Origin of the sequence: Pseudomonas sp. BW16M2, from assembly GCF_014268865.1 — a bacterium.
GTDB classification, from domain to species: Bacteria; Pseudomonadota; Gammaproteobacteria; order Pseudomonadales; family Pseudomonadaceae; genus Aquipseudomonas; species Aquipseudomonas peradeniyensis.
The window spans coordinates 1-115,343 of record NZ_JABWRI010000006.1; the positions used below are offsets into that span (position 1 = coordinate 1).

Annotated in this window: 100 protein-coding genes and 2 tRNA genes (1 of these 102 running past the window's edge); 57 read left to right on the top strand and 45 right to left on the bottom strand. The window is 65.0% G+C overall.

Going from position 1 to position 115,343, the window contains the following annotated elements; all coding sequences use genetic code 11:
- Window positions 1–164 precede the first annotated feature (164 nt).
- The 4 genes from HU735_RS07625 to HU735_RS07640 form a co-directional block, all read right to left on the bottom strand.
- On the bottom strand, window positions 165–923 hold the full coding sequence (locus HU735_RS07625) for a collagen-like protein (protein ID WP_186713019.1): 759 nt from the start codon (window positions 921–923) through the stop codon (window positions 165–167).
- Window positions 916–1,191 (bottom strand): DUF1145 domain-containing protein, encoded by a 276-nt coding sequence (locus HU735_RS07630; protein WP_186713020.1) that lies wholly within the window; start codon window positions 1,189–1,191, stop codon window positions 916–918. Before HU735_RS07630 ends, HU735_RS07625 begins: the two co-directional genes overlap by 8 nt.
- A gap of 98 nt (window positions 1,192–1,289) precedes the next feature.
- Entirely contained in the window at window positions 1,290–2,009 is a 720-nt protein-coding gene (locus tag HU735_RS07635) for an OmpA family protein (RefSeq protein ID WP_186713021.1), read from the bottom strand.
- 89 nt (window positions 2,010–2,098) lie between these two features.
- Window positions 2,099–2,791, bottom strand: coding sequence for an OmpA family protein (locus tag HU735_RS07640; RefSeq protein ID WP_110738786.1), 693 nt, complete (start codon window positions 2,789–2,791; stop codon window positions 2,099–2,101).
- Window positions 2,792–2,951: 160 nt separating this feature from the next.
- On the opposite strand from HU735_RS07640, the gene HU735_RS07645 reads away from it, so the two are divergent.
- The 6 genes from HU735_RS07645 to HU735_RS07670 all read left to right on the top strand — a co-directional run bounded on the left by HU735_RS07645 (window position 2,952) and on the right by HU735_RS07670 (window position 8,532).
- Window positions 2,952–3,446: a DUF6231 family protein gene (locus tag HU735_RS07645; RefSeq protein ID WP_186713022.1), complete on the top strand. Its 495-nt coding sequence runs from the start codon at window positions 2,952–2,954 to the stop codon at window positions 3,444–3,446.
- Between the two features lie 4 nt (window positions 3,447–3,450).
- On the top strand, window positions 3,451–3,927 hold the full coding sequence (locus HU735_RS07650) for a YchJ family protein (RefSeq protein WP_186713023.1): 477 nt from the start codon (window positions 3,451–3,453) through the stop codon (window positions 3,925–3,927).
- Between the two features lie 2 nt (window positions 3,928–3,929).
- Window positions 3,930–4,406 (top strand): LEA type 2 family protein, encoded by a 477-nt coding sequence (locus tag HU735_RS07655; protein ID WP_186713024.1) that lies wholly within the window; start codon window positions 3,930–3,932, stop codon window positions 4,404–4,406.
- Window positions 4,407–4,413: 7 nt separating this feature from the next.
- Window positions 4,414–4,611 carry an SEC-C metal-binding domain-containing protein gene (locus HU735_RS07660; RefSeq protein ID WP_186713025.1) on the top strand — a complete coding sequence of 66 codons (198 nt, stop codon included), beginning with the start codon at window positions 4,414–4,416 and terminating at the stop codon, window positions 4,609–4,611.
- A gap of 193 nt (window positions 4,612–4,804) precedes the next feature.
- The gene (locus tag HU735_RS07665) at window positions 4,805–7,240 is read left to right on the top strand and encodes a penicillin acylase family protein (RefSeq protein ID WP_186713026.1); all 2,436 of its coding nucleotides are present in this window, start codon (window positions 4,805–4,807) and stop codon (window positions 7,238–7,240) included.
- 176 nt (window positions 7,241–7,416) lie between these two features.
- Entirely contained in the window at window positions 7,417–8,532 is a 1,116-nt protein-coding gene (locus HU735_RS07670; RefSeq protein ID WP_186713027.1) for a succinylglutamate desuccinylase/aspartoacylase family protein, read from the top strand.
- Between the two features lie 6 nt (window positions 8,533–8,538).
- Here the strand turns inward: HU735_RS07670 and HU735_RS07675 are convergent, their stop codons facing one another.
- Together HU735_RS07675 and dcd are read right to left on the bottom strand one after the other, a co-directional pair.
- Window positions 8,539–8,781, bottom strand: coding sequence for a hypothetical protein (locus tag HU735_RS07675; RefSeq protein ID WP_050704037.1), 243 nt, complete (start codon window positions 8,779–8,781; stop codon window positions 8,539–8,541).
- A gap of 93 nt (window positions 8,782–8,874) precedes the next feature.
- Complete coding sequence (dcd, locus tag HU735_RS07680; RefSeq protein WP_003258001.1) at window positions 8,875–9,441, bottom strand: dCTP deaminase; 567 nt, start codon at window positions 9,439–9,441, stop codon at window positions 8,875–8,877.
- 328 nt (window positions 9,442–9,769) lie between these two features.
- Here dcd and HU735_RS07685 point away from each other — a divergent pair, with 328 nt between their 5' ends.
- Entirely contained in the window at window positions 9,770–9,979 is a 210-nt protein-coding gene (locus HU735_RS07685; RefSeq protein WP_003254922.1) for a cold-shock protein, read from the top strand.
- A 191-nt stretch (window positions 9,980–10,170) separates the two neighbouring features.
- Here the strand turns inward: HU735_RS07685 and apbC are convergent, their stop codons facing one another.
- Complete coding sequence (apbC, locus tag HU735_RS07690) at window positions 10,171–11,265, bottom strand: iron-sulfur cluster carrier protein ApbC (protein WP_186713028.1); 1,095 nt, start codon at window positions 11,263–11,265, stop codon at window positions 10,171–10,173.
- 158 nt (window positions 11,266–11,423) lie between these two features.
- Here apbC and metG point away from each other — a divergent pair, with 158 nt between their 5' ends.
- The 7 genes from metG (at window position 11,424) to HU735_RS07725 (ending at window position 17,204) form a co-directional block, all read left to right on the top strand.
- The gene (metG, locus tag HU735_RS07695; RefSeq protein WP_186713029.1) at window positions 11,424–13,466 is read left to right on the top strand and encodes a methionine--tRNA ligase; all 2,043 of its coding nucleotides are present in this window, start codon (window positions 11,424–11,426) and stop codon (window positions 13,464–13,466) included.
- Between the two features lie 89 nt (window positions 13,467–13,555).
- Window positions 13,556–14,104 (top strand): Rnf-Nqr domain containing protein, encoded by a 549-nt coding sequence (locus tag HU735_RS07700; RefSeq protein ID WP_186713030.1) that lies wholly within the window; start codon window positions 13,556–13,558, stop codon window positions 14,102–14,104.
- A gap of 75 nt (window positions 14,105–14,179) precedes the next feature.
- On the top strand, window positions 14,180–15,151 hold the full coding sequence (locus tag HU735_RS07705; RefSeq protein ID WP_186713031.1) for an RnfABCDGE type electron transport complex subunit D: 972 nt from the start codon (window positions 14,180–14,182) through the stop codon (window positions 15,149–15,151).
- Window positions 15,148–15,759, top strand: coding sequence for an RnfABCDGE type electron transport complex subunit G (locus HU735_RS07710; protein ID WP_186713032.1), 612 nt, complete (start codon window positions 15,148–15,150; stop codon window positions 15,757–15,759). Before HU735_RS07705 ends, HU735_RS07710 begins: the two co-directional genes overlap by 4 nt.
- Complete coding sequence (locus HU735_RS07715; protein WP_186713033.1) at window positions 15,756–16,280, top strand: Rnf-Nqr domain containing protein; 525 nt, start codon at window positions 15,756–15,758, stop codon at window positions 16,278–16,280. Before HU735_RS07710 ends, HU735_RS07715 begins: the two co-directional genes overlap by 4 nt.
- A 4-nt stretch (window positions 16,281–16,284) precedes the next feature.
- A complete protein-coding gene (gene nth, locus HU735_RS07720) occupies window positions 16,285–16,923 on the top strand; it encodes an endonuclease III (RefSeq protein WP_186713034.1) in 639 nt (212 codons plus the stop codon).
- A 104-nt stretch (window positions 16,924–17,027) separates the two neighbouring features.
- Window positions 17,028–17,204, top strand: a complete 177-nt coding sequence (locus HU735_RS07725) for a hypothetical protein (protein WP_050704028.1) — start codon at window positions 17,028–17,030, stop codon at window positions 17,202–17,204.
- A 48-nt stretch (window positions 17,205–17,252) separates the two neighbouring features.
- Here HU735_RS07725 and HU735_RS07730 read toward each other — a convergent pair whose 3' ends face one another.
- Window positions 17,253–17,879, bottom strand: a complete 627-nt coding sequence (locus tag HU735_RS07730) for a response regulator transcription factor (RefSeq protein WP_028690074.1) — start codon at window positions 17,877–17,879, stop codon at window positions 17,253–17,255.
- Between the two features lie 367 nt (window positions 17,880–18,246).
- Here HU735_RS07730 and HU735_RS07735 point away from each other — a divergent pair, with 367 nt between their 5' ends.
- Window positions 18,247–18,702 (top strand): hypothetical protein, encoded by a 456-nt coding sequence (locus HU735_RS07735; RefSeq protein WP_186713035.1) that lies wholly within the window; start codon window positions 18,247–18,249, stop codon window positions 18,700–18,702.
- Window positions 18,703–18,744: 42 nt separating this feature from the next.
- Here the strand turns inward: HU735_RS07735 and HU735_RS07740 are convergent, their stop codons facing one another.
- Together HU735_RS07740 and HU735_RS07745 are read right to left on the bottom strand one after the other, a co-directional pair.
- Entirely contained in the window at window positions 18,745–19,962 is a 1,218-nt protein-coding gene (locus HU735_RS07740; RefSeq protein ID WP_050704027.1) for an argininosuccinate synthase, read from the bottom strand.
- A 128-nt stretch (window positions 19,963–20,090) separates the two neighbouring features.
- Window positions 20,091–21,068, bottom strand: a complete 978-nt coding sequence (locus HU735_RS07745; RefSeq protein WP_186713036.1) for an OmpA family protein — start codon at window positions 21,066–21,068, stop codon at window positions 20,091–20,093.
- Window positions 21,069–21,198: 130 nt separating this feature from the next.
- Here HU735_RS07745 and pyrC point away from each other — a divergent pair, with 130 nt between their 5' ends.
- Together pyrC and rnt are read left to right on the top strand one after the other, a co-directional pair.
- Entirely contained in the window at window positions 21,199–22,245 is a 1,047-nt protein-coding gene (gene pyrC / locus HU735_RS07750; protein WP_186713037.1) for a dihydroorotase, read from the top strand.
- Window positions 22,242–22,916, top strand: a complete 675-nt coding sequence (rnt, locus tag HU735_RS07755; RefSeq protein ID WP_028690079.1) for a ribonuclease T — start codon at window positions 22,242–22,244, stop codon at window positions 22,914–22,916. The genes pyrC and rnt overlap by 4 nt, the downstream gene beginning before the upstream one ends.
- A gap of 136 nt (window positions 22,917–23,052) precedes the next feature.
- Here rnt and HU735_RS07760 read toward each other — a convergent pair whose 3' ends face one another.
- On the bottom strand, window positions 23,053–23,655 hold the full coding sequence (locus HU735_RS07760; protein WP_023629028.1) for a peroxiredoxin C: 603 nt from the start codon (window positions 23,653–23,655) through the stop codon (window positions 23,053–23,055).
- 214 nt (window positions 23,656–23,869) lie between these two features.
- Between HU735_RS07760 and HU735_RS07765 the strand changes: the two genes are divergently transcribed.
- Together HU735_RS07765 and bfr are read left to right on the top strand one after the other, a co-directional pair.
- Entirely contained in the window at window positions 23,870–24,091 is a 222-nt protein-coding gene (locus HU735_RS07765; RefSeq protein WP_046854452.1) for a bacterioferritin-associated ferredoxin, read from the top strand.
- Between the two features lie 202 nt (window positions 24,092–24,293).
- Window positions 24,294–24,767, top strand: coding sequence for a bacterioferritin (bfr, locus tag HU735_RS07770; RefSeq protein ID WP_028690081.1), 474 nt, complete (start codon window positions 24,294–24,296; stop codon window positions 24,765–24,767).
- 65 nt (window positions 24,768–24,832) lie between these two features.
- Here the strand turns inward: bfr and grxD are convergent, their stop codons facing one another.
- Window positions 24,833–25,168 carry a Grx4 family monothiol glutaredoxin gene (grxD, locus tag HU735_RS07775; RefSeq protein ID WP_016713741.1) on the bottom strand — a complete coding sequence of 112 codons (336 nt, stop codon included), beginning with the start codon at window positions 25,166–25,168 and terminating at the stop codon, window positions 24,833–24,835.
- A gap of 91 nt (window positions 25,169–25,259) precedes the next feature.
- Window positions 25,260–27,368, bottom strand: coding sequence for a molybdopterin oxidoreductase family protein (locus HU735_RS07780; RefSeq protein WP_186713038.1), 2,109 nt, complete (start codon window positions 27,366–27,368; stop codon window positions 25,260–25,262).
- 364 nt (window positions 27,369–27,732) lie between these two features.
- Between HU735_RS07780 and argF the strand changes: the two genes are divergently transcribed.
- Together argF and HU735_RS07790 are read left to right on the top strand one after the other, a co-directional pair.
- Window positions 27,733–28,653 (top strand): ornithine carbamoyltransferase, encoded by a 921-nt coding sequence (gene argF / locus HU735_RS07785; RefSeq protein ID WP_050704023.1) that lies wholly within the window; start codon window positions 27,733–27,735, stop codon window positions 28,651–28,653.
- The gene (locus tag HU735_RS07790; protein ID WP_186713039.1) at window positions 28,650–29,759 is read left to right on the top strand and encodes an ABC transporter ATP-binding protein; all 1,110 of its coding nucleotides are present in this window, start codon (window positions 28,650–28,652) and stop codon (window positions 29,757–29,759) included. Before argF ends, HU735_RS07790 begins: the two co-directional genes overlap by 4 nt.
- 57 nt (window positions 29,760–29,816) lie before the next feature.
- On the opposite strand, the gene HU735_RS07795 is transcribed toward HU735_RS07790, so the two are convergent.
- Together HU735_RS07795 and ybaK are read right to left on the bottom strand one after the other, a co-directional pair.
- Complete coding sequence (locus HU735_RS07795; RefSeq protein WP_186713040.1) at window positions 29,817–30,596, bottom strand: PhzF family phenazine biosynthesis protein; 780 nt, start codon at window positions 30,594–30,596, stop codon at window positions 29,817–29,819.
- A gap of 99 nt (window positions 30,597–30,695) precedes the next feature.
- Window positions 30,696–31,166, bottom strand: coding sequence for a Cys-tRNA(Pro) deacylase (ybaK, locus tag HU735_RS07800; protein WP_050704020.1), 471 nt, complete (start codon window positions 31,164–31,166; stop codon window positions 30,696–30,698).
- Window positions 31,167–31,472: 306 nt separating this feature from the next.
- Between ybaK and HU735_RS07805 the strand changes: the two genes are divergently transcribed.
- The 4 genes from HU735_RS07805 (at window position 31,473) to glpD (ending at window position 36,558) form a co-directional block, all read left to right on the top strand.
- Window positions 31,473–32,324 (top strand): MIP/aquaporin family protein, encoded by an 852-nt coding sequence (locus HU735_RS07805; protein ID WP_186713041.1) that lies wholly within the window; start codon window positions 31,473–31,475, stop codon window positions 32,322–32,324.
- A 79-nt stretch (window positions 32,325–32,403) separates the two neighbouring features.
- Window positions 32,404–33,903: a glycerol kinase GlpK gene (gene glpK, locus HU735_RS07810; RefSeq protein WP_186713042.1), complete on the top strand. Its 1,500-nt coding sequence runs from the start codon at window positions 32,404–32,406 to the stop codon at window positions 33,901–33,903.
- Window positions 33,904–34,016: 113 nt separating this feature from the next.
- A complete protein-coding gene (gene glpR, locus HU735_RS07815) occupies window positions 34,017–34,772 on the top strand; it encodes a DNA-binding transcriptional repressor GlpR (RefSeq protein ID WP_186713043.1) in 756 nt (251 codons plus the stop codon).
- A 247-nt stretch (window positions 34,773–35,019) separates the two neighbouring features.
- Window positions 35,020–36,558 (top strand): glycerol-3-phosphate dehydrogenase, encoded by a 1,539-nt coding sequence (gene glpD, locus HU735_RS07820; RefSeq protein WP_186713044.1) that lies wholly within the window; start codon window positions 35,020–35,022, stop codon window positions 36,556–36,558.
- On the opposite strand, the gene HU735_RS07825 is transcribed toward glpD, so the two are convergent.
- Complete coding sequence (locus HU735_RS07825) at window positions 36,559–40,692, bottom strand: NEL-type E3 ubiquitin ligase domain-containing protein (RefSeq protein WP_186713045.1); 4,134 nt, start codon at window positions 40,690–40,692, stop codon at window positions 36,559–36,561. It abuts the gene before it with no gap.
- 331 nt (window positions 40,693–41,023) lie between these two features.
- On the opposite strand from HU735_RS07825, the gene HU735_RS07830 reads away from it, so the two are divergent.
- The 7 genes from HU735_RS07830 (at window position 41,024) to HU735_RS07860 (ending at window position 47,891) form a co-directional block, all read left to right on the top strand.
- Entirely contained in the window at window positions 41,024–41,941 is a 918-nt protein-coding gene (locus tag HU735_RS07830) for a glutamate/aspartate ABC transporter substrate-binding protein (protein ID WP_186713046.1), read from the top strand.
- Window positions 41,942–42,088: 147 nt separating this feature from the next.
- Window positions 42,089–42,835 carry an amino acid ABC transporter permease gene (locus HU735_RS07835; protein WP_023629014.1) on the top strand — a complete coding sequence of 249 codons (747 nt, stop codon included), beginning with the start codon at window positions 42,089–42,091 and terminating at the stop codon, window positions 42,833–42,835.
- Window positions 42,836–43,507, top strand: a complete 672-nt coding sequence (locus tag HU735_RS07840; protein WP_011532506.1) for an ABC transporter permease subunit — start codon at window positions 42,836–42,838, stop codon at window positions 43,505–43,507. It begins immediately after the preceding gene.
- Window positions 43,504–44,238 carry an amino acid ABC transporter ATP-binding protein gene (locus tag HU735_RS07845; RefSeq protein WP_038706667.1) on the top strand — a complete coding sequence of 245 codons (735 nt, stop codon included), beginning with the start codon at window positions 43,504–43,506 and terminating at the stop codon, window positions 44,236–44,238. The genes HU735_RS07840 and HU735_RS07845 overlap by 4 nt, the downstream gene beginning before the upstream one ends.
- A 60-nt stretch (window positions 44,239–44,298) precedes the next feature.
- A complete protein-coding gene (locus HU735_RS07850) occupies window positions 44,299–46,203 on the top strand; it encodes an ATP-binding protein (RefSeq protein ID WP_186713047.1) in 1,905 nt (634 codons plus the stop codon).
- Window positions 46,200–47,528 (top strand): sigma-54 dependent transcriptional regulator, encoded by a 1,329-nt coding sequence (locus HU735_RS07855; RefSeq protein ID WP_050704012.1) that lies wholly within the window; start codon window positions 46,200–46,202, stop codon window positions 47,526–47,528. The genes HU735_RS07850 and HU735_RS07855 overlap by 4 nt, the downstream gene beginning before the upstream one ends.
- A gap of 27 nt (window positions 47,529–47,555) precedes the next feature.
- Window positions 47,556–47,891 (top strand): GlpM family protein, encoded by a 336-nt coding sequence (locus tag HU735_RS07860; RefSeq protein ID WP_186713048.1) that lies wholly within the window; start codon window positions 47,556–47,558, stop codon window positions 47,889–47,891.
- A gap of 47 nt (window positions 47,892–47,938) precedes the next feature.
- Here HU735_RS07860 and HU735_RS07865 read toward each other — a convergent pair whose 3' ends face one another.
- A complete protein-coding gene (locus HU735_RS07865) occupies window positions 47,939–48,934 on the bottom strand; it encodes an alpha/beta hydrolase (RefSeq protein WP_186713049.1) in 996 nt (331 codons plus the stop codon).
- 197 nt (window positions 48,935–49,131) lie between these two features.
- On the opposite strand from HU735_RS07865, the gene metR reads away from it, so the two are divergent.
- Window positions 49,132–50,049, top strand: coding sequence for a transcriptional regulator MetR (gene metR, locus HU735_RS07870; protein ID WP_050704009.1), 918 nt, complete (start codon window positions 49,132–49,134; stop codon window positions 50,047–50,049).
- On the opposite strand, the gene HU735_RS07875 is transcribed toward metR, so the two are convergent.
- Window positions 50,033–50,446: an NUDIX domain-containing protein gene (locus HU735_RS07875; protein WP_186713050.1), complete on the bottom strand. Its 414-nt coding sequence runs from the start codon at window positions 50,444–50,446 to the stop codon at window positions 50,033–50,035. The genes metR and HU735_RS07875 overlap by 17 nt on opposite strands.
- A gap of 175 nt (window positions 50,447–50,621) precedes the next feature.
- Between HU735_RS07875 and HU735_RS07880 the strand changes: the two genes are divergently transcribed.
- Window positions 50,622–54,908, top strand: coding sequence for a DEAD/DEAH box helicase (locus tag HU735_RS07880; protein WP_186713051.1), 4,287 nt, complete (start codon window positions 50,622–50,624; stop codon window positions 54,906–54,908).
- 184 nt (window positions 54,909–55,092) lie between these two features.
- On the opposite strand, the gene HU735_RS07885 is transcribed toward HU735_RS07880, so the two are convergent.
- A complete protein-coding gene (locus HU735_RS07885) occupies window positions 55,093–55,350 on the bottom strand; it encodes a type B 50S ribosomal protein L31 (protein ID WP_028690102.1) in 258 nt (85 codons plus the stop codon).
- A gap of 180 nt (window positions 55,351–55,530) precedes the next feature.
- Between HU735_RS07885 and HU735_RS07890 the strand changes: the two genes are divergently transcribed.
- The gene (locus HU735_RS07890; RefSeq protein WP_186713052.1) at window positions 55,531–57,150 is read left to right on the top strand and encodes an FMN-binding glutamate synthase family protein; all 1,620 of its coding nucleotides are present in this window, start codon (window positions 55,531–55,533) and stop codon (window positions 57,148–57,150) included.
- Between the two features lie 95 nt (window positions 57,151–57,245).
- Here HU735_RS07890 and HU735_RS07895 read toward each other — a convergent pair whose 3' ends face one another.
- Window positions 57,246–58,664, bottom strand: a complete 1,419-nt coding sequence (locus tag HU735_RS07895; RefSeq protein ID WP_186713053.1) for an amino acid permease — start codon at window positions 58,662–58,664, stop codon at window positions 57,246–57,248.
- A gap of 425 nt (window positions 58,665–59,089) precedes the next feature.
- Between HU735_RS07895 and HU735_RS07900 the strand changes: the two genes are divergently transcribed.
- From HU735_RS07900 to HU735_RS07910, 3 genes are all read left to right on the top strand, one after another.
- Entirely contained in the window at window positions 59,090–62,209 is a 3,120-nt protein-coding gene (locus tag HU735_RS07900) for a transglycosylase domain-containing protein (RefSeq protein WP_186713054.1), read from the top strand.
- Between the two features lie 104 nt (window positions 62,210–62,313).
- Complete coding sequence (locus HU735_RS07905; protein ID WP_050704003.1) at window positions 62,314–62,847, top strand: PadR family transcriptional regulator; 534 nt, start codon at window positions 62,314–62,316, stop codon at window positions 62,845–62,847.
- The gene (locus HU735_RS07910; RefSeq protein WP_186713055.1) at window positions 62,844–63,605 is read left to right on the top strand and encodes a siderophore-interacting protein; all 762 of its coding nucleotides are present in this window, start codon (window positions 62,844–62,846) and stop codon (window positions 63,603–63,605) included. The genes HU735_RS07905 and HU735_RS07910 overlap by 4 nt, the downstream gene beginning before the upstream one ends.
- A 108-nt stretch (window positions 63,606–63,713) precedes the next feature.
- Here the strand turns inward: HU735_RS07910 and HU735_RS07915 are convergent, their stop codons facing one another.
- Both HU735_RS07915 and HU735_RS07920 read right to left on the bottom strand, forming a co-directional pair.
- Window positions 63,714–64,340: a Pr6Pr family membrane protein gene (locus tag HU735_RS07915; RefSeq protein ID WP_186713056.1), complete on the bottom strand. Its 627-nt coding sequence runs from the start codon at window positions 64,338–64,340 to the stop codon at window positions 63,714–63,716.
- Window positions 64,340–64,561, bottom strand: coding sequence for a VF530 family protein (locus HU735_RS07920; RefSeq protein WP_028690109.1), 222 nt, complete (start codon window positions 64,559–64,561; stop codon window positions 64,340–64,342). Before HU735_RS07920 ends, HU735_RS07915 begins: the two co-directional genes overlap by 1 nt.
- A 293-nt stretch (window positions 64,562–64,854) precedes the next feature.
- Here HU735_RS07920 and HU735_RS07925 point away from each other — a divergent pair, with 293 nt between their 5' ends.
- The 7 genes from HU735_RS07925 (at window position 64,855) to cmoB (ending at window position 75,863) form a co-directional block, all read left to right on the top strand.
- Complete coding sequence (locus tag HU735_RS07925) at window positions 64,855–66,906, top strand: TonB-dependent receptor (RefSeq protein ID WP_186713057.1); 2,052 nt, start codon at window positions 64,855–64,857, stop codon at window positions 66,904–66,906.
- Window positions 66,907–67,188: 282 nt separating this feature from the next.
- Window positions 67,189–68,541, top strand: a complete 1,353-nt coding sequence (locus tag HU735_RS07930) for a carbohydrate porin (protein ID WP_186713058.1) — start codon at window positions 67,189–67,191, stop codon at window positions 68,539–68,541.
- Between the two features lie 31 nt (window positions 68,542–68,572).
- A complete protein-coding gene (locus HU735_RS07935) occupies window positions 68,573–70,984 on the top strand; it encodes a glucose/quinate/shikimate family membrane-bound PQQ-dependent dehydrogenase (RefSeq protein ID WP_186713059.1) in 2,412 nt (803 codons plus the stop codon).
- A 152-nt stretch (window positions 70,985–71,136) separates the two neighbouring features.
- A complete protein-coding gene (gene lon, locus HU735_RS07940; protein ID WP_186713060.1) occupies window positions 71,137–73,557 on the top strand; it encodes an endopeptidase La in 2,421 nt (806 codons plus the stop codon).
- Between the two features lie 126 nt (window positions 73,558–73,683).
- The gene (locus tag HU735_RS07945; RefSeq protein WP_050703994.1) at window positions 73,684–74,076 is read left to right on the top strand and encodes a protease inhibitor I42 family protein; all 393 of its coding nucleotides are present in this window, start codon (window positions 73,684–73,686) and stop codon (window positions 74,074–74,076) included.
- A gap of 90 nt (window positions 74,077–74,166) precedes the next feature.
- Window positions 74,167–74,910 carry a carboxy-S-adenosyl-L-methionine synthase CmoA gene (gene cmoA / locus HU735_RS07950; RefSeq protein WP_186713061.1) on the top strand — a complete coding sequence of 248 codons (744 nt, stop codon included), beginning with the start codon at window positions 74,167–74,169 and terminating at the stop codon, window positions 74,908–74,910.
- The gene (gene cmoB / locus HU735_RS07955; RefSeq protein ID WP_186713062.1) at window positions 74,907–75,863 is read left to right on the top strand and encodes a tRNA 5-methoxyuridine(34)/uridine 5-oxyacetic acid(34) synthase CmoB; all 957 of its coding nucleotides are present in this window, start codon (window positions 74,907–74,909) and stop codon (window positions 75,861–75,863) included. Before cmoA ends, cmoB begins: the two co-directional genes overlap by 4 nt.
- A gap of 70 nt (window positions 75,864–75,933) precedes the next feature.
- On the opposite strand, the gene HU735_RS07960 is transcribed toward cmoB, so the two are convergent.
- The gene (locus HU735_RS07960; protein WP_062364203.1) at window positions 75,934–76,137 is read right to left on the bottom strand and encodes a hypothetical protein; all 204 of its coding nucleotides are present in this window, start codon (window positions 76,135–76,137) and stop codon (window positions 75,934–75,936) included.
- A gap of 311 nt (window positions 76,138–76,448) precedes the next feature.
- Between HU735_RS07960 and HU735_RS07965 the strand changes: the two genes are divergently transcribed.
- Both HU735_RS07965 and HU735_RS07970 read left to right on the top strand, forming a co-directional pair.
- Window positions 76,449–77,123: a heavy metal response regulator transcription factor gene (locus tag HU735_RS07965; RefSeq protein WP_050703990.1), complete on the top strand. Its 675-nt coding sequence runs from the start codon at window positions 76,449–76,451 to the stop codon at window positions 77,121–77,123.
- Window positions 77,120–78,505: a heavy metal sensor histidine kinase gene (locus HU735_RS07970; RefSeq protein WP_186713063.1), complete on the top strand. Its 1,386-nt coding sequence runs from the start codon at window positions 77,120–77,122 to the stop codon at window positions 78,503–78,505. The genes HU735_RS07965 and HU735_RS07970 overlap by 4 nt, the downstream gene beginning before the upstream one ends.
- Before the next feature lie 74 nt (window positions 78,506–78,579).
- On the opposite strand, the gene pdxJ is transcribed toward HU735_RS07970, so the two are convergent.
- The 10 genes from pdxJ to rpoE form a co-directional block, all read right to left on the bottom strand.
- Window positions 78,580–79,320, bottom strand: coding sequence for a pyridoxine 5'-phosphate synthase (pdxJ, locus tag HU735_RS07975; protein WP_028690120.1), 741 nt, complete (start codon window positions 79,318–79,320; stop codon window positions 78,580–78,582).
- A 44-nt stretch (window positions 79,321–79,364) separates the two neighbouring features.
- Entirely contained in the window at window positions 79,365–80,048 is a 684-nt protein-coding gene (recO, locus tag HU735_RS07980; RefSeq protein WP_186713064.1) for a DNA repair protein RecO, read from the bottom strand.
- Between the two features lie 103 nt (window positions 80,049–80,151).
- A complete protein-coding gene (gene era / locus HU735_RS07985; RefSeq protein WP_028690122.1) occupies window positions 80,152–81,054 on the bottom strand; it encodes a GTPase Era in 903 nt (300 codons plus the stop codon).
- The gene (rnc, locus tag HU735_RS07990; protein ID WP_028690123.1) at window positions 81,047–81,736 is read right to left on the bottom strand and encodes a ribonuclease III; all 690 of its coding nucleotides are present in this window, start codon (window positions 81,734–81,736) and stop codon (window positions 81,047–81,049) included. Before rnc ends, era begins: the two co-directional genes overlap by 8 nt.
- 161 nt (window positions 81,737–81,897) lie before the next feature.
- A complete protein-coding gene (lepB, locus tag HU735_RS07995) occupies window positions 81,898–82,752 on the bottom strand; it encodes a signal peptidase I (RefSeq protein ID WP_110739523.1) in 855 nt (284 codons plus the stop codon).
- Window positions 82,753–82,757: 5 nt separating this feature from the next.
- Window positions 82,758–84,557, bottom strand: a complete 1,800-nt coding sequence (gene lepA / locus HU735_RS08000) for a translation elongation factor 4 (RefSeq protein WP_110739522.1) — start codon at window positions 84,555–84,557, stop codon at window positions 82,758–82,760.
- 270 nt (window positions 84,558–84,827) lie between these two features.
- A complete protein-coding gene (locus HU735_RS08005) occupies window positions 84,828–86,267 on the bottom strand; it encodes a DegQ family serine endoprotease (RefSeq protein WP_028690126.1) in 1,440 nt (479 codons plus the stop codon).
- A 167-nt stretch (window positions 86,268–86,434) separates the two neighbouring features.
- The gene (locus HU735_RS08010; protein ID WP_186713065.1) at window positions 86,435–87,400 is read right to left on the bottom strand and encodes a MucB/RseB C-terminal domain-containing protein; all 966 of its coding nucleotides are present in this window, start codon (window positions 87,398–87,400) and stop codon (window positions 86,435–86,437) included.
- A gap of 13 nt (window positions 87,401–87,413) precedes the next feature.
- Window positions 87,414–88,004: an RseA family anti-sigma factor gene (locus HU735_RS08015; RefSeq protein ID WP_050703985.1), complete on the bottom strand. Its 591-nt coding sequence runs from the start codon at window positions 88,002–88,004 to the stop codon at window positions 87,414–87,416.
- A gap of 31 nt (window positions 88,005–88,035) precedes the next feature.
- Window positions 88,036–88,617, bottom strand: a complete 582-nt coding sequence (gene rpoE, locus HU735_RS08020; RefSeq protein WP_010220971.1) for an RNA polymerase sigma factor RpoE — start codon at window positions 88,615–88,617, stop codon at window positions 88,036–88,038.
- 436 nt (window positions 88,618–89,053) lie between these two features.
- Between rpoE and nadB the strand changes: the two genes are divergently transcribed.
- The gene (nadB, locus tag HU735_RS08025) at window positions 89,054–90,667 is read left to right on the top strand and encodes an L-aspartate oxidase (RefSeq protein ID WP_186713066.1); all 1,614 of its coding nucleotides are present in this window, start codon (window positions 89,054–89,056) and stop codon (window positions 90,665–90,667) included.
- Window positions 90,668–90,817: 150 nt separating this feature from the next.
- Here the strand turns inward: nadB and HU735_RS08030 are convergent, their stop codons facing one another.
- Window positions 90,818–91,780 (bottom strand): zinc-binding dehydrogenase, encoded by a 963-nt coding sequence (locus HU735_RS08030; RefSeq protein ID WP_186713067.1) that lies wholly within the window; start codon window positions 91,778–91,780, stop codon window positions 90,818–90,820.
- 144 nt (window positions 91,781–91,924) lie between these two features.
- On the opposite strand from HU735_RS08030, the gene HU735_RS08035 reads away from it, so the two are divergent.
- Together HU735_RS08035 and HU735_RS08040 are read left to right on the top strand one after the other, a co-directional pair.
- Entirely contained in the window at window positions 91,925–94,006 is a 2,082-nt protein-coding gene (locus HU735_RS08035; protein ID WP_186713068.1) for a carboxy terminal-processing peptidase, read from the top strand.
- A gap of 108 nt (window positions 94,007–94,114) precedes the next feature.
- Window positions 94,115–95,872 (top strand): GGDEF domain-containing protein, encoded by a 1,758-nt coding sequence (locus tag HU735_RS08040; RefSeq protein WP_186713069.1) that lies wholly within the window; start codon window positions 94,115–94,117, stop codon window positions 95,870–95,872.
- A 70-nt stretch (window positions 95,873–95,942) separates the two neighbouring features.
- Here the strand turns inward: HU735_RS08040 and HU735_RS08045 are convergent, their stop codons facing one another.
- The 6 genes from HU735_RS08045 to HU735_RS08070 all read right to left on the bottom strand — a co-directional run bounded on the left by HU735_RS08045 (window position 95,943) and on the right by HU735_RS08070 (window position 99,357).
- Window positions 95,943–96,311 (bottom strand): hypothetical protein, encoded by a 369-nt coding sequence (locus tag HU735_RS08045; RefSeq protein ID WP_050703980.1) that lies wholly within the window; start codon window positions 96,309–96,311, stop codon window positions 95,943–95,945.
- Complete coding sequence (locus HU735_RS08050) at window positions 96,308–96,652, bottom strand: helix-turn-helix transcriptional regulator (RefSeq protein ID WP_186713070.1); 345 nt, start codon at window positions 96,650–96,652, stop codon at window positions 96,308–96,310. The genes HU735_RS08045 and HU735_RS08050 overlap by 4 nt, the downstream gene beginning before the upstream one ends.
- A gap of 90 nt (window positions 96,653–96,742) precedes the next feature.
- Entirely contained in the window at window positions 96,743–97,183 is a 441-nt protein-coding gene (locus HU735_RS08055) for a DUF1232 domain-containing protein (protein WP_050703978.1), read from the bottom strand.
- A gap of 279 nt (window positions 97,184–97,462) precedes the next feature.
- Entirely contained in the window at window positions 97,463–98,185 is a 723-nt protein-coding gene (locus tag HU735_RS08060) for an FKBP-type peptidyl-prolyl cis-trans isomerase (protein ID WP_186713071.1), read from the bottom strand.
- Between the two features lie 192 nt (window positions 98,186–98,377).
- Entirely contained in the window at window positions 98,378–99,157 is a 780-nt protein-coding gene (gene map / locus HU735_RS08065) for a type I methionyl aminopeptidase (protein ID WP_186713072.1), read from the bottom strand.
- A complete protein-coding gene (locus tag HU735_RS08070) occupies window positions 99,154–99,357 on the bottom strand; it encodes a ParD-like family protein (protein WP_050703975.1) in 204 nt (67 codons plus the stop codon). The genes map and HU735_RS08070 overlap by 4 nt, the downstream gene beginning before the upstream one ends.
- A 305-nt stretch (window positions 99,358–99,662) precedes the next feature.
- Here HU735_RS08070 and HU735_RS08075 point away from each other — a divergent pair, with 305 nt between their 5' ends.
- From HU735_RS08075 to nirD, 3 genes are all read left to right on the top strand, one after another.
- A complete protein-coding gene (locus HU735_RS08075) occupies window positions 99,663–103,643 on the top strand; it encodes a bifunctional nitrate reductase/sulfite reductase flavoprotein subunit alpha (protein WP_186713073.1) in 3,981 nt (1,326 codons plus the stop codon).
- A gap of 273 nt (window positions 103,644–103,916) precedes the next feature.
- Window positions 103,917–106,472: a nitrite reductase large subunit NirB gene (gene nirB, locus HU735_RS08080; RefSeq protein ID WP_186713074.1), complete on the top strand. Its 2,556-nt coding sequence runs from the start codon at window positions 103,917–103,919 to the stop codon at window positions 106,470–106,472.
- A complete protein-coding gene (nirD, locus tag HU735_RS08085) occupies window positions 106,469–106,837 on the top strand; it encodes a nitrite reductase small subunit NirD (RefSeq protein WP_186713075.1) in 369 nt (122 codons plus the stop codon). Before nirB ends, nirD begins: the two co-directional genes overlap by 4 nt.
- A 55-nt stretch (window positions 106,838–106,892) precedes the next feature.
- On the opposite strand, the gene HU735_RS08090 is transcribed toward nirD, so the two are convergent.
- Window positions 106,893–107,318 (bottom strand): DcrB-related protein, encoded by a 426-nt coding sequence (locus HU735_RS08090; protein ID WP_186713076.1) that lies wholly within the window; start codon window positions 107,316–107,318, stop codon window positions 106,893–106,895.
- Window positions 107,319–107,449: 131 nt separating this feature from the next.
- Between HU735_RS08090 and pcaQ the strand changes: the two genes are divergently transcribed.
- The 3 genes from pcaQ (at window position 107,450) to HU735_RS08105 (ending at window position 111,780) form a co-directional block, all read left to right on the top strand.
- Window positions 107,450–108,382, top strand: coding sequence for a pca operon transcription factor PcaQ (gene pcaQ / locus HU735_RS08095; RefSeq protein WP_186713077.1), 933 nt, complete (start codon window positions 107,450–107,452; stop codon window positions 108,380–108,382).
- Between the two features lie 63 nt (window positions 108,383–108,445).
- On the top strand, window positions 108,446–109,138 hold the full coding sequence (locus HU735_RS08100; protein ID WP_186713078.1) for a DUF1266 domain-containing protein: 693 nt from the start codon (window positions 108,446–108,448) through the stop codon (window positions 109,136–109,138).
- Window positions 109,135–111,780, top strand: a complete 2,646-nt coding sequence (locus tag HU735_RS08105) for a molecular chaperone DnaJ (protein ID WP_186713079.1) — start codon at window positions 109,135–109,137, stop codon at window positions 111,778–111,780. The genes HU735_RS08100 and HU735_RS08105 overlap by 4 nt, the downstream gene beginning before the upstream one ends.
- Here HU735_RS08105 and HU735_RS08110 read toward each other — a convergent pair.
- The 3 genes from HU735_RS08110 to HU735_RS08120 form a co-directional block, all read right to left on the bottom strand.
- Window positions 111,774–113,480, bottom strand: coding sequence for a molecular chaperone HscC (locus HU735_RS08110; protein WP_186713080.1), 1,707 nt, complete (start codon window positions 113,478–113,480; stop codon window positions 111,774–111,776). The two genes, HU735_RS08105 and HU735_RS08110, sit on opposite strands and share 7 nt — an antisense overlap.
- 157 nt (window positions 113,481–113,637) lie before the next feature.
- Window positions 113,638–113,714 (bottom strand) — tRNA-Asp (locus tag HU735_RS08115).
- A 13-nt stretch (window positions 113,715–113,727) separates the two neighbouring features.
- Window positions 113,728–113,803: transfer RNA gene (locus HU735_RS08120), tRNA-Val, on the bottom strand.
- A gap of 216 nt (window positions 113,804–114,019) precedes the next feature.
- On the opposite strand from HU735_RS08120, the gene rdgC reads away from it, so the two are divergent.
- On the top strand, window positions 114,020–114,940 hold the full coding sequence (gene rdgC / locus HU735_RS08125; protein ID WP_028690157.1) for a recombination-associated protein RdgC: 921 nt from the start codon (window positions 114,020–114,022) through the stop codon (window positions 114,938–114,940).
- 3 nt (window positions 114,941–114,943) lie between these two features.
- On the opposite strand, the gene HU735_RS08130 is transcribed toward rdgC, so the two are convergent.
- On the bottom strand, window positions 114,944–115,343 hold the 3' portion of the coding sequence (locus tag HU735_RS08130; protein ID WP_186713081.1) for a protein YgfX. The gene runs 53 nt beyond the window's last position; only the last 400 of its 453 coding nucleotides appear in the window; its start codon lies beyond the right edge, outside the window — the gene reads right to left on this strand; its stop codon occupies window positions 114,944–114,946.

Genomic DNA, 115,343 nt, shown 5'->3' on the forward strand with positions numbered 1-115,343 from the left:
GGAGCGAGGATTTTTTGGTGACTTTTTGATCCTTCAAAAAGTTACCCGCCGTAAGGGCGGAAAGGTGAATAAGCGTCAACATCGCAAATGAATGCACATACAACTCTCAACACCAACTGAAACAACCAAACAACCAAACAACCAAACAACCAAACCAAAGAAACTCAAAGCCGCTGAAGAATCAACTCCCCCGAGCCCCCAGCCAACCCAGGCTGCCCGGCCTGCCCAGGCCGCCCATTGCCCCCAGCATCAGTCCGATAAACCAAACACCCCTTACTAGCCCCACCCAAACCAGCCTTCCCAGCAGCCCCCGCCTTGCCCGGCGCACCACCATCAAGCCTCACCACAATCCGCTCCTGCGCAAACCCCTCAGGCACCGCCAGACGAACCCGCCCACCGGAAGCCCCATCATGCCCGTTGCCACCATCATCACCATTGGCCCCACGGCTGGCCTGCCCCCAGGTACAACCCCCAGGCTTGCCATTGGCCCCATCAAGCCCAACATACCCAGGCGCCCCAGCCCCGCCGCGGGCATCGATCGACAGCCGATCCGCCTCCAGCGCCTGCAACCGCAGATCCAGGTTACGCCCCGGCCGTGCCGCGCGCTCATAGGTCCCAGGCGCCCCGGGCGCGCTGAACTCGCTGCCCTCACCCAGGTAGGCACTCAAAGCCTCGATACTCAGGTCCCGCTCGGCCGGCGCAATGGCGATCCGCGCATCGCGCCCCAGTTCGAGCCGGTCGATCTTCAGTTCGGTAAGCGTGGCCGGCAGCAGCAACGTCGCCGAATCGGCCACCCGCAACTGCTCCAGGTGCACGCTGGCCGCCTTGTTGGGCAGACGCAGCATCGAATGGGCGGCGACCTCCAGGCTTTCGGCCTGGACCAGGGGGCTGGCCAGTGCGGCCAGCAACATCAATTTACGCATGGCTCGACGCCTCCTGCGGACGGGGGATGGACATGACGTGGAAGATACCGGTCAGCAGGATCTGCAGGCGGTCGAACCAGCGATGGCTGCGCCCACGCAGGCTGCCATTGAAACACAGCACCTCCAGCGCATGCAGCGACAGCAGGACGATACCTGCGGCATTGATCAGCAGATTGAGCGGCAACGGCTGTGGCATGAACAGGTTGAACAGCACCACGCCCCAGAACGCCACCGTCAGAGCCTTGCCCAGGCCCAGGATGAACTTCATGTCCGGCCCCCATGGATTGTTGTTATGTCGGCGCGGCCCGTTCGAGCAGGCCGCGCCGGCAACAGTAACCCTACTGCCAGGGCATGCGCCAGAGGGCTTCAGTTCAGGTGCAGTTCCACCCGTCGGTTGCGCGAGCGGCCCTCATCGGTGTCGTTGTCAGCCACCGGCTCGCTCTCGCCACGGCCCTGGCTGGTCACCTTGTTCGGCGCCAGCCCTTGGCTGATCAGGTACTCGGCAACACCGCTGGCGCGGCGCTCGGACAAGCGCTGGTTGTAGCTGTCCGAGCCCACGCTGTCGGTGAAACCGATGACCTTGACACTGGCCACGCTGGGGTCGTTGAGCTTGGGCAGCAAACCTTGCAGGCGCTGCTGAGCGCCCTGGGTCAGCTCGGCGGAGTCGAAGGCGAACAGCACCTGGCCCTGGTCATCGAGCGTGATCACCTCCGGGGTTGCCGCCGGCTCCGGTTGAGGTGCCGACGCCGGATACTGCGGCAACGGGCAGCCCATGTGATTGACCTGGGTGCCTGCCGGGGTGTCCGGGCAGCGGTCGCGGCGGTCGAATACGCCATCGCCATCCTCGTCGCCATCCTGGGCATAGCAGATCAGGCCGCCGGCAATGGCTCCGGCAGCACCGGCGCCGGCCGCCCAGGCGGAACTCTCGATGGCGCCCAGGCCGCCGCCGACCAGTCCGCCAAGCAGGCTGCAGATGGGCCAGGTCCTTTGATTGAGGGGCGCGCTGCCATCGCTGTGGGTGGCGCAGCCTGTAAGCAGGCTCGTCGCCACCACCAACGGCAGTGCCGCTTTCGACAAAACACGCATGGTGATTGCTCCTGTGTCACCGGCCGCTACCGGTCACACAGGAGTAAAGACGCGCCCGCGCCACTTCTCAAGGCGCGGGCGCACGGCGGTCAACGCTGGATCTTGATCTCGGTGCGGCGGTTCATGGCGCGGCCATCGGCAGTGGCGTTGTCGGCCACCGGCTGGGTTTCACCAGCGCCCACCACCGAGACGAAGCTGGCACGCGGTACGCCGCTTTCGACCAGGTAGTTGGTCACAGACTGGGCACGACGCTCGGACAGCTTCTGGTTGTAGCTGTCGGAACCGACGCTGTCGGTGTGGCCGGAAACGCTCAGGCGGGCGCCCGGGGCTTCTTGCTTGAGGCGCGTCGCGATGGTGTTGAGGCGCTCCTTGTCAGTGGCGGTCAGGCGCGCCGAGTCGAACTCGAAACGCACATCACGGATGACGATGACCTCTTCCTTCTGCACCACCACTTCCTCGACCACCGGTGCCGGCTCTGGCGGGCAGCCGTTGGCATCGACCTGCACGCCACGCGGGGTGCCGGGGCACTTGTCGCGACTGTCCGGCACGCCATCGCCGTCTTCGTCGCCATCGCCGTGGGCCCAGCAATAGCCGGCCGCCAGGCCGCCACCGAGCAACGCGCCCCAGCCGGCCCAGCTGGAGCTTTCGATCGCGCCCAGGGCCGCGCCACCCACGCCCCCGACGGCAGCACACTTCGGCCAGTCGGTTTTCTGCAAACCTGCACAACCAGTCAACACACTGGTGAGCAGAACCAGGGGTATCGCTGTGCGTACTATGCTCATCTTGTTGCTTCTCCTAGGGGGAATCGGTGCATTACCGATGCTCTGGGAGTAAAGACCGGCGATTACCGCTCTGCCAGCAATAAGCCACGACGTGGCGACGCGCCTCTTTGCCCGATCGCCCAGGACCGCTAGTCTTGAGCGACCTGAATGAGGAATGGCAATGACCGAGGTTTTCTCACAACGCACGCCGCAGCAGGCCCTGGCCGCCCTGCTCGATCGCTTCACCCCGCGCCAGCTGTTGCTGGTGGGCAGCCGCTTCCCGGCCCTGGAGGCCTTCGCCGCCGCCCATCCCGAGACCCGGATCGAGGTCGCCGCGCCCGGTCCGCTCCCCGCCGAACAGGCGGCCCGACGCTTCGACCTGGCGGTACTGGTCGACTGCCTGGAGCACCTGCCCAAGCGCACCGGCCTGGAGCTGCTGGGCGGTATCCGCAACCTCAATGCCAGCAGCATCGCGGTGCTGGCGGATCTGAACGCCTGCGGCTGGCAGGACACCGACTTCTATTCGCTGGCACTCTCGGCCAGCGAGAAATTCCAGCGTGACGAACAGGTGTTGAGCCTGTTCACCTATGATCTGCATGACTACAAGCAGGTCCCGGACTGGCTCAATGCGAAGTTCTGGGCCAACCCTGAAAACTTCGGCAAGTACTGGTGGTGACCGGATGAGTGTCTCGATCTGCCCCTGCGGCAGCGGCAACCTGCTCGACGCCTGCTGCGGGCATTATCACAGCGGCACCCCGGCGCCGGACGCCCAGACCCTTATGCGCTCGCGCTACAGCGCCTACGTGCTGGGCCTGGTGGACTACCTGGTCGACACCACCCTGCCGGCCCAGCAGTCCGAGCTGGATCGCGCCGCCATGGCAGCCTGGAGCGCGCAGAGCACCTGGCTGGGGCTGGAGGTGGAAAGCGCCGAGGTGCTGGGCGGGCAACCCGAGCACGCCTTCGTCACTTTCACCGCGCGCTGGCACGACCTGGAAGGCGACCACCAGCACCGCGAGCGCTCGGCATTCGTCCAGCATGCCGGACGCTGGTACTTCATCGACCCGACCGTGGCGCTCAAGGCCGGTCGCAACGATCCCTGTCCTTGCGCCAGCGGGCAGAAGTTCAAGAAATGCTGCGCCAGTTACCTCGGTAGTTGAACATGCGCCCCCTGGCCCGCCTGCTCACACTCGGCCTGCTGCTGGGCTGGCTGGCGGGCTGCGCCAGTTGGGGCGACGACACCTGGCGCGAGCCACAGCTGCACCTGCTCGAGGTGCAGCCGGTGAAGATGCGTCTGCACCAGCAGGAGTTCGTCCTGCACCTGCGGGTCGACAACCCCAACGACAGCCGCCTGTTCATCCGCCACCTGACCTATTCGGTGCGTCTGGGCGACCTGCTCCTGGCCGAGGACGAGGCCAGCCTGTGGCGCAGCGTTGGCGGCCAGGCCCGGCGCACCTTCAAGATCACCGTGCGCACCAACCTCTGGCAGCACCTCAAGCCCCTGGCGAAGCTGCTCAAGAGTGGGCAACCCCTGCAATACCAACTGCGCGGCGAGCTGGCCACCGGGCTGATCGTCCATCGGGACCTGCACTTGTCGCAAAGGGGTGAGATAATCCCCGGCGATCTACAACCGGAGTAACCCCGCAATGACCCAGCAACCCCATGTCCATGGCCCCGACTGCAACCACGGTCACGACCATGGCCACGACCATGGCCATGTGCACGGCCCGCACTGCAACCACGGCCACCAGGAGCCGGTGCGCAACGCCCTGAAGGACGTCGGCCGCAACGACCCTTGCCCGTGCGGCAGCGAGAAGAAATTCAAGAAGTGCCACGGCGCCTGATCGACGTCGAAGCAGGCCATCGCGGGTCAAGCCCGCTCCCCGGCAAATCGTCGCGGGAGCGGGCTTGACCCGCGATCTGCACGCACCAGCACTACCACTGGTAAATAAAGCTCCCCGGCACCTTGCACGGCGACTGCGCGCTCACTACCTTAGCGCCTTTCAGAACCCCGCCACGCCCTGCAGGAGCCTAGTCATGGCCGCCCCCGTCCTTCCGCCCTTCCCTCTCCGCCTCGGCAGTGCTGCCGCGTTGCTTGGCCTGCTCGCGCTCGGCGGCTGCCAGATGGGTGGTCACCAGGACAGTGTGCTGCCGACGACCGGCGTACAACCGCTCAAGGGCCTGGCGCAGAACGTCTCGGTTCGGCGCAACGCGATGGGCGCGCCGCTGATCGAAAGCAGCAGCTTCCACGACGCGCTGTTCAGCCTGGGCTACCTGCACGCCGGGGATCGCATCGAGCAGATGGTCGCCATGCGCCTGCTGGCCCAGGGGCGCCTGGCCGAGCTGGCCGGGGCCGATGCCCTGGAGATGGACCGCCTGATGCGCGCCGCCAACCTCAAGCAGAGCGCCGGCCAGCTTTACGCCGATGCCTCGCCGCGCCTGAAGCGCTTCTTCGAGGTTTACGCCCGCGGGGTCAACGCCTACCTGTTCCGCTACCGCGACAAGCTGCCGGGCGAGCTCGCCCGCAGCGGCTACCGCCCGGAATACTGGAAGGCCGAGGACTCGGCGCTGATCTTCAGTCTCTACGCCTTCAGCCAGTCGGTGAACCTGCAGGAGGAACTGTCGGCCCTGACCCTGGCGCAGAAGGTCGGTGCCGACAAACTCGCCTGGCTGCTGCCCGGCGCCCCCGACGAGCCACTGGCCGAGGGCGAGGTCGACAAACTCAAGGGGGTGAACCTGGCCAGCCAGCTACCAGGGCTCGGTGCACTCACCGCCGCCGGTCAGCAACTGGCCGACCTCGGCCTGCTGGGCGCCCCAGGCTCGGCCAACCTGGCCCTGACACCCCAGCGCAGCCGCAGCGGCAAGAGCCTGCTGGCCAGTGACAGCCGCGCCACCTGGGCACTGAGCCCGATACAGATCCATACCACCAAGTACCGGGTCGCAGGCCTGTCGCTGCCAGGCCTGCCGATCGTGCTGGCCGGCTACAACGGCAAGCTGGCCTGGAGCAGCAGCGCGGTAATGGCCGACAACCAGGACCTGTTCCTCGAGCAGGTACGGCGCCAGGGCAACCAGCTGAGCTACCTTGCCGACGGCAAGTGGCAGCAGGCCCGCGCACGCAACGAAACCTTCTTCGTCCGCGGCCAGCGCCCGCAGCGCGAGGTGATGTACGACACCCGCCACGGCACCCTGCTGCCGGGCCATGGCAGCCTGGCCCTGGCCCTGCACCTGCCGCAGCTCAAGGAGGATCGCAGCCTCGACGCGCTGTTCGACCTGACCCGCGCGCAGAACATCGAGCGTGCCTTCGACAGCACCCGCGAGGTCGCTGCGGCGGCGTTGAACTTCGTGTTCGCCGAGCCCCAGCACATCGGCTGGCAGGTCAGCGGCCGCTACCCCAACCGCCGCGAAGGCCAGGGCCTGCTGCCCTCGCCGGGCTGGGACGGGCGCTATGACTGGGACGGCTACGCCGATGCGATGCTGCACCCCTACGACCAGGATCCGCCCGCCGGTTTCATCGGCCACGCCAACCAGCGCAGCCTGCCCAAGGGCTATGGCATGCAGCTGTCGAGCAGCTGGTACTACCCCGAGCGCGCCGAGCGCATGGCCCTGCTGGCCGGCAACGGTCGTCACGACAGCCGCAGCCTGATGGCGCTGCAGAACGACCAGGTGACGCTGCTGGCCGACAAGCTCAAGCAGATGTTCGACGCACCCGGCATGGCCCAGCCGCTCAAGCAGGCCATCGATGCCCTGCCCGCTGCGCAGCGCGACAAGGCCCGCGATGCCCTGGCCCGACTCAAGGCCTTCGATGGCCGGCTGAGCCCGGTCTCGGCCGATGCCGCGCTGTATGAACTGTTCATGCAGGCGGTCACCCGGCAGACCTTCCTCGACGAACTGGGCCCGGAATCCAGCCCGGCCTGGCAGGCCTTCGTCGGCAATGCCCAGCTGTCCTACTCCGCCCAGGTCGATCACCTGCTGGGGCGCGAGGACAGCCCGTTCTGGGATGATCGCGGCACGCCGCAGAAGGAAGACAAGCCGACCATCCTTGCCCGCAGCCTGGCCGCCGCGGTGGATACCGGCACCGCCCAGCTCGGCACCGATCGCCGCGCCTGGCAATGGGGCAAGCTGCACCAGTACCGCTGGCCGGCACCGGCCTACCACGGCCTGGGCGACAAGCTCGACCGCGCGCCCCTGGCGGCGGGTGGCGACTTCAGCACCCTGGCCCTGACCCCTTATGCCTGGGGGAGCGGCTTCGACACCCAGCTTTCGGCCTCGGCGCGGATGATCGTCGACTTCGGCCAGGCCGAACCGCTGCAGGTACTGACCAGCAACGGCCAGTCCGGCAACCCGGCCAGCCGCAACTACAGCGACGGACTCGATGCCTGGTTCAAGGGCCGCTTCAGCAGCCTGCCGCTGCAACCACAGAACTTTGCCCGGGCCTATGGCAGCCAGCGGTTGACCCTGGTGCCTGGCAAGTAGGTCATTTGGCAGTCCGAGATCAAGCGTCGCGCTGGCGGCGCTCGATCTCATGGTCGATACAGACTCATCGCCCGCCTCCGCTTGCGCCCCGCGATCTGAATAGTGCGCCACTCCCGAAGTTATGCTTCTATCCTTGATCCCAGCCTTCGCCCTAAAACGCTGACATCAGGACCACCATGCACCACTCGACCCACGACCTGCTCTCCCCTGTTCCGGGTATCGCCCGCCAGTTGCACAGTTTCCACTTCGGCCCGCGTGGCGCCGGCAAGGTGTACATCCAGGCCTCGCTGCACGCCGACGAACTGCCGGGCATGCTGGTAGCCTGGCACCTGAAGCAGCGACTCGGGGAAATGGAGCAGCAGGGCCGCTTGCACAAGGAGATCATCCTGGTGCCGGTGGCCAACCCGGTGGGCCTGGAGCAGGTGCTGCTGGACGCGCCGCTGGGCCGTTTCGAACTGCAGAGCGGCGAGAACTTCAACCGCAGGTTCGTCGACCTGTCCGACAGCATCGGCGACCAGATCGAAGGCCATCTCACCCAGGATCCGTCGCACAACCTGGCGCTGATACGCGAATACCTGCGCCGGGGGTTGGATGCCCACCCCGCGCACACGCCGCTGCAGTCGCAGCGCCTGACCCTGCAACGCCTGGCCTGCGACGCCGATATGGTGCTCGACCTGCATTGCGACTTCGAGGCCGTCGAGCACCTGTACACCACGCCGGAGGCATGGCCCCAGGTCGAGCCGCTGGCCCGCTATCTGGGCGTGCAGGCCAGCCTGCTGGCCACCGACTCGGGCGGACAGTCGTTCGATGAGTGTTTCAGCCTGGTGTGGTGGCAGTTGCAGCAGCGCTTCGGCAAACGCTTCCCTATCCCCCAGGGCAGTTTCTCGGTGACCATCGAGCTGCGCGGCCAGGCCGATGTCAGCCACCCCCTGGCGACCCGGGACTGCCAGGCGATCCTCGACTTCCTTACCCATGCCGGGGTCATCGAGGGCCAGCCGGCCCCGATGCCCGCATTGGTGCACCCGGCGACGCCGCTGGCGGCTGTGGAGCCGGTCATGACGCCACTCGGCGGGCTGCTGGTGTTCCACGCCGCGCCCGGCCAGTACCTGCAAGCCGGTGAACTGATTGCCGAGGTCATCGACCCGCTCAACGACCGGGTCACGCCCCTGCGCAATACCCAAGCCGGGCTGCTCTATGCGCGCAGCATCCGGCGCATGGCCACGGCAGGCATGGTGGTTGCCCATGTGGCCGGGGAACAGGTTTGCCGCAGCGGCTACCTGCTGGGCAACTGAGAAAAATCAAGCCACTGGGGCTGGAGGCGGCTCGTCGGGCAGGGTCGGCTCGCCCGGCTCCATCGGCGGGTGCTCGCCAGGTTCCGGCGGCTGCGGCGTGTCGGGATCGGGCTGGTGCGGCACACCACCGGCCTGCATCGGCAGCGGTGTGTGGATCGGCGGATGGGCCATCAGCGACCAGGCCAGCAATCCGATCTGGTTCGGCTGCAGGACGGCCAGCTTGGCACTGATTGCGGGGTCGAGTTTCATCGGCGGCTCCTGACGAGGCCCGGCGCACGGCATGCGCGCCGGGACTTCTCATTGGAGTGCCGGGCGCGGAAACAATTCCCGCGCTTTGTCGGCTCAGGTGCGTGGCAGGGTGACGCCGCGCTGGCCCTGGTACTTGCCGCCACGGTCCTTGTACGAGACTTCACATTCCTCGTCGGACTGCAGGAACAGCATCTGCGCCACGCCTTCGTTGGCGTAGATCTTTGCCGGCAGCGTGGTGGTGTTGGAGAACTCCAGGGTCACATGGCCTTCCCACTCGGGCTCGAGCGGCGTGACGTTGACGATGATGCCGCAACGGGCGTAGGTGCTCTTGCCCAGGCAGATGGTCAGCACGTCGCGCGGGATGCGGAAGTACTCGACGGTACGGGCCAGGGCGAAGGAATTCGGCGGGATGATGCACACGTCGCTCTTGATGTCGACGAAGCTGCCGGCATCGAAGTTCTTCGGATCGACGGTGGCCGAGTTGATGTTGGTGAAGACCTTGAATTCGTCGGCACAGCGCACGTCGTAGCCGTAGCTGGAGACACCGAAGGAAATGACCCGGCTGTCCTGCTCGCCGCGCACCTGGCGCTCGACGAACGGTTCGATCATGCCGTGTTCCTGCGCCATGCGGCGAATCCACTTGTCCGATTTGATGCTCATGGCGGGGTGTCCTGAAGAGTGCGGGGTAAAAAACGAGAGGTGCATCTTACCGGTCCCGACGCCCGGGTTAAAGTTTCCTCGCCCTATCCCGCGCCGGACGGGGCCTGTACAGGCCGCCGATCCGAATTTCATCAAAGCGCTTGTTGGCCATTGGCAGGTTGTGGAAAGTGGGTTAAGGTGGCGCCACTGTGCTGCACGTGACACCGAGAATCTCTAGTTTGATGCACGATCCTGATCGGCCCATCGCTGAATTTTCTGCTCTCTTTGCGCTCAGTCCCGGTCAGGGTGTTTCCTGACCGTTATCAACTTTGTCCAAGGAGACAGAAAAATGTCCAACCGTCAATCCGGTGTTGTCAAGTGGTTCAACGATGAGAAGGGCTACGGCTTCATCACCCCTCAGTCGGGCGACGACCTGTTCGTGCACTTCAAAGCCATCCAAGCTGACGGCTTCAAAACCCTGAAAGAAGGCCAGGCTGTTACTTTCGTCGCTACCCGCGGCCAGAAAGGCATGCAGGCTGAAGAAGTTCAGATCGCCTAAGTCGATCTCGCTTCCTCGCTTTCAAAAAAAACCCGCCATTGGCGGGTTTTTTGTGCCTGAAGATTGATGGCTTTGTAAGCATATCTATTCGTGGGAGCGGGCTTGCCCCGCGATGGCGCCAGCCCAGGCAACCATCATCGCGGGGCAAGCCCGCTCCCACGCCCCTCAGGTCCTGAGCTACCCAGCCCGAATCAATCCTCGCTGATGGTAATGCTCGGCATCGCCGGGGCCGCCGCTTCCTGCAGCACGATCCCCGCCCCCACCTGCCGCGCCAGCTCCTGGTAGACCATGGCGATCTGGCTTTCCGGTTCGGCGATGGCGGTCGGTTTGCCGCTGTCGGCCTGTTCGCGAATCAACATCGACAGCGGCAGCGAAGCCAGCAGCTCGACGCCGTACTGCGCCGCCAGCTTCTCGCCACCGCCTTCGCCGAACAGGTGCTCGGCATGGCCGCAGTTGGAGCAGATATGCACGGCCATGTTCTCGACCACGCCCAACACCGGGATGTTGACCTTGCGGAACATCTCCACGCCTTTCTTCGCATCCAGCAACGCCAGGTCCTGGGGCGTGGTGACGATCACCGAGCCTGCCACCGGCACCTTCTGCGCCAGGGTCAGCTGGATGTCGCCGGTGCCCGGCGGCATGTCGATCACCAGGTAGTCGAGGTCGTCCCAGGCGGTCTGGGTCACCAGTTGCAGCAACGCCCCCGAGACCATCGGACCACGCCAGACCATCGGCGTGTTGTCGTCGGTGAGAAACGCCATGGACATGACCTCGACGCCATGGGCCTTGATCGGCACGAACCACTTCTGATCGCGCACCTGCGGGCGGGTGCCTTCGGCGATGCCGAACATCACCCCCTGACTAGGGCCATAGATATCGGCATCGAGAATGCCCACCCGGGCGCCTTCGCGGGCCAGGGCCAGGGCCAAGTTGGCGGCGGTGGTCGACTTGCCGACCCCGCCCTTGCCCGAGGCCACGGCGATGATGTTCTTCACGTTGGCCATGGCTGGCACCTGTGCCTGGGCCTTGTGGGTGGCGATCACGCAGTCGATGCTCACGCTGGCCGAGGCAACGCCATCGAGGTTGCCGATGGCGGTCTGCAGCACCTGCGCCCAACCGCCCTTGAACAGACCGGCGGCATACCCCAGCTGCAACTGCACGCTGACCTGGCCGCCCTGGATGTCGATGGCGCGCACGCAACCGGCGCTGACCGGGTCCTGGTTCAGGTAGGGGTCGGTGTACTGGCGAAGCACGCCTTCGACGGCGGCACGGGTGACGGCACTCATGGAGGCTCCCATTGGCAAACTGGATACGGAACAGGCGCCTATGCTAACCCGTCAATCGTCAGCAGATGCGTCCTTGGGGTGAAATAAATTCGCCAGCCCTTTATAGTGGCCGATCACCCTCATTTTTACCCCGTAGCCAGATAAGTAGCCGAGCCACCATGTCCGAGCCACGTCAGATTCTCGTCACCAGCGCCCTGCCCTATGCCAATGGATCGATCCACCTTGGCCATATGCTGGAGTACATCCAGACGGACATGTGGGTGCGCTTCCAGAAGCTGCGCGGCAACCAGTGCATCTATGTCTGCGCCGACGACGCCCACGGTTCGGCCATCATGCTGCGCGCGGAAAAGGAAGGCATCACCCCGGAGCAGCTGATCGCCAACGTCCAGGCCGAGCACAGCGCCGACTTCGCCGACTTCCTGGTCGACTTCGACAACTACCACTCCACGCACAGCGAGGAGAACCGCGCACTGTCGAGCCTGATCTACACCCGCCTGCGCGACGCCGGACACATTGCCACCCGTTCGGTCACCCAGTACTTCGACCCTGAGAAGGGCATGTTCCTCGCCGACCGTTTCATCAAGGGCACCTGCCCCAAATGCGCGGCCGAGGACCAGTATGGCGACAACTGCGAGAAATGCGGCGCCACCTATGCCCCGACCGAACTGAAGAACCCCAAGTCGGCGATCTCCGGCGCCACCCCGGTACTGCGCGACTCGCAGCACTTCTTCTTCAAACTGCCGGACTTCCAGGCCATGCTGCAGCAGTGGACCCGCAGCGGCACCCTGCAGGACGCGGTGGCCAACAAGCTCGCCGAATGGCTGGACTCGGGCCTGCAGGAGTGGGACATCTCCCGTGACGCGCCGTACTTCGGCTTCGAGATCCCGGGCGAGCCGGGCAAGTACTTCTACGTCTGGCTGGACGCGCCGATCGGCTACATGGCCAGCTTCAAGAACCTCTGCGACCGCCGTCCGGAGCTGGACTTCGACGCGTTCTGGAACGAAGGCTCCAAGGCCGAGCTGTACCACTTCATCGGCAAGGACATCGTCAACTTCCACGCCCTGTTCTGGCCGGCCATGCTCGAAGGCGCGGGCCTGCGCAAGCCGACCGCGGTCAACGTGCACGGCTACCTGACCGTCAACGGCGCGAAGATGTCGAAATCGCGCGGCACCTTCATCAAGGCGCGCACCTACCTCGACCACCTGCAGCCGGAATACCTGCGCTACTACTACGCCGCCAAGCTCGGTCGCGGCGTCGACGACCTCGACCTGAACCTCGAGGACTTCGTGCAGAAGGTCAACTCCGACCTGGTCGGCAAGGTGGTCAACATCGCCAGCCGCTGCGCCGGCTTCATCCACAAGGGCAACGACGGCGTGATGGTTGCCGGCGATGCCGCGCCCGAGCTGACCGAAGCCTTCCTCGCCGCCGCGCCGTCGATCGCCGAGGCCTATGAGGCCCGCGACTTCGGCCGCGCCATGCGCGAGATCATGGCCCTGGCCGACCGCGCCAACGCCTGGATCGCCGACAAGGCGCCCTGGTCGCTGGCCAAGCAGGAAGGCAAGCAGGACGAGGTGCAGGCCATCTGCGCCCAGGGCGTCAACCTGTTCCGCCAGCTGGTGATCTTCCTCAAGCCGGTGCTGCCGCTGCTGGCAGCAGACGCCGAGGCGTTCCTCAACGTCGCTCCACTGACCTGGAACGACCACCTGTCACGCCTGGAAAACCATCAGCTCAACCCGTTCAAGGCCCTGATGAGCCGTATCGAACCGGCCAAGGTCGAAGCCATGATCGCCGCCAGCAAGGAAGACCTGCTGGCCGCCGAAGCCAAGGCCGCTCCGGCGGGCAATGGCGAGCTGGCCAAGGACCCGCTGTCGGCCGAGATCGAGTTCGACACCTTCGCTGCGGTCGACCTGCGCGTGGCGCTGATCGTCAAGGCCGAAGCCGTGCCCGGTGCCGACAAGCTGCTGCAGCTGACCCTGGACATCGGTGACGAACGCCGCAACGTGTTCTCGGGCATCAAGTCGGCCTACCCGGACCCTTCCCAGCTGGAAGGCCGCCTGACCATGATGGTGGCCAACCTCAAGCCGCGGAAGATGCGTTTCGGCGTCTCCGAAGGCATGGTCATGGCCGCCGGCCCTGGCGGTGAAGAGATCTACCTGCTCAGCCCCGACAGCGGCGCCAAGCCAGGCCAGCGTATCAAGTAAGCCCTCCTGCCCCGGCCAATTGGCCGGGGCAGTTGCATCTGCCACCCGCTGCCCGATAATGATGGCACCCTCCGATTTTCGGCATCGCCATGAGTGACTACGTCCTGATCCTGGTCAGCGCCGCGCTGGTCAATCACCTGGTCCTGCAGGCCGAGCCGGTCGAGCGTGCGCGCCTGCATGCATTGGGCCTGTGTTCGGCCCTGTTGATCCTCGTTGCACTACCTGCAGGCGTCTGGCTGCACCGGCAATTTCTCCTGCCCTTGGGGTTGCAGGACCTGCAATTATTCATCTTCCTGCCCTTGCTGGCGGCATTGGCCTGGACACTGCCAAACCTGCTCCGACGCTTTCGGCCAGACTGGCCCCTGCACGACCTGCAACCCTTGCTAAGCGCAAACGCCGTGGTGCTAGGCTTGCTGTTACTGCTTGGCAGCGACAGCGTGGACGGGTGGGGGATTCTGGCGTGGGCCATTGTCGGCGCGCTGGGATTCTGGCTGGCCCTGGTGCTGTATGCCGATCTTGACGCCCGCTGCCGCCATGCCGAGATGCCCGCAGCCCTGCGCGGCCTGCCCGTCCAGTTGATCGGCGCTGGGGTGATGGCCATGGCGTTTTCGGGACTCAACGGACTCTTCACCCAATGAACCTGGGTCCACGCATCGCCCTGCCCCCGGCAACGGAAGCCATTGCCGTGCAACACCTCGAGGACCTGCAAACCCATGCCGACCACTGATCCGCGCCTGCGCAGCACCATGCAGCTGGTTCTGCTGGCCTGCGCCCCTGGCCTGCTGGTGCTGTTCTGGCTGCATGGCTGGGGCGTGCTGATCAACCTGCTGTTGAGCGGTTGCGCGGCGCTGGCCACCGAGGCTGTGCTATTGCGCTGGCGGAGAATGCCGGTCGCCTGCGCCCTTGGCGACGGCAGTGCACTGGTCACCGCCGCGCTGCTGGCCGCAGCCCTGCCCAGCCAGGCGCCCTGGTGGCTACCCGTGATGGCGGCCTGCGTCGCCATCGGCTTGGGCAAACAGGCCTTCGGCGGGGTCGGGCGCAACCTGTTCAACCCCGCCATGGTCGGCTATGCGTTCGTCCTGCTGAGCTTCCCTTTGCAGATGAACCACTGGCCCGGCCAGGCCCCCGGGCTCGTCGAAAGTCTGAACCTTGCTTTCGGCGCCAGCGAACGGATCGACGCCTGGGCCAGCCCCACGGTGCTCGATGTCCTGCGCCACAACCGCAGCCTGACCATCGACGAACTGTTCGCCAGCCACCCGGCGTTCGGCCACCTGGGTGGGCGTGGTAGCGAGTGGGTCAACCTCGCCTTCCTGCTCGGTGGGGTGTTCCTGCTGCAGCGCAAGGTCTTCGGTTGGCAAGCCCCCGCCGGCCTGCTCGGCGCCTTGTTCCTGTCCAGCCTGCTGGGCTGGAATGGCTCAGGCTCCGATTCCAACGGCTCGCCACTGCTGCACCTGTTGTCCGGCTCGACCATGCTGGCCGCCTTCTTCATCGCCACCGAACCGGTATCTGGCTGCAAGCAGCCGCTGGCCCGCCTGCTGTTCGGTATCGGCACCGGCCTGCTGATCTACCTGATCCGCACCTGGGGCAGCTTCGCCGATGGCACGGCGTTCGCCGTCCTGCTGATGAACCTCGCCGCCCCAACCCTGGATCGCTGGGCGGAACGCCGCCAGCAGGCCTGCCCATGATCGCCCTCTGGCGCAGTGCCGCAGTGCCGCTACTGGTGGCAGGGCTGGCGATTGCCGCGACGCTGACCTGGCAGCGCTTCACCGCCGGGCCGATTGCCGAGGCCTCGCGCCAATGGCAGGAACAGCAGTGGCTCAAGGTGCTGCCGCCGGGCAGCTACGACAACCGGCCACTGCAAACACCCGTGCCCCTGACCGACGCCAAGCTGAGCCATAGCCATCTGCTGGCCGGTTACCGCGCCAGCCAGGCGGGCGTTACCAGCGCCGTTCTGCTGCACAGCAGCGTCCAAGGCTATGGCGGTGCCATCGAACTGGTGATCGCCATCGCCCCCCAGGGCCGCCTGGTGGGCGTGCGCGTGCTCGAACAGCAGGAAAGCCCCGGCCTTGGCGATCAACTGATCGACCCGGCGCGCCATTGGCTGGACCAGTTCATCGGCCGGACACTGCGCGATACGCCCGAGCTGGCCTGGGCGATCAAACGTGACCAGGGTGCGTTCGACCAGCTGGCCGGGGCGACGGTAACCTCGCGGGCAGTCATCGAGGCGATCCAGGATGCACTGCGCTATTTTGACCAGCATCGCCCCGCATTGCTCGGTGAGACGCCTCCATGAACCGTTTCTGGCTTCTGCCAATCAGCCTGGCACCATTACTCGGCGCGACCAGCAGCATCGTCCAGGCGCTTGCGATCAGCCTTTGCACAATATTGCTGGTGGGCCTGCACCAGGCGTTGATAACTCCTCTGCGCCGTCACCTGGAACAAGCCCCCCGCCTGTGGACGAGCACTGTACTTGCCGCCGCCTTGGCGACCTGCCTGCACCTCGGCCTGCAAGCCTGGGCAATGCCCCTGGCCAAACAGCTTGGCCTCTACCCACTGCTGCTGGCCCTGCCCTGCCTGGCCAGCGAGCAACTGCCAGCACAGCCTGGCCGATATCGCCTACTGGGGCTCGGACTGCTTGGTTTGCTGGCGGCCGGCCTGGCCCAGGGCATCTGCCGCCAACTGCTGGCCGACGGTCTCGGCCTGCACCTCGCCGCGCTGGCGCCCGGCGCGCTGATACTGCTCGGCCTGCTGCTGGGCCTGTACAATCACCTGCGCCCATCGAATACCGCCTCACGTCGTCAAGGAAACCGTTGACCCCATGAATGCCGCCAAACGCCTGGAGATCTTTCGCAGGCTGCATGAAGACAATCCCGAGCCCAAGACCGAACTGGCCTACTCCAGCCCTTTCGAACTGCTGATCGCCGTGATCCTCTCGGCCCAGTCGACGGATGTCGGCGTCAACAAGGCCACCGCCCGCCTGTTCCCGGTCGCCAACACCCCGCAGGCCATCCACGCCCTGGGCGTCGATGGCCTGAGCGAGTACATCAAGACCATCGGCCTGTACAACAGCAAGGCCAAGAACGTCATCGAGACCTGCCGTCTGCTGGTCGAACAACATGCCGGCGAAGTCCCGCAGACCCGCGAAGCCCTCGAAGCCCTGCCCGGCGTCGGCCGCAAGACCGCCAACGTGGTGCTCAACACCGCCTTTCGCCAGCTCACCATGGCCGTCGACACGCATATCTTCCGGGTCAGCAACCGCACGGGTATCGCACCGGGCAAGACCGTGCTGGAGGTGGAAAAGAAGCTGCTCAAGTTCGTGCCCAGGGACTATCTGCTCGACTCCCACCACTGGCTGATCCTGCATGGCCGTTACGTCTGCCAGGCCCGCAAACCGCGCTGTGGCAGTTGCCGGATCGAAGACCTGTGCGAATACAAGCACAAGACCTCCGACGATTGAGGCAATAGCTGAAACCTGCTCGAGGCAATTGAAAAAATCTTTTTTACCCGCTCTGCGATTCCCGTTATAAGGACGGCCAATGGCCCTTTGGCTTGGAGTGACGCATGAGCACCGATAAAGAAGAGCTGGCAATCGACGACGATTTCCAGAGTGCGGACGACGATGTGGAGCCGCAGGCCGAACCGGCCAAGACCAACCTGAGCAAACGCCGCACCATCGACAACATGCTCGAGGAACGACGCCTGCAGAAGCAACTGGCCGACTTCGACTACGACTTGTAGAACAAGCACGCAAAAGCCTCCCCAGTGGAGGCTTTTTCAATGATGCTGTCAGGCCAGCCCATGACGCTGGGCGAGCTCGATCAGGTCCACCAGCGAACGGGCATTCAGCTTGAGCAGCAGGCGCGTCTTGTAGGTACTGACCGTCTTGTTGCTGAGGAACATGCTGTCGGCGATCTCCTTGTTGCTCTTGCCCCGGGCAAGCTGCTGCAACACCATCATCTCCCGCCCGGAAAGCCGCTCGACCATCTCCATCTCCGTGGCGCCGCTCACGCCCGAGCGCCCCTTGTGCAGCGCCTGGTTGGGGAAATAGCTGTAGCCGGACAGCACCGCCTTGATCGCGCTGAGCAGTTCGGTCAGCTCCTGCTGCTTGCACACATAACCCGCCGCCCCTGCCTGCATGCAGCGCATCGAGAAGTGCCCCGGCGCCTGAGAGGTCAGCACCAGCACCTTGGTCCCGGGACTTGCCAGGGTCATCCGGGCAATCACTTCAAGCCCATCCAGTTTGGGGATCCCGATATCCAGAATGACAATGTCCGGCAAATACTCCCGCGTCAGTTGCAAGGCATCCACACCATTGTCGCTCTCCGCCACCACCTCGTAGCCATGCCGCTCCATCAGCATGCGTACGGCCAGGCGAATGACCGGGTGATCATCCACGATCAGCACTTTATTCATGCGATTCCCATTGATACGTTATTTTTAGTTCGATAGACCACCACACCCGAGCATAACGATTATTTATGCAGCGGTTTCCCTGGCAAATTCACCGAAAGAAGTGGACTACTGTTAATAGAGATTCTTCCTACAAGCAGCTAATTAACAAAATGTAATAGATGCATGTTCGTCGCCCCCAAAAAGTAACAGTCGGCAGAATTGGATCCAAGTGCCGCCAGGTGACACTTCATGCAGGAAATTTCGACTGTACAGACTGGATAAAAAGCGCTGCCGTAGCCTGTGGCATCACCCGGCAGGGAAATGATCCACGCTTATCGCAATCGGGAAAACGAGCTACTGATGGGCAAAGCATGGCCAGGCACTCATCATGAATCGCGACCCTATCAGTCCGTTGACCCTTATCGCTGTATTTGCCGGTGTGATCGAGGCGTCCGCCCTGGCCTCGCTGCCGTTTCTCAGCGACGACAGCCAGATTGTCTACACCTGGTTCCTGGTAGGGTTTCCGTTCTTCCTTACCGTGCTGTTCTTCCTTACGCTCAACTTCAACAACGGGTCGCTGTTTGCCCCGGACAGACGCGCCACGGGGAAGGACAGGCCGCCGTCCCCACCTGCCGCACGGGACAAAGGGGCGATGATCATCGCCATCTCCGGCACCGACAGTCGAAAGCTCATCGAAAACCATGTGCTGCGGATGATCGAGCGTCCCCACGGCCAACAGCGGCGCTGGATCCTGTACAACCTCGATACGCGAACCTGCATCCACCTGTCGGTGTCGCCGATGCAGGAAGGCGAGGCCCCGCCTCCCCCTGAATCCCGGGCATGAAAAAACCCGGCCGAGGCCGGGTTTTTCGGGTACGCCAAAGGCTTACAGCAGCGAACGGCCCTTGTTGGCCGCGATGCGCATGCGCAGTGCGTTGAGCTTGATGAAGCCTGCGGCGTCGGCCTGGTTGTAGGCGCCGCCGTCTTCCTCGAAGGTCGCGATATTGGCATCGAACAGCGAGTCGTCCGACTTGCGGCCAACGACCGTGACGTTGCCCTTGTACAGCTTCAGGCGCACAACACCGTTCACGTTGACCTGCGAAGCGTCGATCATCTGCTGCAGCATCAGACGCTCCGGGCTCCACCAGTAGCCGGTGTAGATCAGGCTGGCGTACTTGGGCATCAGCTCATCCTTCAGGTGAGCGACTTCACGGTCCAGGGTGATCGACTCGATGGCACGGTGGGCCTTGAGCATGATGGTGCCGCCCGGGGTCTCGTAGCAGCCGCGCGACTTCATGCCGACGTAGCGGTTCTCGACGATGTCCAGGCGACCGATGCCGTTGGCGCCGCCGATGCGGTTGAGGTCGGCCAGCACGGTGGCCGGGCTCTTCTCGACGCCGTCGATGGCGACGATGTCACCGTTGCGGTAGGTCAGCTCGAGGTAGGTAGCCTGGTCGGGGGCGTTCTCAGGGGAGACGCTCCATTTCCACATGTCTTCTTCGTGCTCGGTCCAGGTATCTTCCAGGACACCGCCTTCGTAGGAGATGTGCAGCAGGTTGGCGTCCATCGAGTACGGCGACTTCTTCTTGCCGTGGCGCTCGATCGGGATGCCATGCTTCTCGGCGTAGTCCATCAGCTTCTCGCGGGACAGCAGGTCCCACTCGCGCCACGGGGCGATGACCTTGACGCCGGGCTTCAGCGCATAGGCGCCCAGCTCGAAACGCACCTGGTCGTTGCCCTTGCCGGTGGCGCCGTGGGAAATGGCGTCGGCGCCGGTTTCGTTGGCGATCTCGATCAGGCGCTTGGCGATCAGCGGGCGGGCGATGGAAGTACCCAGCAGGTACTCGCCTTCGTAGACGGTGTTGGCGCGGAACATCGGGAAGACGAAATCACGCACGAACTCTTCGCGCAGGTCGTCGATGTAGATTTCTTTCACGCCCATCGCCTGGGCCTTGGCGCGGGCCGGCTCGACCTCCTCGCCCTGGCCGAGGTCAGCGGTGAAGGTCACCACTTCACAGTTGTAGGTGTCCTGCAGCCACTTGAGAATCACCGAAGTATCAAGGCCGCCGGAATACGCCAATACGACCTTTTTTACGTCCGCCATGCCATCACTCCACGGGGTTGTACGGAAAGCGGATGATTCTACCGGCGTTGCCGAAAAATTTACAATGGGGCGACAGCTTGTGACGACAAAGCGACAGGAATTGTCGAGGGCGCGACCCGCTGCCGCACTCAGGATTTCACTGGAGCGGACGGCGTGGCAGCGGCTGCAGGCGTCGTTGGCGCAGGCGTGGCGGCGGGTGCCGGGGCCGACGGCGGCACCTGCGCTGCCGGTTTCTCCACCGGTTTCTCGACCGGTGTCACGCGCTCGAGCTGGATGTTCACCCGGCGGTTGCGCGCGCGGTTGGCGGCACTGTTGTTCTTGGCCAGCGGATAGCGCTCGCCGTGGAAGCGTACGCTGATCTGCTCTTCCGGCACGCCATGGGCCTTGAGGTAATCGGCCACCGCCAGCGCCCGTCGGCGCGAGGTGTCGCGGTTGGTCAGGCGGTTGCCGCTGTTGTCGGAGTGGCCGTTGAGTTCGATGCGGTTGACCGTCGGATCGGCCTTCAGGTAGTCGAGCAGCACATCCAGACGGGCGCGCGCCGAGCTGTCCAGCTCGATCCCGCCTCCGGGGAAGCCAACCTGGGTCTGGCGGATCTGGTCGTAGTTCATCGGAAGCAACTTGGCGGCGCACAGTTGGTAGTCGCTGTAGGCCTTGGCGAAACTGACCGGCATCACATGCACTTCCATCGGCCGACCACCTTCGCCCCGGTAGTTGCGCACCACGGTGCTGCGACCATCAAGCAGGCCGTTGATCAGGCGGCTGGCCTGGCCCTGACTGGAGGTGAACAGCACACCGGTACGGGCCATGTGCACCGCACCGAGGTTGATGTCGCCGCGCCCGGGCTGCCAGGGCGCGGCGGCGGCCAGCAGGGTGGCGGAGCCGGCGCCCAGGACATTGCTGTCCGAACGCAGCTGGAAGGTCGGCTGCTCGCCGGCGCGACGCACGAACTCGCCGCTGCCGAAACCGTCGATCGGCTGGATCAGGCGACATTCGAACTGGTCACCCTCGACTTTCCAGGCGACGTTCTCCACGCGGGTCTGGAAGGTCATTGCCCCGGCCGGCAGGCTGGCAACGAGGGTGAACAGGGCTAGGTAACGCTGGCGCACGGGCGGCTCCACAAATTTCGACGGCTTACCTGAACGCTATCGGTCGCCCGTCGGAAAACTTGATAGCCGTGCTCCAACAGGGGTTTTCCGGTAGCATTGGCTTCTGAGTTCGACCCGCCTGGAATCTCCAATGTCCGATCGCCTGACCCTCCTGCGCCCCGACGACTGGCACATCCATCTGCGCGATGGTGCCGTCCTGCCCCACACCGTCGGTGACGTGGCGCGCACCTTCGCCCGCGCCATCATCATGCCCAACCTGGTTCCGCCGGTGCGCAACGCCGTCGAGGCCACTGCCTACCGCGAGCGCATCCTTTCCGCACGCCCTGCCGGCAGCCGCTTCGAGCCGCTGATGGTGCTCTACCTCACCGACCGCACCAGCGCCGACGATGTGCGTGCCGCCAAGGCCAGCGGGATCGTGTACGCCGCCAAGCTCTACCCGGCCGGCGCCACCACCAACTCCGATTCGGGCGTGACCAGCATCGACAATATCTTCCCGGCGATCGAGGCCCTGGCCGAAACCGGCATGCCCTTGCTGGTGCACGGTGAAGTCACGCGCAGCGAGATCGACGTGTTCGACCGCGAGAAACGCTTCATCGACGAGCACATGCGCCGCCTGGTCGAGCGCTTCCCGACCCTGAAGGTGGTGTTCGAACACATCACCACCAGCGACGCCGCGCAGTTCGTCAGCGAAGCGCCGGCCAACGTCGGTGCGACCATCACCGCCCAGCACCTGCTGTACAACCGCAACCACATGCTGGTCGGCGGTATCCGCCCGCACTTCTACTGCCTGCCGATCCTCAAGCGCAACACCCACCAGGTGGCGCTGCTGGATGCCGCCACCAGCGGCAACCCGAAGTTCTTCCTCGGCACCGACTCGGCGCCCCACGCCAAGCATGCCAAGGAAGCCGCCTGCGGCTGTGCCGGCTGCTACACCGCCTACGCCGCCATCGAGATGTACGCCGAGGCATTCGAACAGCGCAACGCGCTGGACAAGCTCGAGGGCTTCGCCAGCAAGCACGGCCCGGACTTTTACGGCCTGGCGCGCAACACCGACACCATCACCCTGGTGCGCGAAGAATGGACCGCACCGGACAGCCTGCCGTTCGGCGACAATACCGTGATCCCCCTGCGCGCTGGTGAGAAGTTGCGCTGGCGCCTGCTGGAGGACAACGCGTGAGCGAAGATCTTTACGAAGACGACCAGGACAGCCAGGTCAGCAGCGGCTCGCGCCATCCGATGGCCGAGCGTTTCCGTGGCTACCTGCCGGTGGTGGTGGATGTCGAGACCGGCGGTTTCAACAGCGCCACCGACGCACTGCTGGAGATCGCCGCCGTCACCATCGGCATGGATGAAAAGGGCTTCCTGTTCCCCGAGCACACCTACTTCCACCGGGTCGAACCGTTCGAAGGGGCCAATATCGAGGCCGCCGCGCTGGAGTTCACCGGCATCAAGCTGGACCACCCGCTGCGCATGGCGGTGAGCGAGGAAAGCGCGCTGACCGATATCTTCCGCGGCGTGCGCAAGGCGCTGAAGGCCAATGGCTGCAAGCGGGCGATCCTGGTCGGGCATAACAGCAGCTTCGACCTGGGCTTCCTCAATGCCGCGGTGGCGCGCAATGACATCAAGCGCAACCCGTTCCACCCGTTCTCCAGCTTCGATACCGCCACCCTCGCCGGCCTCGCCTACGGCCAGACGGTACTGGCGCGGGCCTGCCAGAGTGCGGACATCGACTTCGACGGTCGCGAGGCGCATTCGGCGCGCTACGACACCGAGAAGACCGCCGAGCTGTTCTGCGGCATCGTCAATCGCTGGAAAGAGATGGGCGGCTGGCGCGATTTCAACGACTAAGCTGCAAGCCACAAGCTTCAAGCGACAAGAAAGAGCTGCCTGCATTCGCTGTGCTTTTCACTTGTAGCTTGCAGCTTGAAACTTGAGGCATAAAAAAACCGGCCACCAGGGCCGGTTTTTTTATGCGCGTGGCAAATTACAGCTTGCCAGCGTTCTCGCTCAGGTAGGCAGCGACGCCTTCCGGCGAAGCGTTCATGCCCTTGTCGCCTTTCTTCCAGTTGGCCGGGCAGACTTCGCCGTGCTCTTCGTGGAATTGCAGGGCGTCGACCAGGCGCAGCAGCTCATCCATGTTACGGCCCAGTGGCAGGTCGTTGACGATCTGCGAACGAACGACACCGTTGGTGTCGATCAGGAAGGCGCCACGGAAGGCCACGCCGCCTTCGGACTCGACGTCGTAGGCCTTGCAGATTTCGTGGGTCATGTCGGCCGCCAGGGTGTACTTGACCTGACCGATACCGCCGTTGTTGACCGGGGTGTTGCGCCAGGCGTTGTGGGTGAAGTGCGAGTCGATCGACACGCCGATCACTTCCACGTTGCGCGCCTGGAAGTCAGGGATGCGGTTGTCCAGTGCGATCAGCTCGGACGGGCAGACGAAGGTGAAGTCCAGCGGGTAGAAGAATACCAGGCCGTACTTGCCCTTGATGGCCGAGGCCAGGTTGAAGCTGTCGACGATCTCGCCGTTGCCCAGCACGGCTGGAACGGTGAAGTCCGGGGCTTGTTTGCCAACGAGTACGCTCATTCGATCTCTCCTGATGAGGGGTGATAAACCTTGCCCGGGCGGAACACGTTCCCCCGGATCCAGCAAAGGCCGACCATCATACACAGCTTTGCGTGACAGGCCGAATCTCGACCGCCGGTCGCTCTGGCACGCACCTTACACAAAGTGTTTTGACAAGCATTCTCATTACCATTAATCTCCAACGCATCGACTCAACCCGCGACGGTCAGCCTTTATGTATGTGTGTCTCTGTGTCGGTGTCACCGATGGACAGATCCGCGATGCGATCTACGAAGGATGCTGCAGCTACAAGGAAGTGCGAGCCGCCACCAATGTGGCCAGCCAGTGCGGCAAGTGCGCCTGCCTCGCCAAGCAGGTGGTGCGCGAAACCCTCACCGAACTGCAACTGAGCCAGCAGGCCGCCCTGCCCTACCCCGTTGAATTCAACGCGGCGTAATTTCCCCAAATTCGAAGAACCGGACCCAGTGTCCGGTTTTTTTATGCCTGTAATTCAATAAGTTAGCGCTCGAACGCGGTTCACAAACATTCTTATTCCGATTAATTTTCACTTATTATTCAATAACTTAGGTTTGACATAGGGATAGGTCGGGCTCAAACTTCTCTGTATTGGCTCAACTTCTACAGGGCAGGACCCCATCATGAAAGGCGACGTGAGCGTCATCCAGCATCTCAACAAGATCCTCGGAAACGAGCTGGTCGCAATCAACCAGTACTTCCTGCACGCGCGCATGTATGAAGATTGGGGCCTGAACAGAATCGGCAAGCTCGAGTACAAAGAGTCCATCCAGGCGATGAAGGACGCTGACAAACTGATCAAGCGCATCCTCTTCCTCGAAGGCATCCCCAACGTCCAGGACCTGGGCAAGCTGATGATCGGCGAGCACACCAAGGAGATGCTCGACTGCGACCTGAAGCTTGAGAAAAAGGCCCATGCCGACCTCAAGGCTGCCATCGCCCACTGCGAAACCGCCGGCGACTTCGGCTCGCGTGATGTACTCGAAGACATCCTCGAAGACCAGGAAGAACACATCGATTGGCTGGAAACCCAGCTGGGCCTGATCGACAAGATCACAATCGAGAACTACCTGCAGTCGCAGATGGGCGAAGAATAAGTTTCGCCAGCAACGAAAAAGCCCCGCCTAGGCGGGGCTTTTTGCTACCTGCGGCAAGCGCCGGATCAGGCCTCGGAAGCCTTGGCCTTGGCGGCCGCTTCCTTGATCAGGGTCTGCAGCTCACCCTTTTCGAACATTTCCAGCATGATATCGCTGCCGCCGACCAGTTCACCGGCCACCCACAGTTGCGGGAAGGTCGGCCAGTTGGCGTACTTGGGCAGGTTGGCGCGGATTTCCGGGTTCTGCAGGATGTCGACGTAGGCGAACTTCTCGCCGCAACCCATCACTGCCTGCGAAGCCTTGGCCGAGAAGCCACACTGCGGCGCATTCGGCGAACCTTTCATGTAAAGCAGAATGGTGTTGTTGGCAATCTGCTCTTTGATTGTATCGATGATATCCATGAAGCACCTCGGCTGAACTTTCCGACAGGGTCGTCGGCACGGTGACGCATTGTATCGGAAAGCCGAGCAGCATGCTCGGCCTTGCCGTGCTTCATGCGGCCTCGACCTGCACCGGTACGCCATTGAGGGCTGCATTGCCGGAAACGCCATCACGCAGGTGTTCGTCGGTCAGGTCATTGGCACTCGCCCCCGGCTGCGCAGCGGCCACCTTCAAGCGCGCGCCCTGGCGCCCATGACCGTAGCCATGGGGCAGGCTGACTACGCCTGGCATCATTTCCTCACTGGCCTGCACCGTCACCTCGATCATCCCGGTACGCGAGCGAACCCGCACCATCTGGCCGTCCTGCAACTGACGCCGGCGCAGGTCGTCCGGATGCATCAGCAACTGATGGCGCGGCTTGCCTTTGACCAGCCGATGGTAGTTGTGCATCCACGAATTGTTGCTGCGCACGTGTCGACGGCCGATCAGCAGCAACTGGTCATCCGCAGGCGCGGCCATACGGGCGAGGCGCCGCAGGTCCTCGAGCAGTACTCCTGGGGCCGCCTCGACCTTGCCGCTGACCGTGCGCAGGCGCGTCGTAAGGTTGGCGCGCAGCGGCCCGAGGTCGAGGCCATGGGGATGCGCATCTAACACGCCTAACGAGAGCTTCCAGGGCGTCCCATCACCATAAGGCCCCTTGCGCAGGGCGAAGTCGATCATCTGTGCCGGTGGCAAGGTGGCCTTGAGCTCGACCTGCGCACGCTCGGCGAAGGCCCTGGCCAGGCCCACGAAGATCTCCCAGTCGTGCAGCGCGCCATCGGGCTTGGGCAAGATCGCCCGGTTGAAGCGGGTAACGTTGCGCACCGCCAGCAGGTTGAAGGTGGAATCGTAGTGATCGTTCTCCAGGGCCGAGGTCGACGGCAGGATCAGGTCGGCATGGCGCGTGGTCTCGTTGATGTACAAGTCGATGCTGAGCATGAAGTCGAGGCCGGCCAGGGCGTCGTCCAGGCGTCGCCCGTTGGGCGTGGACAACACCGGGTTACCCGCCACGGTCACCAGCGCCCGCACCTGCCCCTCCCCGGGTTCGAGGATCTCTTCGGCCAGGGCCGAGACCGGCAACTCGCCGCCATACTCGGGCAAGCCGGATACCCGGCTGCGCCACTGGTCGAAATGCCCGCCGGAAGTGCTGGCGACCAGGTCGACCGCAGGTGCGGTGCACAGGGCACCGCCCTCCCGATCAAGATTGCCGGTGACCAGGTTGATCAACTGCACCAGCCAGTGGCACAACGAACCGAAGGCCTGGGTCGATACGCCCATCCGGCCATAGCACACCGCCTTGTCGGCAGCGGCGAAATCCCGCGCCAGCTGGCGGATCGCCTCGGCCGGAATACCGCACAACGCGCTCATGGCAGACGCATCGAACGGCTGGATGGCCTCACGCACCTGCTCCAGCCCCGCAACCGGCAGATGCGAGCCCCGGGCCAGGTCCTCGCTGAACAGCGTATGCAGCAAGCCACACAGCAACGCCGCGTCGCCACCGGGGCGAATGAACAGGTGCTGGTCGGCCATCGCCGCCGTCTCGCTGCGTCGCGGATCCACCACCACCAGTTGCCCGCCCCTGGCCTTGAGCGCCTTGAGGCGCTTCTCCACGTCCGGCACGGTCATGATGCTGCCATTGGAGGCCAATGGATTGCCCCCCAGGATCAACATGAACTGCGTCTGGTCGATGTCCGGAATCGGCAGCAGCAGGCCATGGCCGTACATCAGGTGGCTGGTCAGGTGCTGCGGCAACTGGTCCACCGAAGTCGCCGAGAAGCGATTACGGGTCTTGAGCAAACCGAGGAAGTAGTTGCTGTGGGTCATCAGCCCATAGTTGTGCACGCTGGGATTGCCCTGGTACACGGCGAACGCGTTGCGTCCGTGGGCCTGCTGGATCGCCCACAGCCGCTCGGCGGCCAGGGCGAAGGCTTGGTCCCAGCCGATCGGCTGCCACCGGTCACCGATGCGCCGGTGGGGCTGGCGCAGGCGGTCGGGGTCCTCCTGGATGTCCTGCAGGGCGACCGCCTTGGGGCAGACATGGCCGCGGCTGAACGGATCCTGCGGGTCGCCCTTGATCGAGCTGATCCGCGCCGGGCCCTCGGCTTCGTGGGTGACTTCGATGTTAAGGCCGCAGATGGCCTCGCACAGGTGACAGGCTCGGTGATGCAGGGTCTTGGTCATGGCCGCCTCTGCCTTGTTATTGTCGAGATTCGACTATGCGCCTGCCGACCGGGGCTCGCCAGCGAGGTTCGCGTCGTGAATCGGACGACATCAGGAGGGCGATTCGCGACAACGGGTTTGCCAAATACGCTCCGAGCCGTGTACAACCGCTGTAGCAAATAAAAAACAGCCAGCCGGCAAGGGCTTACGACACCCTTTGACACAGTGGCGCTGTTTCCCCTCTTGGTTTTAGGCGACATTTAATTATAGTATTGCGCCTTCCCCTATTCCGTCCGCCCCGTGCGGCTTACGCCGCAGGTCACCTCCGTTGTCAACAAAACCCATACGGTCGACCTGCAGAACGTTGCAGATAAGGTAGTCAATCATGAGCGCAAGGCACTTTCTCTCCCTGATGGATTTCACCGCTGACGAATTGCTCGGCGTGATCCGTCGAGGCATCGAGCTGAAGGACCTGCGCAAACGAGGCGTGCTGTTCGAGCCACTGAAGAACCGCGTGCTGGGCATGATCTTCGAGAAATCCTCGACCCGCACCCGGGTGTCCTTCGAAGCCGGCATGATCCAGCTCGGCGGCCAGGCCATCTTCCTGTCGCCGCGCGACACCCAGCTGGGCCGCGGCGAGCCGATCGCCGACAGCGCCATCGTGCTGTCGAGCATGGTCGACGCGGTGATGATCCGCACCCACGCCCACAGCACCCTGACCGAATTCGCCGCCAACTCGAAAGTGCCGGTCATCAACGGCCTTTCCGACGAGTCGCACCCCTGCCAGCTGCTGGCCGACATGCAGACCTTCTTCGAGCACCGTGGCGCGATCCAGGGCAAGACCGTGGCCTGGGTCGGCGACGGCTTCAACATGTGCAACTCCTATATCGAAGCTGCCGTGCAGTTCGATTTCCAACTGCGCATCACCTGCCCTGAAGGCTACGAGCCTGATCAACGCTTCCTGGCGCTGGGCGGTGACCGTGTGCAGATCATCCGTGATCCGAAAGAAGCCGTGCGCGGCGCTCATCTGGTGACCACGGATGTCTGGACTTCCATGGGCCAGGAAGAGGAAACTGCACGGCGCCTGGCGCATTTCGCGCCTTACCAGGTCACCCGCGAACTGCTCGACCTGGCGGCACCCGATGCCCTGTTCATGCATTGCCTGCCCGCCCACCGTGGCGAGGAAATCAGCCAGGACCTGCTCGACGACCCCCGTTCGGTCGCCTGGGACGAAGCTGAAAACCGCTTGCATGCGCAGAAGGCCCTTCTGGAATTCCTTGTAGAACCGGCTTACCACCACGCATGAGTCAACAGCTACTGCTCAACCTGCGCAACCTCGCCTGCGGCTATGGCGAGCAGCGCATCGTCCAGAACCTCAACCTGCACCTGAACGCAGGCGACATCGGTTGCCTGCTGGGGTCCTCCGGTTGCGGAAAGACCACCACGCTGCGCGCCATCGCCGGCTTCGAGCCGGTGCACGACGGCGAGATCCAGCTGGCCGGGGAAGTCATTTCCCGCGCCGGGTTCACCCTGGCCCCGGAAAAGCGCCGGATCGGCATGGTGTTCCAGGACTACGCCCTGTTCCCCCACCTCACCGTGGCGCAGAACATCGCCTTCGGCATCGGCAAGCACCCGCGCCAGGCGGCGGTGGTCGACGAGATGCTCGAGCTGGTCAAGCTCGGCGGCCTGGGCGGGCGCTACCCGCACGAGCTGTCCGGCGGCCAGCAACAGCGCGTGGCCCTGGCCCGGGCACTCGCGCCCGAGCCGCAGCTGCTGCTGCTCGACGAGCCGTTCTCCAACCTCGATGTGGAGCTGCGTCGGCGCCTGAGCCATGAGGTGCGCGACATTCTCAAGAGCCGCGGCACCAGCGCCATCCTGGTCACCCACGACCAGGAGGAAGCCTTTGCCGTCAGCGACCATGTCGGCGTGTTCAAGGAGGGTCGCCTGGAACAGTGGGACACGCCCTACAACCTTTACCACGAACCGCAGACCCCGTTTGTCGCCAGCTTCATTGGCCAGGGTTACTTCATTCGCGGCCAGATGAGCAGCCACGAGGCGGTAACCACCGAACTCGGCGAGCTGCGCGGCAACCGTGCCTACACCATGGCTCCTGGCAGTTCGGTGGACGTGCTGCTGCGTCCGGATGACATCATCCATGCCCCTGACAGCCCGTTGCGGGCGCGGATCATCGGCAAGAGCTTCCTCGGCGCCTCGACGCTGTATCGCCTGCAACTGCCCACCGGCAGCCATCTCGAGGCGATTTTCCCCAGCCACAACGACCATCAGGTCGGCCAGGATGTCGGTATCGCGGTAGCGGCGGACCACCTGGTGCTGTTCGCGGTGCCCGGCAGCGTCGCCGCGCAGCTGGCCAGTCATGAGCAGGGCGTGCGGCGCGTCAGTTCCGCGCATTGACGCGCTGGGTCTGACAACGATCTTGGCGGAGCGGGCAAGCCCGCTCCAGCAAGAGCCTCACAGCATCAATATGCCGCTGGCGACGCGCCGAGCCATCCCGCCGATCTTCACCCGCTCCCCTTCCAGACGACAGAACAGCTCACCACCCCTGGCCGAACACTGGAAGGCCTGCAATTCGTGCTTGCCCAGCCGCGCCGCCCAGTAAGGGATCAGCGAGCAATGGGTGGAACCGGTGACCGGGTCCTCCGGGATGCCGATGCCCGGAGCGAAATAGCGCGATACGAAATCATGTCGCTCACCCGCAGCCGTCACGATCACCCCCAAGCCCGGCAGGCGAGCCAGCGCCGCCATGTCCGGCGCGCAATCGCGTACCGCCCGCTCCGAGTCGAGCACCACGAACAGCTCGCGGGTCTGGTAGACCTCGCGCACCTCGCACCCCAGCGCCTCGGCTACCGCCACTGGCTCGGCCAGCGGCTGCGGGTCGATGCGCGGGAAGTCCAACCACAGGCGATCATTCTCACGACTGACGCTGAGCAGGCCCGAACGGCTTTGGAAGTCCAGGCGCGGCGCCTGCTCACCGTAGACGTCGAACAGGACATGGGCGCTGGCCAGGGTGGCGTGACCGCACAGGGGGACTTCGGTGCTCGGGGTGAACCAGCGGATCCGATAGCCATCACCCTCGGCCACCACGAAGGCGGTTTCGGCGAGGTTGTGCTCGGCGGCCACCTGCTGCATCAAGCCATCGTCGAGCCACTGTTCCAGGTGGTAGACCATGGCCGGGTTGCCAGCGAAGGGACGGTCGCTGAAGGCGTCCACCTGATGAAAATGCAACTGCATGCCACGACTCCTGTATCTGGCGGGAAAGGTCCCGAGCATGCGGCATGCCGCCAGGGCCCGACAGTGACAGAGTCGTGGAATTTCTATCAGTACAGATGATCAGCCGCGACCAATCTCGGCGAACTGTCCCTGGGTATGGGTGGCCAGCACCACGGCGGCCAGCTCCACTTCAAGACCACGACGGCCAGCGCTCACATGAATCGTTTCATGTTGTTGCGCGGATTGATCGATAAAGGTGCGCAGGCGCTTCTTCTGCCCCAGCGGGCTGATCCCTCCGACCAGGTAGCCCGTGGCGCGCTGGGCGGCCTGCGGATCGGCCATTTCGCACTTCTTCACCCCCGCCGCGTGGGCCAGCGCCTTGAGGTCGAGGGTACCGACCACCGGCACCACGGCCACCAGCAGCTCGCCCTTTTCGCTGCTGGCGAGCAGGGTCTTGAACACCCGCAGCGGGTCAAGACCCAGCTTTTCCGCCGCCTCCAGGCCATACGAGGCGGTTTTCGGATCATGTTCATAACTGTGCACGCGGTGCTCGGCGCGCGCCTTCTTCAAGAGGTCCAGGGCGGGGGTCATCAACGGCTCCAGTCGATCACAAGTCGCCCGGTACTTTAGGGCAATTCCACCGGTGCAGCCAGCGCAGGTCCCAGGCTAGAGCAGCGGCCATGGATTCACGGCCCGGTGCGCCAGTCAGATTGTGGCCAGGCGTTCATTTTCGACCTTTGACATCAGCGTTTCTTGTCTATATTTTTTCGTTTATGAATAAATGGTGCACCTATAAGGTGCGCTTCCTGTACCCGCCCGGCGTCAATGGGGATCGACTCCGGGCTTTTTTGCTGTCGAGCGCCCAGCGCCTCACAACAACAAGAACCGAGGTCACACATGACAACTGCTCTACGCGAACCCACGTTATCCGCCCAATGCCTGGCCGAGTTTCTCGGCACCGCCCTGCTCATCTTCTTCGGCACCGGTTGTGTCGCCGCGCTCAAGGTCGCCGGCGCCAGCTTCGGCCTGTGGGAGATCAGCATCATCTGGGGGGTCGGCGTGAGCATGGCGATCTACCTGACCGCCGGTGTCTCCGGCGCGCACCTGAACCCGGCGGTCAGCATCGCCCTGGCCGTGTTCGCCGGTTTCGACAAGCGCAAGCTGCCGTTCTACATGCTGGCCCAGGTGTGCGGCGCGTTCTGCGGCGCCGCCCTGGTGTACTTCCTGTACAGCAACCTGTTCTTCGATTTCGAACAAAGCCACGCCATGGTCCGTGGCAGCCAGGCCAGCCTGGAGTTGGCCTCGGTGTTTTCCACCTACCCGCACCCGGCGCTGTCCACCGGCCAGGCCTTCCTGGTCGAAGTGATCATCACCGCCATCCTGATGGCCGTGATCATGGCGCTCACCGACGACAACAACGGTCTGCCACGCGGCGCCACCGCCCCCCTGCTGATCGGCCTGCTGATCGCCGTGATCGGCAGCGCCATGGGCCCGCTGACCGGCTTCGCGATGAACCCGGCGCGGGATTTCGGGCCTAAACTGATGACCTTCCTGGCCGGCTGGGGCGAAGTCGCCTTCACCGGCGGGCGCGATATTCCGTATTTCCTGGTGCCAGTGTTCGCGCCGATCCTCGGTGCCTGCCTGGGCGCGGCCCTGTACCGGGGGCTGATCGCCCGCAACTTGCCGACCACCCAGGCCGCGGCCCAACAGACAGACGATAATCCTCAGGGCGATACCCAGGTTTCCTGATGCCCGCGCCGGGCCCGGACCACAAGGCCGGCGCCCGCCACGCCCTGACCTACTCCCATATTCGTGCAAGGCCACCAACATGACCGATACCCTGGACAAGAACTACATCATCGCCCTGGACCAGGGCACCACCAGTTCGCGCGCCATCATCTTCGATCGCGACGCCAACGTGGTGGGCACCTCGCAGCGTGAATTCGCCCAGCACTACCCGCAGGCGGGCTGGGTCGAACACGACCCGATGGAAATCTTCGCCACCCAGAGCGCGACCATGGTCGAGGCCCTGGCCCAGGCCGGCATCAGCCACGCCCAGGTCGCCGCCATCGGCATCACCAACCAGCGTGAGACCACCGTCGTCTGGGACAAGGAAACCGGCCGCCCGGTGTACAACGCCATCGTCTGGCAATGCCGCCGCAGCACTGACATCTGCGCCCAGCTCAAGCGCGACGGCCATGAGCAGTACATCCGCGAGGCCACCGGCCTGGTCACCGACCCGTACTTCTCCGGCACCAAGCTCAAGTGGATCCTCGACAATGTCGAAGGCGCCCGCGAACGCGCCGAACGTGGCGAGCTGCTGTTCGGCACCATCGATACCTGGCTGATCTGGAAATTCTCCGGCGGCAAGGTGCATGTCACCGACTACACCAACGCCTCGCGTACGCTGATGTTCAACATCCATACGCTGCAGTGGGACGAGAAACTGCTCGATATCCTCGGCATTCCGCGTCAGATGCTGCCTGAGGTACGCCCATCGTCCGAAGTCTATGGCAAGACCAAGAGCGGCATCGACATCGCCGGTATCGCTGGCGATCAACAGTCGGCGCTGTTTGGCCAGATGTGCGTGGAGCCAGGCCAGGCCAAGAACACCTACGGCACCGGCTGCTTCCTGCTGATGAACACCGGCGACAAGGCGGTCCAGTCGTCCCACGGCCTGCTCACCACCATCGCCTGCGGCCCACGCGGCGAGGTGGCCTACGCCCTCGAAGGCGCAGTGTTCAATGGCGGCTCCACCGTGCAGTGGCTGCGCGACGAACTGAAGATCGTCAACGACGCCTACGACACCGAATACTTCGCCAGCAAGGTCAAGGACAGCAACGGCGTCTACCTGGTACCAGCCTTCACCGGCCTGGGCGCACCCTACTGGGATCCGTACGCCCGCGGCGCATTGTTCGGCCTGACCCGTGGCGTCAAGGTCGATCACATCATCCGCGCCGCCCTGGAATCGATCGCCTACCAGACCCGCGACGTGCTCGACGCCATGCAGCAGGACTGCGGCCAGCGCCTGAGCGAACTGCGGGTGGACGGTGGCGCGGTGGCCAACAACTTCCTCATGCAGTTCCAGGCCGACATTCTCGGCACCTGCGTCGAGCGCCCGAAAATGCGCGAGACCACGGCGCTGGGCGCGGCCTACCTGGCAGGCCTGGCCTGCGGTTTCTGGAGCGGCCTGGAAGAGCTGCGCGACAAGGCGATCATCGAGCGCGAGTTCAGCCCGCAGCTGGATGAAGCGGCGAAAGAGAAGCTGTACAAGGGCTGGCGCAAGGCTGTCGATCGCACCCGTGACTGGGAAGATCACGACGCCTGATTGAGGAATGCCGGGGCTGCTGCGCAGCCCCAGTTGACCAAAGGCCTACTGGTCGTCATCCCCTTCCTACGGCATCATTGCAGAATTTGTCCGGCTGCCCCAAAGGACCGCCCATGAATCTGCCCCCACGCCAACAACAAATCCTTGAGCTCGTCCGCGAACGCGGCTACGTCAGCATCGAGGAGATGGCGCAGCTGTTCGTCGTCACCCCGCAGACCATCCGCCGCGATATCAACCAGCTCGCCGAGGTCAACCTGCTGCGCCGTTATCACGGTGGCGCGGCCTACGACTCGAGCATCGAGAACACCGCCTACGCCATGCGCGCCGACCAGATGCGCGACGAAAAGCAGCGCATCGCCGAAGCCGTGGCCCGGCAGATTCCCGACCATGCCTCGCTGTTCATCAACATTGGCACCACCACCGAATCCATCGCCCGCGCCCTGCTCAACCACAACCACCTGAAGGTCATCACCAACAACCTGCATGTGGCGGCGATCCTGGCGGCCAAGGACGATTTCGAGGTGCTGGTGGCCGGCGGCACGGTTCGTCGCGACGGTGGCGTGGTCGGCCAGGCGAGCGTCGACTTCATCAACCAGTTCAAGGTCGATTTCGCCGTGGTCGGTATCAGCGGTATCGACGAGGACGGTAGCCTGCTGGACTTCGACTACCAGGAGGTGCGGGTATCCCAGGCGATCATTGCCAACGCCCGCCAGGTGCTGCTGGCGGCGGACTCGAGCAAGTTCGGTCGCAATGCCATGGTCCGCCTCGGTTCGATCAGCCTGATCGACTGCCTGGTGACGGATCAGGCCCCCTCTCCTGCCCTGACTCAACTGCTAAACCAGTACAAGATTCGTCTTGAGGTGGTTTGAAACAGTGCCCGTGGGGCGCATGGCTCATCCCTTGTGATCGAGCGCCGCCCGCGCGGCGCTCGATCTCACTCGCCTGAAAATTTCCAACAGTTCACCTCTCTCTTTTTCACAAATGTTCATTTCCCTGTCATCCGATCAGTTTTTTCTATAAAGACTGACTGGCAGCCGCCTGTTCATTGCGCTAGTATTTTCGAAAACGAACATCAATGTTCATATTCGATGTGAACAGCCCCAGGAGGCCTTGCCCGTGTCCCAGCCCGTTTCGTCCCAGCCACCGCTCCAGGACTGCTACGACCTCGCCGTGATCGGCGGTGGCATCAATGGCGTCGGTATCGCTGCCGATGCCGCCGGGCGCGGCCTGAAGGTGTTCCTTTGCGAAAAGGACGACCTGGCCCAACACACCTCCTCGGCCAGCAGCAAGCTGATCCACGGCGGCCTGCGCTACCTGGAGCACTACGAGTTCCGCCTGGTGCGCGAAGCACTGGCCGAGCGCGAAGTCCTGCTGGCCAAGGCGCCGCACATCGTCAAACCCATGCGCTTCGTGCTGCCCCATCGCCCGCACCTGCGCCCGGCCTGGATGATCCGCGCCGGCCTGTTCCTCTATGACCACCTGGGCAAGCGCAAGCGCCTGGGCGCCTCGCGCGGCCTGCGCTTCGGCCCGGGCTACCCGCTCAAGCCGGCCATCACCCGCGGCTTCGAATACGCCGACTGCGCGGTGGACGATGCGCGCCTGGTGGTAGTCAACGCCATGGCCGCACGGGAAAAGGGCGCGCACATCCACACCCGCACCCGCTGCCTGCGCGCCGAGCGCGTCGACGGCCTGTGGCAGGTAGAACTGCAGCATGCCGACGGCAGCCTGCAGAGCATCCGCGCCAAGGCACTGGTGAACGCGGCCGGCCCCTGGGTCGCCAGTTTCATCAAGGACGATCTCAAGCTCGACGCGCCGTACGGCATCCGCCTGATCCAGGGCAGCCACCTGATCGTGCCGCGCCTGTACGAAGGCGAGCACGCCTATATCCTGCAGAACGAAGACCAGCGCATCGTCTTCTGCATCCCTTACCTGGACCGCTTCACCCTGATCGGCACCACCGACCGCGAATACAGCGGCGACCCGGCCAAAGTGGCAATCACCGATCAGGAAACCGACTACCTGCTCAAGGTGGTCAACGAGCACTTCAACCATCAGCTCAGCCGTGCTGACATCCTGCATACCTATTCCGGCGTGCGCCCGCTGTGCAACGACGAGTCGGACAACCCGTCGGCCGTGACCCGCGACTACACCCTGGCGCTGTCTGCAGCCCAAGGTGAGGCACCATTGCTGTCGGTGTTCGGCGGCAAACTGACCACCTACCGCAAGCTGGCCGAGTCGGCCATGGCCGAGTTGCAGCCATTCTTCACCCAGATGCGTGGTAGCTGGACTGCCGGCGCACCGCTGCCGGGCGGCGAAAGCATGACTACCGTCCAGGCGCTGGTCGATGCCGTGCTGGCACGCCATGACTGGTTGCCGGTGGACATCGCCAAGCGCTGGGCCGTCACCTACGGTAGCCGCGTATGGCGCCTGCTCGAAAGCGTGGAAGGCCCAGAAGGCCTGGGGCAATCCATCGGCGGTGGCCTGTTCAGCCGTGAAGTGGACTACCTGCGCGAACAGGAATGGGCGGTCGATGCCGCCGACATCCTCTGGCGCCGGACCAAGCTCGGCCTGTTTACCTCGACCGCCGAGCAGCAGGCACTCGAGGAGTACCTGCAACAGGCGCGACTGAATCAGGCCCGGGGCCAAGCCGCCTGATCAGGCCTCGGTAACCACGGCAGGCTGCAGGAAGCGTGTGTAGGCTTCCTGCGCCAGCGTCAGGCGCAGAGCCTGCAAGGACTTTTCGTACTTCGCCCGCAACGCCTCGGACTGGATCAGATACATCTGCTCGGAGAGCATCTCGGCATGGGTGAGCTGCTCGTCAAGCGCAGCAACCAGGGCATCGACCTGCTCGGGATAACGAACGTGTACATAGCGGTCCCAAAACGATCGCTGCGCCAAGGCGGCACTCAGTCTTTCGGGCGTCTCCTCCCGCAGTATCTGAAGCATCGCCGTGTTCAGGTCGCCCGAGGTCACCCTGGAATCCATCATGTAGTACATGCCATCTGGCTGACCTGGAAGCGCCAATGCTTCGGCGAGATGCGTCCGATAGGCCAGGTAGACCTCGACAGGATCAACTTCACCGCCCTTGCGCTCAAGCACCTCGACCTTTCTTGCGGCAATGGTGTTGACCTCGTCCAGGCGATACAGCCCCTGGCCCGCTTTCATCAGGGCCGCTTCACGCTCGGCAAGATTCTGCCCCGCCGCCAGGCGTTCCACGTAGAGCGTGGTTTCCAGCTCGCTGAGTACCAGAAGCAGACGATCTTCGCAGGTGCGCTCCCCACCGGCCTGGGTGAACAGGATCGTACGCAGTTCGGTGTTTCGATCACAGGCGTCCAGCATCCGCCAGATTCGTCTTCGATAGAAATCGGCATGCTCGCGAAAGTCGGAAGTTTCTGCAAAATCCGCAATGAACTGGAACAGATCCGTCGAATCAGGTTCTTCACGCAACCTCAGCCACTGGGCTTCACGTCGGCTACGCAGCTTGCCCGCACTGCCCGCCAGCCACCGTTCCCGCGCAGCACTGTCGATCAACTGATGATCAACCGGACGCAGATTGTGGGGCTCATGCGCAGCCAGGTTCACCAACGCCTGACTGGTTTCATCCAACGGGTTGTCGTGCAGCACCATCCGCCGCAGGCGCAGTTGCAGGTTGTGCAGATCCTGGCGCACATGCTGGATGCTGTTGTTGCGCAAATCGGCGATACCTTGCCAGGGCAGTTGCTCGACCCGCTCGGGCAGCGCGTCCAGCTCAGTCGAGTTCAGCGAAAGATGACGCAGGTGGCGCAACCCATCCACATCAGGCGCATAGCCCAGCGGGTTGTGGCCCAGATCAAGCGTTCGCAAGTTGAGTAACGCCAGCAGGCGCCGGTTGCCCGCAGTGCTCATGACAATCTGGTTATGACCCAAGCGCAAGTAACGGAGCGAAACCAGTTGCTCAATGCCCGCCGGAATTTCGGTGAGCTGGTTGTACCGAAGGTCAAGCTCCTGCAATTCAGGGAAGCATGCGAGGAAATCCGCATCAAGCCAGGTAAGGTCCATGTCTCGCAAGGTCAGGCGTGTGACATGGTCGAACATTACGCCCGTCGGCAGGCTTGGCAGACTGCCGACATGCTCGCCCCGGATCAACAGCCAATGACCACCGTCACCAAGGGTCGAGCTCTTGCGCCGCCAGCAGCGGCGCAAGGCATTGACCACGCGCTGGCGTCGGTGCCTGTCCAGCACTCCACGCCCCGCTCCCTGCCAGGCTTGCAAGGCTTCCCGCAGACGCGCCAGATGACGTCTCAAGCGGTTGTAGTGCAACCACGGATCCACGCGCTTGGCCAGCAGGTCCTCCATGTAGCGCTCCAGTTGCTCCCTGCCGAGGGTGGGGTAGATCTGCTGAATGCCTCGCCGACTCGCCTCCCGGCTGCTGGTCACGCGCACATTCAACGGATACCCCACTCGCCCGTCGGCAAAGCGCACGGGAGGGCGAATGCCCTCGCCAACCGGCGCCTGCCCGATCAAGGTGGCGGACAGCGTCCGCTGAGCGCTGGCGGACGACGCCAGCTTTTCGATCAATGCCTGCTCATCGAGTGCCGCGCCCCCCAGCAGCAGCTTTTGCGAGGGTTCGAGTGTCAGCAGCAGGGCCTGGACCAGACCGTCCTGAACCGATGCCTGTGCCAATGGGAGACCCTCGCCGTTTTCGACGAGATAACCCTGTTCGCCACGAGCCAGGCAAAGCGTGCTTTGTGCGACTGCAGCCTCCCTCCCGATCCCGACGCGGGCCTTGCCCTGGATGGAGCCTTCCCGAACTTCCACACGCAACGTCTCGGCCCAAGGCGCCAATTGGTCGATCAACCCCAGCGCCAGACGCTCGGTGTCCTGATTGGCCGCGTTGGCTTGATGAAGGCCGGCAATGGCCCTGTCCACCCGACTGTCGCGCAGGCACCAATGTGCTTGCTCGGCGAGATTCAAGGGCACTCGCTGCTTGTTGAGCATATCCGCGAGTTGCGCCGAGCTGGCCTGCTCTACGATTTCTTTCGCGCTGCGCTGGCTCAAGCCAGGGAAATCCCGTTTCAGCAGCAGCGCATGCGGCGAGTCGGATGCCTGCCTGGAGCGGACTTGCGCCTCGAGGGCATCATCTCGTAGCGTGGGAAAGGCTTCGTGAACCTGATAACGTTCCCAGGCATCCAGCAGGCGCGCAGGTGGCGGTGCCTGCTCCAGATGCAAGAAGCGCAGATGCTCTTCTCCAAACCCCGTGCTCTCGACCAGCCTGGCAGCCTGCTCGTCGGTGACATTACCCAACTCGCCGCCCAACTGGCGCATCAACAACCCTGCGCCACTCCACTCATGCGCCGGAGTCTGATGGTGCAATTTCAGGTGCCCCGCATCAGTCACTAGCGGCGCCAGTCCATCGACAAAGGGCGCACGCTCCAGCACCTTGCCCACGGCGACCCCTCCTGCGGCAATGAGAGCGCCCACGGCGACGTTCTCGGCAACCCCGAACAAGTGCTGCAAAGCAGCCTGGCGATCACCCAGCTTCCAGGCTTCATACCCCTCGTATACCTCGTTGGCAACCTGCACCGCCGCCACCCCAAGCATCACCTGCCCCAGCACCGGCACGAACAACCCTGCAAGATTCAACACACTCAGCCCAGTCTCAATGTACAGGTCGAAACGCTCCCTGCGCAGCGCACTGTCCTCATCGCCGGTCGGCACCGCAAGCACGCGTGCATCATCGAGAGTCTTCTCGATACGCAGGCGACGCAAGTAAACGAACAATGTGCCTTCGACAGCGGCATGACGGCCATCGAGCTCGATCGACTTGCCGTTGTCGGCGCCCACCCGCTGCTTGTTCAGGGCACTGGTGAATGATGGCCTTTCCCGTTCGCGAATAAAGCGCATGAAGAACTCGGCGAAGGGCACCTGCCGAAGCCGCCCCGCCAACGTCTCGTACAAAGCTGCCCAGGACACATGACGCTGGACGGGCTGAACCGGGTCGCCCGGAATCCAGCTGATGACACCAGCGACGGGGCCGCCGGCCTGCTCCCGCACTTCAAGGGTCACCACCCCTTCCACACGCTTGCCCAGCACGCTCAGTTGTCGACACGTCATAACAGCCGTATCGCCAGGAACGATAGGTTGTGGTGAACAGAGTGGTAACACCTGCAGGTACGAGCGCTCATCGATGTGTGCCTCCAGCATCGCGCTACGCACGGCAACCTCGAAACGTGCTCGCAAGTCCTCTTCAAGCTGCGCATGCACTGCCGACAGCAATATCGAATCGCTTGGCTGCAAACGGCTTTTCAAAAGGGCCTGGTACTGGCCTCCGATATCCAGGCTGCGACAGAGCTGGGCGAATTGAGTGAAAGGGAGCGCCAGGCGCTTTTGGTTGGCATCGAGCAACTTCGCTTCGGTCCCCAGGTCGGCATGTGTTTCCCTTTCCGTATAGTTGTGAAGGGCCGCCGTCAGTAATTCTCGACTGGACACATGCCGGTAGCTCGGCTTGACCGCCGAATTGATCAGGCTGGGTAAATACACCTTCTGTGCAATCCGCACCCTGTTGGTACGCACATCGACATCGAGCTTGTATTGCTTGAGCAACGCCTGCTTAAGCAAGGGTTCTGCAAACTCATCGAGCGCAGGCACTGGTGCCAGCAGCTCATGTATCTTCTGCGCGCTACTCTGTTGCGCCTCGAACGCGCGCTGCAGTGCCGCCAGGCGATCTATCGCGGCAGTTCGCATCCAAGCCGGAAGTTGCTTGGCTATCAATGCATCAATGGAGTCTGGGGGTATCTCGTGAACACTCATGGGGGCTTCATCTGAGGGGGGGAAAGCCCTAGTTGGCCAGCGCCCATGCCTACGGTGTCGGTAGATAGTTACGGATCGCGCCAGCACTCATTCGGATTTCCGAACGCCAGCTCGCAACGCGTTCGGTTTGACGGACATCAAATGACACCTAAAAACCTTCAACAAAGAGTAATCCCCAGTATTTTCGCGGCGTTATGATCAAGGTTGGGGCTTGGCACGACTCATGCTCTACACTTGAACGCCGAATGCACCACGCTTCATGCTGTATTCGTTGAACGAAAGAGTCCGCCAACGGCTCCATAAGAAAAACAAACACGTCGAGGAAAATTTGATGCGCATCGTTCGTCAATTGCTGGGCGCCGCCATCGCGGCAGCCGTCATTTCGTCGCCCGTCATGGCCGAAGAACTGACCGGCACCCTGAAGAAGATCAAGGACTCCGGCACCATCACCCTGGGCCATCGCGACTCCTCCATTCCGTTCTCCTACCTGGCCGGCAAACCGGAACCAGTGGGCTACTCCCATGACATCCAGCTGGCCGTCGTCGAAGCCCTGAAGAAGCAACTGGGCACCGACATCAAGGTCAAGTACAACCTGGTCACTTCGCAGACCCGTATCCCGCTGGTGCAGAATGGCACCGTCGACCTTGAGTGCGGTTCCACCACCAACAACGTCGAGCGCCAGCAGCAGGTCGGCTTCTCGGTGGGCATCTTCGAAGTCGGCACCCGCCTGCTGACCAAGGTCAAGGATGGCCAGCCCTCCTATAAAGACTTTGCCGACCTGGCCGGCAAGAACGTGGTGACCACCGCCGGCACCACCTCCGAGCGCATCCTCAAGGCGATGAACGCCGACAAGCAGATGAAGATGAACGTGATCTCCGCCAAGGACCACGGTGAAGCCTTCAACATGCTCGAAAGCGGCCGCGCCGTGGCCTTCATGATGGACGACGCACTGCTGGCCGGTGAAATGGCCAAGGCCAAGAAGCCTGCCGACTGGGTCATCACCGGCACGCCACAGTCGTACGAAATCTACGGCTGCATGGTGCGCAAGGACGACCCGGCCTTCAAGAAAGCGGTCGACGAGGCCATCGTCGCCTACTTCAAGTCGGGTGACGTCAACAAGAGCTACGACAAGTGGTTCCAGCAGCCGATTCCGCCAAAGGGCCTGAACCTGCAGTTCCCGATGAGCGACGAGCTGAAGAAGCTGATCGCCGAGCCGACCGACAAGGCGGCGGACGAGAAGAAGTCCTGACCTCCGGCAAATAGTGGCCTGAAGCGCATCCGCGCGAATCCATCCAACAGGCCACTTAGTTAGTGTCTAACCTTTACATCCGAGGGCGTCGAACGCCCCCGGATGTATCGAGGTGCCCGTGAAACAACCGTCTGAGGGGAAATCCCGATGAATTACAACTGGGACTGGGGCGTGTTCTTCAAGTCCACCGGCGTGGGCAGCGAAACCTATCTGGACTGGTACGTCACCGGCCTGGGCTGGACCATCGCCATCGCCATCTCCGCCTGGATCATCGCCTTGCTGCTGGGCTCGCTGCTCGGCGTGATGCGTACCGTACCCAATCGTCTGGTGTCAGGGATTGCCACCGCCTACGTCGAGCTGTTCCGCAACGTGCCGCTGCTGGTGCAGCTGTTCATCTGGTACTTCCTGGTACCGGACCTGCTGCCCGAAGGCCTGCAGGAATGGTTCAAGCAAGACCTCAACCCGACCACCTCGGCGCTGATCAGCGTGGTCATCTGCCTCGGCCTGTTCACCGCCGCCCGTGTCTGCGAGCAGGTGCGTACCGGCATCCAGGCGCTGCCCCGCGGCCAGGAGTCGGCCGGGCGCGCGATGGGCTTCAGCCTGCCGCAGATCTACATGAACGTGCTGCTGCCGCAGGCCTACCGGATCATCATTCCGCCGCTCACCTCGGAATTTTTGAACGTGTTCAAGAACTCCTCGGTGGCCTCGCTGATCGGCCTGATGGAGCTGCTGGCGCAGACCAAGCAGACCGCCGAGTTCTCCGCGAACCTGTTCGAAGCATTCACCCTGGCCACCCTGATCTACTTCACCCTGAACATGGGCCTGATGCTGCTCATGCGCATGGTCGAGAAGAAAGTCGCGGTACCGGGCCTGATTTCCGTGGGAGGCAAGTAAATGGACATGGATTTCAGTGAAATCATCCCGGCCCTGCCCGCCCTCTGGGACGGCATGGTCCTGACCCTGCAACTGATGGTCATGGGCGTGGTCGGCGGCATTGCCCTGGGTACCATCCTCGCCCTGATGCGCCTGTCGTCGAACAAGCTGCTGGCCAATATCGCCGGCACCTACGTCAACTACTTCCGCTCCATCCCGCTACTGCTGGTGATCACCTGGTTCTACCTGGCGGTGCCGTTCGTGCTGCGCTGGATCACCGGCGAAGACACCCCGGTGGGTGCGTTCACCTCCTGCGTCGTGGCCTTCATGATGTTCGAGGCGGCCTACTTCTGCGAAATCGTCCGCGCCGGCGTGCAGTCGATCTCCAAGGGCCAGATGGGCGCCGCGCAGGCGCTGGGCATGAGCTACGGGCAATGCATGCGCCTGATCATCCTGCCCCAGGCGTTTCGCAAGATGACCCCGCTGCTGCTGCAACAGAGCATCATCCTGTTCCAGGACACCTCGCTGGTCTACACCGTCGGCCTGATCGACTTCCTCAACTCGGCCCGCTCCAACGGCGACATCATCGGACGCTCCCATGAGTTCCTGATCTTCGCCGGTGTCGTCTACTTCCTCATCAGCTTCTCCGCTTCCTGGCTGGTCAAGCGCCTGCAAAAAAGGATCACCGTATGATTTCCATCAAGAACGTCAACAAGTGGTACGGGGACTTCCAGGTACTGACCGACTGCAGCACCGAGGTCAAGAAGGGTGAAGTGGTGGTGGTCTGCGGTCCGTCCGGCTCGGGCAAGTCGACCCTGATCAAGTGCGTCAACGCGCTGGAGCCGTTCCAGAAAGGCGACATCGTGGTCGACGGCACCTCCATCGCCGACCCGAAGACCAACCTGCCCAAGCTGCGTTCGCGGGTCGGCATGGTGTTCCAGCACTTCGAGCTGTTCCCGCACCTGTCGATCACCGAGAACCTGACCATCGCCCAGCGCAAGGTGCTCGGCCGCAGCGAGGCGGAAGCCACCAAGAAGGGCCTGGCCCTGCTTGACCGCGTGGGCCTCGGCGCCCACGCCAAGAAGCACCCCGGCCAGCTGTCCGGTGGCCAGCAGCAGCGCGTGGCGATCGCCCGCGCCCTGTCGATGGACCCGATCGTCATGCTGTTCGACGAACCGACATCGGCGCTGGACCCGGAAATGGTCAACGAAGTACTGGACGTGATGGTCGAGCTGGCCCACGAAGGCATGACCATGATGTGCGTGACCCACGAGATGGGCTTCGCGCGCAAGGTCGCCAACCGGGTGATCTTCATGGACAAGGGTAACATCATCGAGGACTGCCAGAAGGAAGACTTCTTCGGCAACCCCGAAGGCCGCCACGAACGCACCCAACACTTCCTCAGCAAGATCCTGCAACACTAAGCAGGCACCGCTGCCCGGCCCTGCCGGGCAGCGGATGCTGGTGGTGACAAGGCCACTGTGATGAAATGCGACCCCTCGCTCCTTCGCCCTGCCCAGCCCGCCGTGAAATCCCGTCTGATCCGCCAACTGCTCGTCCCGCCCCTGGTCATCCTGCTGATGGTCGGGCTGGGCTTCGCCGCCTTCCTGATCAGCGAGAACAACGGCATCCGCACCCTCAGCGAGAATGGCGAACGCCAGCTCGAGCTGCACGCCCGCACCGTCGAAAGCGAAATCAGCAAGTACACCTACCTGCCCAGCCTGCTGGAGCTGGAAGACAGCGTCTCGCGCCTGCTCACCGACCCCGAGGCCGGTGATCGCCAGGCCGTCAACGAATACCTCGAAGGCCTGAACCGGCGCAGCCGCAGCCGGGCGATCTTCGTCCTCGACACCAATGGCCGGGTCCAGGCCACCAGCAACTGGCGCGACGCCGACTCCTTCCTCGGCGAGGACCTGGCGTTTCGCGCCTACTTCCAGGTCGCCGTGCGCGGCGAGCCGGGACGCTTCTACGGCATCGGCAGCACCACGGGCGAGGCCGGCTACTACCTGGCCCACGGGCTGGAGGAACACGGCAAGATCATCGGCGTGGCGGTGATCAAGGTGCGCCTGGACACCCTCGAGGAGCGCTGGCAGCGTGCCCGCCTGGAAGCCTTCGTCAGCGACGAGAACGGCATCATCATCCTCTCCAGCGACCCGGCCCGGCGCCTGAAATCGGTACGCCCGTTGACGCCGCAGATCAAGGAACGCCTGGCGCGCAGCCTGCAGTACTACTGGTGGCCGCTCAACGAACTGCAACCGCTGGCCCGCGAAACCCTGGCCGACGGCGTGGAGAAGCTCACCTTCCCGGCCAACAGCGAGACCGACCAGGGCAAGCAACGTGAGGTGTCCTACCTGGCCCAGACCCGCCGCCTGGTCGACACCCCCTGGCATTTCACCCTGCTCACCCCGTTGCAGGACCTGCGCCGCGAATCGATGATGCAGGGCATCCTGGTGGGCGTGGCCTTCGCCCTGCTGGCGATCCTGGCCATCGCCTGGAACGAGCGGCGCAAGGTGATCGCCACCCGCCTGGCCGCCCGCGAGGCACTGGAAGAAGCCAACAGCCAGCTGGAGCGCAAGATCACCGAGCGCACCGCCGACCTGCGCGCCAGCAACGAACGGCTCAAGGGCCAGATCCGCGAGCGCCGCCACGCCGAGCAGACCCTGCGCCACGCCCAGGACGAGCTGGTCCAGGCCGGCAAGCTGGCAGCCATCGGGCAGATGTCCACCAGCATCGCCCACGAACTGAACCAGCCGCTGGCGGCCCTGCGCACCCTGTCCGGCAACACCGTGCGCTTCCTCGAGCGCGGCGCGCTGGAAACCGCCAGCGCCAACCTGCGCACCATGAACGACCTGATCGACCGCATGGGCCGCATCACCGCCAGCCTGCGCTCGTTTGCCCGACGTGGCGACGACAGTGGCCAGGCCTCGTTGGAGAAGGCCGTGGAGGCCACCTTGCAGGTGCTGGCCAACCGCATCAGCGCCTGTCATCTGCAACTGCACCGACAGTTCGACGACCAGCTGCTGGCCATCGACCAGACCCGCCTGGAACAGATCCTGGTCAACCTGATCGGCAACGCCCTCGACGCCATGGCCACCCAACCCCTGCCGCAACTGTGGCTGGAAGGCGAAGTCCAGGGCGACAAGTACCGTCTGCGGGTGCTCGACAACGGCCACGGCATCGATGCCGAGGCACGCAAGCACCTGTTCGAACCCTTCTTCACCACCAAACCGGGCGAGCATGGCCTGGGCCTGGGCCTGACCCTGTCGGCGAGCCTGGCCACCGCCGCCAAGGGTACACTGAGCGTCGAACATCCCGCCGGTGGCGGCACCGCGTTCGTGCTTGCCCTGCCCCTGGTCACGCCCCCTAGCGAAATGGCTGAGCCTCTATGAAACAAGCACCTCTCACCGTCCTGATCGTCGAAGACGACCCGCACGTGCTGCTCGGCTGCCAGCAGGCGCTGGCCCTGGAAGATATCGCCTGCGAAGGCGTCGGCAGCGCCGAACAGGCCCTGGAACGCATCGGCGACGACTTCGCCGGTATCGTCGTCAGCGATATCCGCCTGCCGGGCATCGATGGCCTGGAGTTGCTCAACCGCCTCAAGGCCCGCGACCGCAGCCTGCCGGTGGTGCTGATCACCGGCCACGGCGACATCGACATGGCGGTCGGCGCCATGCGCAACGGCGCCTATGACTTCATGGAGAAGCCCTTCTCGCCCGAGCGCCTGGTCGAGGTGGTGCGCCGCGCCCTGGAACAGCGCGGCCTGTCTCGCGAGGTATTCGCCCTGCGCCGCCAACTGGCCGAGCAGAGCAGCCTGGAAGGGCGCATCATTGGCCGTTCGCCGGCCATGGAGCAGTTACGCGAACTGATCGCCAACGTCGCCGACACCTCGGCCAACGTGCTGATCGAAGGCGAGACCGGTACCGGCAAGGAGCTGGTCGCCCGTTGCCTGCACGACTTCAGCCGGCGCCAGGGCCAGCCGTTCGTGGCGCTGAATTGCGGCGGCCTGCCGGAGAACCTGTTCGAAAGCGAGATCTTCGGCCACGAGGCCAATGCCTTCACCGGTGCCGGCAAACGTCGCATCGGCAAGATCGAGCACGCCAATGGCGGCACGCTGTTCCTCGACGAGGTCGAGAGCATGCCGATCAACCTGCAGATCAAGCTGCTGCGCGTGCTGCAGGAGCGCACCCTGGAACGTCTGGGCTCGAACCAGAGCATCCCGGTGGACTGCCGGGTGATCGCCGCGACCAAGTCCGACCTCGCCACCCTGGGCCAGAGCGGCCAGTTCCGCAGCGACCTGTACTACCGGCTCAACGTGGTCACCCTGGAGCTGCCGCCGCTGCGCGAGCGCCGCGAAGACATCCTGCAACTGTTCGAGCACTTCCTGCAGCAATCGGCGCTGCGCTTCGACCGCGAGGCGCCGGAGCTGGACAGCCAGACCCTGTCGCGGCTGATGGCCCACGACTGGCCGGGCAACGTGCGCGAGCTGCGCAACGTCGCCGAGCGCCATGCCCTGGGTCTGCCCGCGTTCAAGAAGGGCCCCAGTGGTGGCGCCAGCCAGGGCCTGGGCTTTGCCGAGGCGGTCGAAGCGTTCGAACGCAACCTGCTCAGCGACGCTTTGCAGCGCACCGGCGGCAACCTGAGCCAGGCCAGCCAGGAGCTGGGCATGGCCAAGACCACGCTGTTCGACAAAGTGAAAAAGTACGGCCTCGGCTGATCGGCAACCTGACCCTGGAAGTTCAACGTGGACCTGGTATTCAAAGCGGCCCTGGGCGCCGGCGTGGTGGTGCTCCTGGCGATCCTGTCGAAGACCCGCAACTATTACATTACCGGCCTGGTGCCGCTGTTTCCCACCTTTGCCCTGATCGCCCACTACATCGTCGGCAAGGGGCGATCGCTGGAAGACCTGAAGACCACCATCCTGTTCGGGATGTGGTCGATCATTCCGTACTTCGTGTACTTGGCGACCTTGTATGTGCTGGTCGACCGCCTGCGTCTGGAGGCGTCGCTAGCCCTGGCCACGGTGGCCTGGCTGGCGGCGGCGACGGTGCTGGTGAGCCTCTGGGTAAGAATGCACTGAGCGTACCGCGGGGCTATCGTGGGAGCGGGCTTGCCCCGCGATGGGTTCTAGAGCCGGGCGATATGCGTGACATCCTGCCGATGCGCCTGTAGGTAGGGTAGGACCGCCCCCAGCAACGGCGCCTTGAACGGCTCCTGGAAACGATGCGCCAGCCCCGGAATCAGCCGCAACTGACTGCCCCGGATATGCGCCGCCAGATGCACCCCGTGCATCACCGGCAGCAACGGATCGGCGGTGCCGTGCACCACCAGCGTCGGGACCCGCAGCTGGTTGAGCAACTCGACCCGACTGGGTTCGGCAAGGATCGCCATGATCTGGCGCTTGACCCCTTCCGGATTGAACGCCCGGTCATAAGCCACGGCGGCTTGTGCCAGCAACACGGCACGGTCGTCCCGCACCTCCGGGCTGCCCAGCGCCGCCAACAGGTCAGCCTGCTGCTCGATGGCCACCTCGCGGCTCGGCGCGCTGCGCCGCGCCAGCAACTGCACCAGCGCCGGATCCGGCGCCGGCAGGCCGGCGGCCCCTGAACTGGACATCACCAGGGTCAGGCTGCTCACCCGCTCCGGGGCCATGGCCGCCAGGTGCTGGGCGATCATGCCGCCCATGCTCACCCCCAGCACATGGAACTGGCGGATCCCCAGGGCATCCATCAGGCCCAGGCCGTCACCGGCCATGTCGGTGAGGGTATAGGGCGCCGACACCGGCAGGCCCAGCTTGTAGCGCAGCAGTTCGACGGTCAGGTTGGCCGAGGCCGGCAGCTGGTTCCAGCGCGACAGGCCGACATCGCGGTTGTCGTAGCGAATCACCCGAAAACCTTGGCGGCACAGCGCCTCGACCACGTCGTCCGGCCAGTGGATGAGCTGCCCGCCCAGGCCCATGACCAGCAACAGCGCCGGATCGCGAGGCGCGCCGACGCTCTGGTAAACCAGGCTCAGTTCACCGAGCTCGGCCCGTTGCACCGGCACATGGACGTCGCAGCGACCCTCGGCGAAGCTCGCCGGCACGCTGACCAGCAGCAAGAAGAAAAGTAGTAAAGCCCGCATGAAAGAAACACCAGAATGCAGATCCCCAGTAGAGCGCGAGTCTGATGAAATCCGTTCGGGCGCGCTGCCACAAAACCGTGACAGTTTCGTGAACCTTGCCGAGCGGTCGTGTGCATCCTGTTATCGACAGCACAGGGAAACATGAGGGAAACTCAACGAAACCTCGTTTTAGCTCAAAGAATGCTCACGGAGCCGTCGTGCTGGAAATCCGCCACCTGAAAACCCTTCATGCCCTACGCGAAGCCGACAGCCTGGTGGAGGCCGCCGAGCGCCTGCACCTGACCCAGTCGGCGCTGTCGCACCAGTTCAAGGAGCTGGAGGAACGCCTGGGCCTGCCGCTGTTCGTGCGCAAGACCAAGCCCATCCGCTTCACCAGTGCCGGCCTGCGCCTGTTGCAACTGGCCGACGCCACCCTGCCGCTGCTGCGCGGCGCCGAGCGCGACATCGCCCGCCTGGCCGGCGGCACCGCCGGACGCCTGCACATGGCCATCGAGTGCCACAGCTGCTTCCAGTGGCTGATGCCGACCATCGACCAGTTCCGCGACGCTTGGCCGGAGGTGGAGCTGGACCTGGCCTCGGGCTTCGCCTTCGCCCCGCTGCCGGCCCTGGCCCGTGGCGACCTGGACCTGGTGGTGACCTCCGACCCGGTGGATCTGGCCGGCATCACCTACGTGCCGCTGTTTACCTACGAGGCCATGCTCGCCGTGGCCAACCAGCACCCGCTGGCCAGCAAGCCATACATCGTGCCCCAGGACCTGCTCGACCAGACCCTGATCACCTACCCGGTGGAACGCGACCGCCTGGACATCTTCACCCGCTTCCTGGAGCCGGCCGACATCGAGCCGGCGGCGGTACGCACCTCGGAGCTGACGGTGATGATGATGCAACTGGTGGCCAGCGGCCGCGGCGTGTGCGGCATGCCGCACTGGGCGCTGCACGAGTACAGCTCGCGGGGCTACGTGAAAGGCAAGCGCCTGGGCGAGAAAGGGCTGTTCGCCACGCTCTATGCCGCGGTGCGCACCGACATGCTCGATGCGCCGTACATGCGCGACTTCCTGCTGACCGCCAAGGACACCTCGTTCGCCACCCTGGACGGGGTCAGCGCGGTGCGTTGAGGCCTTCGCGCCACAGCGGCAGGATCAGGTCGCGAGTCAGGGGAGCCAGATCCAGGTCCGTCGCCTGGTCGGCGGACAGCCAGGTCACCTCTTCGATTTCCGCCGCCGGGTTTACCGTCGCGGTGCATTGGACGCGAAACAACTCGGCCTGCACCTCGAAGCCCGGTTCGTTGGCGGCCGGGGCGCTGAAACGGCCCAGGTGAATGGCCTGGGCCGGATCGATGCGCAGGCCCAGCTCCTCGTGCAGCTCGCGTACCAGCGCCTGGGCCGGCGACTCGCCCGCATCGATCTTGCCGCCGGGCTGCATGAACGCCTGGGTACCGCGCTTGCGTACCAGCAGGGTGCGGCCTTGCGCGTCGATGAGCAGGGCGGCGGCGATGCGGATGGTGTTGGACATGGTGGACTCACGGGCGGATGAAGGGGCGCAGGATACCTGACCAGAGCCTATCGCGGGGCAAGCCCGCTCTCACGACAGCAATGCCGAATACGCGTGGGAGCGGGCTTGCCCCGCGATAGGTTTCCCGGACGAACGGCCCCTTGCCAATCCGCCCTCGCCCCTTCATAACCAACCCATGAACCTCCCAGCCCACCAGCACCCGGTGCTCGGCCTGTTCCACCCCGCCGTCGCCACCTGGTTCCGCCAGCGTTTCGCCACGGTCACCGATGCCCAGGCCGGCGCCTGGCCGTTGATCCACGCTGGCCAGTCGATGCTGCTGGCCGCGCCGACCGGCTCGGGCAAGACCCTCAGCGCCTTTCTCGCCGTGCTCGACGAGCTGTTCCGCCAGGGCCTGGCGCACGACGGCGAACTGCCGGCGCAGACCCAGATCGTCTACGTTTCGCCCCTCAAGGCGTTGTCCAACGACATCCGCCTGAACCTCGACGTGCCGCTCGAAGGTATCGGCCACCAGATCGAACAGCTTGGCCTGAAGGCCCCGCGCATCACCACCGCCGTGCGCACCGGCGATACCCCGCAGAAGGAACGCGCCGCCATGCGCAAGCTGGCGCCGCATATCCTGGTGACCACGCCGGAATCGCTCTACGTGCTGATGGGCTCGGCCTCGGGCCGTGCGGGACTGGCCAGCGTGCACACGGTGATCGTCGACGAGATCCACGCGCTGGCCGGCAACAAGCGCGGCTGCCACCTGGCGCTGACCCTGGAGCGTCTGCAGGCCTTGGCAGGCCGGCCGCTGCGGCGCATCGGCCTGTCCGCCACCCAGCGCCCGGTGGCGCGGGTGGCGCGGTTCCTGGTCGGGCAGGATCGCCCGTGCGCCATCGTCGATATCGGCCATGTCCGCCATCGCGACCTCGCCCTGGAAGTGCCGCCCGTGCCGCTGGGCGCGGTGATGGCCACGGATGTCTGGGAGCTGGTCTACGACCGCCTCGCCAGCCTTGCCCGCGAGCACCGCACTACCCTGGTGTTCGTCAACACCCGGCGCCTGGCCGAGCGCCTGACCCGCCACCTCGGCGAGCGCCTGGGCAACCACGCCGTGGCCGCGCACCACGGCAGCCTGGCCAAGGAGCATCGCCTGGCCGCCGAGCAGCGTCTCAAGGGCGGCGAACTGCAGGTGCTGGTGGCCACCGCCTCGCTGGAGCTGGGCATCGATATCGGTGAGGTCGACCTGGTCTGCCAGATCGCCTCGCCGGGCTCGATCGCGGCCTTGCTGCAACGGGTCGGGCGCTCCGGCCACCAGGTCGACGGCGTGCCCAAGGGGCGCCTGTTCCCTACCTCGCGGGACGATCTGATCGAATGTGTCGCCCTGCTCGACTGCGTGCGCCAGGGCGCGCTGGACGAACTGCATATCCCGGCGGCACCACTGGATGTGCTGGCCCAGCAGATCGTCGCCGAGGTCAGCAACCAGCCCTGGGACGAACGGGCGCTGTTCGACCTGCTGCGCCGCGCCAGTCCCTATGGCCAGCTCGACGAAAGCCACTACCAGGCCTTGCTACGCATGCTCGCCGAAGGCTTCAACGGCCGCCAGGGTATTCGCAGCGCCTACCTGCACCGTGATGCGGTGAACCACACCCTGCGCGGGCGCCGCGGTAGCCAGCTGACCGCCCTGACCAGCGGCGGCACCATCCCCGAGACCGCCGACTACGCGGTGCTGCTCGAACCCCAGGCGCTGAACATCGGCAGCGTCAACGAAGACTTCGCGGTGGAGAGCATCGCCGGCGATATCTTCCAGTTGGGCAACGCCTCCTACCGCATCCTGCGGGTCGAGCCTGGCCGGGTGCGGGTCGAGGACGCCCACGGCCTGCCGCCGACCATTCCGTTCTGGCTGGGCGAGGCGCCGGGGCGCAGTGACGAGCTGTCCGCCGCAGTGGCCCGCCTGCAGCAGCGGATCGACCAGCAATTGCAGACCGGCGATGGCCAGCAGGTGCGCGCCTGGCTGCAAGCGACCTACGCCCTGGATGAAGGCTGCGGCGAGCAACTGCTCGACTACCTGGGCCGCACCTGGCAGGTACTGGGCGCCCTGCCCTCGCAGCAGACGCTGGTGATGGAACGTTTCTTCGACGAGTCCGGCGGCACCCAGCTGATCATTCACTCCCCCTACGGTAGCCGGATCAACCGGGCCTGGGGCCTGGCCCTGCGCAAGCGCTTCTGCCGTGCGTTCAATTTCGAACTGCAGGCGGCGGCCAGCGAGGATGCCATCGTGCTGTCGTTGTCCACCAGCCATAGCTTCGCGCTGGACGAAGTATGGCGCTACCTGCACAGCCGCAGCGCAGAGCCAATTCTGGTCCAGGCCCTGCTCGATGCGCCGCTGTTCGGCGTGCGCTGGCGCTGGAACGCGGCGGTAGCGTTGGCCTTGCCGCGCTATGTGGGCGGACGCAAGGTGGCGCCGCAGATCCAGCGGATGAAGAGCGAGGACCTGGTGGCCGCGGTGTTCCCCGACCAGATCGCCTGCCTGGAGAACATCGTCGGCGAACGGCAGATCCCTGACCACCCGCTGGTGCGACAGACCCTCGACGACTGCCTGCACGAGGCCATGGACAGCGAAGGCTGGCTGGCGTTGCTGCGGCGCATGGAAAACGGCGAGGTATGCCTGCTCAGTCGCGATCTGCCGGCCCCTTCGCCGCTGGCTTCGGCCATCCTCAACGCCCGGCCCTACACCTTCCTCGACGACGCGCCGCTTGAAGAGCGGCGTACCCAGGCCGTGCTCAACCGACGCTGGAACGACGTGCACAGCGCCAACGACCTGGGTGCGCTGGACGGCGACGCCATCGCCGCGGTGCAGGCCGAGGCCTGGCCACAGGCGGACAACACCGACGAAATGCACGAGGCGCTGATGAGCCTGGGCGCCATTACCCAACCTGAAGTCGAGGGCAATCCCGGCTGGCCGCAACTGCTGCTGCAACTGGCCAAGGCCGGTCGCGCCTGTCATCTGGATGCCGGGGAGCGACGCCTGTGGTTCGCCCGCGAGCGCCTGCAGGCGATGCTGATCCTGTATCCCGACGTATGCCCGCACCCGGACGTTGCGGTGTTGCCGGGCTTCGCCGATCCGCCCGACCTCGATTCGGCCCTGGTCGAGTTGCTGCGCGCACGGCTCAGTGGCTTCGGTCCATTGACCTTGGCCGAGATCATCGACCCGCTTGCACAGGCGGCGGGTAATGCTGAACAGGCCCTGGCCCGCCTGGAAGGCGAAGGCTACGTGATGCGCGGCCACTTCAGCCCAGGCCAGACTGGTCTGCAGTGGTGCGAGCGACACCTGCTGGCACGCATCCACCGCTACACGGTCAAGCGCCTGCGCCAGGAAATCGAGCCGGTCAGCCTGCAGGACTTCCTGCGCTTTCTGTTCGACTGGCAGCACCTGGGCGGCGAAACCCGCCTGCGCGGGCCGCAGGCGCTGAGCGAAGTGCTCGCCCAGCTGCAAGGCTTCCCCGCTGCCGCCTGCGCCTGGGAAAGCGACCTGCTGCCGGCACGGATCAAGGACTACAGCCCGCACTGGCTGGACGATGCCTGTCGCAGCGGCCAGTGGGCCTGGAGCCGGCTGGCCTCCACACAATCAGCCAGTACCCTGACCAGCACGCCATTGGTGCTGCTGCCACGCGAACACCTGGGGCTGTGGCGCAGCCTGGCGCCCACACCCGACCTCGAACAACTGGGTGCACGCGCACGACGGGTGTTGCAGACGCTGCAGGAACAAGGCGCCTTGTTCTTCGATGAGCTGGTCCACGAAGCTCATCTGCTACCCAGCGAACTGGAGACAGCCCTGCAGGAGCTGGTCGGTTCGGGCCTGGCCAGCGCCGATGGTTTCAGCGGCCTGCGCAGTCTGATCACCCCGGCGGCCAAGCGCACTTCGCGCAACAGCCGCCGTGGCCATCCAGCGCTGTCGAGCAGCATGGTCCACGCCGGACGCTGGGCGCTGTTGCGCCGTTCGAGCATTGCAGTGGACGCCAACCTGCGCCTGGAACATGTGGCCCGCAGCCTGCTGCGCCGCTATGGCGTCGTCTGCTGGCGCCTGCTGGAGCGCGAGAGCGATGTGCTGCCGCCATGGCGTGAGCTGTTGCGCTGCTACCACCGCCTCGAGGCCCGTGGCGAAATCCGGGGCGGGCGCTTTATCGCCGGGCTGGCGGGTGAGCAGTTCGCCTTACCCGAAGCCGTGGGGCTGTTGCGCCAGGTGCGTAGACGCACGCCACAGGGCGAGCTGGTGGTGGTCAGCGGCTGCGATCCGTTGAACCTGGTGGGTACCTTGTTGCCGGGGGCCAAGGTACCGGCGGTGGCGGGTAACCGCGTGCTGTACCGGGAAGGTGTCGCGGTGGCCACTCGGGCGGCGGGCAAGTACCAGTTTCTTGTCGACTCGACCGCCACCGAACAGACGCAATGGCGCCAGCATCTGTTGCGCGACACACCTGCGCTGTAGAAGGGGTCTACACAGGGTACACCTGGAGGCATCACCATCGTGGGAGCGGGCTTGCCCCGCGATGGGGGGTGTGGCACCGGCTTCGCCGGTGATCGCGGGGCAAGCCCGCTCCCACGATGGTGATGCTTAACGCTGCTCCCTGCGCGACAGCGCAGCCCAAAAGGCCAGGTGATCGCCTACACGATCAACGCTTGGCCTGGAAACCGGCGAAGCGCTTGTTGAACCCGGCCACCCGCCCTTCGACCGTGGTCTTGCGCTGCTGCCCGGTGTACACCGGATGCGAGGCACTGGAAACATCCAGCGCCACATAGGGGTAAGTCTGGCCGTCGCTGTGCACCTGGGTGCGATCTGTCTCGACGGTCGAGCCGATCAGGAAGAACACATCGGCGGCAGTGTCGTGGAACAGCACGGGGCGATAGGCGGGGTGGATACCAGCTTTCATGGGGGCAATCTCCTTCGAGTAGTGGTTACTTTATAACATATCTCATTGCGAATGATTTTCGATACCCCAATTTTCATTTTTCTCGTCCGCCCCACGCTGGCATAGCGGCGCCCAACCGGGCTATGGTCGGGCTTTGCCCCAGGCCCCTGAGCCTGACCGAGCCATTCGCAAGGACACCGTATGAGCCTGTCACTCCTCAGCCGTTACGCCTTCTTCGCCGCCTGCGTGCTGTTCACCCTCGCCAGCCTGCCGTTCCTCGTCCACGACTGGTTGTGGCCGTTCACCCTGACCACCGGGGTGCTCAGCCTGATCGGTGTGTTCGACCTGCTGCAGCAACGCCACGCGGTACGCCGCAACTACCCGATCCTCGGCAACATCCGCTACCTGGTCGAGGGCATCCGCCCGGAGATCCGCCAGTACCTGCTGGAGTCCGACAGCGACGCCCTGCCCTTCTCCCGCGCCCAGCGCTCGCTGGTCTACGCCCGGGCCAAGAACGAAGCCTCGGACAAACCCTTCGGCACCTTGATCGACGTCTACGAGTCGGGCTTCGAGTTCATCGGCCACTCCATGCGCCCGGCACCGTTGGCCGACCCGGCGAGCTTTCGCGTCAGCGTCGGCGGCCCGCAGTGCACCCAGCCGTACTCGGCATCGATCTTCAACATCTCGGCCATGAGCTTCGGCTCGCTCAGCGCCAACGCCATCCGGGCCCTCAACCAGGGCGCCAAGCTGGGCAATTTCCACCACGACACCGGCGAAGGCAGCATCAGCCCCTACCACCGCGAACACGGCGGCGACCTGGTCTGGGAACTGGGCAGCGGCTACTTCGGCTGCCGCACCGCGGACGGCCGCTTCGACCCCGAGCGCTTCGCCGCCCAGGCGCAGAACCCGCAGGTGCGAATGATCGAGATCAAGATGAGCCAGGGTGCCAAGCCCGGCCATGGCGGTATCCTGCCCAAGCACAAGGTGACCCGGGAAATCGCCGAGACCCGTGGCGTCATGATGGGCGAGGACTGCATCTCGCCATCGCGCCACAGTGCCTTCTCGACCCCGCTCGAGATGATGCAGTTCATCGCCCAGCTGCGTGAACTGTCCGGCGGCAAGCCGGTGGGCTTCAAGTTCTGCCTGGGCCACCCGTGGGAATTCATGGGCATCGCCAAGGCCATGCTGGAAACCGGCATCCTGCCCGACTTCATCGTGGTCGACGGCAAGGAAGGCGGCACCGGCGCCGCCCCGGTGGAGTTCACCGACCATATCGGCGTGCCGCTGCGCGAGGGCCTGCTGTTCGTGCACAACACCCTGGTCGGCCTGAACCTGCGCGACAAGATCAAGCTCGGCGCCAGCGGCAAGATCGTCAGCGCCTTCGACATCGCCAGCGTGCTGGCCATCGGCGCCGACTGGGCCAACTCGGCGCGCGGCTTCATGTTCGCCATCGGCTGCATCCAGTCGCAGAGCTGCCACACCAACAAGTGCCCGACCGGCGTGGCCACCCAGGACGCCCTGCGCCAGCGTGCGCTGGTGGTGCCGGACAAGGCCCAGCGGGTGCAGAACTTCCACCACAACACCCTGCGCGCCCTGGCCGAAATGCTCGCCGCGGCGGGCCTGGAGCATCCGGCGCAACTGGAGGCCAAGCACCTGGTGCGGCGGATCTCGGCCACCGAGATCAAGCTGTTCTCGCAGATGCATGTGTTCCTCAAGCCGGGTGAGCTGCTCACCGGCGAGGTCAATGGGCAGTTCTATTCGCGGATGTGGCAGTTGGCCCGGGCCGACAGTTTCGAGCCGCATAGCGAGGTGGCGGCCTGATCGACCCTCATCGCGGGGCAAGCCCGCTCCCACGCCAACCCCGCGATGAGGGCCATATAAAAACAAAGCCCCGGCACTGGCCGGGGCTTTGTTCATCAGGAGGCGGTACTCGCCACGCCTTGGGCCTCTTTCGGCGCCAGGCGGAAGGTGTAGTACAGCGCCGTCAGCAGCACCAGGAACGCCGGGCCGATGTACAAGGCCACGCGGGTATCCGGGAAGTACGCCATCAGCCCCACCACCAGCACCAGGAACGCCAGCGCCAGGTACGAGCTCAACGGCCACAGCCACATGCGGTACTTCAGCGCGTTGCGCTCGGCGGTGCTCAGCCCGGCGCGGAACTTGAGCTGCGCCAGCAGGATCATCACCCAGGTCCAGATCGCGCCGAAGGTGGCGATCGAGGTCACCCAGACGAACACCTTCTCCGGCACCAGGTAGTTGGCCAGCACGCCCAGCAGCAGCGCGGCGATCGACAGCAGCAGCGCGTTGCGCGGCACGCCGTTCTTCGAAGTGCGGGCGAAGGTGGCCGGGGCCTGGCCGTTCTGCGCCAGGCTGTAGAGCATGCGCCCGGTGCTGAAGATACCGCCATTGCACGACGACAGCGCGGCGGTGATCACCACGAAGTTGATGATGCCGGCGGCGGTCTTGATGCCGAGGCGCTCGAAGGTCATCACGAACGGGCTGCCCTGGCTGCCGATCTCGTTCCACGGGTAGATCGACAGGATCACGAACAGCGCGCCCACGTAGAACAGCAGGATGCGCCAGAACACCGAACCGATGGCCTGGGGGATGGTCTTCTGTGGGTTGCGCGCTTCGCCGGCGGTCAGGCCGATCATTTCCACGCCCAGGTAGGCGAACATCACCATTTGCAGCGACATCAGCACGCCGGTCACGCCATTGGGCATGAAGCCGCCGTTGCTCCACAGGTTGGAAATGCCCATGGCCACGCCATCGTTACCGAAGCCGAAGGCGATGATGCCGATGCCGCCGAGCACCATGGCAATGATGGTGACGATCTTGATCAGGGCGAACCAGAACTCGAACTCACCGAACGCCTTGACCGCGATCAGGTTGATCGCGCCCATGCTGCCCAGGGCCATCAGCGCCCAGATCCAGCGCGGCACGTCGGGGAACCAGATGCCCATATAGATGGCCACCGCAGTGATCTCGGCGACACAGGTCACCAGCCACAGGAACCAGTAGTTCCAGCCCGTGAGGAAGCCCGCCAGGGGGCCGAGGTAGTCTTGCGCGTAGCGGCTGAAGGAGCCTGCCACCGGGTTGTGCACGGCCATCTCGCCGAGGGCGCGCATGATCACCAGGATGGCCAGGCCACCGATGATGTAGGAGAGCATGATGGCGGGGCCGGCCATTTCGATGGCCTTGGCCGAACCCAGGAACAGGCCGACGCCGATACAGGCGCCAAGGGCCATCAGACGGATGTGCCGTTCGCCCAGCTCGCGCTTGAGCGGGCCGCCCTGGACGGACTCGTCGGGGGCAGGATGGTTGCCGACTGGCATAGCAATACAACCTCATTTTGTTATTGGATTTGACCTTCGTGCAGCACCGGCCGCGCCGATAGGCGGGGCGTCGTCTCGCCAGGCCGCCTTGTGGGCGGGCCTGTCCACCGGACGCGGGGCGCCGGCGGGTCGAAGGGGGCGAGCAGTATAGGAAGCCACTTGCAGGGCTTTTCACTATATACAGCGGGATATTTGGCGAGAATTCTCGGCAAAAAGCCCTTCACCGGAGGGGCATTCTGGCCTCGCTCCGCCCATGCACAGGAATGGGGCAGCTACATTAACAACATTGCCGAAGAATGGAAGTCGCACCAAAGGCGCATGTTCATACGCGATTGCTCGAAGCTTCTTACAAATTTTTCACCAAACTGGGCCAGCGTCTAAGCTTCAGACAAGTAACGCGAAAACACTTGGCCGGACTTAAGACTATGGGCGCACTGTGGCAATCGGAACCAACCGGAACGGAAGCACCCAAAGCACCTCAGGCTGAAGCCCCCTTGCCCAAGACCCCACGTCAGCGCCGCCTGTGGTGGCGCCTGATCCTGCTCATCCTGCTGATCGGCCTGGTCGCGGTGGGCCTGGCAGCCTACGACGAGTTCCAGACCTCACGCCTGCAATCGCGCGAGTTCAGCCGCCTGGCCGGCACCCTCACCTACGCCCTGGAGCCCGGCCCGAGCGACGCCGTCGTCTACCCGGGCGAGGGCCCATTCGACAGGCGCCTGGGCTACAGCGCCCTGGGCGAGTTCCTGCCGCGACTGCTCAAGCGCGACTACCTGATCAACCAGCAGGTGCGCTTCTCCCCGGCGCTGATGAACTACGTCAATCACGGCCTGTTCGTGCCCTACGTGGAGAAGATCCAGGCCGGCCTGTCGATCACCGACTGCCGCGGCGACATGCTCTACCAGTACAACTACCCGCAGCACCTGTACCCGAACTTCGCGGCGATCCCGCCGGTAATGGTCAACAGCCTGCTGTTCATCGAGAACCGCGACCTGCTCGACCCGAAGGACCCGCAGAACAACCCGGCGGTGGACTGGCCGCGTTTCGCCAAGGCCGCCTACAGCCAGGTGGCCAAGTACCTGGCCCTGCCCGGGCAGTCGGCCGGCGGCAGCACCCTGGCCACCCAGCTGGAGAAGTACCGGCATTCGCCCGACGGGCTGACCGTCTCGGGCGCCGAGAAGATCCGCCAGATGATTTCCGCCAGCGTGCGCGCCTACCAGGGCGGCCCGGACACCACCGAGGCCCGTGAACGCATCGTGCGCGACTATCTCAACAGTGTGCCGCTGTCGGCGGTACCCGGTCACGGCGAGGTGCACGGCATGGCCGAAGGCCTGCGGGTGTGGTACGGCGCCGACTTCGACCAGGTCAACCAGGCCCTCACCTCCACCGCCAGCGATGAAAAGAGCATGGCCGAGCGCGGCCTGGCCCTGCGCCAGGTGCTGTCGTTGATGATTGCCCAGCGCCGCCCTTCGCACTACCTGTCCAAGGGCCGCATCGAGCTGGCCGAGCTCACCGATTCGCACATTCGCGTGCTGGCGGCCAACGGCATCATCGAGCGGCCCCTGGCCGATGCCGCCCTGGCCAGCAAGGCGGTGTACCGCGACTGGGTGGCCCAACCGACCATCGTGCCGATCATCACCAACAAAGGCATCAGCCTGGCCCGCAATCGCCTGGCGGCCATGCTCAACCGGCCGCTGTACGACCTCGACCGCCTCGACCTGTCGGCCACCAGCACCCTGCAGGCCGACCTGCAGGTGCAGGTCAGCCAGTACCTGAAGAACCTCGCCGACCCGGAGTTCGCCGCGCAGATCGGCCTGATCGGCGAACGCCTGCTCACCGCCAAGACCACCGACCAGGTGAGCTACAGCTTCACCCTGTTCGAACGCACCGCCGACGGCTCGCGGGTGCGGGTGCAGACCGACAGCACCAACCAGCCCTTCGACATCAACGAAGGCAGCAAGCTCGAACTGGGCTCCACCGCCAAGCTGCGGGTGCTGACCACCTACCTGGAAATCATCGCCGAGCTGCACGACAAGTACGCCGGCAAGCCGGCGGCCGAGCTGAAGAAGGTCCCGGTGGCCGAGCTCGACCGCCTCACCCAGTGGTCGCTGGAATGGTTGATGCAGAACAGCAAGAACCAGAGCCTGGACGCCATGCTCGACGCGGCGCTCGAACGCAAGTACTCGGCCAACACCGGCGAGGCCTTCTTCACCGGTGGTGGCATGCATGTGTTCAACAACTTCCGCAAGGAAGACAACAACCGCAACCCGACCCTCAAGGATGCCCTGCGCGAGTCGATCAACCTGCCGTTCATCCGCCTGATGCGCGACATCGTGCGCTACGTCACCTACCAGCAGCCGTTCAACCGCGAACCACTGCTCAGGGACGACAGCGACCCGCGCCGCCAGGAATACCTGGCGCGCTTCGCCGACCGCGAAGGCTCCAACTACACCATGCGTTTCTGGAAGAAGTACCAGCGCAAGACCTCGCAGCAGCGCCTGGACACCTTCCTCGACAGCATGCGCGTGACCCCGCAGCGCCTGGCCGCGGTGCACCGCTACCTGTTCCCCGAGGCCGGCCAGGAGACCTTCAACGCCTTCGTCCGCGCCCACAGCAAGGAAGACAAGAAGGCCATGGCCAAGCTCACCGACGGCCGCCTGGTGGAGATGTACGAAGCCTACGGCCCGGGCAAGTACGACCTGCCCGACCAGGGCTACATCGCCAAGGTCCACCCGCTGGACCTGTGGCTGCTCGGCTACCTGCTGAAGAACCCCGGCGCCTCGCTCAAGGATGCCCTCAACGCCAGCCGCTTCGAGCGCCAGGAGGTCTACAGCTGGCTGTTCAAGAGCCGCCACCAGGGCGCCCGCGACAGCCGCATCCGCACCATGGTCGAAATCGAGGCGTTCACCGACATCCACCAGCGCTGGAAGCGCGTCGGCTACCCGTTCGACCACCTGGTACCGTCGCTGGCCACCGCCATCGGCAGCTCCGGCGACCGTCCGGCCGCGCTGTCCGAACTGGTCGGGATCATCCAGAACGACGGCGTGCGCCTGCCCACGCTGCGCATCGACACCCTGCACTTCGCCCAGAACACCCCCTACGAGACCCAGTTGATCAGCGACCCGGACCGTGGCCAGCGGATCCTCCCGGTGGAAGTCGCCCGGGCGCTCAAGGGCGCCATGTCGCAGGTGGTCGACGCCGGCACCGCGCGGCGCATCTCCGGCAGCTTCAAGCTGCACGACGGCACCCCGCTGGTGATGGGCGGCAAGACCGGCACTGGCGACAACCGCATCGAAAGCTTCGGCGCCGGCGGCCGGTTGATCGGCTCGCGTTCGCTGAACCGCACCGCGACCTTCGTGTTCTTCCTCGGCGACAACCACTTCGGCACCCTCACCGCGTTCGTCCCCGGGCGCTCGGCTGAAGCCTTCAAGTTCACCTCGGCGTTGCCGGTGCAGGTGCTCAAGGGCATGGCGCCGATCCTCATGCCATACCTGGAGCCGGGCAACCCCACCGCCTGCAAGGCACCGCAGGTGACGGGCCAATCCTGAATCATCAAAAAATTAGATGATAATCATCTGCATTTGAAGGCTTGTCTTTAGATATATCTTGAGTAATATCTTGCGATATATCTGAACAGACGGAGCCCTTCCCCATGCGCGACCACGACCCCTTCGAACGCCGCCCCGGTCGCGGCGAGCGTGGCCCGCGGGTGTTCGCCCCGGGCGACCTGAAGCTGCTGATGCTGTCGATGCTGGCCGAACAACCCGGCCACGGCTACGACCTGATCCGCCAGATCGAGACCCTCTTCGACGGCAGCTACAGCCCCAGCCCCGGGGTGATCTACCCCACCCTCAGCTATCTCGAGGAAGCCGAACTGGTCACCGGCGCCATCCAGGGCAGCAAGCGCCTCTACGCCATCACCGATGCCGGCCGCAGTGCCTTGCAGGAACAAGCCGTTGCCCTCGACGGCGTGCGCATGCGCATCGAGGTGAGCAAGCGCGCCCTGCGCGGCCACGACCGGCCACCGGAAATCCACGAAGCCGTCGGCAACCTGCGCCACGCCCTGCACATGCACAGTGGCCGCTGGACCAGCGAAGAGATCGAGCGGGTGCGCAACCTGCTCAACGACACCGCCAAGGCCATCGCCTCCGGGCCGGCCACCCCTGTTACGGAGAACACCCCATGAGCGACACCATTCATCGCGTCAACCATGAGATCCGTCAGCGCCGCCTCGAAGTGCTGCGGGTCACCGACCTCACCCCACGCATGCGCCGCATCACCCTCGGTGGCGCGGAGCTGGCCGGTTTCACCAGTGTCGGCACGGACGACCACATCAAGCTGCTGTTCGCCCTCACCGCCGAGGAACAGCAGGCCATCGACGCGCGCAACCTGGGCCGCGACGGCGGCGCCCGGCCGACCATGCGCGAGTACACGCCACGACGCATCGACCTGGTGAACAACCAGCTGGATATCGATTTCGTCCTGCATGGCGACGGCCCCGCCTCTACCTGGGCAGCCCAGGCCGCGCCTGGCCAGACCCTGGACATCGCCGGCCCGCGGGCCTCGATGGTGGTGCCGGATATCTTCGACAGCTACCTGCTGATCGGCGACGAGACGGCGATCCCCGCCATTGCCCGGCGCCTGGAGGAACTGCCGGCAGGCCGCCAGGTGCTGGCGGTGATCCAGATCGAGGACGAGCAGGAGCGCCAGGTGCTGACGAGCAAGGCCCAGGTCGAGGTGATCTGGGTGCGCCGGCACCAGGAGGATGTGCTGGAGCGGGTCAAGCACCTGGCGTTGCCCCAAGGCCGGTTGTATGGCTGGGTGGCGCTGGAGAAGGCACTGACCCGCCAGGCCAAGGCGCTGCTGCTGGAGAAAGGCGTGCCCGAGGATGCCCTCAAGGCAGCGGCTTACTGGCGAGCTGACGGTACCGCCGACGACGAATGAGGTTGCCAGTACCGCCTTATCGCGGGACAAACCCGCTCCCACGATGGTGAATCCGCGTGGGAGCGGCGGTTCGGCGCCCCGACTTGCCCCGCGATAAAATCCATAATCTCATGAAGGCCTGCGCCAGCGATCCAACCCCAGCAAGACCAACCCAATCCCCCAGAACCCCGCCAGCACCATCAGGGCATTGCCCAGCACCTGTCCATATCCCAACCGCGCCACATCGATGAACGGATAGGGATAGACCCCGATCTCATGCCCGCGCAGCAGCACGAAGGCGAAATACAGCGCCGGGTACAACGTCCAGGCCGCCAGGTGCCACAGCCGCAATCGCCCCTTGGGCACCTCCAGCCACCAGTACAGGACGAACACCAGCGGCATCACATCGTGCAGCAGTTCGTCCGCCAGCCACTGCCAGCCCTGGGGCTGCCACAGGTGGCGCAGCAACAGGCTGTAGGCCAGCGCCACCAGCAGGATGCTCGCGGCGATGCACGCGCTCACCGCCGGCGAAAGGAACCAGCGCCTGGCTGCCGACTCGCGGCCGAACGCGGCCTGGCTGAGCACGGTGGCCACCAGTGTGTTGCTCAACACGGTGAAATAACAGAACAGGTTGACCAGCCCGCCGATCAGGCTGGCCTGCTCCTGCCAGCGCGCCAGCAGCACCAGGTACAACTGGATCGCCAGGCCGGTCCAGCCGAGGACGGCCGCCAGGGTCAGCCAGGGGCGGCGCGGCATCAGCCTTTGCGCTGCAGCTTCACATACAGCTGCTCGACCTTTTCCCGTGCCCACGGGGTCTTGCGCAGGAAGGTCAGGCTCGACTTGATGCTCGGGTCGCTCTTGAAGCAGCGGATGTCGACGCGCTCGGCCAGGCCTTGCCATTGGTAGTGCGCCACCAGCTCGGTGAGGATCTGCTCGAGGGTCTTGCCGTGCAGCGCGTTGTGATTGGCCGTGCTCATGCCAGTGCTCCAGGTTCGGGAAGGTGCGCACCTTACACGAGTGTAGTGGCATCTACAGCCTCTACCGCTGTGCCCTGTAGGAGCGGCCTTGAGCCGCGAAGGGCTGCAAAGCAGCCCCAACGACATAGGTCATGGCCACGATCCTGGGGCCGCTTTGCGCCCCTTTCGCGGCGCAAGGCCGCTCCTATAGGGTAAACGCGTCACCTCACAAAGTACTAGCCAGTGGCAAACAGCTTGTGATGAAATGTTATAAAGTAACCATTAACAATTCTGACAAGGAACGCCACATCCCCATGCGTCACACGCCGCTGCACCTCTCTCCCCTTGCCATTGCGCTCTGGCTGGCCTCCACCTCCAGCCAGGCCGTCGAACTGCAACCCCAGGTGATCACCGCCAACCCGCTGGGCAACGCTCAGCTGGCCGCGCCCAGCACTGTCCTCGAAGGCGACGACCTGCTGCAACAGCAACACGCCAGCCTCGGTGAAACCCTCAACAAACAGCCCGGCGTCGCCTCCACCTGGTTCGGCCCCGGCGCCAGCCGCCCGGTGATCCGCGGCCTGGACGGCGATCGTATTCGTATCCTGCGCAACGGCGTCGGCGCCCTGGACGCCTCGTCGCTGTCCTACGACCACGCCGTGCCCCTGGACCCGGTGACCGTCGAACGGGTCGAGATCGTCCGCGGCCCGGCCGCCCTGCTGTATGGCGGCAACGCCATCGGCGGCGTGGTCAACACCTTCGACAACCGCATCCCCGACTCGCCCATCGACGGCATCCACGGCGCGGGCGAGCTGCGCTACGGCGGCGCCGACACCACCCGCAGCAGCGCCGGCAAGCTGGAGGCCGGCAACGGCGCCTTTGCCCTGCACCTGGACGCCAACAGCCGCCAGTTCAACGACCTGCGCATCCCCGGCTACGCCCGCAGCTCGAAGGTCCGCGATGCCGACGAGCCCGGCAGCAAGCATCGCCTGAAAAACAGCGATGGGCGTCAGGACGGCGGAGCGATCGGCGGCTCCTATCACTGGGACCATGGCTATACCGGCCTGTCCTACAGCCGCTACGACAGCAACTACGGCTCGGTGGCCGAGCCCGGCGTGCGCCTGGACATGCAGCAGGATCACTATGGCTTCGCTTCGGAACTGCGCGACCTCGACGGGCCGTTCAGCTCGTTCAAGGTCGATGCCGGCTACACCGACTACCAGCACCGCGAGATCGAAAGCGGCGAGGTGCACACCACCTTCAAGAACAAGGGCTACGAGGCGCGCATCGAGGCCCGTCACCAGCCGCTGGGCCCGGTCGAGGGCGTGGTCGGCGCCCAGGTCAGCCGCAACGAGTTCTCCGCGCTGGGCGAAGAAGCCTTTGTCCCGCACACCGACACCGACAGCCTGGCGCTGTTCCTGCTCGAGCAATGGCAGGCCAGCGAACGCCTGAACCTGAGCCTGGGCGCGCGCCTGGAACACACCCGGGTCGATCCGGACGCCAAGGGCAACGAGAACTTCGCCGGCGCCGACAGCGCCAGCAGCTTCAACGCCTTCAGCCTGTCCTCGGGCGCGGTGTACCAGCTCGACCCGGTCTGGTCGCTGGCCGCCAACCTCGGCTACACCGAGCGCGCGCCGACCTTCTACGAGCTGTACGCCAACGGTGCCCACGTGGCCACCGGCGCCTACGAGATCGGCGATCCGAACCTGAACAAGGAAAAGGCCATCTCCACCGACCTGGCCCTGCGCTTCGACAACGGCACCCACAAGGGCAGCGTCGGCGTGTTCTACAGCCACTTTCGCAACTACATTGGCCTGATCGGCACCGGCAACCTGCGTGAAGGCCATGATCACGACCACGACGATCATGACCACGATCACGACCATGATCATGACCACGGCGATATCCCCGAGTATGCCTACCAGGGCGTGCGGGCACGCTTCTACGGCATCGAGGCCCAGGATCGCTGGCAACTGCTGGAAAACCGCTACGGCAGCTTCGCCCTGGAACTGTCCGGCGACTACACCCGGGCCAAGAACCTCGACAGCGGCGAGCCGCTGCCGCGCATCGCCCCGCTGCGCTTGAACAGCGGCCTGGTCTGGGAGCTGGACCGCTGGCAGGCGCGGGTCGATGTGCAGCACGCCGCGTCACAGCACCGCAAACCGGCCAACGAAACCAGCACCGATGGTTACACCACCCTCGGCGCCAGCCTGGGGTATCGCTTCGACATCGGCCAGAGTGAATGGCTGGCCTTCGTGCGCGGCGAGAACCTCACCGACCAGACCGTGCGCTATGCCAGCTCGATCCTGCGCGATATCGCGCCGGCGCCGGGGCGTAGTGTGCAGGTAGGGCTGCGTACTTCCTTCTAAGGTTCCTCTGTGGGAGCGGGTTTACCCGCGAATGCGGTAGTGGATTCAACATTGCATTCGCGGGTAAACCCGCTCCCACATTGGCCCGGCACTTCGAACTGTTACCCCATCAGCAACAATCCCCTGCGACATTTTGTCTTTTTTTCTTACAACTTCCCCTATATCCTCCCCGTCGCAAGCTGAATCGCTTCACTCGTTTCCCAACGCAGTCATTTCCCTTCGAAGATCTCGCACTTCGTTGCGCTTGCCGTTTCCTCAACAATCAAAAGATAGCGCTATCTCATGCTCCAGCTGCCCAATACCCGCTACTCCGGCCTCGCCCTCGCCACCCTGCTCTGCGCCCTGTCCCCCACCACCAGCGCCAGCGCCAGCGAGATGTTCGCCAAGGACTCGCCGTGGATGCTCGGCGACTGGGGCGGGACCCGCAGCGAGCTGCTGGAAAAAGGCTATGACTTCACCCTCGGCTACACCGGCGAGATGGGCAGCAACCTGCACGGCGGCTACAGCCATGACCGCGCGGCACGCTACAGCGACCAGTTCACCTTCGGCGTGAACATGGACCTGCAGAAGATCCTTGGCTGGCACGACACCGAGTTCCAGCTGACCGTCACCGAACGCCATGGCGACAACATCAGTAACGACCGCATCAACGACCCACGCGTCGGTGGCTTCACCTCGGCGCAGGAAGTCTGGGGCCGTGGCGAGACCTGGCGACTGACGCAGATGTGGATCAAGCAGAAATACTTCGATGGCGCGCTGGACGTGAAATTCGGCCGCTTCGGCGAAGGCGAGGACTTCAACAGCTTCCCCTGCGACTTCCAGAACCTGGCCTTCTGCGGCTCGCAGGTGGGCAACTGGGTCGGTGGCATCTGGTACAACTGGCCGGTCAGCCAGTGGGCCCTGCGCGTGCGCTACAACCTGAACGACGAACTCTACGCCCAGGTCGGCGTGTTCGAGCAGAACCCTTCCAACCTCGAGAGCGGCAACGGCTTCAAGCTCAGCGGCAGCGGCACCCAGGGCGCGGTGATGCCGATCGAACTGGTCTGGAGCCCGCGGGTCAATGGCCTGAAAGGGGAATATCGCGCCGGCTACTACTACAGTAATGCCAAGGCACAGGATGTACTCAAGGACAGCAACGGCGCGCCAGCCGCCATCAGCGGCGCCGCCTACCGCAGCAGCTCGAGCAAGCATGGCCTGTGGCTCGGCGCCCAGCAGCAGGTGACCGCGCTGGCCTCGGACCAGTCGCGCGGCCTGAGCCTGTTCGCCAATGCCACGGTGCACGACAAGAAGACCAATGCCATCGACAACTATGTGCAGGCAGGTGTGGTTTACAAGGGGCCCTTCGATGCCCGCGCCAAGGACGACATCGGTTTCGCCCTGGCCCGCGTGCACGTCAATCCCGGCTACCGCAAGAACGCCCGCCTCATCAACCAGGCCAACGGCCTGGACGACTACGACAACCCCGGCTTCCTGCCCGTGCAGGACACCGAGTACAGCGCCGAACTCTATTACGGCATCCACCTGGCCGACTGGCTCACCGTGCGCCCGAACCTGCAGTACATCCGCCATCCGGGCGGGGTGTCGCGGGTCGACGACGCCCTGATCGGCGGCCTGAAGATCCAGAGCAGTTTCTAACCCGACCCTTTCACACTACGGAGAACAGACGATGAGCACTGACGGTGCCAAGAATGGAACCCGCTGGCTACCGCGCCTGATGGGCGTATTGCTGCTGCTGATGGGCCTGGCCCTGCTGGCCGGCGGCATCAAGCTGAGCCAGCTGGGTGGCTCGCTTTACTACCTGATTGCCGGTATCGGCTTCGCCCTGTCCGGCATCCTGCTGCTGGCCAAGCGCCGCATCGCCCTGGGCCTGTATGGCCTGGTGCTGCTGGGCAGCACCGCCTGGGCACTGCTGGAAGTCGGCCTGGACTGGTGGCAGCTGGTGCCGCGCCTGGCCATCTGGTTCGCCATCGGCGTGGTCCTGCTGCTGCCGTGGGCGCGCCGCCCGCTGGTCGGCCCGGCGTCGAAGGTCAACACCGCCCTGCTCAGCGTCGCCGTGGTCGCCTCCGGCGCCACCGCCGTGGCCAGCCAGTTCACCCACCCGGGCGAGATCCGTGGCGAGTTCACCCGCGACAACAGCGAGATGGGCAGCGCCGCCCCGGCCATGCCGGACGGTGAATGGCAGGCCTACGGCCGCAGCGAACACGGTGACCGCTACTCGCCGCTGCGCCAGATCACCCCGCAGAACGCCTACCGCCTGGAAGAGGCCTGGCGCATCCGCACCGGCGACCTGCCGACTGAAAACGACCCGGTGGAACTGACCAACCAGAACACCCCGCTGAAGGTCAACGGCATGCTCTATGCCTGCACCGCCCACAGCCGCCTGCTGGCCCTGGACCCGGACACCGGCGCCGAGATCTGGCGCTACGACCCGCAGGTCAAGAGCCCCACCGGCACCTTCAAGGGCTTCGCCCACATGACCTGCCGCGGCGTCTCGTACTATGACGAGAACAGCTACGTCAGCCGTGACGGCAGCCCCGCGCCGAAGATCACCGACGCCGGCCAGGCCGTGGCCCAGGCCTGCCCGCGCCGCCTGTACCTGCCCACCGCCGACGCCCGCCTGATTGCCATCAACGCCGACACCGGCAAGGTCTGCGAAGGCTTTGCCAACCAGGGCGTGATCGACCTGACCCGCGGTATCGGCCCGTTCACCGCCGGTGGCTACTACTCCACCTCGCCGGCGGCGATCACCCGCAGCCTGGTGATCATCGGTGGCCACGTCACCGACAACGAGTCGACCAACGAGCCGTCCGGCGTGATCCGCGCCTACGACGTGCACGACGGCCACCTGGTGTGGAACTGGGACAGCAACAACCCGGACGACACCAAGCCCCTGGCCGACGGCAAGTTCTACAGCCGCAACTCGGCCAACATGTGGTCGATCGCCAGCGTCGATGAAGACCTCGGCATGATCTACCTGCCGCTGGGCAACCAGACCCCCGACCAGTGGGGCGCCGACCGTACCCCGGGCGCGGAGAAGTACAGCGCCGGCATCGTCGCCCTGGACCTGGCCACCGGCAAGGCGCGCTGGAACTACCAGTTCACCCACCACGACCTGTGGGACATGGACGTCGGCAGCCAGCCGACCCTGGTTCATCTGAAGACCGATGACGGCGTCAAGCCGGCAGTCATCGTGCCGACCAAGCAAGGCAGCCTGTACGTGCTCGACCGCCGCGACGGCACGCCGATCGTGCCGATCCGCGAGATCCCGGTACCGCAGGGCGCCGTGAAAGGCGACCACACCGCGCCGACCCAGGCCCGCTCCGACCTCAACCTGCTCGGCCCTGAGCTGACCGAACAGGCCATGTGGGGCGCCACGCCGTTCGACCAGATGCTCTGCCGCATCCAGTTCCGCAGCCTGCGCTACGAAGGCCAGTACACCCCGCCGTCCGAGCAGGGCAGCCTGGTCTACCCGGGCAACGTCGGCGTGTTCAACTGGGGCAGCGTGTCGGTCGACCCGGTGCGCCAGATCCTCTTCACCTCGCCGAACTACATGGCCTTCGTGTCGAAGATGATCCCGCGCGAGCAGGTGGCCGAAGGCAGCAAGCGCGAAAGCGAGACCAGCGGCGTGCAGCCGAACGCCGGCGCGCCGTACGCGGTAACCATGCATCCGTTCATGTCGCCGATCGGTATCCCGTGCCAGGCGCCAGCCTGGGGCTATGTGGCGGCCATCGACCTGTTCACCAACAAGGTGGTGTGGAAGCACAAGAACGGCACCACCCGCGACAGCACCCCGGTGCCGATCGGCATGCCGGTGGGCGTACCGAGCATGGGCGGCTCCATCGTCACCGCCGGTGGCGTGGGCTTCCTCAGCGGCACCCTGGACCAGTACCTGCGCGCCTATGACGTGAAGAACGGCCAGGAGCTGTGGAAGGGCCGACTGCCGGCAGGCGGCCAGGCCACGCCGATGACCTACACCGGCAAGGACGGCAAGCAGTACGTGCTGGTAACTGCCGGCGGCCATGGCTCGCTGGGCACCCGCATGGGCGATTACATCATCGCTTACAAACTAGCCGAGTAAGCCTCATCGCGGGGCAAGCCTGCTCCCACGCAGCCTGTATGGGGCTCGTGGGAGCGGGCTTGCCCCGCGATGGTTTCACCCCGTTCGTCTACCATTGAAACCCATCCTCCCCTGCCCCATCTAAGCACCATAGCCATTCACGCAGGTGCCCCATGAGCGACCAGCAGGATTTCCCGGAACATCCCGACGAACACAGCGAAGTCGAACACCTCGATCCCCAGGCCGCCCCCGGCCACCACCTCGCCCTGCCCGGCCAGCAGCTGCCGGACAAGGTCTACGTGATCCCGATCCACAACCGCCCGTTCTTCCCCGCGCAAGTGCTGCCGGTGATCGTCAACGAAGAACCCTGGGCCGAAACCCTCGACCTGGTCGCCAAGACCCCGCACCACGCCCTGGCGCTGTTCTTCATGGACACCCCGCCGGAAGACCACCGCCACTTCGACACCAAGGCCCTGCCCGAGTACGGCACACTGGTGAAGGTGCACCACGCCAGCCGCGAAGGCGGCAAGCTGCAGTTCGTCGCCCAGGGCCTGACCCGGGTGCGCATCCGCACCTGGCTCAAGCACCATCGCCCGCCCTACCTGGTGGAAGTCGACTATCCACGCCAGCCGGCAGAGCCCACCGACGAGGTCAAGGCCTACGGCATGGCCCTGATCAACGCGATAAAGGAACTGCTGCCGCTCAACCCGCTGTACAGCGAAGAGCTGAAGAACTACCTCAACCGCTTCAGCCCCAATGACCCGTCGCCGCTGACCGACTTCGCCGCCGCCCTCACCTCGGCCACCGGCAACCAGTTGCAGGAAGTGCTCGACTGCGTGCCCATGCTCAAACGCATGGAAAAGGTCCTGCCGATGCTGCGCAAGGAAGTCGAGGTGGCCCGGCTGCAGAACGAGATCTCCGCCGAGGTGAACCGGCAGATCGGCGAGCACCAGCGCGAGTTCTTCCTCAAGGAGCAGCTCAAGGTCATCCAGCAGGAGCTGGGCCTGACCAAGGACGACCGCAGCGCCGACCTGGAGCAGTTCCAGCAGCGCCTGGAGGGCAAGACACTGCCTGACCAGGCGAAAAAACGCATTGACGAGGAGATGGGCAAGCTGGCCATCCTCGAGACCGGCTCGCCAGAGTACGCCGTCACCCGCAACTACCTGGAATGGGCCACGGCCCTGCCCTGGGGCGTGTACGGCAAGGACAAGCTCGACCTCAAGCACGCGCGCAAGGTGCTCGACCGCCACCACGCGGGCCTGGACGACATCAAGGAGCGCATCCTCGAGTTCCTCGCCGTGGGCGCCTGGAAAGGTGAGATCAGCGGCTCCATCGTGCTGCTGGTGGGCCCGCCGGGCGTGGGCAAGACCAGCATCGGCAAGTCCATCGCCGAATCCCTGGGCCGGCCGTTCTACCGCTTCAGTGTCGGCGGCATGCGCGACGAGGCCGAGATCAAGGGCCACCGCCGCACCTACATCGGCGCCCAGCCGGGCAAGCTGGTGCAGGCGCTGAAGGAAGTCGAGGTGATGAACCCGGTGATCATGCTCGACGAGATCGACAAGATGGGCCAGAGCTACCAGGGCGACCCGGCCTCGGCGCTGCTGGAGACCCTCGACCCCGAACAGAACGTCGACTTCCTCGACCATTACCTGGACCTGCGCCTGGACCTGTCAAAGGTGCTGTTCGTCTGCACCGCCAACACCCTCGACTCGATCCCCGGCCCATTGCTCGACCGCATGGAAGTGATCCGCCTGTCCGGCTACATCACCGAGGAAAAGCTGGCCATCGCCAAGCGCCACCTGTGGCCCAAGCAGTTGGACAAGGCCGGCGTGGCCAAGACCAGCCTGGGCATCAACGACGCCGCCCTGCGCGCGGTGATCGAGGGTTATGCCCGCGAAGCCGGTGTGCGCCAGCTGGAGAAACAGCTGGGCAAGCTGGTGCGCAAGTCGGTGGTCAAGCTGCTGGAGGATCCACAGGCCAAGCTCAAGATCGGCACCAAGGACCTCGAGCCCGCCCTGGGCATGCCGCTGTTCCGCAGCGAGCAGGTGCTGGCCGGCAAGGGCGTGATCACAGGCCTGGCCTGGACCAGCATGGGCGGCGCCACCCTGCCGATCGAGGCCACGCGCATCCACACCCTCGGCCGCGGCCTCAAGCTCACCGGCAAGCTGGGTGATGTGATGAAGGAGTCGGCGGAGATCGCCTACAGCTATGTCAGCTCGAACCTCAAGCAGTTCGGCGGCACGCCGGGCTATTTCGACGAGGCCTTCATTCACCTGCATGTTCCTGAAGGCGCCACGCCCAAGGATGGTCCCAGCGCCGGCGTGACCATGGCCAGCGCCCTGCTCTCGCTGGCCCGGGACCAGGCGCCGAAGAAAGGCGTGGCGATGACCGGCGAGCTGACTCTGACTGGCCAGGTGTTGCCGATCGGCGGGGTGCGCGAGAAGGTGATCGCGGCGCGCCGGCAGAAGATCTTCGAACTGATCCTGCCGGAGGCCAACCGTGGCGACTTCGAGGAGCTGCCGGAATATCTGAAGGAAGGCTTGACCGTGCATTTCGCCAAGCGCTTTGCCGACGTGGCGAAAGTGCTGTTCTAAAAGGCCCAAACCCGCTCCTGCAGGACCCTGTAGGAGCGGGCTTGCCCCGCGATTTGGCCCGCACAGACCACACAAACTTCCGACAGCTTCGGTTATCCTCAGGCAACTTCAGCCTCAGGAGCCACCATGTCCGCCCCTCGCCTGCTCGTTCCCCTGGGCCTGGCCCTGCTCACCGCCTGCGCCCAGCAACCGCAACGCACCGTCGAACTGGACGGCGAAAGCGAGTGCCCCACGCGCCTGGTCGTCGGCCAGACCATGACCCTCACCCTGCCCAGCAACCCCACCACCGGCTACCGCTGGCTGCTGCAGAACCCGGCGCCGGAGATCCTGCGCAGCCTCGGCCCCGAGGTGTACAGCTCCCCGGAACAGGCCGGCATCGTCGGCAGCGGTGGGCTTTCTTCCTGGCGCTTCCAGGCCAAGGCCGCAGGCGAGGGCCACCTGATCCTGGTCTACCAGCAGCCCTGGGCCCCCGAAGTGCGGCCGGTGCAGACCTTCGATTGCGCCATCCGGGTGAAGTGAGCGGACGGCGCCGGTCAGTGAGTCATGCAAGCTTGCCGTGGTTTGGCTAGAATGCCGCCCCTGTAGATTGCCAGCCGCCTGGACCCACCCGTGAGCAAACAACCCGACCGCCTTTTCGCCCACCCCCTGGAGCAGGTGCCTGACTTCGTCTTCAACGAAGACGTGGTGCAGGTGTTCCCGGACATGATCAAGCGCTCGGTGCCCGGTTACCCGACCATTGTCGAGAACCTCGGCGTGCTGGCCGCGCGCTTCGCCCAGCCGAACTCCGCACTGTACGACCTCGGCGCCTCGCTGGGTGCGGTGACCCAGGCGCTGCGCCGCCATGTGCGCACGGACGGCTGCCGGGTGATCGCGGTGGACAACTCCGCGGCCATGGTCGAGCGCTGCCGCCAGTACCTCAACGCCCAGGACTCGATGTTCCAGGAGCTGCTGCCGGTGCAGGTGCTGGAGGCCGACATCCTCACCCTGCCCTTCGCGCCGGCCTCGGTGGTGGCGATGAACTTCACCCTGCAGTTCGTCGCCCCCGAGCAGCGCCTGGAGCTGCTGGGCCGCATCCGCCAGGCTCTGTTGCCGGGCGGTGCGCTGATCCTTTCGGAAAAACTGCGTTTCACCGACGCGCAGGAGCAGGACCTGCTCAACGAACTGCACCTGGACTTCAAGCGTGCCAATGGCTACAGCGAACTGGAAATCGCCCAGAAACGCAGCGCCATCGAGAACGTGATGAAGCCCGACACCCTGGAAACCCATGAGCAGCGCCTGCGCGCCGCCGGCTTCTCCAAGGTCGTGCCCTGGTTCCAATGCCTCAACTTCGCCTCGCTGATAGCCCTGCCATGATCGATCTGTCCCCCCTTGTCCGCCGCCTGGCGGGCACGCCCCTTGCCACCTGGTCCCAAGGCCTGCAGGCGCAACTCGAAGCCAAGCTGGAAAAGGGCCACGGCGACCTCGACCGCTGGCGCGGCGCCCTCGAGGCACTGCCGCGGCTGACCCCCAGCGAAATCGACCTGGTCGACGGCCTGCGCCTGGACTGCGACTGCGACGACGCCACCCGGGCGCAGATGCGCCAGGCCCTGATGGGCCTGTCGCCCTGGCGCAAGGGCCCGTTCGACCTGTTCGGCGTGCATGTCGACACCGAGTGGCGCTCGGACTGGAAATGGTCGCGAGTCGGCCCGCACCTGGACCTCAAGGGCAAGCGCGTGCTCGACGTGGGCTGCGGCAATGGCTATTACCAATGGCGCATGCTCGGCGCCGGCGCCGACATGGTCATCGGCGTCGACCCCAACTGGCTGTTCTTCTGCCAGTTCCAGGCCGTGCAGCAGTACCTGCCTGAACTGCAGGCCTGGCACCTGCCATTCGCCCTCGAAGAGCTGCCGGCCAACCTCGAAGGCTTCGACACCGTGTTCTCCATGGGCGTGTTCTACCACCGCCGCTCGCCCATCGAGCACCTGCTGGCGCTCAAGGACTGCCTGGTCAAGGGTGGCGAACTGGTGCTGGAAACCCTGGTGATCGAGGGTGACGAAAACCAGGTGCTGGTACCCGAGGACCGCTACGCGCAGATGCGCAACGTCTGGTTCCTGCCGTCGGTGCCGGCCCTGGAGCGCTGGTTGCGCCGCGCCGGTTTCAGCGATGTGCGCTGCGTTGATGTCAGCGTCACCAGCGTCGAGGAGCAGCGCAGCACCGAGTGGATGCGCTACCAGTCGCTGGGCGACTTCCTCGACCCGAACGACCACGGCAAGACCGTCGAAGGCCTGCCGGCCCCGCGCCGCGCCACATTGCTGGCGCGCAAATAAAAAAAGGCGCCCGTTCGGGCGCCCAGGTTCACCAGCGGCGAGGAGCTGTCGCGGCGCAGGTGTGTGGTACTCAGTCCTTGGCCAGTTCGCGGGCCTTTTCCTCGGCCTTGCGCTCGCGCTCGGCCAGCGCCTGCTGCTTGTCGCCATACAGGCGCGCCTGGTCGTCGCGGAACGCTTGCCAGAATTGCTTCGAACGCTCCGCGCCGCCTTCGGCGAAAACGCTGGTGCTGCCCAGGGCGAGAATCGCCAGCAGCAGGTACTTGGTCAGGTTCATCGTGCTTGCCTCGTGATAACCGTTTCGACAGGGTCATCATCGCAAGCGGCAGCTAACGCCAAGGTGAGGCGGACATTACAGTCTTGCAAGAGAGCCGCATCGCGGGGCAAGCCCGCTCCCACGGGATCCTGCTGGCTTTGTGGGAGTGGGCTTGCCCCATGATGGCGACGGCCCTGTCAGGCACATGACCCGCGTATTACAAATCCGTTATTCCCGCCGCTCGCCCGTTCGCATCCAGTAACATCCTCGCCGCTTGACCCTGATGTCACTACAGGGTCGAGAATCGCCCCCTTTCCACACAGAGCCCGACCATGCGCCTACTGATCATCGAGGACGAACCCCGCACCGCCGACTACCTGCAACAGGGCCTGCGCGAGAACGGCTACGTGGTGGACTGCGCCCACACCGGCACCGACGGCCTGCACCTGGCCCGCCAGCAGGCGTACGACCTGGTGATCCTCGACGTCAACCTGCCCGGGCTCGATGGCTGGGGCGTGCTGCAGCGCCTGCGCGCCGAATCCTCGACGCGGATCATGATGCTCACCGCCCACGGCCGCCTGGCCGACCGGGTCAAGGGGCTGGACCTGGGCGCCGACGACTACCTGCTCAAGCCCTTCGAGTTTCCCGAACTGCTGGCGCGCATCCGCAGCCTGTTGCGGCGCAACGACCAGCACCTGCAGCCGAGCACGCTGAAAGTCGCCGACCTTGAGCTCGACCCCGGTCGGCACCGCGCCTGGCGCGGCGGCCAGCGCATCGACCTGACCGCCAAGGAATTCGCCCTGCTGCACCTGCTGATGCGCCAGAGCGGCGAGGTGCTGTCGCGTACACAGATCATCTCGCTGGTGTGGGATATGAACTTCGATTGCGACACCAACGTGGTGGAAGTGTCGATCCGCCGCTTGCGGGCAAAGATCGACGACCCGTTCGAGGACAAGCTGATCCACACCCTGCGCGGCGTCGGCTACGTGCTCGAGGCGCGGACGTGAAGCGCCCCAGCCTGTCGCTGCGCCTGGGCCTGACCGTCACCCTGCTGGGGGCGGCGCTGGTCTTGCTGCTGGCGTGCCTGGCGGTGTTCGCCCTCGACCACGAGCTGGACAGCCGGGCGCGCAAGGACCTGGCGCGCAAGATGCAGCAGGTCGAACACAACCTGCGCGTCGATCTGCGCAGCGACGACCTCGGCGCCCGCGCCCACCCCCTGCTCGACCTGGTCATGGGCCACGACAACCTCAGCCTCAGCGTGCTGGCCGTCAACGGCCGCCACCCCGCCCTGCTCAGCCTGGGGCCGGCGCTGCAGTCGCAGCACCTGCTGAACCAGGAGGCCGACAACCAGCTGACCTTCCATACCTGGCGCGACGATGATGGTAATCAGATCCTCACTGCCAGCCGTCTGATGCGCCTGCGCGACGACACCCCGGTCAAGGTGCTGATGTCGCTCAACCGCAGCGACGACAACAGCCTGTTGCAGGCCTACCTGAACTCGACCCTGCTGGCCCTGCCGCTGCTGCTGGTGCTGATCGGCATCGCCGCGTGGAAGCTGGTGCAGCGTGGCCTGCGTCCGCTGCGGCATTTTCGCCGGATCGCCGGGCAAGTCTCGACCCAGGACCTGGAGCATCGCCTGCCGGACGAGGGCCTGCCCGCCGAACTGGCCGACCTGGCCCGCGCCATCAACGTCATGCTCGACCGGCTCGACCAGGGCGTGCGCCAGCTGTCGCAGTTCTCCGATGATCTGGCCCACGAACTGCGCACGCCCATCGGCAACCTGATGGGCAAGGCCCAGGTGACCCTGGCCCGCGAGCGTGACGGCGACAAGTACCGCGAAGCCCTGGAGGACAGCGTCGAGGAGCTGACCCGGCTCAACCGCATCATCAACGACATGCTGTTCCTGGCCCAGGTCAGCCAGCCACAGACCCAGGTGGCCCTGGTTCCCGTGGCGCTGGCGGACGAAGTGGCGCGGGTGAGCGAGCTGTTCACCTTCAGCGCCGAACTCAAGGGCATCTCCCTGCACCTGCATGGCTGGGGTACCGCGATGGCGGACAAGCTGATGTTCCAGCGGGCGCTGTCGAACCTGCTCAGCAATGCGATTCGCCATGGCCCTGAAGGCCTGCCGGTGGCCGTGGGCATCGAGCGAATCGGCGACCAGATCGGCGTGTGGGTGGAAAATCGCGGGCTGGGGATCAGCGAGGCGCACTTGCCGCACCTGTTCGAGCGGTTCTACAGGGCCGGGGCCGGGCGTTCGCGATTGGAAGGCGGGACGGGGTTGGGGCTGGCGATCGTCAAGTCGATCATGCAGCTGCATGGGGGGCGAGTCGAGGTGAGGAGCCAGGTCGAAGGGCCGACCCGGTTTACCTTGGTGTTCAAGGCCGAGTAAGGCTATCGCGGGGCAAGCCCGCTCCCACAGAAGCTCAAGCCAATGCGTGGGAGCGGGCTTGCCCCGCGATCGACTCAGCGCGAAGCGGCGACGATCAGCGCCTTCATCTCCGCCACCGCCGCCTTGAAGCCGACGAACAGCGCATGGGCCACCAGCGCATGGCCGATGTTCAGTTCGTTGATGCCCTTGATCGCGGCCACGGCCTCGACGTTGTGGTAGTGCAAGCCATGGCCGGCATTGACGATCAGCCCCTGGCCAACGCCAAATGCCACGCCATCGACAATACGCTTGAGCTCCTCGGCCACCTCGGTCGGCGTCTCGGCGTCAGCGTAGCGCCCCGTGTGCAATTCGATGGCCGGCGCGCCGACGCGACGCGAAGCCTCGATCTGCCGCTCGTCGGCATCGATGAACAGCGACACTTCGGCGCCAGTGCGCGACAGGCGCTCGACCGCCGCCTTGATCCGCGCCTCCTGGCCGGCCACGTCAAGGCCGCCCTCGGTGGTCAGCTCCTGGCGGGTTTCCGGTACCAGGCAGATATGCGCCGGGCGAATCTTCTCGGCGAAGGCCATCATCTCTTCGGTGACGCCCATCTCGAAGTTCATGCGGGTCTGCAGCACGTCCTTGAGCAGCAGCACGTCGCGCTCCTGGATATGCCGGCGGTCTTCGCGCAGGTGCACGGTGATGCCGTCGGCACCCGCTTCCTCGGCGTCCAGGGCGGCCTTGACCGGGTCCGGATAGCGGGTGCCCCGGGCCTGGCGCAGGGTCGCCACGTGGTCGATGTTGACGCCGAGAAGCATGCGGTTGCTGTGAGTCACGAAGGGGCACTCCTGAAGGTTGAGGGCCACAGCATACGTGCTGATCAGCGCTTGCGAAACAGTTCCCGGCTGACCAGCGGCTTGGGCCCCAGATGCACCGCCAGGGCCTGGCGCATCAGGCGCTTGGCGGCGAGCAGGGCACCGGGCGCCTCCCAGTCGGCCTGGGCCAGGGCCAGCAGCTCGCTGCCCTTGAACAGCCCGGGCTGGAACAGCTCGACCCGCTCAAGGCCGGCGTCCACCTGCAGGCGATAGAGCCCTTCGGCGACAACGGCACTGTCGTTGACGTCATGGTCCAAAGCGAAGGCATAACCCAGTTCGTCCAGCAGGCGCCATTCGAAGGAGCGCAGCAGCGGCTCCAACGGGCGTCCGGCGGCCAGGGCCTGCAAGGTCAGGGTGTAGTGCTCGAACAACGCCGGATGCGGCGCCTCGGCGGGCAGCAGGCGCATCAACAGCTCGTTGAGGTAGAGCCCGCTGAACAGCGCATCGCCATGCAGCCAGGCCGCGATGCCGATGCTGTCCAGACGACCGACGTTCTTCAGTTCGCCGCGCCCGCGCAGTTCGACTTCCAGCGGCACGAACGGCCGCACCAGGCTGCCACCCTTGCCCCGCGCCCGGCGCAGCACCGCCCGCACCCGCCCCTGAGGGGTGAGGAAGTCCACCAGCGCACTGGTTTCCTTGTAGGCGCGGCTGTGCAGCACGTAGGCGGGTTGGGGGGTGGGTTGGTCCATTCGGCTCTCTCGATACCAGAAATGCTTGTGGGAGCGGGCTTGCCCCGCGATCGCCATCGCGGGTCAAGCCCGCTCCCACAGGAGCAAAAGCAGGGTTTGAGGCTTACAGGTCGCCGTAACCCAGCGAACGCAGGGCGCGCTCGTCGTCGGACCAGCCGCCCTTGACCTTCACCCACAGGTTGAGCATGACCTTGGAGTCGAACAGCACTTCCATGTCCTTGCGCGCCTCGGAACCGATGCGTTTGATACGCTCGCCCTTGTCGCCAATGATGATCTTCTTCTGCCCGTCACGCTCGACCAGGATCAGCGCATGGATGTGCAGCACATGACCCTGCTGCTTGAACTCCTCGATTTCCACGGTGATCTGGTACGGAAGCTCCGCACCGAGCTGGCGCATGATCTTCTCGCGCACCAGTTCGGCGGCGAGGAAGCGGCTGCTGCGGTCGGTGATCTGGTCTTCCGGGAAGAAGTGTTCGTTCTCCGGCAGGTGCTTGGCGATCTGGGCTTCCAGCGCTTCGAGGTTGTGCCCCTGCTGCGCGGAGATCGGCATCACTTCGGCGTTCGGCAGTTGTTCCTGCAGCCATTGCAGATGCGGGATCAGCTCGGCCTTCTCTTCCATGCGGTCGGTCTTGTTGACCGCAATGATCAGAGGGCCGGTGACGTACTGCACCCTCTCCAGCACAAGCTGGTCCTCGTCGGTCCACTTGGTGCGGTCGACCACGAAAATAACCACGTCGACGTCCTTGAGGGCCGCCGAGGCGTTGCGGTTCATGTAGCGGTTCAGCGCCTTGTCGTTGGCCTTGTGCATGCCGGGGGTATCGACATAGATCGCCTGCACGTCACCCTCGGTCTTGATACCGAGCATATTGTGACGGGTGGTCTGCGGCTTGCGCGAGGTGATTGCCAGCTTCTGCCCGAGGATGTGGTTGAGCAGCGTGGACTTGCCCACGTTCGGGCGACCGACGATGGCCACGTAGCCGCAGCGGGTCGAAGTGTTCTCAGTCATTGCCATTCTCCACGCCCAGGGCGATCAATGCGGCGGCGGCGGCGACCTGCTCGGCGATACGCCGGCTCACGCCCTGGCCGCGGCTTTTCTTGTTCAGCAGGACCACTTCGCATTCGACGAAGAAGGTCCGGCAGTGCGGTTCGCCCTGGATGTCCACCACTTCGTAACGTGGCAGCTCGCAGGCACGCGACTGCAGGAACTCCTGCAGGCGGGTCTTGGGGTCCTTGTTGGTGTCGACCAGGGTCAGCCCGTCGAATTCATCGGTCAGCCAGGCCAGGATACGCTCGCGGGCGGTCTGCATGTCGGCATCCTGGTAGATGGCGCCGATCAGGGCCTCGAGAGCGTCGGCGAGGATCGACTCGCGACGAAAGCCCCCGCTCTTGAGTTCGCCCGAGCCCAGGCGCAGGTACTCGCCCAGGTCGAAGCCGCGGGCCAGGCGGGCCAGGGTCTCGCCCTTGACCAGGCGTGCGCGCAGGCGCGACAGCTGGCCTTCGCGGGCCTGCGGAAAGCGCTCGAACAGCGCCTCGCCGACCACGAAGTTGAGGATGGCATCGCCGAGGAATTCCAGGCGCTCGTTATTGCGCCCGGCATAGCTGCGATGGGTCAGGGCCAGCAGCATCTGGTCCTGGTTCTTGAAGGTGTAGCCGAGCTTGCGCTCCAGGCGGGCCAGGGAAGCGCTCATGGGGCCACCCGTGCAATGTTCAACGCGTTGTTCAAATCAACATCCTGAAAGACGGTTTGACTGCGGTCTGTCGCCGGAAACGGCGAAAGCTCTCGCTCCCTGAGAACACAGCCTATGTCAGAAATGCAATCGGCGCTGTCCGTGGACAGCGCCGTCGTTACTCAATGGATCAGCCCGACCCGCGACAGGTTCGGGAAGTGGCTGAGTTTCGGCTCCGGCCAGCTCATCCACACCGCGAACGCCTTGCCGACGATGTTGCGGTCCGGAACCATGCCGTGCAGCTCCTTGGGAATGTTCGGGTCATCCCAGAAACGGCTGTCGTTGGAGTTGTCGCGGTTGTCGCCCATCATGAAGTAATGACCGGCCGGCACGGTCCATTGCTGGTCCGGCGGCATGCGGTAGCGGGTCATTTCCTTGCGGATCAGGTGCTCGGCTTCACCGAGTTTTTCCTTGTACAGCTCGGCACTGCCCAGGGTACCCGGCTCGCTGCCGACCAGTTGCTCGGCGATCGACTGGCCGTTGACGAACAGTCGCTTGTCGCTGGTGTAGCGCACCACGTCGCCCGGCAGGCCGACCACACGCTTGATGTAGTTGACGTTGGGATCGCTCGGGTAGCGGAACACCATCACATCCCCGCGTTGCGGATCGCCCACCTCGATGACCTTCTTGTCGATCACCGGCAGGCGAATGCCGTAGGAGAACTTGTTCACCAGGATGAAGTCGCCCACTTCCAGCGTCGGCTTCATCGACCCCGACGGGATCTGGAACGGCTCGACCAGGAACGAACGCAGCACCAGCACGATGAACAGCACCGGGAAGAACGACTTGCCGTATTCGACCAGCAAGGGTTCCTTGTTCAGGCGTTCGACCACGGCCATTTCGGGCTGGCTGACGCTGCCCTGGTAGTTGGCGATCGCCGCCCGCCGGCGCGGGGCCAGGAACAGCAGGTCGATCAGACCCAACAGACCGCAGACGGCGACGGCGATGACGAGCAACAGCGGGAAATTTAGCGACATAGGACCTAGCTATCCAACCTGAGCACGGCAAGGAAGGCTTCCTGTGGAATCTCCACGTTACCCACCTGCTTCATGCGTTTCTTACCGGCCTTCTGCTTCTCCAGCAGCTTTTTCTTACGGCTGACGTCGCCACCGTAGCACTTGGCCAGTACGTTCTTTCTGAGCGCCTTGACGGTTGTCCGCGCGATGATCTGGCCGCCAATGGCTGCCTGGATCGCCACATCGAACATCTGCCGAGGGATCAGTTCCTTCATCTTTTCGGTCAACGCGCGGCCTTTGTAGGCGGCGTTGTCGCGGTGCACGATCAGGGCCAGGGCATCGACCTTGTCGCCGTTGATCAGCACGTCCAGCTTGACCAGGTTGGCCGACTGGTAGCGGTCGAAATGGTAGTCCAGCGAGGCGTAGCCGCGGCTGGTCGACTTCAGGCGGTCGAAGAAGTCCAGCACCACTTCGTTCATCGGCAGGTCGTAGCGCACCTGCACCTGGCTGCCGAGGAACTGCATGTCGCGCTGCACGCCACGCTTCTCGATGCACAGGGTGATGACGTTGCCCAGGTGCTCCTGTGGCACCAGGATGGTCGCGGTGACGATCGGCTCGCGGAAGTCGTTGACCGCCGAGACGTCCGGCAGCTTCGACGGGTTGTCGACGGTGATGGTCTCGCCGGTCTTGAGTTCGAGCTCGTAGATCACGCTTGGCGCGGTGGTGATCAGGTCCAGGTCGTATTCGCGCTCCAGGCGCTCCTGGATGATCTCCATGTGCAGCATGCCGAGGAAGCCGCAACGGAAGCCGAAGCCCAGGGCGTCGGAGCTTTCCGGCATGTACTGCAGCGACGAGTCGTTCAGGGTCAGCTTCTGCAGGGCGTCGCGGAAGTCCTCGAAGTCGTCAGAGCTGACCGGGAACAGGCCAGCGTAGACCTGCGGCTGGATCTTCTTGAAGCCTGGCAGCACTTCGACTTCAGGGGTGTTGGACAGGGTCAGGGTGTCACCCACCGGGGCGCCGTGAATGTCCTTGATGCTGGCGATGATGAAGCCCACTTCACCGGCTTTCAGGTCGGCGGTCTGGGTGTGCTTGGGCGTGAACACGCCGACACTGTCGACCAGGTGCACCTTGCCGGTGGACTTGACCAGGATCTTGTCGCCTTTCTTGACGCGGCCCTGGCGCACGCGCACCAGCGAGACAACGCCCAGGTAGTTGTCGAACCAGGAGTCGATGATCAGCGCCTGCAGCGGCGCATCGATCTCGCCTTCCGGCGCGGGGATGGTCTGCACCAGGCGCTCGAGTACCTCGTCGACGCCCATGCCGCTCTTGGCGCTGCAGGCCACGGCGTCGGTGGCGTCGATGCCGATGATCTTCTCGATCTCGTCCTTGACGCGGTCCGGGTCGGCCTGGGGCAGGTCCATCTTGTTCAGCACGGGCATGACTTCCAGGCCCTGCTCGATGGCGGTGTAGCAGTTGGCCACGGACTGGGCCTCGACACCTTGACCGGCATCGACCACCAGCAGCGCACCTTCGCACGCCGCCAGCGAGCGCGAGACTTCATAGGTGAAGTCGACGTGGCCGGGGGTATCGATGAAGTTCAGCTGGTAGGTCTTACCATCCTGAGCCTTGTAGTGCAGCGTGACGCTGTGGGCCTTGATGGTGATACCGCGCTCGCGCTCGAGATCCATGGAGTCGAGAACCTGAGCTTCCATTTCGCGCGCAGTCAGGCCACCGCACATCTGGATGAAACGGTCGGCCAGCGTCGACTTGCCATGGTCGATGTGGGCGATGATGGAGAAATTGCGGATATGACTCAAATCACTCACGGGTCAACACTCGAAAAGGCTGCGAGCCGGACGCCCGCCGAAAAATAGCCGGGAATTGTACCTCAAGCCGGAGGGATATGGGAGAACCCTTGTCACCTGCCTATCGGTTAGCGTGGGAGCGGGCTTGCCCCGCGATGGCGTCCGATCAGCTGAAAATGTTGCCTGATCGAGCCACATCGCGGGGCAAGCCCGCTCCCACGCAGGACCATCAAGCCTGCTGCTCATGAAAAAAGGCAGCCGAAGCTGCCCTTTCCCTACCGTTCAACCCGCTTATTCAGCCAGCTTGAAGGTGATGAAGCTCGCACGCCCCTGACGCAGCACGCGCATGGACACCGAACGGTTCTTCGGCAGCTCCTTGGCGATCTCGGTGAACTGCTTGGCCGAGGCGATGGCCTGGTTGTTCAGGTGGCTGATGACATCACCCGGACGCAGGCCGATCATGGCCGCCGGACCATCCTGGACTTCCTTGATGACCACGCCGCCCTTGAGTTCCAGCGACTTCTTCTGCTCGGCGGTCAGGTCGGACACGGATACGCCCAGGCGGTTGCTGCTGCGCTCGGCGCTGCCATCGGCACCCGCGCCCAGGCCGATGTCGGCGTCATCCTCTGGCAAAGCGCCAATGGTGACATCCAGGTTCTGGCGCTTGCCGTTGCGGATGATCTCCAGCTTGGCCTTCTCGCCGTCCTTGAGGCTGCCAACCAAGTGCGGCAGGTCGGCGGACATGACGATCGGCTGGCCATTCATGCTCAGGATCACGTCACCCACCTGCAGGCCGCCCTTGGCTGCCGGGCCGTTTTCCAGGACCTGGGCCACCAGGGCGCCGGCCGGCTTGTCCAGGCCGAAGGATTCGGCCAGATCCTTGTTGACCTCCTGAATCACCACGCCCAGCCAGCCGCGGCTGACCTTGCCGTCTTTCTTCAGCTGGTTCGACACATCGATCGCCACATCGATCGGGATGGCGAACGACAGACCCATGAAGCCGCCGGAGCGGGTGAAGATCTGCGAGTTGATCCCCACTACTTCACCTTTCATGTTGAACAGCGGGCCACCGGAGTTACCCGGGTTGATGGCCACGTCGGTCTGGATGAACGGCACATAGGTGTCGTTGGGCAGGGTGCGGCCCTTGGCGCTGACGATACCCTTGGTCACCGAATGGTCGAAGCCGAACGGCGAGCCGATGGCCAGCACCCACTCGCCAACCTTGAGCTTCTCCGAGTCACCCAGCTTGACGGTCGGCAGGTTCTTGCCTTCGACCTTGAGCAGGGCCACATCGGTGCGCGGGTCGGTGCCTACCAGCTTGGCCTGCAGTTCGCTGCGGTCGGACAGACGGACGATGATCTCGTCGGCGTCGGCCACCACGTGGTTGTTGGTCAGCACATAGCCATCGCTGGAGATGATGAAGCCCGAACCCAGCGACTGCGCCTCGCGCTGGCGGTCGCCACGGGGCGAACGCGGCTGCTGCGGCATATTGCGCTCGAAGAACTCGCGGAACATCGGCGGCAGGCCTTCGAGGTCCGGCATCTGCCCGGCGGCGACGCGGCGATCCGGCAGTTTCTGCTTGGTACTGATGTTGACCACCGCTGGCGAGGCCTGCTCGACCAGGGTGGTGAAGTCCGGCAGGGACTCCTCGGCCTGGGCGCTGAGCACCTGGCCGAGCATGAGCACGGCGGCGAACATCGATAGGTAGGTTTTCAAGCGTGGTATTGACATACGGCTCCCGTCACAACGAGCGTAGTTAGCAGTAAGGTTCCCGCAGACGCAGGAAAGGCCAGACTCCGAGAAGCCTGACCTATAGAAAATTTGCGGCAGGATTGCAAATGACAATGCCTTAATTTCATGTCAGCTCTGTGTAACAAGAGCTGTCAGAAGGCGCGCCGTCATTGACGCGCCTGAGCATCCTGGGCCCGCATCGACAGGGCGACACGCTCGGCGGTGCCCAGCGGGATCTCGCCGACCACGGTGACCATCACCTTGCCCTTGGGTGTGTTCAGGCGCCGCGATACCGCAACGGTGGGACCGAGCTGGGCACGGGTATCGACACCGGCCTCGTTGCCGATCGGCTCGAGGAACACCGAGAAACGGGTCAGGCCGTCGTCATACATGAGGCTGCTGACGTTACTCTTGCGCTCAGGGTCGCGGCGAACCGAACTGTTGACCAGCTCGAACCCCGGCGGCAGCCAGTCCGAACGCCATCCGGCGACGGATTCGGCTGTGCCGGCCACCGAACGTTCGACTGGCTTGCAGCTGGCACCGGCAGCCAGTTCGGCGTCGGTTGGCACAGCGTCGGTGTCCAGGCGGGTCATCTGGAAGCGCTCGAGCAACTGGCCCTTGTCGTTGAGCATCAACGAACGCAGGGGCAGGCCGGTGCGGCGGTCCAGATGCAATTCGAAGGCATAGCGATGCTGGTCACGCGGGGTGAGCGCGACAATCACCGCGTCGCGCCCGGCGACGCGTGACTTGCCTGCCACGCTCAGGTCGTACCAGCTCATGAGCTTCAGGGGATCAAGCACCCGCGGGGCGCTGTCCGGCGGTGTGCCCACGCTGCTGACCAGGTTGCCACTGACGCACTGCACCTTGCCATCGACCCGCACGATTTCCTGGGCCGAGCCGTCGAGCTGCAGCAGCCGCTCGCTGACCTTGCCGTCCTGGACGCGATGCCAGATATCGTGGGATGAGAAGCTGCCGTTGCGTTCGTAGACGAAGGATCCCTGGTAACTCTGCTGCTGCTCGGCCCGTGCCAGCTTGTTCAGCCACTCGCTCGCCTCGGGCGATGAGTTGGCGGCCAGGGCCTGCACCGTCAGGCTGCTGCCAAGCAGCAGCGACAGGAGAGGTAGCGCGCGCATGATCCTCCTTAACTTAGCGGTTTTCCAGGCTGGCGGCGCGGGCGTAAGGCAGCGCGGTCTCGTTGCCCTTCAGCGCGGACTCCTGGGCGTGCTGGCGCAGGTAGCCCGGCAGGCGTTGATCCCAGCCGGCCTGGTTCTGCAGCACACCGTTGGCCATCGGCCCGGTCGGTTGCTCGTTGCCTTCACTATAGCCTGCCAATACGGCTGGGCCTTGCGCCTGTGGCATGCTCAGGCCCTGCTGGGCAGGCTGCTGGGCGGCCAGTTCGGCACCGGTGATCTCGTCCTGGTTGTAGAAACGCACGCCGGCCAGCACGGCAACGGTCACCGAAGCGGCCACGGCCAGGCGGCCGAGGCTGCGCCACGGGCCCTGCTTGACCTTGGCCGGCACGGCCTCATCGGCCAGTGCCGCGGAAACCGCCGAGGCGATGTCCAGCTTGGGCAGCAGCAGCTCCTTGTGCATGGCTGCGCGGGCGACCTGGTAACGCGACCAGGTGGCACGGGTTTCGGCATCGTCGACGGCATTCAGCACGCGACGCAGTTCCAGTTCGTCCGCTTCGTTATCCATCACCGCGGACAGCGATTCCTGCAAAGCTTCACGACTCATGGCGGTTCCTCTCTTGGCTGTCGCCGCTGTCTCAGGTTTCCTGCAACAGGGGTTGCAGGGCTTTGTCTATGGCCTCCCGAGCGCGGAAGATTCGAGAGCGCACGGTACCCACTGGACATTGCATGACGCTGGCAATGTCCTCGTAACTCAGTCCATCGAACTCGCGCAGCGTCAATGCTGTACGCAGGTCTTCCGGCAGTTGCTGGATGGTGCGATGGACAGTGCCTTCGATTTCATCCCGCAACAACGCGCGCTCTGGGGACTCGAGATCCTTGAGACCATGATCGCCGTCGTAAAACTCCGCATCCTCGGAGCTCACATCGCTGTCTGGTGGCCGTCTGCCGCGGGACACCAGGTAGTTCTTCGCCGTGTTGATGGCGATGCGGTACAGCCAGGTATAAAAAGCACTGTCACCGCGAAAATTCCCAAGCGCCCGGTATGCCTTGATGAAGGCTTCCTGCGCCACGTCCTGCGCCTCATGGGTGTCGTGTACAAAACGCACGATCAACCCGAGAATCTTGTGCTGATACTTCAGCACCAACAGATCGAACGCTCGCCTGTCGCCACGCTGCACGCGCTCGACAAGCTGCTGATCCTCTTCCTGGGTTAGCATGAACACTCCTCAGTGATCTCGAAGGAGCGCTGCAACAGCCATCGTTCAGGCTTGCAACCATAGACTCGGGCTTTGCGCAAAAGTTCTCCCCTCCAAGCAAGTTTCCTGCGGCCCTTGGTCGGCTCGCACGAAAGACGCAGCGCGGTCACGGCCGGCTGCGTCGATAATCTGGTTTCGTTACGCAGGTGTCAGCCCAAGATAGAGCTGCCGCCTTGCGTCGCCGCGGCAATCTGTGGCGTACGGGCAGCCTTCATAGGATTTCCAAGAGTATCGGAAAGTTCCTAAAAAGATCGCCACCACCCCATATGCGCCATTGGAAATCAGGCGCCCGGGGCTGCTATAAAGGCATCCCGGCCAGGTTTCACGATAGTTTCACAGTGCCATCTGCGCTCGACTATTGTGCCGTGCCCCTTCCAAAGATTACTAGTGTCCCGACATGAGCCAACAATTCCAACATGATGTCCTGGTGATCGGCAGCGGTGCCGCCGGTCTCAGCCTGGCACTGAACCTTCCGCGCCACCTGCGCATCGCCGTGCTGAGCAAGGGCGACCTGGCCAACGGCTCGACCTTCTGGGCCCAGGGCGGCGTCGCCGCGGTACTCGACGACACCGACACCGTGCAGTCCCATGTCGAGGACACCCTCAACGCCGGTGGCGGGCTGTGCCACGAGGACGCCGTGCGCTTCACCGTCGAGCACAGCCGCGAGGCCATCCAGTGGCTGATCGAGCAAGGCGTGCCATTCACCCGCGATGAGCACTACAGCGTCGACGACGGCGGCTTCGAGTTCCACCTGACCCGCGAGGGCGGCCACAGCCACCGGCGCATCATCCATGCCGCCGACGCCACCGGCGCCGCGATCTTCACCACCTTGCTGGAACAGGCCCGGCAACGTTCGAACATCGAGCTGCTCGAACAGCGCGTGGCCGTCGACCTGATCACCGAGCGCCGCCTTGGCCTGGACGGCGACCGCTGCCTGGGCGCCTACGTGCTGGACCGCAACAGCGGCGAGGTGGACACCTTCGGCGCACGCTTCACCGTGCTGGCCACCGGCGGCGCGGCCAAGGTCTACCTGTATACCAGCAACCCCGACGGCGCCTGCGGCGACGGCATCGCCATGGCCTGGCGCGCCGGCTGCCGGGTGGCGAACCTGGAGTTCAACCAGTTCCACCCGACCTGCCTGTACCACCCGCAGGCCAAGAGCTTCCTGATCACCGAGGCCCTGCGCGGCGAGGGCGCCCTGCTGCGCCTGCCCAACGGCGAGCGCTTCATGCCGCGCTTCGATCCGCGCGAGGAACTGGCGCCACGGGACATTGTCGCCCGCGCCATCGACCACGAGATGAAGCGCCTGGGCGTGGACTGCGTCTACCTGGACATCAGCCACAAGCCGGCCGACTTCATCACCAGCCACTTCCCGACGGTCTACGAGCGTTGCCTGACTTTCGGCATCGACATCACCCGCCAGCCAATCCCGGTGGTGCCCGCGGCCCACTACACCTGCGGCGGGGTGATGATCGACGAGCACGGCCACACCGACGTGCCCGGCCTGTACGCCATCGGCGAGACCAGTTTCACCGGCCTGCACGGTGCCAACCGCATGGCCAGCAATTCACTGCTCGAATGCTTTGTCTATGGTCGCGCCGCCGCCGCCGACATCGAGGCGCGCCTGGACCAGGTGGCCATGCCCCGCGCCCTGCCCTGCTGGGACGCAAGCCAGGTGACCGACTCGGACGAGGACGTGATCATCGCCCACAACTGGGACGAGCTGCGGCGGTTCATGTGGGACTACGTCGGCATCGTGCGCACCAGCAAGCGCCTGCAGCGCGCCGAGCACCGGGTGCGCATGCTGCTGGACGAGATCGACGAGTTCTACAGCAACTACAAGGTCAGCCGCGACCTGATCGAGCTGCGCAACCTGGCGCAGGTGGCCGAGCTGATGATCCGCTCGGCCATGCAACGCAAGGAAAGCCGGGGCCTGCACTACACCCTGGACTACCCGGGGATGCTGCCCGAGGCCCGGGACACCATCCTGGTGCCGCAGAACCACGAGTGAAGTTGCGGCCTGTGCGATCCCTGTAGGAGCGGCCTTGTGTCGCGAAAGGGGCGCGCAGCGGCCCCTGGATCTGTGCCGCAATGAAGATTTTGGGGCTGCTTCGCAGCCCTTTCGCGACACAAGGCCGCTCCTACAGGGGCATGCGCCAGATCACACGAGCGTCGGATCGATCACCAGCACCAGCTTGCCGGACACCTGGTTGCTCGCCAGCTCCGCGTAGGCGGCCTCGGCGAACGCCACCGGATAGGTGTCGACCAGCTGTGGCGACAGGCGCCCCTCGGCGAACAGCGGCCACACCTGCTGGCGCAGCTCGCGCAACAACTCTGCCTTGAACGCGTCATCACGGTTGCGCAAGGTCGAACCGGTAATCTCCAGGCGCTTGCCCAGCACCAGCGCCAGGTCCAGCTCGACCTTGCGCCCGCCCATCAGGCCAATGATCACCCAGCGCCCGTCACGGGCCAGCAGCTTGAGGTTGAGCGGGGCATAGCTGGCGCCTACCGGGTCGAGGATCACGTCGAACGGCCCGAGCTGCTCCAGGTCGTCGAGGTTGTCATTGCGCACCACGCCGCCCGCGGCCCCGAGGGACTGACAATAGGCCAGTCGCTCGGGCGAACCGACACTGACCCACACCGGGTTGCCGAACGCCTTGCACAGCTGGATGGCTGCGGAGCCCACGCCACTGGCGCCGGCATGCACCAGCACCTTTTCACCGGCCTTCAATGCCCCGAGCTGGAATATGTTCAGCCAGGCCGTGGCATACACTTCGGGAATCGCCGCCGCCTCGTGCAGGCTCAGGCCCTCAGGCACCGGCAACACATGCCGGGCGTCGACCACGACTTCCTCGGCCATGCCGCCGCCAGCCAGCAGCGCGCAGACCCGGTCGCCCACGCGCCAGTCGGCGCCGGCCCCGACCTCCTCGATGATCCCTGAGCACTCCAGGCCCATATAAGGGCTGGCGCCGGGCGGCGGCGGGTACAGTCCGGCCCGCTGCAGCAGGTCGGCACGATTCAGCCCGGCGGCGGCCACGCGAATGCGCACCTGCCCGGCATCGCAGGCCGGGCGCTCGGCCTCGACCCACGCCACATGTCCGTCAACGCCTTGCAATGCCTTCACAGTGCCTCCATAGTTGAATCATATGACCGAGCCTGGGAACGCCAAGTCCCAGGCTTTTTGCAGTATGCGTCCGGCTCCGATGGAACCGGCGAACGGATAAGACGGCCTACTATGCGTGATCAATTGCCTCCACGTCGAATCAGCATGAAGCATTTCCTCCCCAGCACCGCCCTCGCCCTCATGATCGGCCTGGGCAGCCTCACGCTCGGTGGCAATGCGGCCGCCGCCAACAAGTGGGACAGCCTGCAGCCGGACCGCGACGAGGTCGTGGCCAGCCTCAACATCGTCGAATTGCTCAAGCGCCACCACTACAGCAAGCCGCCGCTGGACGACGCCCGTTCGGTCATCATCTACGACAGCTACATCAAGCTGCTCGACCCCTCGCGCAGCTACTTCACCGCGGCCGACATCGCCGAATTCGACAAATGGAAGACCCAGTTCGACGACTTCCTCAAGAGCGGCAACCTCGAGCCCGGCTTCACCATCTACAAACGCTACCTGGACCGCGTGAAGCAGCGTCTGGACTATGCCCTGGGCGAACTGAACAAGGGCGTCGACAAGATCGACTTCAGCGTCAAGGAAGACCTGCTGGTCGACCGCAAGGACGCGCCGTGGATGAAGAACCAGGCCGAACTCGACGACCTGTGGCGCAAGCGCGTGAAAGACGAGGTGCTGCGCCAGAAGATCTCCGGCAAGGAACTCAAGCAGGTCCAGGAAACCCTGATCAAGCGCTACAAGAACCAGCTGGCGCGCCTGGACCAGACCCGCGCGGAAGACATCTTCCAGGCCTACATCAACACCTTCGCCCAGTCCTACGACCCGCACACCAACTACCTGTCGCCGGACAACGCCGAGAACTTCGACATCAACATGAGCCTGTCGCTTGAGGGCATCGGCGCGGTGCTGCAGAGCGACAACGACCAGGTCAAGATCGTGCGCCTGGTGCCGGCAGGCCCTGCCGCCAAGACCAAGCAGGTGGCCCCGGCCGACAAGATCATCGGCGTGGCCCAGGGCAACAAGGAAATGGTCGACGTGGTCGGCTGGCGCCTGGACGAAGTGGTCAAGCTGATCCGCGGCCCGAAAGGCTCGGTGGTGCGCCTGGAGGTGATTCCGGCCAGCAACGCGCCGAACGACCAGACCAGCAAGATCGTCTCGATCACCCGCGAAGCGGTCAAGCTCGAAGAGCAGGCGGCGAAGAAGTCGGTACTCAAGCTCAAGCAGGACGGGCGTGACTACAAGCTGGGCATCATCGAGATCCCGGCGTTCTACCTGGACTTCAAGGCCTATCGCGCTGGCGACCCGGACTACAAGAGCACCACCCGCGACGTCAAGAAGCTGCTCACCGAGCTGCAGAAGGAGAAAGTCGACGGCGTGGTCATCGACCTGCGCAACAACGGTGGCGGCTCGTTGCAGGAAGCCACCGAGCTGACCAGCCTGTTCATCGAGAAGGGCCCGACCGTACTGGTGCGCAACGCCGACGGCCGTGTCGACGTGCTCGAGGACGAGAACCCGGGCGCCTTCTACAAAGGCCCGCTGGCGCTGCTGGTAAACCGCCTGTCGGCCTCGGCCTCGGAGATCTTCGCCGGTGCCATGCAGGACTACCACCGCGCGCTGATCATCGGCGGCCAGACCTTCGGCAAGGGTACCGTGCAGACCATCCAGCCGCTCAACCACGGCGAGCTCAAGCTGACCCTGGCCAAGTTCTACCGGGTTTCCGGACAGAGCACCCAGCACCAGGGCGTGCTGCCGGACATCGCCTATCCGTCGATCATCGACACCAAGGAAATCGGCGAAAGCGCCCTGCCGGAGGCCATGCCGTGGGACACCATCCGCCCGGTGGTCAAACCGGCTTCCGATCCGTTCAAGCCGTTCCTGGCCCAGCTCAAGGCGCAGCATGAGGCGCGCAGCGACAAGGATGCCGAGTTCGTCTACATCCGCGACCGCCTGGCGCTGACCCAGAAGCTGATGAACGAGAAGACCGTCAGCCTCAACGAGCAGCAACGTCGCGCCCGCCACGACGAGATCGAGGCCAAGCAGCTGGCGCTGGAGAACGTTCGCCGCAAGGCCAAGGGCGAAGAGCCGCTCAAGGAGCTGAAAAAGGAAGACGAGGACGCCCTGCCCGCCGAGCCGGACGACACCAAGCCCGAGGACGATGCCTACCTGTCCGAGACCGGTCGCATCCTGCTCGACTATCTGGGCCTCAGCACGTCGGTGGCCAAGCACTGAAATGATGGCGAAATAATGTGACCTGTCATCAAACAGTCACCGGACTGTCGTGAAATGGAAGGGCCGGACGTGCAAGCGTCCGGCCTTTTTCACTTCAGGAAGCAGTCCATGACCGTCACCGAACAGCTCAGCGCATTGAGCGCCATCCTGGCTCAACGCAGCGTCCACTGTCTGTTCCAACCCATCGTCTGCCTCTCTGAAAGGCGCATCCTCGGCTACGAGGCCCTGAGCCGCGGCCCGTCCAACAGCCCGCTGCACTCGCCGCTGAACCTGTTCGCCATCGCCCGCCAGGCCGGCCGCCTCGCCGAACTGGAGGTGCTGTGCCGGGAAACCGCCTGCCGCCGTTTCAGCGAGCTTAACCTGCCGGGCCAGTTGTTCCTCAACGTCTCGCCCGAGTCCCTGGTCGAACCCGACTACCCGTCCGGGCGCACCCTGAAAATGCTCGAACAGCTCGGCCTGGCGCCCAGCCGGGTAGTCATCGAACTGACCGAGCAAACGCCCACCGAAGACTTCCAGCTGCTGTACAACGCCCTGCACCACTACCGCGACATGGGCTTTTCCATTGCCCTGGACGACCTGGGCGCCGGCTACTCGAGCCTGCGCCTGTGGTCAGAGCTGCGCCCGGACTATGTGAAGATCGACCGCCACTTCATCGATGGCATCCACCAGGACCCGCTCAAGCGCGAATTCGTTGGCTCCATCCTGCAGATCGCCCGCGCCTCCCGCGCCCAGGTGATCGCCGAGGGCATCGAACTGGCCGAGGAACTGGCGGTACTGGGCGACATGGGGGTGACCCTGGTCCAGGGCTACCTGCTCGGCCGCCCCCAGGAGTTTCCGGTCGTGGACAGCCTCGGCCTGCCGCCGCCAATGACAGGCTCGGGCGTAGCGCTGTGCGAGGACAGCCGCGACCTCAGCGCCCTGCTTATCCAGCAACCCTCGGTCACCCTCGACACCGCCACGCAGCAGGTGCTCGACGCTTTCCGTCGACAGGCCAACCTCAATTCCCTCGCCGTGCTGGACGAGCAAGGCCGCCCCTGTGGCATCGTCCACCGCCACTCGCTCGCCGACGCCCTGCTCCAGCCCTTCGGCACCGACCTGTTCGCGCGCAAGCCGATCAGCCGCCTGATGAGCCAGGACTTTCTCGCCGTCGAGCGTGGCCAGTCGCTGCAGCAGGTCAGCCGCCTGCTTACCAGCCGTGCGCGCCAGCGTATCGAGGAGGACTTCATCATCACCCAGAATGGGCGTTACCTGGGGCTGGGGCGGGTGATCGACGTGCTCAAGCTGATCACCGAGCAGAAGATCCAGCAGGCACGGCATGCCAATCCGCTCACCTTGCTGCCGGGCAACGTGCCGATCCAGCAGTGCCTGGCGCGCCTGCTGTTGCAGCGGCGCAAGGCAGCTGTGTGCTACGTGGACATCGACAGTTTCAAGCCCTTCAACGATATCTATGGCTACGCCCGAGGCGATGAAGTGCTGTTGTGCCTGGCCCAGTGCCTGAACGACTGCGTCGATCCGAGCCGGGATTTCGTCGGCCATATCGGCGGCGACGACTTCATGCTGGTGCTGGGCTCGACGGACTGGCGCGAGCGCCTGCAATTGCTGCTGGAGGCCTTTGGCCGGCAATGCCGACGCTTCTACCGCAGCGAACACCTGGAGGCCGGGTGCTTCATCGCCCACAACCGCCAGGGGCAGCGGGAGACGTTCGCCTTGCTGTCACTGTCGATCGGCGTGGTCTGGCTGGAGCCGGGCAGCAGCGACGGGCTGGATGCCGGTCAACTGGCCGAGCTCGCCTCCCAGGCCAAGCGCCAGGCCAAGGATGGCGGTGGTTCAGGCCTGAGCCTGATCGATACCACCGTGTTGCCATGATCGCCCGTCGACTCGCCGGGAAATGCGTGGGAGCGGCGGTGCGCCGATGCGACTTGCCCCGCGATGCCTGTCAGGCTTCTTCCGGGTAGCGATACTCGAACACCCGCACCACTTCCGAGGCATGCCAGGATGCCGCCTCCATGCCATCCACCGGCCCGGAAAACCGCCCCAGGCGCTCGACACACTCGAAGAACCCGGTGCGCGGCAGGCGGCTGGCCCCCTGGCTGATCACCAGCGAACTGCGCAGCGGCTGCTCGGCGCGGGCGTCGAGCGTCGCCAGGTACTCGAGGGCCGCCGTCAGGGTCTGCATGGCCGGGCTGGGCAATTGCAGACGCTCGAGCAGCGCACGGTACGTGAGCAGGTGGCGTTGACGGCGGGCCAGGTCGAGCTCGGTCAGCAGGCTCTGCCACTGCTGACGGCTGATCCTGACCTGGCTCATGACGGCTCGCTCCAGCCGGCCACGCCCAGGTGCCAGGCCAGGCTGCGCAGGATCGCAGCGTCCGGGCGTCGCTCCCCGGACTCGATCATCGCCAGGTAGGCCGGGCTGATGCCGACACTGCGTGCCAGTTGCTCCGGGGCCAGGCCCTTGGCCTGACGCAAGGACGCCAGCTGGTCCAGGGAGGATTGGCTGGCGCTCGGTTGAGTGCTCTCGTTGTGACTGACTGAGTCGGGAGCTACGGCCGGCGCCTGGCCTGCGGCCGCCAGCAACTTCTGATAGTGCTCCCAGGGAACCACTGCGTACTCGGGCTGACCGTCCCGGCTGATGACCTGAATACCCATACAACCCCCTTGACGTTGGATTACGGCATGTAATCCGTAGGCATAACCCTTATGCCAATTATATTACCAACCTCGGGGGTCTGTGCGGAATCAGCTGCCAGGACGCTCAAGGCGCAGGGCCTCGGGAGTATCAGGCAGGCGCTCGACCACCCGCAGCCGTTCCGGCGACTGGGCATCGCGCCAGGCCTTGAAACGGCCCAGCTCATCGGCCACGGTCTTGAGCACCCAGCCCAGCACGGCGATGTCATCGAGCAGGCCGACACCCAGCAACCAGTCGGGGATGGCGTCCAGGGGGCTGACGAAATACAGCAGCCCGGCAACGATGGTCACCAGCGCCCTGGGGCTGACGGCGCGGTACTCGCCACGCCACCAGGCCAGGCACAGCGCCTGCATCAGGCGCAGGTCCTCGCGTAATTGGCCCAGCTTCGGCCCCTTGCGGGCCACCGCGAACAGCAGGGCCGGCAGCCGGCCACGACTGAGCAGGCGCTCGGCCAAGGGCAGGAAGCGGGCGAAATTCCAGGGTGCGCTCATGGGACCTCCAGAGGAGCAGGGGTTATCCACATTTATTGTGGATAACCTTGTGAACAGGGCGATATTGGCGCCGCGTGGTGCCCGCCGGGCAAGGGCCAGGTACGAATCGGGCGTTTTTTACACAACCGTTTCAACCGCGCAAACGTTTTGCGACACCGGCACCCGCGTCTGCGCGGCTATTGCTTGCGACAGTGAATGACGCCGACGGTTCGCGTCAAGCCGGACTGAAAACGACGACGCCCCGTCGAAACGGGGCGTCTTCTTGCAACGGGCCGGGTGTTACTTGGCCGGTGCCTGGTCGACCTTGGCCGGATCCTTGATGGCAATCAGTTCCAGGTCGAAGACCAGGACCGAGTTGGCCGGGATCAGCGGGCTCGGGCTTTGGGCGCCATAGGCCAGCTCAGCCGGGATGTACAGCTTGTACTTCTCGCCGACGTGCATCAGTTGCAGACCTTCGACCCAGCCCGGGATCACGCCGCTGACCGGCAGGTCGATCGGGCTGCCGCGCTCGACGGAGCTGTCGAAGACTTTGCCGTCGGTCAGCTTGCCTTCGTAGTGGACGGTGACCACGTCGGTCGGCTTGGGTTGCGGGCCGTCGGCCTTCTTGACCACTTCATACTGCAGGCCCGAGGCGGTGGTGACCACGCCAGGCTTCTTGGCGTTTTCCTCGAGGAATTTCTTGCCGGCAGCGGCAGCTTCCTCGCTGGCCTTGGCCAGGCGTTCCTCGGCGCGCTTCTGCAAGGCGGTGAAGGCTTCGACCAGCTCTTCGTCCTTGATGCGCTGCTCTTTCTTGCCTACCGCGTCCTCGATGCCCTGGGCGACGGCTTTCGAGTCCAGGTCGTCCATGCCTTCCTGGGCCAGGCTCTTGCCCATGTTCAGGCCGATACCGTAGGAGGCCTTCTGTGCCGGAGTCTTCAGCTCGACGCTGCTGGTCTGGGCGTCGCAGCCCGCGAGGACCAGGCCTACCAGGGCAACCGCGGCCGCCAAACGATGCTGTTTCATGTAATTTCCTTGTTCATGCGCCATGAGGGCAATCAGGGTAAAGCCGCGAGCTTAGCAGGCGGCCGCGACCAATGGCTACCGGCATAAGAGCGGGTTGCGCGCAGGAAGTTCCTGGGTGAAAGGTTGTTCATCCTCGGCGCTTGAAGCCAATGGCCAGTATTGACGGTTCAAGGGCGTATTGCCGGAAGAATTTCACACAGGCCGCTGCTCTTCCTCTCGCAGCGTCAGCACCTCGAACCCGCTTTCGGTCACCGCCACCGTGTGCTCCCACTGCGCAGACAGGCTGTGGTCACGGGTGATCACCGTCCAGCCATCGCGCAACCCGCGCGTGCCACGCCCACCCTGGTTGATCATCGGCTCGATGGTGAACACCATCCCCGCTTGCAGCGCCATGCCCAGGCCGCGCTGGCCGTAGTGCAGCACCTCCGGTGCCTCGTGCATCTGCCGACCGATGCCGTGCCCGCAGTACTCGCGCACCACGCTGTAGCCGGCGGCCTCGGCGTGGGCCTGGATGGCATGGCCGATATCGCCGAGCGTCGCGCCGGGGCGCACCTGCTCGATGCCCTTCCACAAGGCGGCATAGGTGGTGTCGACCAGACGCCTGGCCTCGTCGCCGATCTTGCCGATGCAGTACATCTTCGACGAGTCGGCAATGTAGCCGCCCTGCTCCAGGGTGATGTCGACGTTGACGATCGAGCCTTCCTTGAGCACCTCGTCGACCTTGGGCATGCCATGGCAGACCACATGGTCCACCGAGGTGTTCAGCGCATAGGGGAAACCGTACTGGCCCTTGCTCGCCGGGCGGGCCTTGAGGGTTTCGACGATGAAGGCCTCGGCGCGGTCATTGATCTGCATCGTGGTCACCCCGGGGCGGATGAAACCGTCGAGGTCGGCGAATACCAGGGCCAGCAGTTGACCGGCGTTGCGCATCAGCTCGAGCTCGGCGGCGTCCTTGAGGATGACCTTGCTCATTGCAGCAACTCCTTGAGGTTGGCCTGTTCCTGGCGCAGCAACTGGCGCAGCAGTTCCTGGTAGGTCGCTTGCGGGTGCAGTTCGGCCAGCATGCCGATGCGGATCCAGTGCTCGGCCTGGGCGTTGATCGAACGCGACAGCGCGGCGCTGGCCACGCGCAGGTCTTCGTGGAGGTCGTCGGAGATCTTGACGATGCCCATGTGTGGTTACCTATATATGAAACGTATTCGAATCATATATCCGTCCATTTGCATGTGTCATCCGTTGGTGCGTGGCTCCCCGTATCGGTGCACACCCGTCACAGGTCAAGCCCATGCCACCTCGCTGAGCGTGGGCGCGGGCTTGCCCCGCGATGACATGGCCCGGGATTTGCTGCCCATACGCCATCGAGACCATCAACGCCGATGGTCCCCTCCCATCACGACGAAGGCGCCGTGTTGCCCCGCTTGCCGTTTGCAGGCCGGGCAGCCGGCGCCTTTGTCGTTTCATCAGCAGGAGATTGCCGATGAGCGACAGCCAAGTGCGCAGTGTGTGCCCGTATTGCGGGGTCGGCTGCGGCATCGTCATGCACGTGAACGATGGCAAGGTGGTCAAGGTCAGTGGCGACAAGCAGCACCCGAGCAACTTCGGTCGCCTGTGCACCAAGGGCCAGAGCGCCGATGTGCCGCTGCAGGCCGGGCGCATGACCCACGCCTTCGTGCGCGACCAGCGCAACCAGCAGCCGGCGCGCCGCAGCCTGGACACCGCGATCAGCGAAACCGCCGCGCGGTTGCGCGCGATCATCGACACCCATGGCGCGGATGCCGTGGCCTTGTACGTGTCCGGGCAGATGTCGCTGGAAGCCCAGTACCTGGCCAACAAACTGGCCAAGGGCTTCATCCGTACCCGCCATATCGAGTCCAACTCGCGGCTGTGCATGGCCAGTGCCGGCAGCGGCTACAAGCAGTCGCTGGGGGCGGACGGACCGCCGGGCAGCTATCAGGACTTCGAGCGCGCCGAGGTGTTCCTGGTGATCGGCGCGAACATGGCCGACTGCCACCCGATCCTGTTCCTGCGTCTGCTCGACCGGCTCAAGGCCGGGGCCAGGCTGATCGTCGTCGATCCCCGGCGCAGCGCCACCGCCGACAAGGCCGACCTGTTCCTGCAACTGCGCCCGGGCACTGATCTGGCGCTGCTCAATGGTCTTTTATACCTGCTGCATGCCAACGGCCACACCGACGCGGACTTCATCGCTCGCCACACCGAGGGCTGGGAGGACCTGCCGGCTTTTCTCGAGGACTACACCCCGCAACGGGTCGCGGCCATCACCGGGTTGGACGAGGCCGACATCCGCGAAGCCGCCCGCCTGATCGGCGAGGCCGGTGAATGGATGAGCTGTTGGACCATGGGCCTGAACCAGAGCATCCACGGCACCTGGCACACAAATGCCCTGTGCAACCTGCACCTGGCCACCGGCGCCATCTGCCGCCCCGGCAGCGGGCCGTTCTCGCTGACTGGCCAGCCCAACGCCATGGGCGGTCGCGAGATGGGCTACATGGGGCCGGGCCTGCCGGGCCAGCGCTCAGCACAGGTGGCGGCGGACCGCGCCTTCGTCGAGCGGCAATGGCAGCTCACGCCCGGCACGTTGCGCAGCGAGGGCGGCGAAGGCACCGTGGCGCTGTTCGAACAGCTCAAGAGCGGCGAGGTGAAGGCCTGCTGGATCATCTGCAGCAACCCGGTGGCCAGCGTCGCCAATCGCCAGCAGGTGATCGACGGCCTGAACCAGGCGCAACTGGTGATCAGCCAGGACGCCTTCCTCGACACCGAGACCAACCGCTATGCCGACATTCTCCTGCCGGCGGCGCTGTGGGCCGAGGGTGAAGGGGTGATGATCAACAGTGAGCGCAACCTGACCTTGATGCCCCGCGCTGTCGAGCCGCCCGGTGAAAGCCTGGAGGACTGGCGCCTGATCGCGCGTATCGCCTGTGCCCTGGGCTACGCGCATGCCTTCGACTACCCCGACGCCGAGGCGGTGTTCGATGAGATCCGCCGCTTCCATAACCCGGACACCGGCTACGACCTGCGCGGCATCGACTATGCCGGACTGAGCGCCAGCCCCCGGCAGTGGCCCTGCGCGCCTGGGTGCGAGGATGACCGCAGCCCGCTGCGTTATCGCAATGACGAACACGGCCAGCCAGCGGCGCTGGCCTTTCCGACCGCCAGCGGCAAGGCGCGTTTTCATGCGCGGCCCTGGCTGGCGCCTGCCGAGCTGCCGGACGACGCCTACCCCTTCGTCCTCAACACCGGCCGCGTGCAACACCAGTGGCACACCCTGACCAAGACCGGCAAGGTCCCGAGCCTGAACCGCCTCGAACCCGGCCCCTTCGTCGAGATCCATCCCGACGATGCCCGGCGCCTGGGCATCGGCGACAAGGACCAGGTGGCGATCCGTTCACGCCGAGGCCAGGCGCTGCTGCCGGCCCGCCTCAGCGACCGGGTGCTGCCCGGCGGCTGCTTCGCGCCGTTCCACTGGAATGACCTGTACGGCGAGCAGTTGGCGATCAACGCGGTGACCTGCGACGCCGTCGACCCCACCTCGCTGCAACCGGCCTTCAAGTACTGCGCCGTGACTCTCGAACGGGTCGCGGGCGAACGCATCGAGGTCCTCGACCTGGACGTCACCATTCCTGCGGAGCCCGTCCCCATGCCGACCGCTACCCTCGCCCGCCTTCTGGGCCTCGAGACACAACCTGCCCCGGTGCTTGCCGAAGAAGAGCGGCATTACCTGCAAGGTTTCCTGCTTGGCCTGCAACAGACACGCGCCGAGGGTGTGCCAAGCCTCCCGGCCACCGCACCATTGGCGCCGGCCCGGCGCCTGTTCGTCGATGGCCTGCTGGCGGGGCTGTTTGCCCAGTCCCAAGCACAGGCGACAGTACCGTGCCATCGTGTGTTGTGGGCCTCGCAGACCGGCAACGGCGAGACGCTGGCCGAGCGCTGCGCCCAACGCCTGCGCGAGGCGGGGCTGAAGGTGGAGCTCAGCAGCATGGAAAGTGTCAGCCCGGCGCAATTGCGCGGCTGCGCCAGCGTACTGCTGATTGCCAGCACCTTCGGCGACGGCGACGCCCCGGACAGTGGCGCCGCGTTCTGGCAGGCCCTGCAGGGCGCGAGCGACGCCGACTGCGCCAAGCTGCCCTATGCGGTGCTGGCCCTGGGCGACTCCAGTTACGACCAGTTCTGCGGCTTCGGTCGCAAGCTCGACCAGCGCCTGGCGGAACTGGGCGGCCAGCGCCTGCTGGAGCGGGTCGACTGCGAGCCGGATTTCGATGCCGCATTCAGTGCTTGGCTCGAGGCCCTGCTGGTGGCCCTCGGCACAAAAAAACCCGCGACATCGGCACCAGCAACCGCCGAATCTCATGGCAGACACCAGCCATGGCAAGCGCGCCTGGTGCAAAACCGCCTGCTCAATGGCCCCAGCTCGACCAAGGAGACTCGCCAACTGGTGTTCGACCTCGCGGGTAGCGGCCTGGATTATCAGCCCGGCGATGCGCTGGGCGTATGGCCGCGCAACTGCCCGACACTGGTCGAGGAACTGCTGGGCCTGATGCAACTCGATGGCCATGCCGTGGTCGAGCTCGAAGGCCTGGCACCAATGCCCCTGAGCCTGGCGCTGGAGCGGCAGTTGGACATTACCCGTGTCACGTCACGACAGCTCGAGGCGCTCAGCGAAAACGCAGCGTCTCTGCGACAACTGCTGCGACCTGAATGCAAGACCGAACTCAAGAACTGGCTGTGGGGCAGGCAACTGGCCGACGTGCTGCGCGAGTTCCCCCAGCAATGGCCGCTGACCCGCTGGCTGAGCCTGCTCAAGCCCTTGCAGCCACGGCTGTACTCGATCAGCTCCAGCCCCAAGACGCATCCGGGGCAGGTGCACCTGACGGTGTCCACGGTGCGCTTCGGCGAACGTAAGGGGGTCTGCTCGGCCTTTCTCGCCGACCGTGCGGCAGACGTCGAAGTGGCCATCTTTACCCAACCGTCGAAACACTTCCGCCTGCCCGACGACGACGGCACGCCCATCATCATGATCGGTCCCGGCACCGGCATCGCGCCCTTCCGGGCCTTCCTCGAAGAGCGCCAGGCACGCGCTGCGCGTGGCCGCAACTGGCTGTTCTTCGGCGAGCAGCACGAGGCACACGACTTCTACTATCGCGAGCAGTTGCTGGCCTGGGAAGCGCAGGGCCATGTACGCCTGAACACCGCGTTCTCCCGCGACCAGCCGGAGAAGATCTATGTGCAGCAACGCCTGCTGGAACAGGGCGCCGAACTGTGGCGCTGGCTGCAGGACGGCGCGCATGTGTATGTCTGCGGCGATGCCCAGCGCATGGCCCGGGATGTGGATGCGGCCTTGCGCCAGGTGGTGGCGCAGCACGGCGGCCTGGACGAGAGCGCGGCAGCGGCCTATGTCGAAGGCTTGGGACGGGACAAGCGCTACCGGCGGGATGTGTATTGATGCACCACGGTGGTGAGGGCTGCACCCTGCTTGTGCGACCGCACCACCTGGGCAGCTCATACCTAAAGGCAGCCTGGCACGCGGCAACCCTCATGGGAGCTGGCTTGACCAGCGATGAGCGGGAGCCTGGCACACTCCCTGCTTCACATAATGCACAACAGCCCCAACGACCAACGGCGGTCGACAGGGGCCTCACACTGATGAGTACAGGAAAAGGCGCCTGGAGCTTCGGCTCCAGGCGCCTTTTTCGTTTTCCGTGATCGAGGATCGGCTATGCAGGCAACAGCGAACGGGGCACAACGAGCACGACTGGTCATCGTCGGCAATGGCATGGTCGGCCATCACTGCGTCGAGCAGCTGATCGAACGCGGCGCCACGGCACACTTCGAGCTGCATGTGTTCGGCGAGGAACGCCAGCGCGCCTACGACCGGGTGCACCTGTCGGAGTATTTCACCGGCAGCTGCGCCGAGACCCTGGCCCTGTGCGCCCCGGACTACTACAGCCGCCACGGCGTGCACCTGCACCTGGGCGAGGCGGTGCTGGACATCGATCGCGAGCGCCGGGAAGTGATCACCACTGAGGGGCGGCTGGGTTACGACCAGTTGATCCTGGCCACCGGCTCCTATCCGTTCGTGCCGCCAATCGAAGGTTCCAGCGGCAATGCGCGCCTGGTCTACCGCACCCTCGAGGACCTCGACGCGATCCGCGCCGCCGCCGCGGATGCCCGCCGTGGCGTCGTGGTCGGCGGTGGCCTGCTCGGCCTCGAGGCGGCCAACGCCCTGAAGTCCCTGGGCCTGGAAGCGCATGTGGTGGAGTTCGCCCCACGCCTGATGCCGGTACAGCTGGACAGCGAAGGCGGCGCGGCGCTCAAGGCGCGGATCGAGGCCCTCGGCGTGGGCGTGCACCTGTCCCGCGCGACCCAGTCGATCAGCGCTGGTGAGCAGTACCGCTACCGGATGAACTTCGACGGTGGCGAACACCTGGAGACCGATCTGATCGTGTTTTCCGCCGGCATCCGCCCACAGGACGCCCTGGGCCGGGCCAGTGGCCTGGAGATCGCCGCGCGCGGAGGTGTTGTGATCGATGGCCAGTGCAGGACCAGCGATCCGCGGATCTTCGCCATCGGCGAGTGCGCGTCGTGGAACGGCAGCGTGTTCGGCCTGGTCGCCCCCGGCTACGCCATGGCGCGTAACCTGGCCGCGCGGCTGCTGGGCGAGGCGGCGCACGACTTCACCGGCGCCGACATGTCGACCAAGCTCAAGCTGCTGGGCGTGGATGTCGGCTCGATTGGCGACGCCCACGGCGCCACGCCCGGCTCACGCAGCTACCGCTTCATCGACGAGGCCAACAGCGCCTACCGCCGGCTGGTGGTGGATGCCAGCGGCAAGCACGTGCTCGGCGCAGTGCTGGTGGGCGACAACAGCTACTACGACACTTTGCTGCAGTATGCCCAGAACGGCATCACCCTGCCGGCCGACCCGGCCGCGCTGATCCTGCCCCAGGGAGGTGGCGCGCCGGCCCTGGGCGCCGATGCGCTGCCCGACAGCGCGACCATCTGCTCCTGCCACAACGTCAGCAAGGGCGCGGTGTGCGCCGCCATCGACAGTGGCTGCGGCGACCTCGCCGCCGTCAAGGGCTGCACCAAGGCCGCCAGCGGCTGCGGTGGCTGCGCGGCACTGCTCAAGCAGGTGTTCGAGCACGAACTGACCGCCCGTGGCGTGACGGTCGACAAGAGCCTGTGCGAGCACTTCGCCTACACCCGCCAGGAACTCTACGGGCTGGTGCGGGTTGAGGGCATCCACACCTTTGGCGAGCTGCTCGAACGCCATGGCAAAGGCCACGTGGGCTGCGACATCTGCAAGCCGGCGGTGGGCAACATCCTCGCCTCGTGCTGGAACCAGCCGATCATGGACCCGGCGCTGGTGCCGCTGCAGGACACCAACGACACCTTCATGGCCAATATGCAGAAGAACGGCACCTACTCGGTGGTGCCGCGCATTCCCGGTGGCGAAATCACCCCGCAGAAGCTGATCGTGATCGGCCAGGTGGCGCAAAAATACGACCTCTACACCAAGATCACCGGCGGCCAGCGCATCGACCTGTTCGGCGCCCAGCTGCATGAACTGCCACTGATCTGGGGTGAACTGATCGCCGCCGGCTTCGAGACCGGGCACGCCTACGGCAAGTCGACGCGCACGGTGAAATCCTGCGTCGGCAGCACCTGGTGCCGCTATGGCGTGCAGGACAGCGTGGCCATGGCGCTGCGCCTGGAGGATCGCTACAAGGGCCTGCGCTCACCGCACAAGCTCAAGTTCGCGGTGTCCGGCTGCACCCGCGAATGCGCCGAAGCGCAAAGCAAGGACATCGGCGTGATCGCCACCGACAAGGGTTGGAACCTGTACGTGTGCGGCAATGGCGGCATGCGCCCGCGCCACGCCGAACTGTTCGCCACCGACCTCGACGACGAAACCCTGGTACGGCTGATCGACCGCGTGCTGATGTTCTACATCCGCACCGCCGACAAGCTGCAGCGCACCTCGGTGTGGCGCGAGGGCCTCGAAGGCGGGCTCGACTACCTCAAGCAGGTGGTGATCGACGACAGCCTGGGCCTGGCCGCCGAACTCGAGGCACAGATGCAGCAGGTGGTCGACCGCTACGAATGCGAATGGGCCAACGCCCTGGGCGATCCGGAAAAGCTCAAGCGCTTCCGCACCTTCGTCAATGACCAGCGCGCCGATCCGGATGTGCACTTCGTGCGCGAACGTGGCCAGCGCCGGCCGGCGGCGCCCCTGCAGCTGATTCCCACCCATGAGGAGGCGATGCGATGAGCCTGTCCAACACGGCAGTAGCAAGTGAAACCCGCTGGCAGACGGTGTGCCTGGCCAGCGACCTGGTCGCCGACTCCGGGGTGGTGGTATGGCACGAGGGTGAGCAGGTGGCGCTGTTCTACCTGCCGGGCCAAGGGCGGGAGCTGTACGCCGTCGGCAACCGCGACCCACGCTCGGGCGCGAACATCATCGGGCGTGGGCTGGTGGCCAGCCTGGGAGCAACCGTGGTAGTAGCGGCGCCGCTGTACAAGCAGCATTTCTGCCTGCAAAACGGCAACTGTCTGGAAGATCCGACACAGCGCTTGCCGGTGTGGCCGGTGCGTATCCGTGGGATGACGGTCGAACTGGGACAGAGGCTCAGATAACGATCAGCCTGCCGGGGCATGCCCCCGGCCAGTGCCCGGCTCTTGCCGCGGGTAATCAGTTCAGCCGCAAGCCTGCCTTGATGGCTTCCCAATGGGCGAGGTCGACCGCTTCCAGCGGTGTTTCCTTGCTATAGCTGACCGCCACGAAACGGGCCTGCCCGCTTGGCGCGTAGGCCAACTGACGCTGGTACGAGACCACTTCGCCGCGCTTGAACTGCAGGCTGACTTCCAGGCCGTGGATGCCATGATCGACGCCTGCGCTGACCGGCTGCGGTTCGCTGATGACCGCCCCCAGGCGCTCACGCAACTGCGCCAGTTGCTGCTGGTAAAGCGCCTCCAGCGTCTGCCCGGCCGCCAGCGGACTGCGGGCGATCACCAGGGTGGTGCCACGCTGACGGAAGGTCAGCATGTTCATGGTGGTGTCTTCGGGTGTTTCATCGCCCAGTTCGAGGACCAGATCCTGGGTCAGGTAGGCGGTCATAACGCAGCTCCATGCATCGAAGTGGCACACGCTAAAGCTTCAGGGCTTCGCCTGCAAGGGAGGAACCGCCGCCCGGTGACGAACATCACCCAGACGTTGCAGGTCTGGCCCGCACGGATACACTGCCGGGCATGAACCTCGATACCCGCATCAAGTTCCGCCACCTGCTGTGCTTCCTGGAGATTGCCCGGCAGGGCAGCCTGGCCAGGGCCGCCGACGTGCTTGCGATCAGCCAGCCGGCGATCTCCAAGACCCTCAAGGAACTGGAGGAGCTGCTCGAGGCACGTCTGTTCGAACGTGGCCACAACGGCGTGACCCTGACCCCGGCCGGCACGCGCTTCATGCGCTACGCCGGCCCCAGCGTGCAGGCGTTACGCGACGGGGTCGGCAGTGTGCGCGGCGAGGCGCGGGCGCCGTCGCAGGTGCGCATCGGCGTGCTGTCGACCGTCGAAGGGCTGCTGATGCCCGAGGTGCTGTGCCGCCTGCACCAGCGTCATGAAGCGTTGCTGATCAGCGTGGTGACCGGGGCCAGCGCCCAGTTGCTCGGCCAGTTGCACCTGGGGGAACTGGAGCTGGTGGTCGGGCGGATGACCGACAGCCCGCAGATCCAGGGGCTGTCGTTCGAGCACCTGTACAGCGAGTCGATGACCCTGGTGGTGCGGCCCGGGCATCCATTGCTGGCGCAGCGGCCCGTCGAGCGCAGGCAGGTCGGTGATTACCCGCTGGTGCTGCCGCCACCGGGGACGACCATTCGCCAGCATGCAGACAGCCTGTTCGTGCAATGCGCCATTGCGCTGCCGGCGCAGCGCCTGGAAACCCTGTCGCTGGCCCTGAGCAGGCGCTATGTGCTGGGCAGCGAGGCGGTCTGGGTGGCGCCACGAGACGCCGTGCTGATCGACCTCGGGCGTGGCGAGTTGGCCGAACTCGACCTCGGTGTGCGCGAACCGGGCGGGTCGGTGGGCATCTGCCGCAATGCGGCCCTGCCCCAGAGCCTGCCGGCGCAATGGGTGTGCGAGGTGCTCCGCGAAGTGGCCGAGGCCTATCGACTCGGGACCTATCCCTGACAACCCGGCGGGCATCTTCCTATACAATCCCGGCCAGTTCCCAGCGCCTCCAGGACCCTTTTCATGGACGAAACCGCGCAGCACTGGCTGCATGCCCTCTCCGCCCCCATGGCCGCCCTCAACGGCGCCAGCTACACCGCCCCCGACTATTTCGAGGACGAGGACCAGACCGACCTCGAGCGCTGGTGGGGCATCAGCAACCGCGCCCAGTTGCTGGACATGCTGAGCATGGCCGACAACGGCCACGCCACCGAGATGAGCGAGGCCTACTGGCAGTACCAGCGCTGCCTGCCCAGCCAGTGGCAGGCCCTGCTCGAAACCCTGCCCCCGCGCGAGCGCATCCGCCACGAATACGCCGCCCGCACCTTCCCCGACTGCGGCCCGGGCGGCACCCGGGCCTGGGACCTGGGGCGCATGGGTTTCCTGCTGCGCGCCGGGGTCAAGAAGGGCCTGATCGATCGCGACGAGAGCCTCTACCTGCATTACCGCCTGGCCCTGCGCGCCCGCCATTACTACAACCGCTGGGACGGCTACCTGGCCGGCTACCTGTTCGGCAAGGCGCTGTGGAATGCCAGCGACAGCAGCGACGAAACCCTGGCCGCCAACCTCGAGCGCCAGGGCTGCGAGCACTGGAACCGCTGCATCGTGCTCAACCTGCGCCTCGGCGCCCATGACCTGCTGGCCGGACTGCCCTGGGACATGCCCCTGCCCGAGCCCGCACGCCCCACCACGCTGGAAGAGGACTGCTGGTCATGAGTTGCTGGATTCGCCTGGGGATCGAACCGACCCAGGACCTGGACACCATCCGCCTGGCCTATCGCGGCCGCCTGCCCTCGCACCACCCGGAAACCGACCCCGAAGGTTTCCAGGTACTGCGGGCAGCCTACGAGGAAGCCCTGCGCCTGGCCCGCGAGCAGGCGCCCTGCGAGGCTGAGCCAACACGCGAAGAAAATGCCCCCCATCCAGCACTCAAGCAGTTCCACACCCTGCTCGAAGAGCCGTCCCTGCGCTTCGACCCGCAAGCCTGGCAGCGCTTCATCGCCGAACTGGACGAGTTGCCGCTGGACGAACTGGACGACCTCGGCTGGCAACTGCTGCACACCCTGCGCGACTGCGGACCGTTGTCCCACCACTGCGCGAGCCTGCTGGCCCGGCGCCTGGGCTGGGCCGAACAGCTGCTGCGCCTGGACGACCGCCACGAAGTGGAGGCTTTCCTCGACCGCCTGGAAGAGCCCGACCCCTTCGACACCGCCTGCATGCGCGACTGGCCGGCCAGCGCACAGATGGAAAGCCTGTGGTATTTCCGCAGCCTCGAGTACTGCTACCAGCAGCGCCCACTGTTCGAATACGAGCAGTTTGCCGGCGTGCATACCTGCCTGGCCATGCCGGATGACCCCGCCCTGGTACAACGCCTGCTGGTGCAGTTCAGCCAGGCCGGCATCCCCAGCCGGACCTTCCACGACCTGCTCCAGGCGCGCCAACAACAGGCCCCGGACGATGCCGACCTGCTCTACCTGCTGGCTCGCCAGGCCGATGCCCTGGGCGCCGAGCAACAGGCCCTGGACTGCTGGCTGCGGCTGTATCGCGAACACCAGCACCCACAGGCCGAACGCTGGCTGATCGACCTCTGCGCCCGTCATCAGCCCCAGCGCCTGCCGTTGCTGATCCAGGCCTTCGACCGCCTGCACACCCCGGCCGGCTGGCCCGCCGAGCTGGACGACCCCGCGCAGAACTGGGGCAGCCCCGGGCAATCCCCGCAGACCCTGGCGCGCTGGTCCGAAGCCTCGCGCCTGGAACTGCAAGGCATCGCCGCGACCTTCGTCGACTGGCGGCTGGACGGCGACGACGAACTGCCGCTGCTCGCCTGGCTGTTGCAGGACCCGCAGGACCACGACCTGCACCGTCTCTATTGGCAGGCCTGGGCGCTGCAACGCGGGGAAGCCGGCCTGCTGCGCCAGGTGCTCGCCCAACCGCTCGCCGAAGATGCCCTCGACGCGCTGATCCTCGAAGGCTTCCAGCGCCAGGCCAGCCAACAGTTGCACTGGCTTGAACAGGCCCCGGTGGTCAAGGTGCTGGTGGACTTCTGCGCCAGCGACGACCCGGTGGCGGTCCTGCCCGAGGCCTTGACCGAGGACGCCATTCGCCCGGTCTGCCGCGAATGGCTGCGGCGCATGCGGGTCTACCCGGCCCACGCCCTGCACGCCCTGAATGCGCAATTCGACATGCGCCGCCTGTTCACCACGCCGTTCGCCCTGCAACTGCAGGACACGCTCGCCGAGACCGGCGTACTGCTGCCGGCCATGCCCGAGGGTGACGCGCTGTGGAACTGGCACCGCCAGCACTTGTTCATGCTTGCCCTGCTGGAGCAGCCCTCGCGCTGGCTGGCACTGATCGATCCCGTGCTGCCAGGGCAATTGCACTACCCGGTAGAACACCCGTTCGCCGCGGCACACGCCCTGCTCTGCCAACAATTGGCCAGCCCTGACGGCTGCATTGGGTTGCTCGGCAGCCTGGACATCCACGACCCTGCGCAGGCGATGATCTCGGCTCGCCTGCTGACCCTGCAGCAGGCGCTCAACAGCACCCGCCTGCCAAGCGCCCAGCAACTGCTGGCCTGCCTGGAAAACGCCGACGGCACCCTGCGCAGCGACTATCCGTTGGGCTACCTGCTGTTCTGCGCGGTGCTGTACCACGACCGATCACTGGACGAGCAACAACGCACACGGTTGCGCCAACGCATTGAAGCCGCACAGCTTGAGGAGGCCTGGTTCGACGCATGGCGCCAGGCATTGCTGGACGGCCGACCCCGGCGGCCACCGATCGGCGTGCTTGGCACTCAAGGCATCGACAGCCGTGCGTTCACCGACGTGCAGGATGCGCTGCGCAGCCTGCTCGGCGAGTGCACGCCACCCAGGACGCGGTTGCTGCGCGCCCTGCAGAAGGTCAAGGATGATCCCGAGCAGGATCCCGGCCTGCGCTGCGCGATCATGGCCGTACTGTCCTGGAGCGAACGCATGCTGCTCAATGAGATCAAGGAGCCACCGGCGCCGATATGGGCCTTCTGGAAGCTCAAGAGTCGCCTGAACCGCACCGGCCTGGCGGCGCATGTCGCGCTCATCGCCTTGTTCGCCAGCCTGATGCTCCATGTACCGGGCGTGATGGTGGCGATCAGCGTATTGGCAATCAGCGGCTTCCTGCGTCGCCTGCGCGATCTCGGCCACGGTGTGCCGACCCTGATGGTGGTGATGCTGCTGACCCGGGTGCTGCCCTTCTCGTCACTGGTGCTGCTGGGCCTGCCTGGGGACAAGCTGCCGAACCGCTACGGCCCGGTACCCGGCAAGGGCCCGGCACTGGAAGGTGGCCTGCAGGCCACCTTGCGCCGGCTCAACGGTCAGTAGCGCAGTTCGTCCAACGCCTGGCTCAACGCCTGGCGCTCACGGCTGATCTCGCCGGCCTGCTGACCGGCGAGCACGGCGTTGAAGGTGTCCAGCCAGTTGCCGATCAGCTCGCGCTCGTCGCCCAGGCTCTGCATCCAGGCCCGTTCCAGACGGGCCAGCAAGGTCCGGTTGGGCAACGTGTCACGCGGGTGGATCTTCAGCCGCGCCAGGCGCTCCTCGCTGGCCTGGCGCGCCTCGGCATCCAGCCCGGTGGGGCTGCGGTCAATGCTGTGGCTGTGCTTCTGGCCGCTTTCGAGGAAGGTCACGTCCACTTCCAGCAGACCGTTGATGTCGTAGCTGAAACGCACGTCCAGTGACTGGATCTCGCCGGTCGACTGCAAGGGGATCTCGAAACTGTCCACCAGGATGTTGTCACGCACCCACGGCCGCTCGCCCTGGTATACGGCGATGCGCACGAACTTCTGCTCCGGGTGACTGCTGTAGAAGCGCTGCACCTTCGAGGTGGGGATCACCGTGTTGCGCTCGATGATCGGCGAGAACGCCCCGGTGACGTCCTCGCCCCGGGACGAGGCCACGCCAAGGGTGTAGGGGCAGACATCGGTCAGGATCAATTCGTCGATGGCCGCGTCGCGGGCCTTGCAGGCGGCCTGGCTGGCGGCGCCGAGGGCGACGATGGTGTCCGGGTCCAGGTGCCGGTACGGCAAACGGCCGAACAGCTTGGCCACCAGTTGCTGCACCTGCGGCATGCGCGTGGCGCCGCCGACCAGCACCAGGCTGTCCAGCTCGCGCGGGCTCAACCGGGCATCGCGCAGGGCCTGTTCGATGGGCGCTCGCACCCGGGTCAGCAAGGGCGCCCAGATCGCCTGCAGCTTGAGGTCGTCCAGCCGCCACTCGCGAGACTGCACGCCATCGTGCCAGTCCAGCACGCGGCTGCCCTCGCCCGCCTCGCGCTTGAGCTGCTCGATGGCGTCATGCAGGCTGGCCAGGGCCTGGGGTGCAAGCTCTTCGGCCTTGAGGTTCCAGTCGCGCAGGCAGGCCTGCAACAACGCGTCGGTAAAATCCTCGCCGCCCAGGTAATTGTCGCCGGTGGAAGCATGCACCTCGATCAGCGGCAAGGCGTACTCCAGCACGGTGACATCGAAGGTGCCGCCGCCCAGGTCGAACACCAGGGTGCGCTCGAACTTCTGCTCGTGCAGGCCATAGGCCATGGCCGCGGCGGTCGGCTCGTTGATCAGCCGCTGGACCTTCAGCCCGGCCAATTCAGCCGCGAACACCGTGCGCTTGCGCTGCTCGTCGCTGAAATAGGCCGGCACCGATATCACGGCTTCATCGACCGCGCAGCCCAGGTACGCCTCGGCATCCTGCTTCAATGCGCCCAGCACCAGTGCCGACAATTCTTCAGGCGTGAATCGATGCTCCCCCAGCGCATAGCGCTTGTCGCTACCCATGAAGCGCTTGAACGCCGCCGCGGTGCGCTCGGGGTGCGTGGTCAATCGCGCCCGGGCGGCCTGGCCGACCAGGATCGAGCCGTCGTCATCGACACTGACCACCGAGGGGGTGAGCACTTCACCCACGGCATTGGGGATCAGCCGGGCTTCACCGTCCTGCCAGACGGCAATCAGGCTGTTGGTGGTGCCGAGGTCGATACCGAGCAGTGGCGTGGAATAGGTGGGGGCGTTGGAGAGGCTGGCATCCTGCATGATCGGTCTCTGGCTTGCGATAGGAACCGACGCGGGGCCTGCTGGCCACATGCGGCGGACAGGGGCATTCTGGCGCAATGCCAGAAACAAAAAAAGCGACCCTAAGGTCGCTTTCTCTGTTGCTTCCGGGTGTTCAGTGGGCCCTGGAAGCTAAATATGGCGCGGCGGACGGGACTCGAACCCGCGACCCCCGGCGTGACAGGCCGGTATTCTAACCGACTGAACTACCGCCGCGCTATACATCGAGTGGTGGGTGATGACGGGATCGAACCGCCGACCCTCTGCTTGTAAGGCAGATGCTCTCCCGGCTGAGCTAATCACCCTTCGTCTCGGTGTGGCGCGCATTCTACGGAGGACCTCCTACCCTGGCAAGCACTTTTTTCAAAATTTTTGAAAAAAATTTCCAGGCCTTTCAAAGACCTAGCTGCGCGGCGATTTTCTTCCTCCATATAGGACTGCTGGCCCTATGACAGGGTTGGCCTGGAACCGCCCCTCGGAGAATAATGCCCGCCTTATGTATTAAGGAGAGATTCCCCCTCATGTGGTTCAAGAACCTGCTGTCCTATCGCCTGACCCAGGAAGTACCGTTCGAGGCCGAGGCCCTGGAGGCCGCCCTGGCCAGCAAGCCGGCCCGCCCCTGCGCCAGCCAGGAACTGACCACCTACGGTTTCGTCGCGCCGTTCGGCAAGGGCGAGGACGCCCCCCTGGTCCACGTCAGTGGCGAGTTCATGCTGATCGCCGCCCGTAAGGAAGAACGCATCCTGCCCAGCAGCGTGGTCAACGACGCGGTCAAGGAGAAGGTCGAGGAGATCGAGACCGAGCAGATGCGCAAGGTCTATAAGAAGGAACGCGACCAGATCAAGGACGAGATCATCCAGGCCTTCCTGCCGCGCGCCTTCATCCGTCGTTCGATGATCTTCGCCGCCATCGCCCCACGCCTGGGCATGATCCTGGTCAACTCGGCCAGCGCCAAGCGTGCCGAAGACCTGCTGTCGACCCTGCGTGAAGTGATCGGCTCGCTGCCGGTGCGCCCGGCCACCGTGAAGATCGCGCCGAGCGCGACCATGACCGACTGGGTCAAGTCGCAACAGGCCGCCGAGGGTTTCTTCGTCCTCGACGAGTGCGAACTGCGCGACACCGCAGAGGACGGCGGCATCGTGCGCTGCAAACGCCAGGACCTGACCAGCGAGGAAATCCAGCTGCACCTGAGCACCGGCAAGCTGGTCACCCAGCTGGCCCTGGCCTGGCAGGACAAGCTGTCGTTCGTGCTCGACGACAAGATGGTGATCAAGCGCCTGAAGTTCGAGGAGCTGCTGCAGGAGCAAGCCGAACAGGATGGCGGCGACGAGGCCCAGCAACAGTTCGACGCCAGCTTCCAGCTGATGATGATGACCTTCACCGAGTTCCTGCCGGTGCTGTTCGAAGCCCTGGGCGGCGAAGAGATCCCCCAGGGGGTCTGAGGGTCAGTCCGGCGCGGCCCAGCGGCGCCGGCTGAACTTCAGGCGCACCCGCAAGCGCCGGTGCGCCTCACGATCCAGTGCGTCCCTGGGGATGCACTGGCTCTGGCTGAACCTGCGCTCCTTGGGCACGAACCGCAAAACCACCAGGGTCGGCAGGGCGACGCTATCCCAGCACAGACGCGCCGGCTGCCAGCCCCGGGCGCGGCTATATATACGCCAACCACGCAGGTCACGGCGCAGGCCGGTGATGGCCTCGGGATGTATCAGCAGGATTCGCCGGGGAACGGCCCAGCAGGCATGGGCAAGACAGGCGACGGCCAGCAGGCCGCACAGCCATCCGGGCAGCGCTATCAGCGCGAGGGTAAGCAGTGCCAGCGCCAGGCTGGCGAGGTAGGCCGTCAGC

Coding starts and splice junctions, on each gene's coding strand:
- HU735_RS07625 (WP_186713019.1), bottom strand. CDS start 923: ATGCGTAAATTGATGTTGCTGGCCGCACTGGCCAGCCCCCTGGTCCAG.
- HU735_RS07630 (WP_186713020.1), bottom strand. CDS start 1,191: ATGAAGTTCATCCTGGGCCTGGGCAAGGCTCTGACGGTGGCGTTCTGG.
- HU735_RS07635 (WP_186713021.1), bottom strand. CDS start 2,009: ATGCGTGTTTTGTCGAAAGCGGCACTGCCGTTGGTGGTGGCGACGAGC.
- HU735_RS07640 (WP_110738786.1), bottom strand. CDS start 2,791: ATGAGCATAGTACGCACAGCGATACCCCTGGTTCTGCTCACCAGTGTG.
- HU735_RS07645 (WP_186713022.1), top strand. CDS start 2,952: ATGACCGAGGTTTTCTCACAACGCACGCCGCAGCAGGCCCTGGCCGCC.
- HU735_RS07650 (WP_186713023.1), top strand. CDS start 3,451: ATGAGTGTCTCGATCTGCCCCTGCGGCAGCGGCAACCTGCTCGACGCC.
- HU735_RS07655 (WP_186713024.1), top strand. CDS start 3,930: ATGCGCCCCCTGGCCCGCCTGCTCACACTCGGCCTGCTGCTGGGCTGG.
- HU735_RS07660 (WP_186713025.1), top strand. CDS start 4,414: ATGACCCAGCAACCCCATGTCCATGGCCCCGACTGCAACCACGGTCAC.
- HU735_RS07665 (WP_186713026.1), top strand. CDS start 4,805: ATGGCCGCCCCCGTCCTTCCGCCCTTCCCTCTCCGCCTCGGCAGTGCT.
- HU735_RS07670 (WP_186713027.1), top strand. CDS start 7,417: ATGCACCACTCGACCCACGACCTGCTCTCCCCTGTTCCGGGTATCGCC.
- HU735_RS07675 (WP_050704037.1), bottom strand. CDS start 8,781: ATGAAACTCGACCCCGCAATCAGTGCCAAGCTGGCCGTCCTGCAGCCG.
- dcd (WP_003258001.1), bottom strand. CDS start 9,441: ATGAGCATCAAATCGGACAAGTGGATTCGCCGCATGGCGCAGGAACAC.
- HU735_RS07685 (WP_003254922.1), top strand. CDS start 9,770: ATGTCCAACCGTCAATCCGGTGTTGTCAAGTGGTTCAACGATGAGAAG.
- apbC (WP_186713028.1), bottom strand. CDS start 11,265: ATGAGTGCCGTCACCCGTGCCGCCGTCGAAGGCGTGCTTCGCCAGTAC.
- metG (WP_186713029.1), top strand. CDS start 11,424: ATGTCCGAGCCACGTCAGATTCTCGTCACCAGCGCCCTGCCCTATGCC.
- HU735_RS07700 (WP_186713030.1), top strand. CDS start 13,556: ATGAGTGACTACGTCCTGATCCTGGTCAGCGCCGCGCTGGTCAATCAC.
- HU735_RS07705 (WP_186713031.1), top strand. CDS start 14,180: ATGCCGACCACTGATCCGCGCCTGCGCAGCACCATGCAGCTGGTTCTG.
- HU735_RS07710 (WP_186713032.1), top strand. CDS start 15,148: ATGATCGCCCTCTGGCGCAGTGCCGCAGTGCCGCTACTGGTGGCAGGG.
- HU735_RS07715 (WP_186713033.1), top strand. CDS start 15,756: ATGAACCGTTTCTGGCTTCTGCCAATCAGCCTGGCACCATTACTCGGC.
- nth (WP_186713034.1), top strand. CDS start 16,285: ATGAATGCCGCCAAACGCCTGGAGATCTTTCGCAGGCTGCATGAAGAC.
- HU735_RS07725 (WP_050704028.1), top strand. CDS start 17,028: ATGAGCACCGATAAAGAAGAGCTGGCAATCGACGACGATTTCCAGAGT.
- HU735_RS07730 (WP_028690074.1), bottom strand. CDS start 17,879: ATGAATAAAGTGCTGATCGTGGATGATCACCCGGTCATTCGCCTGGCC.
- HU735_RS07735 (WP_186713035.1), top strand. CDS start 18,247: ATGAATCGCGACCCTATCAGTCCGTTGACCCTTATCGCTGTATTTGCC.
- HU735_RS07740 (WP_050704027.1), bottom strand. CDS start 19,962: ATGGCGGACGTAAAAAAGGTCGTATTGGCGTATTCCGGCGGCCTTGAT.
- pyrC (WP_186713037.1), top strand. CDS start 21,199: ATGTCCGATCGCCTGACCCTCCTGCGCCCCGACGACTGGCACATCCAT.
- HU735_RS07760 (WP_023629028.1), bottom strand. CDS start 23,655: ATGAGCGTACTCGTTGGCAAACAAGCCCCGGACTTCACCGTTCCAGCC.
- HU735_RS07765 (WP_046854452.1), top strand. CDS start 23,870: ATGTATGTGTGTCTCTGTGTCGGTGTCACCGATGGACAGATCCGCGAT.
- bfr (WP_028690081.1), top strand. CDS start 24,294: ATGAAAGGCGACGTGAGCGTCATCCAGCATCTCAACAAGATCCTCGGA.
- grxD (WP_016713741.1), bottom strand. CDS start 25,168: ATGGATATCATCGATACAATCAAAGAGCAGATTGCCAACAACACCATT.
- HU735_RS07780 (WP_186713038.1), bottom strand. CDS start 27,368: ATGACCAAGACCCTGCATCACCGAGCCTGTCACCTGTGCGAGGCCATC.
- argF (WP_050704023.1), top strand. CDS start 27,733: ATGAGCGCAAGGCACTTTCTCTCCCTGATGGATTTCACCGCTGACGAA.
- HU735_RS07790 (WP_186713039.1), top strand. CDS start 28,650: ATGAGTCAACAGCTACTGCTCAACCTGCGCAACCTCGCCTGCGGCTAT.
- HU735_RS07795 (WP_186713040.1), bottom strand. CDS start 30,596: ATGCAGTTGCATTTTCATCAGGTGGACGCCTTCAGCGACCGTCCCTTC.
- ybaK (WP_050704020.1), bottom strand. CDS start 31,166: ATGACCCCCGCCCTGGACCTCTTGAAGAAGGCGCGCGCCGAGCACCGC.
- HU735_RS07805 (WP_186713041.1), top strand. CDS start 31,473: ATGACAACTGCTCTACGCGAACCCACGTTATCCGCCCAATGCCTGGCC.
- glpK (WP_186713042.1), top strand. CDS start 32,404: ATGACCGATACCCTGGACAAGAACTACATCATCGCCCTGGACCAGGGC.
- glpR (WP_186713043.1), top strand. CDS start 34,017: ATGAATCTGCCCCCACGCCAACAACAAATCCTTGAGCTCGTCCGCGAA.
- HU735_RS07825 (WP_186713045.1), bottom strand. CDS start 40,692: ATGAGTGTTCACGAGATACCCCCAGACTCCATTGATGCATTGATAGCC.
- HU735_RS07830 (WP_186713046.1), top strand. CDS start 41,024: ATGCGCATCGTTCGTCAATTGCTGGGCGCCGCCATCGCGGCAGCCGTC.
- HU735_RS07835 (WP_023629014.1), top strand. CDS start 42,089: ATGAATTACAACTGGGACTGGGGCGTGTTCTTCAAGTCCACCGGCGTG.
- HU735_RS07840 (WP_011532506.1), top strand. CDS start 42,836: ATGGACATGGATTTCAGTGAAATCATCCCGGCCCTGCCCGCCCTCTGG.
- HU735_RS07845 (WP_038706667.1), top strand. CDS start 43,504: ATGATTTCCATCAAGAACGTCAACAAGTGGTACGGGGACTTCCAGGTA.
- HU735_RS07850 (WP_186713047.1), top strand. CDS start 44,299: ATGAAATGCGACCCCTCGCTCCTTCGCCCTGCCCAGCCCGCCGTGAAA.
- HU735_RS07855 (WP_050704012.1), top strand. CDS start 46,200: ATGAAACAAGCACCTCTCACCGTCCTGATCGTCGAAGACGACCCGCAC.
- HU735_RS07865 (WP_186713049.1), bottom strand. CDS start 48,934: ATGCGGGCTTTACTACTTTTCTTCTTGCTGCTGGTCAGCGTGCCGGCG.
- HU735_RS07875 (WP_186713050.1), bottom strand. CDS start 50,446: ATGTCCAACACCATCCGCATCGCCGCCGCCCTGCTCATCGACGCGCAA.
- HU735_RS07880 (WP_186713051.1), top strand. CDS start 50,622: ATGAACCTCCCAGCCCACCAGCACCCGGTGCTCGGCCTGTTCCACCCC.
- HU735_RS07885 (WP_028690102.1), bottom strand. CDS start 55,350: ATGAAAGCTGGTATCCACCCCGCCTATCGCCCCGTGCTGTTCCACGAC.
- HU735_RS07890 (WP_186713052.1), top strand. CDS start 55,531: ATGAGCCTGTCACTCCTCAGCCGTTACGCCTTCTTCGCCGCCTGCGTG.
- HU735_RS07895 (WP_186713053.1), bottom strand. CDS start 58,664: ATGCCAGTCGGCAACCATCCTGCCCCCGACGAGTCCGTCCAGGGCGGC.
- HU735_RS07900 (WP_186713054.1), top strand. CDS start 59,090: ATGGGCGCACTGTGGCAATCGGAACCAACCGGAACGGAAGCACCCAAA.
- HU735_RS07905 (WP_050704003.1), top strand. CDS start 62,314: ATGCGCGACCACGACCCCTTCGAACGCCGCCCCGGTCGCGGCGAGCGT.
- HU735_RS07910 (WP_186713055.1), top strand. CDS start 62,844: ATGAGCGACACCATTCATCGCGTCAACCATGAGATCCGTCAGCGCCGC.
- HU735_RS07915 (WP_186713056.1), bottom strand. CDS start 64,340: ATGCCGCGCCGCCCCTGGCTGACCCTGGCGGCCGTCCTCGGCTGGACC.
- HU735_RS07920 (WP_028690109.1), bottom strand. CDS start 64,561: ATGAGCACGGCCAATCACAACGCGCTGCACGGCAAGACCCTCGAGCAG.
- HU735_RS07925 (WP_186713057.1), top strand. CDS start 64,855: ATGCGTCACACGCCGCTGCACCTCTCTCCCCTTGCCATTGCGCTCTGG.
- HU735_RS07930 (WP_186713058.1), top strand. CDS start 67,189: ATGCTCCAGCTGCCCAATACCCGCTACTCCGGCCTCGCCCTCGCCACC.
- HU735_RS07935 (WP_186713059.1), top strand. CDS start 68,573: ATGAGCACTGACGGTGCCAAGAATGGAACCCGCTGGCTACCGCGCCTG.
- lon (WP_186713060.1), top strand. CDS start 71,137: ATGAGCGACCAGCAGGATTTCCCGGAACATCCCGACGAACACAGCGAA.
- HU735_RS07945 (WP_050703994.1), top strand. CDS start 73,684: ATGTCCGCCCCTCGCCTGCTCGTTCCCCTGGGCCTGGCCCTGCTCACC.
- cmoB (WP_186713062.1), top strand. CDS start 74,907: ATGATCGATCTGTCCCCCCTTGTCCGCCGCCTGGCGGGCACGCCCCTT.
- HU735_RS07960 (WP_062364203.1), bottom strand. CDS start 76,137: ATGAACCTGACCAAGTACCTGCTGCTGGCGATTCTCGCCCTGGGCAGC.
- HU735_RS07965 (WP_050703990.1), top strand. CDS start 76,449: ATGCGCCTACTGATCATCGAGGACGAACCCCGCACCGCCGACTACCTG.
- recO (WP_186713064.1), bottom strand. CDS start 80,048: ATGGACCAACCCACCCCCCAACCCGCCTACGTGCTGCACAGCCGCGCC.
- era (WP_028690122.1), bottom strand. CDS start 81,054: ATGACTGAGAACACTTCGACCCGCTGCGGCTACGTGGCCATCGTCGGT.
- rnc (WP_028690123.1), bottom strand. CDS start 81,736: ATGAGCGCTTCCCTGGCCCGCCTGGAGCGCAAGCTCGGCTACACCTTC.
- lepB (WP_110739523.1), bottom strand. CDS start 82,752: ATGTCGCTAAATTTCCCGCTGTTGCTCGTCATCGCCGTCGCCGTCTGC.
- HU735_RS08005 (WP_028690126.1), bottom strand. CDS start 86,267: ATGTCAATACCACGCTTGAAAACCTACCTATCGATGTTCGCCGCCGTG.
- HU735_RS08010 (WP_186713065.1), bottom strand. CDS start 87,400: ATGCGCGCGCTACCTCTCCTGTCGCTGCTGCTTGGCAGCAGCCTGACG.
- HU735_RS08015 (WP_050703985.1), bottom strand. CDS start 88,004: ATGAGTCGTGAAGCTTTGCAGGAATCGCTGTCCGCGGTGATGGATAAC.
- rpoE (WP_010220971.1), bottom strand. CDS start 88,617: ATGCTAACCCAGGAAGAGGATCAGCAGCTTGTCGAGCGCGTGCAGCGT.
- nadB (WP_186713066.1), top strand. CDS start 89,054: ATGAGCCAACAATTCCAACATGATGTCCTGGTGATCGGCAGCGGTGCC.
- HU735_RS08035 (WP_186713068.1), top strand. CDS start 91,925: ATGAAGCATTTCCTCCCCAGCACCGCCCTCGCCCTCATGATCGGCCTG.
- HU735_RS08040 (WP_186713069.1), top strand. CDS start 94,115: ATGACCGTCACCGAACAGCTCAGCGCATTGAGCGCCATCCTGGCTCAA.
- HU735_RS08045 (WP_050703980.1), bottom strand. CDS start 96,311: ATGAGCCAGGTCAGGATCAGCCGTCAGCAGTGGCAGAGCCTGCTGACC.
- HU735_RS08050 (WP_186713070.1), bottom strand. CDS start 96,652: ATGGGTATTCAGGTCATCAGCCGGGACGGTCAGCCCGAGTACGCAGTG.
- HU735_RS08055 (WP_050703978.1), bottom strand. CDS start 97,183: ATGAGCGCACCCTGGAATTTCGCCCGCTTCCTGCCCTTGGCCGAGCGC.
- HU735_RS08060 (WP_186713071.1), bottom strand. CDS start 98,185: ATGAAACAGCATCGTTTGGCGGCCGCGGTTGCCCTGGTAGGCCTGGTC.
- map (WP_186713072.1), bottom strand. CDS start 99,157: ATGAGCAAGGTCATCCTCAAGGACGCCGCCGAGCTCGAGCTGATGCGC.
- HU735_RS08070 (WP_050703975.1), bottom strand. CDS start 99,357: ATGGGCATCGTCAAGATCTCCGACGACCTCCACGAAGACCTGCGCGTG.
- HU735_RS08075 (WP_186713073.1), top strand. CDS start 99,663: ATGAGCGACAGCCAAGTGCGCAGTGTGTGCCCGTATTGCGGGGTCGGC.
- nirB (WP_186713074.1), top strand. CDS start 103,917: ATGCAGGCAACAGCGAACGGGGCACAACGAGCACGACTGGTCATCGTC.
- nirD (WP_186713075.1), top strand. CDS start 106,469: ATGAGCCTGTCCAACACGGCAGTAGCAAGTGAAACCCGCTGGCAGACG.
- HU735_RS08090 (WP_186713076.1), bottom strand. CDS start 107,318: ATGACCGCCTACCTGACCCAGGATCTGGTCCTCGAACTGGGCGATGAA.
- pcaQ (WP_186713077.1), top strand. CDS start 107,450: ATGAACCTCGATACCCGCATCAAGTTCCGCCACCTGCTGTGCTTCCTG.
- HU735_RS08100 (WP_186713078.1), top strand. CDS start 108,446: ATGGACGAAACCGCGCAGCACTGGCTGCATGCCCTCTCCGCCCCCATG.
- HU735_RS08105 (WP_186713079.1), top strand. CDS start 109,135: ATGAGTTGCTGGATTCGCCTGGGGATCGAACCGACCCAGGACCTGGAC.
- HU735_RS08110 (WP_186713080.1), bottom strand. CDS start 113,480: ATGCAGGATGCCAGCCTCTCCAACGCCCCCACCTATTCCACGCCACTG.
- rdgC (WP_028690157.1), top strand. CDS start 114,020: ATGTGGTTCAAGAACCTGCTGTCCTATCGCCTGACCCAGGAAGTACCG.